75 protein-coding genes, 2 tRNA genes, 1 other RNA gene and 4 pseudogenes are annotated in these 96,080 nt (G+C 58.6%); 56 read left to right on the top strand and 26 right to left on the bottom strand.

Annotated features, from left to right (window positions below; genetic code table 11):
* The 6 genes and pseudogenes from GE543_RS27255 to GE543_RS11485 form a co-directional block, all read left to right on the top strand.
* Positions 1–202: pseudogene (locus tag GE543_RS27255) on the top strand (hypothetical protein); the annotation flags it as partial.
* 90 nt (positions 203–292) lie between these two features.
* A complete protein-coding gene (gene kdgD / locus GE543_RS11505; protein ID WP_003313748.1) occupies positions 293–1,204 on the top strand; it encodes a 5-dehydro-4-deoxyglucarate dehydratase in 912 nt (303 codons plus the stop codon).
* Positions 1,205–1,369: 165 nt separating this feature from the next.
* Positions 1,370–2,755 carry an MFS transporter gene (locus GE543_RS11500; protein WP_153221485.1) on the top strand — a complete coding sequence of 462 codons (1,386 nt, stop codon included), beginning with the start codon at positions 1,370–1,372 and terminating at the stop codon, positions 2,753–2,755.
* Positions 2,756–2,765: 10 nt separating this feature from the next.
* The gene (gene garD / locus GE543_RS11495) at positions 2,766–4,319 is read left to right on the top strand and encodes a galactarate dehydratase (RefSeq protein ID WP_003368648.1); all 1,554 of its coding nucleotides are present in this window, start codon (positions 2,766–2,768) and stop codon (positions 4,317–4,319) included.
* Positions 4,320–4,780: 461 nt separating this feature from the next.
* Positions 4,781–5,020, top strand: coding sequence for a PLDc N-terminal domain-containing protein (locus GE543_RS11490; protein ID WP_003368647.1), 240 nt, complete (start codon positions 4,781–4,783; stop codon positions 5,018–5,020).
* A 190-nt stretch (positions 5,021–5,210) separates the two neighbouring features.
* A complete protein-coding gene (locus GE543_RS11485; RefSeq protein WP_032699733.1) occupies positions 5,211–5,405 on the top strand; it encodes a hypothetical protein in 195 nt (64 codons plus the stop codon).
* A 251-nt stretch (positions 5,406–5,656) separates the two neighbouring features.
* On the opposite strand, the gene GE543_RS11480 is transcribed toward GE543_RS11485, so the two are convergent.
* The 3 genes from GE543_RS11480 to GE543_RS11470 form a co-directional block, all read right to left on the bottom strand.
* On the bottom strand, positions 5,657–5,857 hold the full coding sequence (locus GE543_RS11480) for a hypothetical protein (RefSeq protein ID WP_153221484.1): 201 nt from the start codon (positions 5,855–5,857) through the stop codon (positions 5,657–5,659).
* A gap of 219 nt (positions 5,858–6,076) precedes the next feature.
* Positions 6,077–6,862 (bottom strand): sulfite exporter TauE/SafE family protein, encoded by a 786-nt coding sequence (locus tag GE543_RS11475; protein WP_003419013.1) that lies wholly within the window; start codon positions 6,860–6,862, stop codon positions 6,077–6,079.
* A 91-nt stretch (positions 6,863–6,953) separates the two neighbouring features.
* Positions 6,954–8,777 carry an EAL domain-containing protein gene (locus GE543_RS11470; protein ID WP_153221483.1) on the bottom strand — a complete coding sequence of 608 codons (1,824 nt, stop codon included), beginning with the start codon at positions 8,775–8,777 and terminating at the stop codon, positions 6,954–6,956.
* 362 nt (positions 8,778–9,139) lie between these two features.
* Between GE543_RS11470 and GE543_RS11465 the strand changes: the two genes are divergently transcribed.
* Positions 9,140–9,595 (top strand): GNAT family N-acetyltransferase, encoded by a 456-nt coding sequence (locus tag GE543_RS11465; protein WP_153221482.1) that lies wholly within the window; start codon positions 9,140–9,142, stop codon positions 9,593–9,595.
* Between the two features lie 13 nt (positions 9,596–9,608).
* Here the strand turns inward: GE543_RS11465 and GE543_RS11460 are convergent, their stop codons facing one another.
* From GE543_RS11460 to GE543_RS11445, 5 genes and pseudogenes are all read right to left on the bottom strand, one after another.
* Complete coding sequence (locus GE543_RS11460; RefSeq protein ID WP_004411778.1) at positions 9,609–10,109, bottom strand: GAF domain-containing protein; 501 nt, start codon at positions 10,107–10,109, stop codon at positions 9,609–9,611.
* 407 nt (positions 10,110–10,516) lie between these two features.
* Positions 10,517–11,305, bottom strand: a complete 789-nt coding sequence (locus GE543_RS27850) for a methyl-accepting chemotaxis protein (protein ID WP_371927152.1) — start codon at positions 11,303–11,305, stop codon at positions 10,517–10,519.
* 69 nt (positions 11,306–11,374) lie between these two features.
* Positions 11,375–12,142 (bottom strand): annotated as a pseudogene (locus tag GE543_RS27845) (MCP four helix bundle domain-containing protein); the annotation flags it as partial.
* A 267-nt stretch (positions 12,143–12,409) separates the two neighbouring features.
* Positions 12,410–13,351 carry a proline iminopeptidase-family hydrolase gene (locus GE543_RS11450; RefSeq protein WP_153221480.1) on the bottom strand — a complete coding sequence of 314 codons (942 nt, stop codon included), beginning with the start codon at positions 13,349–13,351 and terminating at the stop codon, positions 12,410–12,412.
* 95 nt (positions 13,352–13,446) lie between these two features.
* Entirely contained in the window at positions 13,447–14,211 is a 765-nt protein-coding gene (locus GE543_RS11445; protein ID WP_003368638.1) for a LuxR family transcriptional regulator, read from the bottom strand.
* Positions 14,212–14,567: 356 nt separating this feature from the next.
* Between GE543_RS11445 and GE543_RS27110 the strand changes: the two genes are divergently transcribed.
* The 9 genes and pseudogenes from GE543_RS27110 to GE543_RS27840 form a co-directional block, all read left to right on the top strand.
* On the top strand, positions 14,568–14,723 hold the full coding sequence (locus tag GE543_RS27110; RefSeq protein WP_003368637.1) for a hypothetical protein: 156 nt from the start codon (positions 14,568–14,570) through the stop codon (positions 14,721–14,723).
* Positions 14,723–15,670: an ABC transporter permease gene (locus GE543_RS11440; protein ID WP_153221479.1), complete on the top strand. Its 948-nt coding sequence runs from the start codon at positions 14,723–14,725 to the stop codon at positions 15,668–15,670. Before GE543_RS27110 ends, GE543_RS11440 begins: the two co-directional genes overlap by 1 nt.
* On the top strand, positions 15,667–16,530 hold the full coding sequence (locus tag GE543_RS11435) for an ABC transporter permease (protein WP_153221478.1): 864 nt from the start codon (positions 15,667–15,669) through the stop codon (positions 16,528–16,530). Before GE543_RS11440 ends, GE543_RS11435 begins: the two co-directional genes overlap by 4 nt.
* A complete protein-coding gene (locus GE543_RS11430; RefSeq protein WP_153221477.1) occupies positions 16,527–17,519 on the top strand; it encodes an ABC transporter ATP-binding protein in 993 nt (330 codons plus the stop codon). The genes GE543_RS11435 and GE543_RS11430 overlap by 4 nt, the downstream gene beginning before the upstream one ends.
* Entirely contained in the window at positions 17,516–18,496 is a 981-nt protein-coding gene (locus GE543_RS11425; RefSeq protein ID WP_153221476.1) for an ABC transporter ATP-binding protein, read from the top strand. The genes GE543_RS11430 and GE543_RS11425 overlap by 4 nt, the downstream gene beginning before the upstream one ends.
* Before the next feature lie 49 nt (positions 18,497–18,545).
* Complete coding sequence (locus GE543_RS11420) at positions 18,546–20,060, top strand: ABC transporter substrate-binding protein (protein ID WP_003418984.1); 1,515 nt, start codon at positions 18,546–18,548, stop codon at positions 20,058–20,060.
* A gap of 166 nt (positions 20,061–20,226) precedes the next feature.
* Entirely contained in the window at positions 20,227–21,405 is a 1,179-nt protein-coding gene (gene nhaA / locus GE543_RS11415) for a Na+/H+ antiporter NhaA (protein WP_153221475.1), read from the top strand.
* Between the two features lie 265 nt (positions 21,406–21,670).
* Positions 21,671–22,681 (top strand): annotated as a pseudogene (locus GE543_RS27640) (PAS domain-containing protein); the annotation flags it as partial.
* Positions 22,682–22,969, top strand: a pseudogene (locus GE543_RS27840) (methyl-accepting chemotaxis protein); the annotation flags it as partial.
* 88 nt (positions 22,970–23,057) lie between these two features.
* Here GE543_RS27840 and katG read toward each other — a convergent pair.
* Positions 23,058–25,328, bottom strand: coding sequence for a catalase/peroxidase HPI (gene katG, locus GE543_RS11405; RefSeq protein WP_153221474.1), 2,271 nt, complete (start codon positions 25,326–25,328; stop codon positions 23,058–23,060).
* Between the two features lie 389 nt (positions 25,329–25,717).
* Between katG and GE543_RS11400 the strand changes: the two genes are divergently transcribed.
* A complete protein-coding gene (locus GE543_RS11400; protein ID WP_046271122.1) occupies positions 25,718–26,149 on the top strand; it encodes a GNAT family N-acetyltransferase in 432 nt (143 codons plus the stop codon).
* Between the two features lie 15 nt (positions 26,150–26,164).
* Here GE543_RS11400 and GE543_RS11395 read toward each other — a convergent pair whose 3' ends face one another.
* Positions 26,165–27,250, bottom strand: a complete 1,086-nt coding sequence (locus GE543_RS11395) for a GGDEF domain-containing protein (protein ID WP_153221473.1) — start codon at positions 27,248–27,250, stop codon at positions 26,165–26,167.
* 808 nt (positions 27,251–28,058) lie between these two features.
* Here GE543_RS11395 and GE543_RS11390 point away from each other — a divergent pair.
* Complete coding sequence (locus GE543_RS11390; RefSeq protein WP_153221499.1) at positions 28,059–35,585, top strand: neuraminidase-like domain-containing protein; 7,527 nt, start codon at positions 28,059–28,061, stop codon at positions 35,583–35,585.
* 278 nt (positions 35,586–35,863) lie between these two features.
* Here the strand turns inward: GE543_RS11390 and ssrA are convergent.
* From ssrA to smpB, 3 genes are all read right to left on the bottom strand, one after another.
* Positions 35,864–36,255: a transfer-messenger RNA gene (gene ssrA / locus GE543_RS11385) on the bottom strand.
* A 110-nt stretch (positions 36,256–36,365) separates the two neighbouring features.
* The gene (locus tag GE543_RS11380; RefSeq protein ID WP_003364180.1) at positions 36,366–36,650 is read right to left on the bottom strand and encodes a hypothetical protein; all 285 of its coding nucleotides are present in this window, start codon (positions 36,648–36,650) and stop codon (positions 36,366–36,368) included.
* Between the two features lie 307 nt (positions 36,651–36,957).
* The gene (gene smpB / locus GE543_RS11375) at positions 36,958–37,440 is read right to left on the bottom strand and encodes an SsrA-binding protein SmpB (protein ID WP_003400147.1); all 483 of its coding nucleotides are present in this window, start codon (positions 37,438–37,440) and stop codon (positions 36,958–36,960) included.
* Positions 37,441–37,553: 113 nt separating this feature from the next.
* Between smpB and GE543_RS11370 the strand changes: the two genes are divergently transcribed.
* The 3 genes from GE543_RS11370 to GE543_RS11360 are packed head-to-tail and all read left to right on the top strand — an operon-like array spanning position 37,554 to position 39,706.
* Positions 37,554–38,957: a sodium-dependent transporter gene (locus GE543_RS11370; RefSeq protein WP_024648070.1), complete on the top strand. Its 1,404-nt coding sequence runs from the start codon at positions 37,554–37,556 to the stop codon at positions 38,955–38,957.
* Between the two features lie 7 nt (positions 38,958–38,964).
* On the top strand, positions 38,965–39,399 hold the full coding sequence (locus tag GE543_RS11365) for a type II toxin-antitoxin system RatA family toxin (protein WP_003400153.1): 435 nt from the start codon (positions 38,965–38,967) through the stop codon (positions 39,397–39,399).
* Positions 39,392–39,706, top strand: a complete 315-nt coding sequence (locus GE543_RS11360) for an RnfH family protein (RefSeq protein WP_024959663.1) — start codon at positions 39,392–39,394, stop codon at positions 39,704–39,706. Before GE543_RS11365 ends, GE543_RS11360 begins: the two co-directional genes overlap by 8 nt.
* A gap of 75 nt (positions 39,707–39,781) precedes the next feature.
* Here GE543_RS11360 and GE543_RS11355 read toward each other — a convergent pair whose 3' ends face one another.
* Positions 39,782–40,303, bottom strand: a complete 522-nt coding sequence (locus GE543_RS11355; protein WP_003418851.1) for an outer membrane protein assembly factor BamE — start codon at positions 40,301–40,303, stop codon at positions 39,782–39,784.
* Positions 40,304–40,401: 98 nt separating this feature from the next.
* Here GE543_RS11355 and fur point away from each other — a divergent pair, with 98 nt between their 5' ends.
* Complete coding sequence (fur, locus tag GE543_RS11350; RefSeq protein ID WP_003313643.1) at positions 40,402–40,809, top strand: ferric iron uptake transcriptional regulator; 408 nt, start codon at positions 40,402–40,404, stop codon at positions 40,807–40,809.
* Positions 40,810–40,853: 44 nt separating this feature from the next.
* On the opposite strand, the gene recN is transcribed toward fur, so the two are convergent.
* Positions 40,854–42,527, bottom strand: a complete 1,674-nt coding sequence (gene recN / locus GE543_RS11345; RefSeq protein ID WP_046269278.1) for a DNA repair protein RecN — start codon at positions 42,525–42,527, stop codon at positions 40,854–40,856.
* Between the two features lie 270 nt (positions 42,528–42,797).
* On the opposite strand from recN, the gene grpE reads away from it, so the two are divergent.
* The 7 genes from grpE (at position 42,798) to greA (ending at position 52,868) form a co-directional block, all read left to right on the top strand.
* On the top strand, positions 42,798–43,361 hold the full coding sequence (gene grpE / locus GE543_RS11340; protein WP_003418846.1) for a nucleotide exchange factor GrpE: 564 nt from the start codon (positions 42,798–42,800) through the stop codon (positions 43,359–43,361).
* A gap of 111 nt (positions 43,362–43,472) precedes the next feature.
* A complete protein-coding gene (dnaK, locus tag GE543_RS11335; protein ID WP_003418845.1) occupies positions 43,473–45,389 on the top strand; it encodes a molecular chaperone DnaK in 1,917 nt (638 codons plus the stop codon).
* A gap of 327 nt (positions 45,390–45,716) precedes the next feature.
* The gene (dnaJ, locus tag GE543_RS11330; protein WP_003395180.1) at positions 45,717–46,859 is read left to right on the top strand and encodes a molecular chaperone DnaJ; all 1,143 of its coding nucleotides are present in this window, start codon (positions 45,717–45,719) and stop codon (positions 46,857–46,859) included.
* A 21-nt stretch (positions 46,860–46,880) separates the two neighbouring features.
* Complete coding sequence (gene dapB, locus GE543_RS11325; RefSeq protein WP_003431540.1) at positions 46,881–47,684, top strand: 4-hydroxy-tetrahydrodipicolinate reductase; 804 nt, start codon at positions 46,881–46,883, stop codon at positions 47,682–47,684.
* Positions 47,685–47,900: 216 nt separating this feature from the next.
* Positions 47,901–49,037 carry a glutamine-hydrolyzing carbamoyl-phosphate synthase small subunit gene (gene carA / locus GE543_RS11320; protein ID WP_003418841.1) on the top strand — a complete coding sequence of 379 codons (1,137 nt, stop codon included), beginning with the start codon at positions 47,901–47,903 and terminating at the stop codon, positions 49,035–49,037.
* A 136-nt stretch (positions 49,038–49,173) separates the two neighbouring features.
* Positions 49,174–52,395 (top strand): carbamoyl-phosphate synthase large subunit, encoded by a 3,222-nt coding sequence (gene carB / locus GE543_RS11315; RefSeq protein WP_003340565.1) that lies wholly within the window; start codon positions 49,174–49,176, stop codon positions 52,393–52,395.
* Positions 52,392–52,868, top strand: a complete 477-nt coding sequence (gene greA / locus GE543_RS11310) for a transcription elongation factor GreA (RefSeq protein WP_003418840.1) — start codon at positions 52,392–52,394, stop codon at positions 52,866–52,868. The genes carB and greA overlap by 4 nt, the downstream gene beginning before the upstream one ends.
* 79 nt (positions 52,869–52,947) lie before the next feature.
* Here the strand turns inward: greA and GE543_RS11305 are convergent, their stop codons facing one another.
* Positions 52,948–53,259, bottom strand: a complete 312-nt coding sequence (locus GE543_RS11305) for a YhbY family RNA-binding protein (RefSeq protein ID WP_003340569.1) — start codon at positions 53,257–53,259, stop codon at positions 52,948–52,950.
* Positions 53,260–53,362: 103 nt separating this feature from the next.
* Between GE543_RS11305 and rlmE the strand changes: the two genes are divergently transcribed.
* The 16 genes from rlmE (at position 53,363) to GE543_RS11225 (ending at position 69,374) form a co-directional block, all read left to right on the top strand.
* On the top strand, positions 53,363–54,013 hold the full coding sequence (gene rlmE / locus GE543_RS11300; RefSeq protein ID WP_003313635.1) for a 23S rRNA (uridine(2552)-2'-O)-methyltransferase RlmE: 651 nt from the start codon (positions 53,363–53,365) through the stop codon (positions 54,011–54,013).
* 193 nt (positions 54,014–54,206) lie between these two features.
* Entirely contained in the window at positions 54,207–56,111 is a 1,905-nt protein-coding gene (gene ftsH / locus GE543_RS11295) for an ATP-dependent zinc metalloprotease FtsH (protein ID WP_003313633.1), read from the top strand.
* A gap of 8 nt (positions 56,112–56,119) precedes the next feature.
* A complete protein-coding gene (folP, locus tag GE543_RS11290) occupies positions 56,120–56,971 on the top strand; it encodes a dihydropteroate synthase (RefSeq protein WP_110766997.1) in 852 nt (283 codons plus the stop codon).
* A 16-nt stretch (positions 56,972–56,987) separates the two neighbouring features.
* Positions 56,988–58,331, top strand: coding sequence for a phosphoglucosamine mutase (glmM, locus tag GE543_RS11285; protein WP_003395197.1), 1,344 nt, complete (start codon positions 56,988–56,990; stop codon positions 58,329–58,331).
* Positions 58,332–58,397: 66 nt separating this feature from the next.
* Positions 58,398–59,153 carry a triose-phosphate isomerase gene (gene tpiA / locus GE543_RS11280; RefSeq protein WP_003400166.1) on the top strand — a complete coding sequence of 252 codons (756 nt, stop codon included), beginning with the start codon at positions 58,398–58,400 and terminating at the stop codon, positions 59,151–59,153.
* 4 nt (positions 59,154–59,157) lie between these two features.
* Positions 59,158–59,538: a preprotein translocase subunit SecG gene (gene secG / locus GE543_RS11275; RefSeq protein ID WP_003313628.1), complete on the top strand. Its 381-nt coding sequence runs from the start codon at positions 59,158–59,160 to the stop codon at positions 59,536–59,538.
* A gap of 46 nt (positions 59,539–59,584) precedes the next feature.
* A tRNA-Leu gene (locus GE543_RS11270) sits at positions 59,585–59,670 on the top strand.
* Between the two features lie 95 nt (positions 59,671–59,765).
* Positions 59,766–59,842 (top strand) — tRNA-Met (locus GE543_RS11265).
* A gap of 130 nt (positions 59,843–59,972) precedes the next feature.
* Complete coding sequence (gene rimP / locus GE543_RS11260) at positions 59,973–60,431, top strand: ribosome maturation factor RimP (RefSeq protein ID WP_002555126.1); 459 nt, start codon at positions 59,973–59,975, stop codon at positions 60,429–60,431.
* Positions 60,432–60,490: 59 nt separating this feature from the next.
* Positions 60,491–61,972: a transcription termination factor NusA gene (gene nusA / locus GE543_RS11255; protein WP_003340582.1), complete on the top strand. Its 1,482-nt coding sequence runs from the start codon at positions 60,491–60,493 to the stop codon at positions 61,970–61,972.
* A 27-nt stretch (positions 61,973–61,999) separates the two neighbouring features.
* Positions 62,000–64,525, top strand: coding sequence for a translation initiation factor IF-2 (infB, locus tag GE543_RS11250; RefSeq protein ID WP_003424545.1), 2,526 nt, complete (start codon positions 62,000–62,002; stop codon positions 64,523–64,525).
* Positions 64,526–64,684: 159 nt separating this feature from the next.
* Positions 64,685–65,101 carry a 30S ribosome-binding factor RbfA gene (gene rbfA / locus GE543_RS11245; RefSeq protein WP_003340588.1) on the top strand — a complete coding sequence of 139 codons (417 nt, stop codon included), beginning with the start codon at positions 64,685–64,687 and terminating at the stop codon, positions 65,099–65,101.
* Between the two features lie 3 nt (positions 65,102–65,104).
* Positions 65,105–66,022, top strand: a complete 918-nt coding sequence (gene truB / locus GE543_RS11240) for a tRNA pseudouridine(55) synthase TruB (protein WP_003400189.1) — start codon at positions 65,105–65,107, stop codon at positions 66,020–66,022.
* A 159-nt stretch (positions 66,023–66,181) separates the two neighbouring features.
* Positions 66,182–66,451, top strand: coding sequence for a 30S ribosomal protein S15 (gene rpsO / locus GE543_RS11235; protein WP_002555121.1), 270 nt, complete (start codon positions 66,182–66,184; stop codon positions 66,449–66,451).
* 175 nt (positions 66,452–66,626) lie between these two features.
* Positions 66,627–68,732, top strand: a complete 2,106-nt coding sequence (gene pnp, locus GE543_RS11230) for a polyribonucleotide nucleotidyltransferase (RefSeq protein ID WP_004411700.1) — start codon at positions 66,627–66,629, stop codon at positions 68,730–68,732.
* Positions 68,733–69,020: 288 nt separating this feature from the next.
* Positions 69,021–69,374 carry a BON domain-containing protein gene (locus GE543_RS11225; protein ID WP_046237705.1) on the top strand — a complete coding sequence of 118 codons (354 nt, stop codon included), beginning with the start codon at positions 69,021–69,023 and terminating at the stop codon, positions 69,372–69,374.
* A gap of 146 nt (positions 69,375–69,520) precedes the next feature.
* On the opposite strand, the gene GE543_RS11220 is transcribed toward GE543_RS11225, so the two are convergent.
* The 3 genes from GE543_RS11220 to GE543_RS11210 form a co-directional block, all read right to left on the bottom strand.
* The gene (locus GE543_RS11220; protein WP_153221471.1) at positions 69,521–69,859 is read right to left on the bottom strand and encodes a DUF2845 domain-containing protein; all 339 of its coding nucleotides are present in this window, start codon (positions 69,857–69,859) and stop codon (positions 69,521–69,523) included.
* The gene (locus tag GE543_RS11215) at positions 69,856–72,840 is read right to left on the bottom strand and encodes a DUF748 domain-containing protein (RefSeq protein WP_178118591.1); all 2,985 of its coding nucleotides are present in this window, start codon (positions 72,838–72,840) and stop codon (positions 69,856–69,858) included. Before GE543_RS11215 ends, GE543_RS11220 begins: the two co-directional genes overlap by 4 nt.
* A gap of 123 nt (positions 72,841–72,963) precedes the next feature.
* Complete coding sequence (locus GE543_RS11210) at positions 72,964–73,980, bottom strand: class I SAM-dependent rRNA methyltransferase (RefSeq protein WP_153221469.1); 1,017 nt, start codon at positions 73,978–73,980, stop codon at positions 72,964–72,966.
* A 157-nt stretch (positions 73,981–74,137) separates the two neighbouring features.
* On the opposite strand from GE543_RS11210, the gene GE543_RS11205 reads away from it, so the two are divergent.
* A complete protein-coding gene (locus GE543_RS11205; protein WP_371927151.1) occupies positions 74,138–75,721 on the top strand; it encodes an alkaline phosphatase in 1,584 nt (527 codons plus the stop codon).
* A gap of 107 nt (positions 75,722–75,828) precedes the next feature.
* The gene (locus GE543_RS11200) at positions 75,829–76,770 is read left to right on the top strand and encodes an AEC family transporter (RefSeq protein WP_024639739.1); all 942 of its coding nucleotides are present in this window, start codon (positions 75,829–75,831) and stop codon (positions 76,768–76,770) included.
* Here GE543_RS11200 and GE543_RS11195 read toward each other — a convergent pair.
* The 6 genes from GE543_RS11195 to gatC all read right to left on the bottom strand — a co-directional run bounded on the left by GE543_RS11195 (position 76,767) and on the right by gatC (position 82,248).
* On the bottom strand, positions 76,767–77,150 hold the full coding sequence (locus tag GE543_RS11195) for a carboxymuconolactone decarboxylase family protein (protein WP_003400208.1): 384 nt from the start codon (positions 77,148–77,150) through the stop codon (positions 76,767–76,769). The two genes, GE543_RS11200 and GE543_RS11195, sit on opposite strands and share 4 nt — an antisense overlap.
* Positions 77,151–77,183: 33 nt before the next feature.
* Complete coding sequence (locus tag GE543_RS11190) at positions 77,184–78,215, bottom strand: calcium/sodium antiporter (protein ID WP_153221467.1); 1,032 nt, start codon at positions 78,213–78,215, stop codon at positions 77,184–77,186.
* 78 nt (positions 78,216–78,293) lie between these two features.
* On the bottom strand, positions 78,294–78,662 hold the full coding sequence (locus GE543_RS11185) for a septal ring lytic transglycosylase RlpA family protein (RefSeq protein ID WP_003307318.1): 369 nt from the start codon (positions 78,660–78,662) through the stop codon (positions 78,294–78,296).
* A gap of 376 nt (positions 78,663–79,038) precedes the next feature.
* The gene (gatB, locus tag GE543_RS11180; RefSeq protein ID WP_153221466.1) at positions 79,039–80,484 is read right to left on the bottom strand and encodes an Asp-tRNA(Asn)/Glu-tRNA(Gln) amidotransferase subunit GatB; all 1,446 of its coding nucleotides are present in this window, start codon (positions 80,482–80,484) and stop codon (positions 79,039–79,041) included.
* 10 nt (positions 80,485–80,494) lie between these two features.
* Positions 80,495–81,946 carry an Asp-tRNA(Asn)/Glu-tRNA(Gln) amidotransferase subunit GatA gene (gene gatA / locus GE543_RS11175; RefSeq protein WP_003395221.1) on the bottom strand — a complete coding sequence of 484 codons (1,452 nt, stop codon included), beginning with the start codon at positions 81,944–81,946 and terminating at the stop codon, positions 80,495–80,497.
* A gap of 14 nt (positions 81,947–81,960) precedes the next feature.
* A complete protein-coding gene (gene gatC, locus GE543_RS11170; RefSeq protein WP_002555109.1) occupies positions 81,961–82,248 on the bottom strand; it encodes an Asp-tRNA(Asn)/Glu-tRNA(Gln) amidotransferase subunit GatC in 288 nt (95 codons plus the stop codon).
* Positions 82,249–82,453: 205 nt separating this feature from the next.
* On the opposite strand from gatC, the gene mreB reads away from it, so the two are divergent.
* The 8 genes from mreB to tldD all read left to right on the top strand — a co-directional run bounded on the left by mreB (position 82,454) and on the right by tldD (position 93,730).
* Positions 82,454–83,491 (top strand): rod shape-determining protein MreB, encoded by a 1,038-nt coding sequence (gene mreB, locus GE543_RS11165; protein ID WP_002555108.1) that lies wholly within the window; start codon positions 82,454–82,456, stop codon positions 83,489–83,491.
* Positions 83,492–83,722: 231 nt separating this feature from the next.
* Positions 83,723–84,790 (top strand): rod shape-determining protein MreC, encoded by a 1,068-nt coding sequence (gene mreC, locus GE543_RS11160; RefSeq protein ID WP_004411686.1) that lies wholly within the window; start codon positions 83,723–83,725, stop codon positions 84,788–84,790.
* Positions 84,783–85,274: a rod shape-determining protein MreD gene (mreD, locus tag GE543_RS11155; protein ID WP_003364106.1), complete on the top strand. Its 492-nt coding sequence runs from the start codon at positions 84,783–84,785 to the stop codon at positions 85,272–85,274. Before mreC ends, mreD begins: the two co-directional genes overlap by 8 nt.
* 67 nt (positions 85,275–85,341) lie before the next feature.
* Entirely contained in the window at positions 85,342–85,944 is a 603-nt protein-coding gene (locus GE543_RS11150; RefSeq protein ID WP_046237710.1) for a nucleoside triphosphate pyrophosphatase, read from the top strand.
* The gene (gene rng, locus GE543_RS11145) at positions 85,941–87,398 is read left to right on the top strand and encodes a ribonuclease G (protein ID WP_003364105.1); all 1,458 of its coding nucleotides are present in this window, start codon (positions 85,941–85,943) and stop codon (positions 87,396–87,398) included. The genes GE543_RS11150 and rng overlap by 4 nt, the downstream gene beginning before the upstream one ends.
* 180 nt (positions 87,399–87,578) lie before the next feature.
* Positions 87,579–91,394 carry a YhdP family protein gene (locus GE543_RS11140; protein WP_153221464.1) on the top strand — a complete coding sequence of 1,272 codons (3,816 nt, stop codon included), beginning with the start codon at positions 87,579–87,581 and terminating at the stop codon, positions 91,392–91,394.
* Between the two features lie 48 nt (positions 91,395–91,442).
* Positions 91,443–92,288 carry a carbon-nitrogen hydrolase family protein gene (locus GE543_RS11135; protein WP_017277896.1) on the top strand — a complete coding sequence of 282 codons (846 nt, stop codon included), beginning with the start codon at positions 91,443–91,445 and terminating at the stop codon, positions 92,286–92,288.
* 2 nt (positions 92,289–92,290) lie between these two features.
* Positions 92,291–93,730: a metalloprotease TldD gene (gene tldD, locus GE543_RS11130; protein ID WP_153221463.1), complete on the top strand. Its 1,440-nt coding sequence runs from the start codon at positions 92,291–92,293 to the stop codon at positions 93,728–93,730.
* A 48-nt stretch (positions 93,731–93,778) separates the two neighbouring features.
* Here the strand turns inward: tldD and yjgA are convergent, their stop codons facing one another.
* Positions 93,779–94,300 carry a ribosome biogenesis factor YjgA gene (yjgA, locus tag GE543_RS11125; protein ID WP_003364101.1) on the bottom strand — a complete coding sequence of 174 codons (522 nt, stop codon included), beginning with the start codon at positions 94,298–94,300 and terminating at the stop codon, positions 93,779–93,781.
* 107 nt (positions 94,301–94,407) lie between these two features.
* Between yjgA and pmbA the strand changes: the two genes are divergently transcribed.
* Entirely contained in the window at positions 94,408–95,754 is a 1,347-nt protein-coding gene (pmbA, locus tag GE543_RS11120; protein ID WP_153221462.1) for a metalloprotease PmbA, read from the top strand.
* Positions 95,755–96,080: the final 326 nt, after the last annotated feature.

The following is a 96,080-nucleotide window of genomic DNA, read 5'->3' as shown; positions in this document are numbered from 1 at the left end:
TTACGTCGCACTCTGCGTCGTCCGTGCCATCGTGGTAGAAAAGCACTTTTGCGGCAGTGGCTGCGGTTTTGACTATCGTTGCGCACGCTCCAGCGTGGGAATGCCGGTCTTGACGCTCCGCGTCAAACATCTGCGCGGCAGCGTAAAAATCAAAACCGGACCTCGTCTTCTCCTTCTGAAAAAACCCGAAAATCCCTGTTGAGTGATTTTATTATCAGTTGTACGATGACTTACGACATCGGCACTGACCCGGTGATCCTCTAACAATTATGTCCTCCAGGGTGTTCGAATAATGAATCCACAAGAACTGAAGTCCATCCTCTCATCCGGTCTGCTGTCCTTCCCGGTTACCGATTTCAATGCCCAGGGCGACTTCCACCGCGCCGGCTACATCAAACGTCTCGAGTGGCTGGCCCCTTATGGCGCAAGCGCTTTGTTCGCCGCGGGCGGCACCGGTGAGTTTTTCTCCCTGGCTGCCAGCGAATACTCCGAAATCATCAAGACTGCCGTCGACACCTGCGCCACCAGCGTGCCAATCCTGGCCGGTGTAGGCGGTGCGACTCGTCAGGCCATCGAGTACGCTCAGGAAGCCGAGCGTCTGGGCGCCAAGGGCTTGCTGCTGCTGCCGCACTACCTGACCGAAGCCAGCCAGGACGGCGTTGCCGCGCACGTCGAAGCCGTGTGCAAATCGGTGAAGATCGGTGTGGTGGTCTACAACCGTAATGTCTGCCGCCTGACGCCAACCCTGCTGGAACAACTGGCCGAGCGTTGCCCGAACCTGATCGGTTACAAGGATGGCCTGGGTGATATCGAACTGATGGTTTCGATCCGCCGCCGTCTCGGTGACCGCTTCTCGTACCTGGGCGGCCTGCCGACCGCTGAAGTCTATGCCGCGGCCTACAAGGCGCTGGGCGTGCCGGTCTACTCGTCCGCAGTGTTCAACTTCGTACCGAAACTGGCGATGGACTTCTACCACGCCATCGCCCGCGACGATCATCAGGCGGTCGGTAAATACATCGACGATTTCTTCCTGCCTTACCTGGAAATCCGCAACCGCAAGGCTGGCTATGCCGTGAGCATCGTCAAGGCCGGCGCGAAGATCGCCGGTTATGACGCAGGTCCGGTACGCGCACCATTGACCGATCTGACGCCAGACGAGTGCGACATGCTCGCTGCACTGATGGACAAGCAAGGCAAGCAATAACACCTGCCACGACAAAGCCGCTGAGCGATCAGCGGTTTTTTCGTTGCACTGCATGACCATTACAGGTGGCAGAGGTCGTCGCCGTGACGCTGCCAAGGGGCCTGTAACGCTACACCCAAAAAACAGCTTTACCCGCGTAAAAAAATAATCAGTGGGAGCTCTACCATGCAAAAGTCCAAGCCGACGCACGTCCGCTATTTGATCCTGTTGATGCTGTTTCTGGTCACCACGATCAACTACGCTGACCGCGCCACCATCGCTATCGCTGGTTCCAGCATTCAGAAAGACCTGGGCATCAGTGCCGTCACGCTGGGCTATATTTTCTCCGCATTCGGCTGGGCCTACGTGGCCGGTCAGATTCCCGGTGGCTGGCTGCTCGACCGTTTCGGGTCGAAGAAAGTCTACGCCATGAGCATTTTCACCTGGTCGCTGTTCACCCTGCTGCAAGGCTATGTGGGCGAGTTCGGCGTCTCCACGGCAATCGTTGCGCTGTTCATGCTGCGCTTTCTGGTCGGTCTGGCCGAAGCGCCTTCCTTCCCGGGTAACGCGCGCATTGTCGCCGCCTGGTTCCCGACCGCCGAACGCGGCACTGCTTCGGCGATCTTCAACTCGGCGCAGTACTTCGCCACCGTGCTGTTCGCTCCGCTGATGGGCTGGATTGTCTACACCTACGGCTGGCAGCACGTGTTCGTCGTGATGGGCGCGTTCGGTATCGTGTTCTCCATGATCTGGATGAAGGTCATCTACGGCCCGCGCAACCACCCGATGATCAACGAGGCCGAACTGGAGCACATTTCCAGCAATGGCGCGCTGGTCGATCTGGATCAGGACAAGGGCAAAGGCACACAAAAAACAGCCAGCAGCGGCCCCAAGTGGGATTACATCCGCCAGTTGCTGACCAACCGCATGATGCTGGGTATATACCTTAGCCAATACTGCATCAACGGCATCACCTACTTCTTCCTGACCTGGTTCCCGGTGTACCTGGTTCAGGAGCGCGGCATGACCATCCTCAAGGCCGGCATCATCGCGTCTCTGCCGGCGATCTGCGGTTTCATCGGCGGCGTGTTGGGCGGGATCATTTCCGACTACCTGCTGCGCAAGGGCCATTCGCTGACCTTCGCGCGCAAGGCGCCGATCATCGGTGGCCTGCTGCTGTCGACCTCGATCGTGACCTGCAACTACGTCGATGTCGAATGGGTGGTCGTGGGCTTCATGGCCCTGGCATTCTTCGGCAAGGGCGTGGGTGCGCTGGGCTGGGCTGTGATGTCCGACGTATCGCCCAAGCAGATCGCCGGTTTGAGCGGCGGCCTGTTCAACACCTTCGGTAACATTGCATCGATCACCACTCCGATCGTGATTGGCTACATCATCAGCAGCACCGGCTCGTTCAAATGGGCGCTAGTGTTCGTGGGCGCCAACGCGCTGGTGGCGGTGATCAGTTACATTTTCATCGTGGGTGAAATCAAGCGTGTGGAATTGAAAGAGCCGCCTGCCAAGGGGCCATTGCTGAACGACTCGGTCAGCGACCTTTCCGAAGCAAAATCCTGAGGAAACCGTGATGAACCTGATTCAACATGCCGATTCGCCACGTTATATCCGGCTGCATCCGCTGGATAACGTCGTGGTTGTGGTCAACGACCAGGGTGTGCCGGCCGGAACCGAATTCGACAACGGCCTGGTCACTGTCGATAACGTACCGCAGAGCCACAAGGTCAGTACCGTTGACCTGGCCGTGGGCGAGGCCGTGATTCGTTACGGCCACACCATTGGCTATGCACTGCAACCGATACCGCGCGGCAGTTGGGTCAGGGAAGACCAACTGCGCATGCCTTCCGCGCCGGCGCTCGACAGCCTGCCGATGTCCGATGCGGTGCCGGAAAAGCAGGCGCCGCTCGAGGGTTACACCTTCGAAGGCTATCGCAACGCCGACGGCACCGTGGGCACTCGCAACATTCTGGGCATCACCACCACCGTGCAGTGCGTGACCGGTGTGCTCGACCATGCGGTCAAACGCATCCGTGACGAACTGTTGCCCAAGTACCCGAACGTCGATGACGTCGTGGCGCTGACCCACAGCTATGGCTGCGGCGTGGCCATTACGGCCACCGATGCCTACATCCCGATCCGCACGGTGCGTAACCTGGCACGCAACCCGAATCTGGGTGGCGAGGCGCTGGTGATAAGCCTGGGCTGCGAGAAGTTGCAGGCCGGGCAGGTCATGCATGAGGGCGACAGCTCGGTGGACCTCAGCGAGCCTTGGCTGTATCGGCTGCAGGACTCCAGCCACGGTTTCAATGAAATGATCGAGCAGATCATGGAGCTGGCCGAGACGCGTTTGAAAAAGCTGGATCTGCGGCGTCGCGAAACGGTTCCGGCGTCGGAGTTGATTCTGGGCATGCAGTGCGGCGGCAGTGATGCGTTTTCCGGCATTACCGCCAACCCGGCGCTGGGTTACGCATCGGACCTGCTGTTGCGCGCTGGGGCTACGGTGATGTTTTCTGAAGTGACCGAAGTGCGGGATGCTATCTATTTGCTGACTTCCCGCGCACAGGATCAGGACGTCGCACAGGCGCTGGTGCGGGAGATGGACTGGTACGATCGCTATCTGGCCAAAGGCGAGGCAGACCGCAGCGCCAACACCACGCCGGGCAACAAGAAGGGCGGGTTGTCGAACATCGTCGAGAAGTCTCTGGGATCGATCGTCAAATCAGGCAGCAGCGCCATCAACGGCGTACTCGGCCCGGGCGAGCGGGTCAGCGGCAAGGGATTGATCTTCTGCGCGACACCGGCCAGTGACTTTGTCTGCGGCACCTTGCAACTGGCTGCCGGCATGAACCTGCATGTGTTCACCACAGGACGCGGTACGCCGTATGGTCTGGCGATGGCGCCGGTGGTGAAGGTTTCGACCCGTACCGAACTGGCCCAGCGCTGGCCTGACCTGATCGATATAGACGCCGGACGCATCGCGACCGGACGCGCGAGCATCGAGGACCTGGGCTGGGAGCTTTTCCACTTCTACCTGGACGTGGCCAGCGGCAAGAAGAAGACCTGGACCGAGCATTACCGCCTGCACAACGACATCACGCTCTTCAACCCGGCACCGATTACCTGACTGGAGCGTCACGAACGGCATGCCCACGCTGTGGACTGCAGTTCCCGACGCTCTGCGTCGCAAGAGGACGCGGAGCGTCCAGAAAGGCATACGACGCAGAGCGCCGCACGATAGTTGAGATGATCGTTCCGCACGCTCCGCGTGGGAATGCAGTTCCCGACGCTCTGCGTCGCAAGAGGACGCAGAGCGTCTGGAAAGGCATACGACGCAGAGCGCCGCACGATAGTTGCGATGATCGTTCCGCACGCTCCGCGTGAGGAACGATGTGCGGGTAAATACGCCTACCTTGCCCATGCGCTGCCTGGGCATGCCGTTCTGAACGCTCTGCGTCCGTTCTTGCCTGTGCGCTGAGCACCCGGTCACAATCCGAAATATTCTCTGAACTTTAAGGTCCTTTTTGACCTCTTCTACAGTAGGGCAGCCGGTCTGGCTGCCTTCGTTGATGGTGCAGGAGATTTCAAATGGGTTGGATATCGGAAAATCATTTGTGGTTGTTCGCAGCGCTGACCGCCCTGATCGTGATTTCGGACATCTGGGCAGTACTGCGTATTCGCAAGAGCAAGACACAATCCAGCAACAAGCTGATGTGGATCATTGTCGTTGTTGCCGTGCCGATCGTTGGCGTGCTGGCTCTGCTGATTGCGGGTCCGAGTCATGTGGACACACCGGCCAGACCTGAGCAGCAAAGCACCAAGTACTGACCCCGCTTTTCAAAAATACCCCGCCTGCGGGCGTGGGTATTTTCCCTTGTAGACCGCTCCCTTCTGTTTTTCGACACCTTTGCTCACGAAGGTGAAATATCGGCTGGCAAAAATAAAAATCTCTGCAATTCTTCTGCAATGGTGAGGTGTTTACATGCTTGCCATCCAGACCTGAACAAGGAGAAAGCGTATGTCGATCTTGACCAAGTGGGCGTTACAGGCAGCTGCGTTGTTTGTGCTGGGCTGGATGGCAGTTTCGGTGGCGAGCTGGAGCAATCACGTTGCCAATGGCACCGGCAGTGATCGGCTGGCAGAGCTGAATGCTGGCGTATTGAGCAGCCAGGTGCTGGCTGTGTCATCGTCTCCCGCAGCGCAAGGCGAGTAATCCTGCCGCATCAGCGCGGGAGCACCGGCACTTTTCTGCAGGCAAAAAAATGGCCCACAACGGGGTGGGCCAAATGGGATTCATCAAAGGAGTAGGGCCAATTTACGCAGCCGGACGTGAAGGGGATGTGAAACGGATGTCATGGAAACGAGAAGTGGTTGGATAATTCAAGCGGCGTCATGACGGGGTGAAGCAGCGTCGCCCATTGCCTGGCAACGCTGTATGGATTAATTCGCGGAGAGGGCGTCGGTCTAGCGGGCGGCCGTCTGAACGCTTATTTCAGCGGCTGCGCGGCGTGCCATATGCGGCAGCGAATGAGGCGCGTCGATTCTGGATTTCATGCGGTCGGCAAATTCTCTGGCTTCCTGCCAGCTCCGGCATTTGACCGGGTAGTCGTCCAGTATTACAACCCATGCGTCGCCATATACACCTTCTTCAATTCGGATGAGCATTGTTGGCATCTCCTTTCAGTGAGGGTAAGTCTGTGCCGGGTCATCGGCGCTAAAGCTGACGCACGAAATCCTGCGCCGAAAATCGGTGTCTCGCTACAAAAAATTACAATTCCCGATGAGTGCGCACAGCCTGCCAGCAAACGGGCTCTGCGGCTATCGAGGCTGTGTTCGTGGGCAAGCCTGACTCAGAAATGTGACAGGCTGATGGATAAGCGCCGATCAGAACGCCAGCTTGAAGCCGATGGTGCCCAGCATGATGGCAAGGAAGGGCCGTAGCAGGTCATCGGAGACGCGGCCGGCCATGTGGCTGCCCAGGTAGATACCGGGCAGTGAGCCCATCAGCAGCCAGCCCAGCAATTCCCAGTTCATGTTGCCCATGCTCGCATGACCCAGGCCTGCGACCAGCGTGAGAGGCACCGCGTGGGCGATCTCCGTACCCACCAGACGCCGGGTCGGCAGCAGTGGATAGAGGATGAACAATGCCACCGTGCCCAGCGCGCCTGCACCGATGGAGGTGAGTGCAACCATGGTGCCGAGGATCAGGCCGGTGATGACGGTCAGTACCGTCAGGCTGGTGCCGCTGAAAAACGAGTAGCCGTCTCCTCGCCGGTGAGCGAAGGCCAGCAGTTTTTTCTTGAACAGCACGGCGAGTGCAGTGAGCAGCAGCACGAACCCGAGTGCCTGCTTGATGATCGCATTGAGCGCTTCGGGGGCGGTATGCAGGGTGCTCAGAAACCACAGCGTCATGAGCACCGCCGGGACGCTGCCCAGGGTCAGCAGCCCGGTGACTTTCCAGTCGATGTTGTCGTGCTTGCGATGGACCAGAACCCCGCCGGATTTGGTAATCGCCGCGTACAGCAAGTCCGTGCCGACCGCCGTGGCCGGATTGATGCCGAACCACAACAGTATCGGCGTCATCAGCGAGCCGCCGCCGACCCCGGTCATGCCAACGATGAAACCGACTACCAGACCTGCAACGACGAAACCCAGACCACCCGCTTCCATATCCAACCTTTTTCAAGCAAACGCATAGGCAAAAAGTGGCGGGCAGCATAACGGCTTGTGGTGTAAACGGTTATGAAGATGTGTTCTAAGGTTATAACCGTTTGTCGCGCACGATTGCCGCTTCCGCGGCTTCGGCAGCACTCTGCAGGCGTTGGTTCGGGCCGATCCAGTTCAGAAGAGCCTCGGCTTCGATGGGTTTGGCGATCAGGTAGCCCTGGCCTTCATCGCAACCCCACTGCTTGACCAGGCGACGAATCTCATCGGTTTCGATGCCCTCGGCCACGACCCAGTAACCGAGTTTCTTGGCCAGACCGATCAATGCCTTGACCAGACGCTGATCGGTTTTGTCGGACGCCAGATTGCGGATCAGCGACTGGTCGAGCTTGACTGTCGTCGCAGGCAACTGCCGCAGGTAATTCCAGTTGCTGTAGCCCGTGCCGAAGTCATCGATTGCCACATCCATGCCCATCTGACGCATGCGCTCCAGCTGGTGGCGTACTTCTGCCGGGTTGTGCATCAGCGCGCCTTCAGTGAACTCCAGCTCGAAGCGGGTAGGGTCGATCTTGTGCTTGCCCAGCAGACGGATCATCCGGTCAGTGAACGCAGGGCCGGTGAGGTCTTCGGGCGTCACGTTGATCGCAATACGGAAATCGAAGCCCTGTTGCTGCCAGCGAGCGGCCTGTTCGATGGCACGGGTCAGCACCCAAAGACTCAGCGGGCGCATCAGCGCGGTCTTCTCGGCCAGCGGCACGAACTCGGCAGGCCCGATGGCCCCGAGTGTCGGGTGATTCCAGCGCAGCAAGGCCTCTACTGACGTACACAGGCCGGAGTCGAGGTCGATACGCGGCTGGTAGACCAGACGCAGTTGATCGTGAGCGTGCACCGCACCGGTCAACGAACTCAGCAGTTTGAAAGCACGCTGCTGGGCGGCGTCGAAGTGCGGTTCATACATCGCCCAGCCGAGATCGCGGTCGCGGGCATCGTCGGCGGCGCTGATCACCATGCGCATCCAGTCCTGTTCTTCGACCGGATTGCGGTTCAGGGTCACGACCCCGAGCCCGACCTGCATCTGAACGGGAATGCCCCGACACTCAACGGGCGTCTCGAAGTCTTTGAGGATGGTGCGGAACAGGTGTTCGGGGGTACGTTCCCCTGCCAACAGAAAGCCGAAGCGCGTAGGGCTGACCTTGTACAGTGAGCAGGTTGGCGGCAGCAGGCTCTCCAGGCGGCTCTTGATCGCCGTCACCAGATCCTGCGAAAAGCTGTAACCCAGGGCCTTGACGATGTCGTTGAGGAACGCGGAGGTAATCATGTCCACCACGACCAACTGATAATCGACACTGGATGCCACTGCCTGAGTGATGTCTTCCTGCAGGCGCGAGCGGTTGTACAGGCCGGTGGGCTGATCAATGAAGCAACTGAGTCTCAGGCCGACAATGCGCTTCATCACCAGTGAGGCAAAGCGCTTGAGCATCTGCGTCTGGTATTCGCTCATCGGCTCGCGCGGCTTGGTGTCGATCACGCACAGGCTGCCCAGGGCAATGCCGTCATCGGTGATCAGTGGCGCGCCTGCGTAGTAACGAATGTCAGGGTGGCCGGTCACCAGGCTGTTGTTCACGAAGCGTTGGTCGAGCGTCGCGTCGGGAATCTCGAACAGCGTGTCGGACAGGATGGTGTAGGCGCAGAAGGACACGTTACGCGGTGTTTCACGGGCATTCAGGCCCACCCTGGCGCGGAACCACTGACGATGCTCATCGACGATCGAGATCAGGGCAATCGGCGTCTCGAAAAATGCAGCGGTCATCGCGACGATTTCATCGAATACGTCATCGGACGTATCTTCAAGCACGCACAGCTCCCGTATGCGCAACAGACGTTGCGTTTCATTCAGGGGAATGGGGGCACTGGCGTTCATGACGATTCTCAATGGGTGCTCGATGATGACTATATGACATCACGAAACTCACTTTAACAGACGAAAAGATTCCGACCACAGCGGCGAGATACCGATTAATCGGCCGCAGATCGGATTTTTTGAACGGTATCGTTGTTCAAGCCGCGCACGGCGAGGGGTTGGCCGTTTGTTTACGGTAGCTTGCGAGCACTACCATTCGTCGACTGGCCGAAAATAAGTGAATCGAGCGTCATCATGCAGGCTCTTCGGCTACCTTTTCACATGCTGAGTGAGCAAAGGCCTCATCGTATGAAGGCGTGTGTTGCTTGCCTGCTCTCTCTGAAAATGAGCTCACCCATCGCAAGGTAATCAGGAGCCACACCATGAACATCGAGGTGCGACCCGCCCGCATGGCGGACGCTGATGCCATCAGCCGCGTGATATTGGCGGCCTTGCGAACCAGCAATGCCAAGGACTATCCCGCCAGTGTGATCGAGCGCGTGCAATTGAGTTTCAGCCCGGCTGCGATCGAGCGGCTCATGCAGCAGCGGCAAGTATTCGTGGCGTCAGAGGGCAACGTGGTGGTGGGCACTGCGAGTCTGGAGGGAGAGATCGTGCGTTCGGTATTCGTCGACCCTGACAGGCATCGGCAGGGGATCGGGCGTTTGTTGATGGCCGAGCTGGAGGTTGTCGCACGCAAGGCGGGCGCGGCGCGGATGGTTGTACCGTCATCCTTGACTGCGCGGGAGTTCTATCTGGCACTGGGCTTCAGCGTGGTGCGGGAACATCTGGAGGGAGAAGAGCGCACGTTTATCATGGAGCGGCAACTGTGCGTCTGAGGCATTCCATGCCTTAAGCGGTAACTTCCTGCATTTCCTGAAGTTGATAGTGCGCGTACAGCGTGCTGGCGATCAGCGTGCAGAATACTTTCAGGGTATCGAGGGTATTGGCATCATCGAGTGGCGCAGGCTTGGTATCCAGGCCGCACAGGGTGCCGAAGAAATCGCCGTTGGGAAAAATGATCGGCAACGAGAAATAGCTCTGGAAACCATACATTTTAGTAATGGGATGTTCTGCGTAGACGGGGTCGGTCGCGACTTCGTTGATCACGATAGGCTGGCGATGCTGACGCAATTCATTGCAGAACGTGGTCTCCAGCTTGAGCTGATGACCGGCTTCCAGCCCGAACTGGATTTCGTCGTAAACAGCGCATGCAGTCCAGCTGGCCTCGGTGACTTTGGCGATTGCCGCAAATCTCAGCCCGGTCAGCCGGGTTACCAGCCGTAGCAGACTGGAAGTGGCCTCGATTTCACTGATGACTGCCAGCTCTGCGGAAGTCAGGTTGTTGTTCAAAATGTCTCATCCTGGTCATAAAAGCACTGATGCGGCCTTGGCAGTACGCCGGGCGCTGCCGATCCCGTGCAGGAAGTGATCGTGTCATACCTGATCGTGGCTTACATGAAATATTTTGTTGTTCGCCGCCAACTATCGAATGAGTTTAATGCCCCTGTCAACGTTACGGGCTTTTTCAATTAGTCTGAGCTCGTCAACAGGTCTTCATGGATCCTATTTCAACTAGTGACGCAATGCGTCTGACAGGCTGTCAGCAGAGGGGGGCGGCTTGCAGGTTTTGAAAGGAGGGGGGCTGTAGGAGCGGGACCGTTATCGGTTTTTTGTCGAGCGCGACTGGCTCTATAAAAGAAGGGCAGCAGACGAATCTGCTGCCCTTCTGTCATGCCTGGTCAGCGTGGATGCCAGGATTACGTCTTGAAGCGCAGAACCAGATCATTCAGGTTGACCGCCAACTGCGAAAGTTCGGTGCTGGCGATCAGGGTCTGCCGCGTGCCTTCGCTGCTCTGCACGGCCAGGTCACGAATGCTGACCAGGCTTCTGTCGACATCGCGCGCGACATGCGCCTGCTGCTCGGAGGCCGCCGCGATCTGCAGGTTACGGTTATTGATTTCGAGTACAGAGTCGGTGATCTGGCGCAGCGACTCTCCGGCGTCTTCTGCGGTCTTGCGAGTGCTGTGAACTTCCTGAGTGCTCTTCTGCATGGACTCGACCGTGGCGGAAGAACCGGCCTGAATCGCGGAAATCATCTGTTCGACTTCTTGCGTGGACGTCTGTGTGCGGTGCGCCAGAGCCCGTACTTCATCGGCTACCACAGCGAAGCCGCGACCCTGTTCGCCAGCACGCGCAGCTTCGATGGCGGCGTTGAGTGCCAGCAGGTTGGTCTGTTCGGCAATGCCGCGAATCACGCCCAATACTTTGCTGATGTTCTGAGCCTGACCGGCAAGCGCAGTAACCTGCGCGGAAGAGCCCTCGACCAGGCCTGTCAGGTTCTGCATGGCGGTCAGGGTTTCAGCAACGCGCTGGTTACCCAGATCGGCGGAAAGGCTCGACTGTTGGGCAGCCTGCGAGGTCGACGTAGCATTACGAGCGACCTCTTCTACGGCAGCACTCATTTCGTTTACCGCGGTAGCTGCCTGCTCGATTTCGCTGTTCTGCTGTTGCAGTGTGCGGTCGGCGCTTTCGGTGATCGACGTCATTTCGACGGCGGCGGTGCTCAGTTGCGCGGACGCGCCGGAAATTTCATGAATGGTGGTGCGCAGATTCCCCGACATGGTGTTGAGCGCAGTCATCAAGCGTGATGCTTCATCACTGCCGCTAACGCTTAATTGCCGGGTCAGATCGCCGGCGGCAATGTCTTCCGCCAGTTTCAGCGAGATGCTGATCGGGTCGACAATGCTGCGTGTCAGGGCAATCGCGAGTACCACGGTAAGCAGGAACGCTGCGATCAGCACAGTCATCAACACGTTGACGCTGTGGTCGTAGACTGCAGTGGCATCTTTCCCGGAGACGACCGCTTCTTCAGCATTGTGCCCGCGTAGCGCAGTAAGTTTTTCCTGATAGGCAGTGGCCTTTTGGGCTTGCTCGCCGTTGGCAAGGGAAACCGCTCTTTCGTGATCAGAACTGTCCAGCGCGACAACCTGTTTCAAGCCGTCAATGTAAACACCCATCTTGTTATTGGCTTCTTCGAATTGCGCCCGGTCGGCTTCCCCCGACAGCAGGTGTTTTTGATAGAAGTCGCTGTTGGTACGCAGTGCCTCGATCGCTTCCCGGACCTTGGCCTCTGCGGTGGCGTGTACGCTCGGATCGTTGCTGGCGAGCATCCTGATGCTTTCCAGGCGGGCGTGAAGCAGGGCGATCTGAATGTCGTCGACGACCTGGATGCTGGGCAGTGAGTTTTCTTCTATGTTCTGCTCGGCGACGCGCAAGTGGCCGATCTGTACATAGGAGAAGGCACCCAGACCGATCAACAGCAAGGTAATGACGCCAAAGCACAGGGAGGCCCTGCGTGAAATACTTAACGATCTGAGGTTCATGGTTGCCTCCAGCGGCAAAACAGGCGGAAGGCAAGTACTTTCCTTCCAATAACTGTTTTTCTGCTGAAAACGAGAGAGCTTTAACAAAACAGCCATGAAAGTTATTTCATAATGGCTTTATGCAATCATTCGCTGTCAGGCAACCGTATGTTATGAAAAAGTTCCAGTAATACTGTGAACAAAGTTAACCGTTAGTCGGGTGAATGTTATTAAAGTATTCGCTCTAATAATACAACTCCAAAAGCATGGATCCATCAGTCCTGAACGTCAAGCTGCGGACTCTTCAACCGGTTCGACCAACGTGTCCAGAAAACCTGCGATGCATCCCATGCAGGCCATTCGTTCTTCTACATGGGGCATGTGACTGGACTCTTCAAAAACAGACCAACTGATGTTGGGGACGTTATCCACATAGGGCTTCACGACAAGCGGTGTGGCTTCGTCATACTTCCCGGAAATCAGCAAGGTCGGAACGCTGATGCGTTTCAGGCGATTGACGATGGTCCAGTCCTTCATCGTGCCGATAACGTGAAACTCGGTAGGGCCATTCATGGCGTGGTAGACGGTCGGATCGGCGTCAATCGCGTCGAAGGTACGTTTTACCTCCTCCGGCCATGGGGTGATGCGGCAGACATGGCGGTCATAAAATACCCGCGAGGCTTTCAGGTATTCCGGGTCTTTCAAGGTTCCCGCCTCTTCGTGCTTGAGCAACGTAGCCTGCACATCGGCTGGCAGATCCTCGCGCAGCCGGTTGGCCTCGTTTACCCAAGTGAGCATGTCTGCGGGGGAGTTGGCGATGATCAGTGCCTTAAGCCCGTTGGATGAGTTTTCGGGCGAAGGTTCACGCACGGCATGCTCTGCCGCCAGCATGCCGCCCCACGACTGGCCCAGCAATGCGTAGTCGTTTTCGATGCCCAGGTGCTCAAGCAGGTTGTCGAGTTCGCTCAAGAACAGATCGACCGTCCAGAAGTCATCACCTTTTTTTGGCAGTCGAGTCGACTTTCCGTTACCCAACTGATCGTAGTGGATAACGGCCCGGCCGGTGCTGGCGATGTCCTTGAACGAATCGACGTAGTCATGCGTACAACCGGGGCCGCCGTGCAGAATGACCAGTGGTGTGCCGGGACCGTGCAGGTCACCTGTGATGCGATACCACGTCTGATGTTCGCCAAAGGGCGCGAAACCTTCCTTGATCGTCATATCTGCCATGTCGCCGGTCCCTGCTGGATAGTTTGGGGGCACCATAGCGCGGCGTCTTGCGTCTCATAACTATAGAAAATGATAGGTTTTGGCCGATAAACCGGTCAGTGGTCGAGTAAACGGTAGTGAACGGCACGCACCACCGCCTGTACACGGTTTTTGGCCCCCAGCTTCTGCATGGCCGAATTCAGGTGCAAGGTCACCGTGGCGACAGAACGGTTGAGCTGATCGGCAATCTCTCTGGCCGTCAGTCCCTCGGCAGACCAGCTCAGGCATTCGCGCTCGCGCGGGGTCAGCCTGATCGCATTGCACGAGCGAATTTTCTGGTCGAACAGCGGGTAGGCGACCTCCTGAAAGGCGTGAGCAAGCAGGCCAAACTCGGCCAGGCTCTGGCGCGCGTCCTCGAGGGCGACGTCGCTGCCGTCCGCACACAGACCGGTCAGTGTGGCGAAACCGCCTTTGGGCATGTGGATCGGCACCGTCACGCCACAGGTCATGTGTGAGTCATGCAGGTAGCGCACCACTGGCTTGTGCATATCCGTGATGAACGTTTTCAGGACCGTCTCGGCCCTGGGCTGGTATGACCATACAAAAGGCGAGACGCTGGCGACGGCCAGGTGTTGCACCGGATCGATCTGGTAATAGCCCTGACTGCACCAAAGCGCGTACCAGTCCGCAGGCGTATTGCGCAATGACAGCAGCGACGGGGTGATCAGTGCTCCATCATGGGACACCGGCACCGGGCTGTAGTCGTAAATCACGGCATCGAATCCGAGATCCGATGCCAGCAGCAGCGCGCAATCCATTTGCTGATCCAGCGTGGATGCAGACTGCAGCCGCGAATTGAAATCCGACAACCTGATATGCATGGCATGACCTCCTTTGTCATTGAGCCGATGTAGGGCTCTAGGCTCTGTACGAAAAGTGGCTGCGCTCGGTGATGCTTCGTTAAAAACAGGCTCGGATGCGAGTCCAATCGGAATGCTCATTTACAACACGTAGAGTCGAACGCGACCCCGGCCGTTCCTCGCCTGTTTTTGCCTCGCCTGACCTTCGCTCGCCGACTTTTCGTACAAAGCCTAATATAACAATTAGCAAGGACGGTGCCACGCGTGCGCCCAATCGGCTGCCAGTCCTGTAAAACCTATAAGAATTGCTAGCTGTCTGCGCTCGCCTTGCAGGATAGGGTTGATGCCATGAGCGTCGTCCGCAAAGGTGCAGTGCAATGGGCTATGAACACAGGCCGGATGAGCTGAAAACAATCAAAGTCGACGGATGGTCAATGTTCGACTACAACTTTGCTCTGCCCTTTTACGTAGAGGGGGCGGCGGCGTACTTTCCGGTCCTGCTGAATTTTCTGTCACAGCATCGGGGCGTCTGATGAATCTGGGTCGTTATCGTTTCATTCTCCAGCGTCCGTTGCAGCTGCTGCCGGTGCTGTTCGGCATCAGCCTGGTCACCTTCATTCTGGTGCGTTCGATCCCCGGCGATCCGGCGCGCATCCTGCTGGGTTCGCGTTCCACACCGCAGGCCCTGGCCAACATCCGTGCCCAGTATGGTCTGGATGAGCCTCTGTGGACACAGTACGTGTATTTCATGAAAAACCTGGTGCAGGGCGATATGGGCAAATCGCTGCTGTACAAGATAGACGTACTCAAGCTGATCAGCACACGGATCGAGCCCACCGTATTTCTGGTGTTGGGCAGCGTTCTGCTGGCGCTGCTGATCGCCGTGCCCCTGGCCACGCTCGCGGCGCGCAACAAAGGCAGTTGGAGCGACAACCTGATCCGCGTCTTTACCACCACAGGGCTGGGCATGCCGGCGTTCTGGCTGGGCATCATGCTGATCCTGATGTTCAGTGTGCAGCTTGGCTGGTTTCCGGTGTCGGGTTACGGCAGCGACTGGCTGGACAAGGTTCATCACCTGGTGCTGCCTTGTCTGACCATTGCGCTGGCCCTGTCTGCGGTGCTGATTCGCAACCTGCGCGCGAGCATGCTCGTGGAGCTGCAAGCCGATCATGTGACGGCGGCCCGGGCGCGTGGCCTCAGTGAAGGTGCGCTGTTTCGGCGCCACGTGTTGCCCAATTCGCTGGTGCCTTCGATCAACCTGCTGGCAGTAAACATCGGCTGGCTGATCAGCGGCACCGTGGTGATCGAAAGTCTGTTTGCGATTCCCGGCATCGGTCAGTTGCTGGTGCGCGGCATCTTCAGTCGCGATTACATGGTCGTGCAGGGGGTGGCCATGGTGCTGGCCTGTGCCACGGTGATCGTGAACTTCCTGGCCGATGTGGCCACGGTGGCCATTGACCCGCGGGTGAATATCAAATGACCGTGGCCCATGCCCATCTTCGTCCGCACTGGCGTTCCCGGTTTCGTCTGCGTTTGCGCAATGGCCGGCTGGCGATGCTGCTGGGCGGCTCTTTATTGGGCGGGTGGCTGATACTGGCGCTGTTTGCGCCATGGCTTGCACCTTACGATCCGATCTACCAGAACACCGAGCTGCGCATGCTCGCGCCGCACCTCGCGCATCCGTTCGGCACCGACAATTTCGGTCGCGACATTCTGTCCAGAGTGATCTGGGCGGCACGCGTCGACCTGCAGATCTGCGTGATCGGGGTGATCTTCCCGTTCATGATCGGGACCTTCGTCGGCGCCTTGTCGGGCTACATCGGCGGACGCTTCGACAACCTGTGCATGCGCGTGATCGACATCGTGCTGGCGTTCCCGTTTCTGGTGCTGATGCTGGCGATCATCGCGATTCTCGGGCCAGGCCTGGGCAGCTTCTACATTGCCATGGCACTGGTGGGCTGGGTGTCTTATGCGCGGCTGATCCGCTCACAGATTCTGGTGCTCAAGGAGAGCGATTTCGCCCTGGCAGCCAAGAGCCTGGGTTTTGGTCACTTGCGTATCCTGTTCCGCCATCTGCTGCCCAACGCGATGTTCGGCTCGATTGTGTTTTCCATGTCTGACGCGGTTCTGGTGTTGCTCAGCGGCGCATCGGTCAGCTACCTGGGCCTGGGTGTGCAACCACCGATGGCGGAGTGGGGGACGATGGTCGCCGAAGGGCAGGCGTTCCTCACCTCTGCGTGGTGGATCTGCACCTTTCCGGGCCTGGCCATCGTGACGTTGGCTATGGGCTTCAGCCTGTTGGCGGACGGCGTCGCCGAAGCCCTGGGAGAACGGCAATGAGTACGCCCGTGCTGCAGGTCAGCGAGATGAGCGTGGTGGCGAGCCATCGTGGCCGCGATGTGACGCTGGTCGACCGGTTGTCGTTCGACCTGCACCAGGGCGAGATTCTCGGGCTGGTCGGTGAAAGCGGCTCTGGCAAGACCATGGCCTGCCGGGCGCTGATGCAATTGATGCCGTCGCCGGATCTGCACGTGCGTGGCGGCTCGGTACGGCTCAATGATGTCGACCTGTTGAAGCTGGATGCCGCTGGAATGCGGGCCATGCGCGGGCGGCGGATCGGCATGATTTTCCAGAACCCCAGTAGCCACCTGGACCCGCTGATGCGTATCGGCGAGCAGATCGCCGAAGGTGTTCGTCTGCATCAGGGCGCGTCGAAGCGTGAAGCCCGGGCGCAGGCCATCGATCTTTTGCGCCAGGTTGGCATTCCCGATCCAGCGTCGCGTGTGGATAACTTTCCCCATGAGTTTTCCGGTGGAATGCGCCAGCGCGCGATGATTGCCGTGGCGCTGGGCTGTGGGCCGCAGGTCCTGATCGCCGACGAGCCGACCACCGCACTGGATGTGACGGTGCAGGCGCAAATCCTGCGCCTGTTGCTGGACCTGCGCGATCGTCACGGGCTGTGTTTGATCATGATCACCCACGACCTCGGCGTGGTGGCACAAACTTGCGACTCCATCGCGGTGATGTATGCCGGTCGCCTGTGTGAGCACGGCAGCAAGCGCGACGTGCTCGCCCGCGCACGCCATCCTTATACCCACGGCCTGATCGAATGCCAGCCCGCCAGCAGCGCGGGCAGCGAACTGCTACGGACCATTCCCGGTCAGCCGCCTTTGCTCGATGCACTGCCAGGCGGATGTCGTTTTCATGCCCGCTGCGGTCACGCAGGGGCAGACTGTCCTGACAGGCTACCGCTGATGCGGCCGATGGGCGTTGCCCATGCTGCGGCCTGTCACTACCCGTTGGTGCAATCCCGGGAGGCCGTCTCATGAGCGGCACCACACTGCTGAACGTCAATGACCTGGTGGTGCGCTTCCCGGCCCCCGGCTCGGGTTTCATGGGCCTCAACAAGCGTTGGGTGCATGCCGTCAACGGCGTATCGCTGAGCATTTGTGCGGGTGAAACGCTGGGGCTGGTCGGCGAGTCCGGCAGCGGCAAGAGCACGCTGGGGCGGGCCATTCTGCGCCTGAATGACATTACCTCCGGGCAGATCGTCTTCGATGACGTCGACATGGCCCAGGGCAGCGGTATCAATCTGCAACGCCTGCGCAGCGAAACCGCGATGGTCTTTCAGGACCCGTCCTCTTCGCTCAACCCGCGAATGACCATCGGTGCGACGCTGGCCGAGGTGCTTGCCGTGCAGCGCAAGGTCGCCACTTCCGACATTCCGGCGCGGGTCATCGAGCTGCTCGACATGGTCGGTCTGCGGCCCGAATTTGCCGAACGCAAGCCGGGTGTCTTGAGTGGCGGACAATGTCAGCGTGTCGGTATCGCCCGCGCGCTGGCCATCGAGCCACGGCTGATCATTGCCGACGAATGCGTGGCGGCGCTGGACGTTTCGATTCAGGGGCAGATCATCAACCTGCTGCTGGAGCTGCGCCAGCGCATGAATCTGGCGATTCTGTTCATTGCCCATGACCTGGCCATCGTGCGTCGCCTGTGTGATCGGGTGGCGGTCATGTACCTGGGCAGAATCGTTGAAGAAGGCCCGGTCGAGGATGTCTTTGTTTCGCCGCGCCACCCCTATACCGCGGCGCTGATTCAGGCGATTCCGGAAATCGATCCGGATCGTCCTTTGTCCGGCGAGCCGTTGCAGGGTGAGCCGCCAAGCCCCCTGAATTTACCCGACGGCTGCGCGTTTCATCCGCGTTGCCGGTTTGCCAGGCCGACCTGTTCCAGCGTCGCGCCACCGACCCGGCATGTCGGCCAGCAGCGCTACGACTGTGTGCTGGAAGCCCCGATTTTTTGATCCTGACCTGTAACGACATCTGTTCCGACATCGACAAGGAGTTCTGTGTATGAAAGCTCGACCAATGAAAATGCTGACCGTCGCCATGCTGGCGGCCTGTTCCCTGGCGGCGGGTGTGGCCGAAGCTGCGGGCGTGCTGACCATCGGCCGTCGTGAGGACGGCACCACGTTCGACCCGATCAAAAGTGCGCAGAACATCGACAACTGGGTGTTTTCCAACGTCTACGACGTGCTGATCCGCGTAGATGACAAAGGCACCAAGCTGGTACCAGGGCTGGCAGAAAGCTGGTCGATCTCGCCTGACGGGCTGACCTACACGCTCAAGATGCGTCCGGCCAAATTCTCCGACGGCTCGGACCTGACGGCCAGTGACGCGGTGTTCAGCCTGCTGCGAATTCGCGACGACAAGGGTTCGCTATGGAGCGATTCCTACAAGATTATCGACAAGGCCGTCGCGACAGATCCGCATACGCTGGTGATCACGCTGAAGAATCCTTCGGCCTCGTTCCTCTCGCAACTGGCCCTGCCCAACGTGTCGATTCTCTCCGAGAAAGCCATGAAGAGCATGGGCGAAGAGGCGTATGCCGAGCAGCCTGTCAGCTCCGGCGCATTTACCGTGAAGGAATGGCGGCGCGGTGACCGGGTGATTCTGGCGAAGAACCCCAACTTCTGGGAAGCGCCGAGCGTGAGCCTGGACGGTGTCGAGTGGATCTCGGTGCCGGACGACAACACCCGCACGCTCATGGTCCAGAAGGGCGAGCTCGATGCTGCGATATGGATACCGTTCTCACGCATCGCAAATCTGCAGAAGGACCCCGATCTGGTGGTCCATCTCGACCCCTCCACCCGTGAAGATCACTTGCTGATCAACCATGAACACGGCGCATTGGCCAAGCCGGAAGTGCGTCAGGCGCTGGACATGGCCATCGACAAGAAATCGCTGGTCGAGGCCGCCACCTTCGGGCTGGGCACCGTGGCCAATTCCTACATTCCCAAAGGCGCGCTCTACCACTACGCCGACAACCTGCAACGCCCTTATGACCCGGTCAAGGCCAAGCAGATGCTGGCGGACGCCGGTGCATCGGACCTGAAACTCAATTACGTGGTCAACGCGGGCAACGAGGTCGACGAGCAAATCGCGGTCATGCTGCAACAGCAACTGGCCAAGGTCGGCGTGACCACAACGCTGCAGAAAGTCGACCCGAGCCAGAGCTGGGACATGCTGATTGCCGGTGACTACGACATCTCCGTGATGTACTGGACCAACGACATCCTCGACCCGGACCAGAAGACCACCTTCGTGCTCGGCCACGACACCAACAATAACTACATGACCCGTTACAAGAACGACAAGGTCAAGGAGCTGGTCGCTGCCGCACGGGTCGAGATGGACCCGAAAAAGCGTGAGCAGATGTACATCGACCTGCAGAAAATGGCCAAGGCGGACGTCAACTGGATTGACCTCTACTACAGTCCCTACATCAGTGTGTCGCGCAAGAACATCGAGCACTTCGGTCAGAACCCGCTGGGCCGCTTTACGCTCGAAGAAACGGTCAAGAAGTGACATGAGCAGGGTACCTGCCTGATCGGCAGGCACTCTTCTGCGGCGTTTCGCGGCCTGCTTTCGGTCGGGAAACGTTAATTTGTATCCTCAGGTTTACCAGGCCTTTGACAGGTTCTGCGGGTGGTAAAATTGCGGCCTTTTTGCGCTGTACCCCCGCGGAGCTGTCATGCACAAACCCACCCCCCGTACCGAATCCCCGAACGCGTTGGCGTTCATCACGCGTTTCTTCGCTGCTGAATCCGCTGGCGGGCTGGTGTTGATGGCGGCTGCGCTGGCGGCCCTGATCGTTGCCAACTCACCGCTGGCCGACAGCTACTTCGCCGCGCTGCACGCAGTGTTCGCCGGGTTGTCGGTTTCGCACTGGATCAACGACGGTCTGATGGCGATCTTCTTCATGCTCGTCGGCCTGGAGATCAAGCGCGAGGTGCTCGCCGGTCAGCTCGCCTCCTGGAGCCAGAGGGCCCTGCCAGGCTTTGCGGCGCTGGGCGGCATGCTGGTTCCGGCGCTGATCTATGTAGCCTTCAACTGGGGGCGGCCAGACACCATCGGCGGCTGGGCCATTCCGGCAGCGACCGACATCGCATTCGCCCTGGGCGTGCTGTCACTGCTGGGCAAGCGCGTGCCGCTGTCACTGAAGATCTTCCTGTCGGCACTGGCGATTCTCGATGATCTCGGCGCGGTACTGATCATCGCGTTGTTCTACACCAGCGATCTCTCCATTCCCATGCTGCTCGCAGCGCTGGGCTCCATCGCCGTGCTCGTCGCGCTGAATCGTCTGGGTGTTAAAAAACTGCTGCCTTACCTGGTTGTAGGCGCGCTGCTGTGGTTTTTCATGCTCCAGTCCGGTATCCACGCCACCCTCGCGGGCGTCGCGCTAGCGCTGTGCATCCCGTTGGGCAAACCCGATGAAGAGGCTCGCTCGCCGCTGCTGCATCTGGAAGAAAAGCTGCACCCGTGGGTGGCGTTTGCCGTCGTACCGATCTTCGGTTTTGCCAACGCTGGCGTGTCACTGTCGGGCATTACCGCCGACAAGCTCGTGGACCCGGTTCCGCTCGGCGTTGCGCTAGGGCTGCTGGTCGGCAAGCAGGTCGGCATATTCGCCATGGCCGCGCTGGCGATTCGCGCTGGCCTGGCGCGCTTGCCGGACGGCAGCAACTGGGGCCAGTTGTATGGCGTCGCAGCCTTGTGTGGTATCGGCTTCACCATGAGCCTGTTCATTGGCGCACTGGCCTTCCCGGGCGCGCCGGAACTGGTCGACGAGGTCAAGGTGGGCGTGCTGATCGGGTCGGTGTTGTCGGCTGTGCTGGGTGTGGTGGTATTGCGCAGGTTTGCGCCGCAGGCGTGAAACTGCAGTAGTCCTTGGCACGATAGTTACAAGACTATCGTTACTCACGCTCCAGTGGAATGCCGTTCTGGACGCTCTGCGTCCGCATCCGGGTAGCGAAGTCGGTGGCAGGGGCGCAAACCGATCAGCAGGCCGTGAAGTTGATGCTGGAACGAGTGACCATTATCTGATTGCAATCTGGCATTACAGAAACCGGGCGGCAGGACGATAAAGACGGGACGTGCCAGGGACTCGGCCAACTTCTCCTACTTTGAGAGCCCACAGCATGCTTCACCTGTTCAGCCCCCGTCGTGACAAAAAGGCCCTTCAGCAACTGATCTCCTCGCTCAAGGGCGGCACTGAGCCCGCGGTAGGGGGATGTGCGGAAAAGACTGCGGTACTTGAATGCTGGAGCTCGCTGAGCACCCAGCGTCGCCTCGACGAGCAACGTATTGCCGCGCTTGAGCAAGAACTGGAAACCGCCCGCCATCTGCTGGGCGAAGCCTCTGCCTCGGCTGCCGCTTATGAAACACGCTTTGATCTGGTCAACCGCGCGTCAAGTGAGGGCCTCTGGGACATGGAGGTGGTCGCGGGCGATCCGGTCAACCCGAACAATCGATTCTGGTGGTCGCAGCAATTTCGCACATTGCTCGGCTTCAACGACGAGCGCGATTTCCCCAACGTACTGGCGAGCTGGGCAGACCGGCTTCATCCTCAGGATAAACAAGCCTCGCTGGACGCATTTGCCAAACACCTGAATGACCGTTCCGGCAACACGCCGTATCGGATCAAGAATCGTCTGGCGATGAAGAACGGCACTTATCGCTGGTTTTATGCCCAGGGCGAAACGTTAAGAGACGCACGCGGAACGCCGCTGCGGGTCGCCGGTTCTCTGCGGGATATTCACGACGAGCTTGAGCGTGATCTTGAACACGATGTGATCATTACCCGCTTCGAACTGGCTCGGGAGATGCTCTCCGACGGTCTTTGGGACATGGAGGTCATTGCTGGCGACCCGGTCAATGCGCGCAATCCGTTCTGGTGGTCCCCCCAGTTCAGGCGCCTGCTGGGTTTTGAAACGGTCGAAGAGTTTCCCGACGTGCTGGATAGCTGGGCGTCACGGCTGCACCCTGAAGACAAGGAGCGCAGTCTGACGGCGTTCGGTGCGCATTTGAATGACCGGACTGGCAAGACTCCGTTCGATATCGAGTACCGCCTGAAGATGAAAACCGGCGAGTACCGCTGGTTCCGTGCGCGTGGTCAGACCCGGCGCAATCCCGAAGGTGTTCCACTCAGGGTGGTGGGGGCGTTGGTGGATGTGCATTTGAAACATGAGCAGGACGCTCTTCGCGACACCGAAGCACAGCATCAGAAAAACCTGGAAGAGAACATCGCTCAACTGACCCAGATAGTTGGCACTATCCAGAGCATTGCCAGCCAGACCAACCTTCTGGCGCTCAATGCGGCAATCGAAGCTGCACGCGCCGGTGAAGCAGGGCGGGGCTTTGCGGTTGTGGCGGATGAAGTCCGCAAGCTGGCGACCAGAACCACCGAAGCGACGGAGCAGGCGGCAAGCATGATGAGCCGCTGATAAAATCAGCCTTCGCTTTTTGATAGCCGCAAAAAAACGCCTCCGCAAGGGAGGCGTTTTTCAACTCAGCACATCAGACACATCAAGCCAGGTCGAAGCGGTCCAGGTTCATCACCTTGGTCCAGGCTGCCACGAAGTCTTTGACGAACTTCTCGTGTGCATCGGAGCTGCCATACACCTCGGCAATCGCACGCAGTTGAGCATGCGAGCCGAAGACCAGATCGACACGGGTGCCGGTCCATTTCACTGCGCCAGTCTTGCGGTCACGGGCCTCGAAGGTATCAGTGCCACCCGCGGTCGCTTTCCACTCCACGCCCATGTCCAGCAGGTTCTTGAAGAAGTCGTTGGTCAGGGTGCCTGGCTGATCAGTGAAGACGCCATGCTTGCTCTGTCCGACGTTGATGTTCAAGACCCGCAGGCCGCCCAGCAGTACAGTCATTTCCGGTGCAGTCAGGGTCAACAGTTGCGCCTTGTCGACCAGCAACGATTCTGCCGAGACCTTGTAATGCCCCTTCTGATAGTTGCGGAAACCATCGGCGATCGGCTCGAGGAAGCTGAACGACTCAACATCGGTCTGCTCCTGAGACGCATCGGCGCGGCCCGGTGCGAACGGAACCGTGACGTGCTGACCTGCATGTTTCGCAGCCTGCTCGACACCTGCGTTACCCGCCAGGACGATCAGATCGGCGATTGAAACCTTCTTGCCGTTCGACTGAGCTGCGTTGAACTCGCTCTGAATGCCCTCGAGGGTGTTCAGCACGCCCGCCAGATGCGCAGGCTGATTGACCGCCCAATCCTTCTGCGGAGCCAGACGCAGGCGGCCGCCATTGGCACCACCGCGCTTGTCCGAGCCACGGAAGGTAGAAGCTGCCGCCCAGGCCGTCGATACCAGCTGCGAGACCGAAAGGCCCGAAGCAAGAATCTTGGCCTTGAGTGCGGCCACATCCTGATCATCCACCAACGCATGATCAACGTTTGGAATCGGGTCTTGCCACAGCAGCTCTTCGGCCGGTGTTTCCGGGCCGAGGTAGCGGGCCAGCGGGCCCATGTCACGGTGAGTCAGCTTGAACCAGGCACGGGCGAACGCGTCGGCCAGTTGCTCAGGGTTGTTCAGGAAGCGGCGGGAGATCTGTTCGTAAGCCGGATCGAAGCGCAGCGCCAGGTCAGAGGTCAGCATGCTCGGTGCATGACGCTTGGATGGATCGTGGGCATCCGGAATCTTGCCAGCGCCAGCGCCGTTCTTCGGCGTCCACTGATGCGCACCTGCCGGGCTCTTGGTCAGTTCCCATTCGAAGCCAAAGAGGTTTTCGAGGTACTCGTTGCTCCATTTGGTCGGCGTCGAAGTCCAGGTCACTTCCAGGCCGCTGGTGATGGTGTCGCCACCCTTGCCGCTGCCGAATTTGTTTCTCCAGCCAAAACCCTGCTCTTCAAGGCCGGCTGCTTCAGGCTCTGGACCAACGTTGTCGGCAGGGCCGGCACCGTGGGTCTTGCCGAACGCGTGACCACCGGCGATCAGCGCCACGGTCTCTTCGTCATTCATCGCCATACGACCGAAGGTTTCGCGGATATCCCTTGCCGAAGCAACCGGGTCCGGCACACCTTCAGGGCCTTCAGGGTTCACGTAGATCAAGCCCATCTGCACGGCGGCAAGCGGGTTTTCCAGATTGCGTTCGCCACTGGCGGTACGGCTTTCTTCGTTGGCGTGATTTTCCGGCTCGGCCACCAGCGTGCCGTCGCCCGGTTGCTGCATTTTCTTCTGCGCGCCGTAGCGTTCTTCACCACCCAGCCAGGTGGTCTCGGAACCCCAGTACACGTCTTCTTCCGGTTCCCAGACATCCGCGCGCCCCCCGGAGAAACCGAAGGTCTTGAAGCCCATGGATTCGAGCGCGACGTTACCGGTCAGCACGATCAGGTCAGCCCAGGAGATCTTGCGGCCGTACTTCTGCTTGATCGGCCAGATCAGGCGGCGCGCCTTGTCCAGGCTGACGTTGTCAGGCCAACTGTTGAGCGGCGCAAAACGTTGCTGACCAGCACCTGCACCGCCACGACCATCGCCTGTGCGGTAGGTACCGGCGCTGTGCCAGGCCATACGAATGAACAGTGGGCCGTAGTGGCCGAAGTCTGCCGGCCACCAGTCCTGAGACTGAGTCATGACGTTGCGCAGGTCCTGTTTGACCGCTTCGATGTCAAGGCTCTTGAATTCCTTGGCATAGTCGAAACTCTCGCCCATCGGGTCAGAGAGCGAGGAATGCTGATGCAGGATCTTCAGATTCAGCTGCTTGGGCCACCAGTCACGGTTGGTGGTGCCGCCGCCGGCAGCGTGGTTGAAGGGGCATTTCGATTCAGTTGACATGCTTGATACACCTTTTTGTCATTTGCATCCGGCCATCCAGTCCACTCGTGGGACCTCAGACAGTGATGACGGAACTCAACAGCACTGGGTTCATGCCGGCTGCTCGGTCAACGATCAGGCCAGCTCTACAGATACGCAGCACAGCGATCATCAGATTGCTGCGAGCCGAGCCCACAGCGTGCGTCGCAAACTTGAGCTCATTGTTATCTCCTTATCAGGGTGAAACCGCACGACTCTCGCCGATGCTTATGCAGATTAGCCTTCTTCACGAAGATTTCTAATAGAAAGAACATTACGGGGCGATAGGCAGACTCTGGCAGCGCTGTCATCAAGGCATCAAGCGGCTCTGCTAACCTGTGCAGCCCATGAGACGGCAGGCCGCTTAGCCCATGATCACGATTCGCAGCATGACCCTGGACGATTACGACGCGGTCATCGAACTGATGCGCACCACACCGGGCATTTCCCTGCGCGACGCCGATTCACGCGAAGCCACCGCACGCTACCTTGAACGCAACCCCGGCATGAGTTTCGTCGCCGAGGCGGACGGCGCCTTGTGCGGCTGCGTGATGTGCGGGCATGACGGACGCCGCGGTTATCTGCAGCATTTGATTGTGCTGCCCGAGTATCGCGGGCGCGGTATTGCCCATGAGTTGGTCGAACGCTGCCTCGAGTGTCTGGACGCGCTGGGTATTTACAAGTGTCATCTGGACGTCATGAAGAGCAATGAAGCGGCCGGGCGTTATTGGCACCGGCAGGGGTGGACGTTGCGGGAGGATATCGATCGGTATTCGAACGTGCGGCGGGGCGGCAATGTTTGAAGGGGCAGACGGGCGCTACGCGTGCGTAGGCGCATCAACTGATTGCGTCGCTTGATTCTGCTTCGTCGTACTTGCAGCGCTCGACGAAACTATCCTGCCCTCAAAGGAAATACATTTTCTGCCACTGCGCTTGGCGTGATACAGGTTCTCATCGGCCTCTTTCAACAGGTCGTTGACCGTTTCAACCCGCGATAAACTTGCAACGCCGCCACTGAATGAATAGGGCACTTGAGCCGTTTCATCTTTTTGCGCGAGCATCAATAACTCTTCCAGTGCGTGTACAGCGTCTCGGGCGTTCGCCGCCGATAAGATTACGCCAAACTCTTCGCCGCCCAGACGCCCGAAAGCGATCCGCCCCTTTGTGCCCTTGAGGAGTGTCGCAAAACCAACAAGGACGTGGTCACCCACGTCGTGACCATGGGTGTCGTTGATACTTTTAAAGTGATCCAGATCAAGCATGGCAAACCACAACGACGATTTCTCAGTGGACGTCAGTGCTGTATTCAGACTGGCAACCAGCGCACGGCGATTGGGGGCGTGCGTCAGGGTGTCGGTTTCGGACAGTTCCTGATAGCGGTCCCTGGCTGCCATGGTCTGCATGATCAGGCTCAGGAAGGTCGCATTCAGGCAGCCGCCCAGCAAGGTCGAGCTGATCAGGAGCACATAAAACAGAGGTGCATGATTGACGCCGACGGCCGTAAGGTCCATTTGCCACATGATCAACCAGATCAACGCCGCCGCGGCGACGTAATCAATAAACTTGACGAAGAATACGCTCATGCCCGTGATGAGCAGGGAGGTGACAACCAGGCCCCACATCGACGCTTCCACGCCCATGCGTTCGATCTGTTCCCTGAACAGAAAGGTCAGGGATGCCATGTAAATGATGCCGAACAGACGCCACGCCAGCATGCTCCTGCTATTGGACGTGACAATGATCGACAGCGTCGCCCCCGCCAGCGCGCAGCAGATGAATATATCCAGTGATCGATCAATGGACGGGTTCAGGCACCAGCTGATAACCCAACTGAAAAGACCGATCAATTGAGACAGCTTCAGGGGGACGAAAATAGAGTTTTTCAGGTTTCTTCGTTGCGGCATGTGCTGTTTTCCATACTTATGCCGGTCGAAGCGTTATCGACGGCACACGCCTTGGTCGAGAGGGGTGATGATATATGGCCACTATACTTTATTGTCAGATGAGCGGAATGGCCGCTGGTCTTACGGTGGCGGGGGGCAGGCTTGGGAGGATGAAGAGCAGGGCAGCGGCCGGACTGATCTACAGTTGCTTGCGCAGCCAGACGTAGCCCGATGGTCAGATGTAGACAGCATGGGCGCTTCCGCCCTGGTCCATGAATGCGGGCAATACGAAGATTGCCTCCACCTCCCTGCTCTTGAGATGGATCAGCCCTGTTGTCACTGTAATTCCATCGACGCGGGCCAGGTAAATAATCTTGTTCCACCCAGGATCTGTATTTATCCGGGGTTCACAGCGTTACGAAATGCTCAGCCAGTCCGATACGTTTTGCAACGCAAAGGGACAGGAGACGTTGAATAAAATCCCATGGAGACGTGAGGCGCTTGAAACCTTAAACGTAAAGTGAGTTATTTAGAAAACAGAACACTGGAATAAGCGCGACGTCATCAACTATATCGATCTATAAAACCTGCTCGCCTAAAGCATTCTCGCCTAAAAGACGAGCGCCCGCTTTTAACCGGTCATCATGAGTTTGATGGGTTCATGTTGCTAAAGATTAGTTCATGGCTACGCTCAATTATCATGAACAACACTTGAGCGCCAGGCTCCTCACTCCGAGAGGTGGCAATGTATTTCCGACTGTAATTGTGACAGTGCTTTCATAGCCCCAAACACAGCCATGTGTGCGAATTTAATTATAAGGATATTTCCATGGGTCTTAATAGATTGTCCAGAATAAAACGCTTGTCAGCGCGTGCGGGGCTGGATTCACTGGCTGCGCAGGCGTTGACCTCCGTCGCAGCCTTCCGTCAGAAGCTATCGACTCGCGAGTTATTATCCAGTGAGGTCGACGAACTGTACGAGGCTGCCCGAGAGGAGCGGGATGCGGCGCTCATTTACGAGAAATGCTTGCTGGCTCGATCCTCTCCATTGCTGAAAAACGCAGTGCGTTTAGGCATCAACCCTCCGGGCGCATCGTTACGTGATTATGAAGAGCAGTTTGGTAATCGCGCCAGCGTCTATACTTCACCAGGCTCTGTATCATCGATGTTCTCACCCGCGGCCTACTTGACGGCTCTCTACCGCAATGCTCGCGGCTTGTACCCGGAAGAGTCGCCTTATCACATTGATAAGCGCCGGCCCGACCTAAAGGGGTTATTACTCAGCCAGAGCAATATGAGCAAGGAGGTTTCTGCACTCTCGCTCTCCAACGAGGTGTTAATGACCTTGGCTGGCGAATCGCGGAAGCTGGAGGGAGGCGAAGAGGATCAGGATTCGATATTGGAATGGCTGTCTACGTATCGACTCAGTGGCTCGACACCGTATCACCACCCCCATGCACGTCTGCGTCAGAGTCGTATACAGAAGGACCCTAAGTTTAAACAGTTAGCGGCCAACCCTCGGGTAACGGGGTTGTTTTCCGGGGCTACTATGGCGGGAATGGCCTTTGATATGCCTCCTGAGTTGTACACTATTTTGACCGAGGAGGTCACTTCGGAAAACGCAGCAGAGCTATACGCTAAAAACTTTGGAGACTTACCTCAAGAGTACCTGCTGAATCCGCAGGGTTTGCGTCGTTATTACGGACTCAGTGACGAAGAGGTGACGCTGTTTACAACCATTGACTGGGAGGGTGAGCAAGACGGAGGCGGAGAAGGCGAATACGTCGATAATGTGCTCACGACTATGATTGATGGCGCGGTCTACCGTTTACAGTGCGGTCAGCATTATACATTAGACTTTGCTTGGTTGTTCCCTAAAGGATCGGGCGTCTATGAATTCAGATTCAGTTACAATAATGTTCATCCGGAATTTAGCGCGTTTCGGGTACGCTTAAATAACGGGGACACTCTATTTGATGATCCTGACTGGACCCCGCCGGATGTGGGAACCACGTGTGCCGTTCAGATAGCGTCGGGCGTTCCAGAGGGTAGCTTTACGCTTTATTTGGAAAGGTATCGCGAAGACGGCTTATTTATTCGTGCTCCTGTTGCGTACGAGGTAAGTATTAGTCGCTCGGCGGTAGCTTACTTGCTTAAGTTTAATAAGGCGATACGCCTGTGGCGTGCCACAGGGATGCATCCTAGAGCGTTGGAAACTATTGTCAATAGCGTTAATCCTAATAATATTACCGATGAGACATTGCAGCTTCTGTTTCAGGTTCAGCGCTGCGTACAGCGTTATGGCGTTGAGCCTGAAGAAGCGTTGGTGCTCTGCGGAGGATTGTTGTCTCAATCGGGTTATGACGACAATAAAAGCCTGTTCGATCAAGTATTTAATAGTCCGCCGCTCAATGGCGAGTCATTCGCGCCGTCGACGACCCAGATAAACCTGCTGCCGGATAACGCGGCCGACCACTCTTTTGAAAAAGCTGTTTTGAAACGCGCGTTTAACGTTGATGATGTGGGTCTTTTTACGTTACTAAGTATATTCGACAATAGCGTATCTACAGGTGCCTTTACCCTTAACCTGAAAAATCTTTCAGCGATGTACGCCTTGAGTCGTTGGGCCCGACTGCATGGGCTTAGTGTGGCGGAGCTAAGGCAACTACTAAAAGCTGCTGACTTGCCCAGGCTCACCTCCGAGCTAGAGAATACTCAGCTATGGTCAGGTTGGCTGCAAAAGGTCGACAGCCTGACGCAGTGGCTTAACGCCCGAAAACTGACCGTTGCCTCCGTTGAGCTGCTAACGCGCCCCACATTTATGCAGGTGGCCAGCACCGAAATTTCGGCGCTACTGGACGAAGTCAAGCGAGTGATAGACGCTAACGGTGACGCCGATACGTTGGCTAAACGTATCTCTCTTCTTGCACCCGTTTTGGTTTCGTCTTTAGCGCTACCGTCCGCCGCAGTGGCTGAGTCGGTTCTGGCCTGGGCCAATGGCCTCCAGCCCGCTGAGTGGACCGTGGATCAATTCTGGGACGGGGCGGCGACCAACGATGTGAAGGCCGTTGCCTTTTGCTACGGCCTGGCGCAATTGGCGCTGATTTATCACGCCACAGGTATCAACCCCCAAGCCTTTTCATTGTTTGTAGCCAGTCCTGCTCGGCTCTTGGGTCCTGTGCCAGAGACCGTGGTGTTGCCGCGTGCTTTGGCAACGGTACAAGCGCTGTGCAACTTTAGTGCCTGGCTAAAAAGCCTGGGTGATGGTGCGTCTACCTTACTGGCAGCCTTTGTGGCGGACACCCTCACCCCGGCCGATCTTGCCATTGCGCTGAATGACGATGCGGCAAGGTTCGAGCAGGCTACTGAGCAAGCATTTGCCCAGGCTCAAGCCGCTTCAGACACACAGCTGAGTGCGTGGTCGGAGATCGACGCTGTGTTGCAGTGGGCGGCATTGAGCGCCGCCTTTGGTGTGACACCCGTGAATATCGGGGAGCTTCTTGCGCTGGACTATGCAGCAGATAATCAGCCGGCATGGGACGACTGGGTGCGCGTTGCAGATGCGTTCTCAGCCGGACTATCGCAAAACGAGACGAAAGGCATGGAGGCGGCTTTGGCCTCCGGACTCAGCGCCGCCCTGTGCGGTTATTTGCTCAAGTCCGGGATGACTGCCCAGTTGGCAAATAGCTCCCGCGAAGGGCTTTATCAATATCTGTTTTTGGACAACCTTAACGGGCCGCAGGTCATGACCTCTCGAGTGGCTGAAGCCATTGTGAGCTTGCAGACATTTATACAACGGACCTTAAGTGCGCCCGAGTCACAAGGTTTCGTGGATAAGGCGACAGTGACGGGTCAATTCTTTACCGACTGGGAACGCTATAACCAGCGCTACAGCACCTGGGCAGGCGCGGCGAAGTTAGTCTACTACCCGGAGAACTACGTTGATCCCACGGTGCGTCTGGGCCAAAGCGGCATGATGAATACGATGCTGCAAACGTTGGGGCAGGCGCAACTCAATACCGATACGGTCGGGGACGCATTCAACACCTACCTCAACAGTTTTGAGGAGGTGGCCAATCTCAGGGTGATCAGTGGCTATCACGACAACCTGGATGTTCACGAGGGAAAGACCTACTTCATTGGTACTAACCAGAGCGAGGTGCGTGAATTCTACTGGCGCAGCGCGGACGAAGGCCGGCGCGGTGAAGACGGTCAGTTAGCGGCGAACGCCTGGACAGACTGGCGCAAGATAGAGTGTGCCGCACAGCCGTGGGGAGACTGTATCCGGCCAGTGATTTTCAAATCGCGCCTTTATCTTTGCTGGTTAGAGCGAAAAAACGTGACACCGCCTGATGCGCAAGGTATGCCGGGCACTACGAAAGTGTTTGATTACGCCATCAATATTTCCTACCTGCGTTACGACGGCAACTGGACGTCACCGAAAATCATTGATGTGACTGACAAAATAAAGTCATTTGCAGGGGCCGTTGAGTCAGGCACTGAGCCGGTCATTGAGCCGCCAGGTCTGTATTGCACTAGTTATGACACTGAAACAACTATGGCGGTGCTGCTCTATAAAAAAGGGGAGAGTTATACATCAGATGAGCCGGCTGAAAGTGACATGCATTTAGTCTATGTTTATGAAGACATGACGTCGGATCAGAGGGAAGACTCCGCTCCCACTTTTCTTGCATCCATGAAGTACGAGCTTGATACCGCTAAAGAAAATATTATAAATAATAAATATGCTCACGGGTTGAGTGTGTTGCGGGAAGTGCCTGCCACGGCATATATGCCAAATTATATTTTCTCATATTGGTCTGGAAGTTATACGGTCGACTCAAATGGGTCAGAACCTAATGCGCTACTTTCCATAGCTAAGCAGGTGAGAATTACAACGCGGGCTCCTGATGCGGTGAAAACGATATCTAAAATTGACAGCAGCTTTGCTGAATTATCTATCTTCAGGCAATTACATACTGACGACGACAAGGTATGGTTAGTCAGGTATCATAATAAAATAGTTTTGCTTTTTAGGTATTCCTTTTCGAGCATAAAGCCTATTTCTGTTACTGTGAATTATTATGGTATTGGTGCTCGGGTCCTAGAGGGTGGTAGCGTCTTTTTAGCTGAATATTATGTAGTGGTTTACGATGATCCGCTTCCTGATGCGATAATTATTCTGGGCGATCTTGGTTATTCTGTGAAGATGGATTTTTCATATTTTTCTTATGGTTTTTATGCTCAGCCTGAGTGGATGGTTAATGTTCTTTTCCCTCTTTTACCTGATCGCGTTAAACTCAATGTTTATGACGGCAAGAAAAATCAGACTTTTTTGGCCATGGATTATGTGGATCCTCTTCCTCCATTTAATAGTGGAGAAGATGGGATGGTTTACAATTTTAACGTTAGTAATGTTGAGGTTAGTAAAGACTGGGGTGTCCTTCCCTCTTATGATTTGGCTTTCAGTTTGACCGTCAGAGATGGTGATCATATGGATTGGCTTGTTACCCTGACTCGCAATGCTTCTGATGCAACAAACATCATCAAAATAAAAAACACCCATGAAAAAGCTCAATATATGGAGGTCGACGCCTATCGCACACGTCTCAATACACTGTTTGCCCGCCAGTTGGTGGAGCGGGCTGCTTCAGGTATTGACACTATTCTTAGCTACGAGACGCAAGAGATTCAGGAGCCTCAGCTGGGCGAGGGGTTTTTTGTGACGCTTAATTTGCCCGTCTATGACCAGGCGCAACACGGCGATGAGAAATGGGTAAGGATTTATTATCAATCATTTGCTGAGGTTGATGATAATTATCTCGCGTGGTCGGGGAATCTCAGTGATCAGGCTATAACGCCAGTGGAGCTGTTTGTTCCTTATCCTGGCGGCGGCTGGTTTTTAGAACAAGAGATTCACCTGCGGATACAGTATCAAGGTGCAGACTTCAATAACGCGAATAACCAAAGTGTTTGGATTGGTTACTTACCTGACAGTCGACCTGTCGATATCGTGAGACCCGGGCATGCGGGGGCTCTTGCTCCGTATATAGTCCACAGCGTTACGGGGCGTGATAATAGCACCGTACCGATGGACTTCTCAGGCGCCAACGCCCTGTACTTCTGGGAGCTGTTCTACTACACCCCAATGATGTCGGCGCAACGCTTCCTGCAAGAACAACAGTTCACGCTGGCTGATCAATGGCTACGTTATGTATGGAGCCCATCGGGTTATGTTGTGCGCGGTCAGCATGTCGACCGTAACTGGAACGTGCGCCCACTCCAAGAGGACACCCGTTGGAACGACGCCCCGCTCAAAGCCGTAGATCCTGATGCCGTGGCGCAAAATGACCCTATGCACTACAAGGTCGCTACCTTCATGCGGGCATTGGACTTGCTTATTGCTCGAGGCGACTCTGCCTATCGTAAGCTTGAGCGAGATACCCTCACCGAGGCGAAAGTCTGGTACAGCCAGGCTCTGAACCTGCTGGGTGAGCAGCCCTACATCCGCGCTAATGCGCAGTGGACTGAGCCATCGCTAGGCGATGCATCCTCTCAGGCGTTGGCTGAGCAACACGTGACCGTATTGAGCTTACTGCGCGAGGGGAGAGCCGAAACCCTTAAGGCTATGGCATCTACAAACACGGCCGCGGCGAGTGCAATGTTCCTGCCGGAAGTCAACGATGTCATGCAGGGCTACTGGTTAACGTTGCGCCAACGCATGTACAACTTACGGCATAACTTAACGCTGGACGGCCAACCGTTACTGTTGCCGCTGTTTGCCAAGCCGGCCGATCCAAAGGCTTTGCTCAACGCTGCCGTGGCCGCAGAAAATAGTGGCGGGTCAGAGCTCCCCGTCACCTCTCTCCCTCTTTGGCGGTTTGATCCGATGCTGGAAAGTGCTCGCGGGCTGGTATTTCAACTTATTCAGTTTGGTAATGCGGTGCAGGGTGTGCTCGAGCGCCAAGATGCAGAATCACTGAATGCCTTATTACAAAATCAGGGCACTGAGTTGATGGTCAGCAGTATCCGCGTACAAGAAGGCACGCTCAGAGAGCTCGAGGCTGAAAAAGCGGTCCTTTCTAAAGCCAAAGACAGTGCACAGAAGCGATTCGACAGTTATTTCCGCATGCATGATGAAAACATTAATGCTCGCGAACGTTTGTCCATGGAGATGCAAGTAGCTTCACAATCGGTTGCGGCTGGAGCAAAGGTTGCGCATATGACCGCAGCTGCTGCAGGCCTTGCGCCAAATATCTTCGGGCTCGCCAATGGCGGTATGAAGTATGAAGGTGTAGGCAATGCGGTCGGCATTGGTATTACGATGGCGTCCGATGTGTTGATGATAACGAGTTTACGCATCGCTCAGGAAGAGATGTACCGTCGCCGGCGTGAGGAGTGGGAGATCCAGCGCAACAATGCAGAAGGTGATATCCATCAGATTGAGGCCCAGCTGGCGGCTCTGGATGTACGCATAGAGTCCGCTGAACTGCAGAAAACTCACCTTGAGATGCAGCAAGGACAAGCACAGGCGCAGTTGGACTTTCTGCAGACCAAGTTTAGTAATAGCGCTCTATACAGCTGGCTGCGTGGTCGTTTGGCAACCATTTACTTCCAGTTTTACGACCTGGCTGTGTCTCGGTGCCTGATGGCCGAAAAAGCGTGGCACTGGGAGAGTGGTAAGAGCGATACCTACATTCGCAGTGGTGGATGGCAGGGTACCTGGGCCGGACTTACCTGTGGCGAGGGACTTATGCTCAATCTGGCGCAGTTGGAAACCGCACGGATGAAGTGGTCTAAACGTGCTCTTGAAGTCACACGCACTGTTTCGCTGGCTGATTTTTATCGCAGCACATTGGCAGAAACCGATCAGTTTGAGCTGTCAGCTGCGGTGTCGGCGTTGCTGAACGGTGAGACGCCTCCAGAGGGCAGCGCCGAGCGTGTCAGGCTGGACGAAAGCGGCGCGTTAACGGCTTCAATTACACTGGCGGATCTGAATATAGTTGATGACTACCCCAGCGGGCTGGGAGATCAACGCCGAATCAAGCAGGTCAGCGTATCACTGCCCGCCTTGTTAGGACCTTATCAGGATGTTCACGCGGTACTCAATTATACCGGTGTTGTGAACGAGTTACCGCCGGGCTGCGACAACATGGCAATCTCGCGAGGCGTGAATGACAGCGGTCAGTTTCAGCCCGACTTTAATGACCCGCGTTGGTTACCGTTTGAAGGTGCAGATATCACGGAGGGCAGCATGATAATCAGCTTCCCGCAGGCCGAAACGAAACAGAAGGCGCTGCTGGAAAGCCTGACCGATATCATTTTGCATATCAACTACACGATCCGCTCTCTATAGTCTTCCTGGCTGGACCCGCCTGCAAAGGGGGCGGGTCTTTTGGAGAGTCATGTGAGTGATCCGGTGTTAGTGGCATCGCTGCCCCCCCCCCCAGTGCTTCTTAGGTCATCATTCGCGGTGCTAGCCGCCTGGCCGTGCGTTTCCAAAAGCTCGCATCAGGTGCTTTGGAATACCATTTGGAGCGCGAATATCAATAGCACTCCAAAAGCGTCGAAACCTCTGTATTTTCTGAATCACAGACACAAAAAAGACGCCCTGGGGCGCCTTCATTTGCAATTTGGTGGAGCCGGGGGGATTTGAACCCCCGTCCGCCAGTACTCCGCTGTCGGTACTACATGCTTAGCCGTGTCTATTAAGTTAACCCTCAGCGACCCGACGGGCAGGGTGCTTTGGGCGAGTTGTGTAAGTTTTAGTCGCTTCGTCCACAACGTACTAGGCGACGATCCTGTTCTATATGACAATCATTTCGGGTTTACAGGCATCCCCTGATGATTGCTGGAGCCGAAGCTACCAGAAGGAAGGCTAGCACCGCTTACGCGGCGAGAGCGTATTCCCCGTAGGTTTCGTCATTGGCAACTATAGAAAGTTGCAACAGTGGATTTACGAGTTCTGTTACCAACTCGGCATGCACCTAAAGTTTCATCACCGGCGTCGAATCCAAATCGGCCCCGAGACTGCTTTCGCAATCGCTGGGGCGCAGTGTACGCCAATTGGCGTGGCACGTCGACCCGTCTGCTGCAATCGTTCAGGCCAGCCTGGGTGGCTGGCCTGCTCGGAGGTTTACTTGGTGCCTTCGCTGCCCGAGCCGGTATTTTTCAGGGAAGTGATGGTCTTGGTGGTGATCTCAACGCATTTTTTCTCGTCGTTCTGCGCTTGGGCCGCTTTGGCGTTCTTCACAGTGGTCTCGAGCATGGTCTTGTTTTCCGGACTCAAGTTGGTGCTGGACGAGGTGTTGGCGTTTTCGATGGTCTTGATGTTTGCGGCGCACAAATCATCGGCGGCAAAAACCGGCGAAGCCAACAGGGCGGCGCTGAGGAACAATCCAGTGAGGGCGGTACGCTTCATGTGTCTCTCCTTGTAACCTGTGGACTCGGTATGGCCGGTGTTTGAGGCCGTCGCCCGAGGGGTTTGAAAGCCCGTTTAATAGTTGGGCCTAAAGGATTGACTGTGGTGTAACGCAGGCGTTCTATTTTATTTTCGGAATACTGCGAAATAGCCACATTGCGCATTCAAGCACCAAAATGAGGCGATCTTCGCTTGGAGGTATCGAACGGGTTGAGGCTGGGAGTGGGGCGGGGTATGGGAGTAAAGGGGTCGATATGAAGTGCCAAATATCCGCGTCAGGACATTTGGCACACGCCAGCGCCAGAAGCTAGTCGTCCTTGCCCTTGGAGCGCACGGCACGCTGCAGCTCACGGTCCGAATCGCGTTCGCGTTCGGTGTGACGCTTGTCGTATTCCTTCTTGCCTTTACCCAGCGCAATTTCGCACTTGACCAGGTGCTCCTTCCAGTAAACGGAAAGGGCGACGCAGGCATAGCCTTTCTGCTGAACCGAGCTGGTGAGCTTTTCGAGCTCGCGCTTGTTCAGCAGCAGTTTGCGGGTGCGTGTCGGGTCAGCGATGACGTGTGTGCTGGCAGTCTTGAGAGGCGTGATGTGGCAACCCATCAGCCAGGCCTCGCCATCCTTGAGCAGCACATAACTGTCGACCAGCTGTACCTTGGTGGCACGCAGGCTTTTTACTTCCCAGCCAGACAGGACCAGACCGGCCTCGAACTTGTGTTCGATGAAGTAATCGTGACGCGCTTTCTTATTTTGCGCGATGGTCCCTGTAGGGTGTTTCTTGAGCTTAGCCATAGGGGGCGCATTATAGGCAGTTGCATCAATGTCGGCTACGGGAAAGCGCGTGCTTGAGCACAAAGGTTGAATCCCGGACAATGCGCGATCTTTTTTGGCTGGGCGTTTCGATAATGTCGACGGACAAGGTTTCGGTCCACGGTAGCTGGGCAAGTCGCTGGGTGTTCATCCTGGCTGCCACCGGCTCTGCTGTGGGGCTGGGCAGTATCTGGAAATTTCCGTACATGGTCGGTGCCTATGGCGGCGGTGCATTTGTACTGGTTTTTCTGGCGTGCATCGCGCTGATCGGTATTCCGGTGATGATCGCCGAGACGCTGATTGGCCGTCGTTCCCGGCTCAGTCCTGCGAATGCGCTCAAGACGCTGGCACAGGAAGCGGGGCATTCGCCGCGCTGGTCCTGGGGCGCGTTCGCCGGGATGATCACGGCGCTGCTGATTCTCTCCTTTTATAGTGTGGTGGGCGGCTGGTCGCTGGATTACATCATCGACATGGGGCGCGGCGACTTTCAGGGTGTGTCGCCGGATCAGGTCGGTGCGTATTTCGGTGCGGTGATTGCCGACCCATGGCGTCTGATTCTGTGGCACACCATTTTCATGCTGCTGTCGGCGGTGGTGATCGGCAAGGGGGTCGAGGCCGGGCTGGAGAAAAGCCTGCGCATCATGATGCCGATGCTGTTCCTGCTGATGCTCGCGCTGTTGGGCTATAGCCTGACTACCGGGCATTTCATGGAAGGCGTGCATTTCATGTTCGACTTCAATCCCGAAAAGGTGCTGGATGGCTTGCTGCCCGCGATGGGCCATGCGTTCTTTTCCCTGAGCGTTGGTGTCGGCTCGATCATGGTCTACGGCGCGTATATGACCAAAGGCGCGTCGATCAGCAGCACCGTCGTCGGCATCGCGTTGCTCGATACCTTCGTTTCGCTGTTGGCCGGCCTTGCGCTGTTCCCGATCGTGTTCGCCGCAGGCCTGAACCCCAGCGAGGGGCCGGGCCTGATGTTCGTCACGCTGCCTTATGCATTCGGCAACGTCGCGTTCGGCCAGTTGATGGGCATCGTGTTCTTCGTGTTGGTGGCCGTTGCAGCCTGGAGTTCGGCGATTTCGTTGCTTGAGCCGATGGTTGCCTACCTGGTCGAGCGCACCCGTATTCGCCGCGCCTGGGTGACGTTCTGGCTGGCCTTTACCTGCTGGTTTGTGGGCTTGGGCACGGTGTTCTCGTTCAATATCTGGCAAAAAGCCAAGTTTTTCGTGAACGATGGAGGCGCATTCCACCTCTATCAATGGGGCGCATCGACTGGCCTGGACTTCTTCGGAGTCATTGATTTCTTCACTTCGCGGATCATGTTGCCGCTGGGTGGGTTGTGTTTTGTAGTATTCGCTGGTTGGGTGATGGGCCGTGAGACGGTGCGCGACGAATTGTCGATTCGCAGTCCGCTGCTCTTCAACCTGACGTACTTTTTGATGCGCTACGTGGCGCCGCTCGGCATTCTTGTGGTGTTTGCCGCTCAGCTCTGGAAATGACGCTCACATGACTACGCATATACAACGCTCTGCTTTACTGCCGTACCCGGCCGGGTTCCTTTATGATCTGGTCAATGATGTGGCTCGTTATCCCGAGTTCTTGCCGTGGTGCTCGTCCGCTACCGTGGTTGAAGCCAGTGAGGCGCAGATGCGCGCCAGCCTGGAGATCGCCAAGGGTGGTCTGAGCCAGAAGTTCATGACGCGCAACACGCTGGTTCCCGGCGAGTCGATCGTGATGGACCTGGTCGAAGGGCCGTTCGAACAGTTTCACGGTGTCTGGACGTTCAAGCCGTTGGGCGAGAAAGCCTGCAAGATCAGTCTGGATCTGTCCTTCGATTATGCCGGCACTATCGTTCGCGCCACGCTGGGGCCGCTGTTCAATCAGGCAGCCAACACGCTGGTGGATGCGTTCTGCCAGCGAGCGAAAGAGCTGCATGGCTGACGCATCGATTCAGATAGAGGTGGTTTACGCTTCAGTGCAGCGCCAGGTATTGAAGACGGTCGATGTCCCGGCCGGCTCTTCGGTACGTCAGGCGCTGGCACTCAGCGGTATGGACAAGGAGTTTCCCGAGCTGGATCTGAGCCTGTGCGCCGTCGGTATCTTCGGCAAGGTGGTGGCTGATCCTGCTGCGCGGGTGCTGGAGGCGGGTGAGCGGATAGAGATTTATCGTCCGCTGGTGGCCGACCCGATGGAGATCAGGCGTCTGCGCGCGGCCAAGGCGCGTGAGAAAAGAACGCCTACAGGATGAATTCGGGCTGAACGCTGGCTGAATGGAAGACACAAAAAAGCCCGGCATGCCGGGCTTTTTCTTGGGCGCTTTGGACTACCGGGTGTTGGTGTCCAGCGGCTCTTGGGTCGGTACCGGTACGGTCTCGACGCTGTCCACGTCCTTCTGGATTGTATCCAGCAACGAACCTGGCTTGGCCGGTTCTTCAGGCTGCTGCACTGGCTGGTTCTCTGCCGGGACAGTGGTGTCGCTGTCCTTGCCGAGAATGGCTTCATCGCGGCTGACGCCGGGCATGAAGTCGCCAGACAGGCTCACGAGCTGGTCATTGCCGTTGAATATAAGGCTGACACGCTCCTGCTGGCGTTCACCGCCACCTGGCTGCAGGCTGTACAGGTAATCCCACCGATCGGAGTGGAAAGTGTCGGTCAGCAGGGGGTTGCCCATGATAAACCGTACTTGCCGCCGGGTCATTCCGGGGCGTAACTGGTCTATCATGTCCTGCGTGACGACATTACCCTGCTGGATGTCGATTTTGTAAACCCCGGGGAATGAACAACCGGCGAGTGCGAGCAGTCCCACGAAGGTGAAACTGGTTAGCAAGAGCTTGGTGTTTTGCATCGGTGGGCGACTTCCACTATCTTGGCTGGGACAACGTAAACTCCGATCATACCTGCATTAAGAGAAGCTGCGAAGCAGCGTCTGCGAGAAAGCTGACCATGGTTGAAAATAACGAACTACGTAAAGTAGGACTCAAGGTAACCTTACCGCGGGTCAAAATACTGCAAATGCTCGATTCTGCAGAGCAACGCCACATGAGTGCCGAGGATGTTTACAAGGCTCTCATGGAGGCTAGCGAGGACGTCGGTCTGGCCACGGTTTACCGTGTTCTGACTCAGTTCGAGTCCGCTGGACTGGTGGTGCGCCACAATTTCGACGGCGGTCATGCTGTGTTCGAGCTGGCTGATGGCGGCCACCACGACCACATGGTCAACGTGGAATCGGGTGAGGTGATCGAATTCTTCGACGAAGAAATCGAGAAGCTTCAGAAAGCCATCGTCGAGAGACACGGCTTTGACCTGGTGGACCACAATCTGGTGCTCTACGTCCGCAACAAGAAGGCGTAATCAGCAACAGGGGCGACCGCGGTCGCCTTTGTGCTTTCTATCGCTCAGCTTTTAGCCGTAACGACCATCTTTTTGGCGTGCGCCAAAGATTCCTTGGTCAAGTCGATGCCGCCCAGCATGCGGGCGACTTCCTCTATACGTTCAGTCTTGCTGAGCTTGGACACGGCTGTGCGCGTTGCGTCGTTGTCCCGCACCTTGTGCACGAAAAGGTGCTGATGGCCCTGCGCTGCGACCTGCGGCAGGTGAGTGACGGTCATGACCTGGCCGCGCTCGCCCAGGCGACGCAGCAATTGCCCTACGATCTCGGCGGTCGGTCCGCCAATCCCCACATCCACTTCGTCGAATACCAGCGTCGGCACCCGCGAGGTTTGCGCAGTGATGACCTGAATGGCCAGGCTGATGCGCGACAGCTCGCCACCCGACGCGACTTTCGCCAGTGCTTTGAGTGGTTGGCCGGGGTTGGCGCTGACCAGTAGCTCTACCTGTTCCAGGCCGTGAGGCGAGGGTTCTACGCTGGCGTTGGCTTTGAGGTCGATCTGGAAACGGCCGCCGGGCATGCCCAGACGATGAATTTCCTGTTCTACGGCGCTGGCCAGTTTCGTCGCCGAATTGTGACGCAGGTCGCTCAGCTCGCGGGCTTTATCCTGATAGTGCCGCGCGAATGCCTGCACTTCATGCTGCAGCCGTTCGATGGATTCGTCGTTGGCATTCAGCGTTTCTATTTCATCCAGCAGCTTTTGTTGCAGTGTCGCCACTTCGCCTGGCTGGATGCGGTGCTTGCGCGCCAGCGTATAGATAGCATCGAGTCGTTCTTCAAGCTGTTGCAAGCGGGCAGGGTCGGCATCGAAGTGATCCAGAAAGCGATTCAGCTCGCCTACCGCTTCTTCTACCTGTATCTGCGCGCTGGACAGCAGCCCAGTGGCCTCGCTCAGGGCGGACGGGGAATGGTCGACGCTGCCAAGACGATGCAGGCTGGCGGTCAGGGCATTGAGCACATTGCCGGAATCGCTTTCGCTGCACTGCTCGACCACTTGTCGGCAAATGCTCAGCAGGCTTTCGGCGTTGGTCAGATCCTTGTGTTCCTGTTCGAGCTGTTCGAGCTCGTTTTCGCCCAGGCTCAGGCTTTCCAGTTCTTCGAGCTGATAGCTCAGCAACTGATGACGTGCGCGTTGTTCGTCACCCGAGTTGGAGAGGCGCTCGAGCTCCTGCCGCGTCTGCCGCCAGCGCTGTGCGGCGAGATGGACCTGACGGGCCAGATCGGTCGCGCCCGCGTATTCGTCGAGCAGGCGTCGGTGGGTGTCGGTCTTGAGCAGCGACTGGTGCTCATGCTGGCTGTGAATATCGATGAGCAGTTCGCCCAGTGCCTTCAGGTCGCCCTGAGGGCAAGGTGAGCCATTGATATAGGAGCGTGACCGACCTTCGGCCGTGATGACCCGGCGCAGGATGCAGGGGCCGTCGTTGTCCAGGTCGCGCTCTTTGAGCCAGGTCTGTGCCTCGGGAATATCGCCCAGATCGAACGTGGCCAGGATGTCGGCCTTGTCGGCGCCTGGCCGGACCACGCCGCTGTCGGCACGGTCGCCCAGGGTAAGGCCCAGGGCGTCGAGCATGATCGACTTGCCAGCGCCGGTTTCGCCGGTGATGACGCTCATGCCTCGATCCAGTTCAAGGTCAAGGTGTTCGACAATGGCGTAGTTGTGTACGGAAAGGTGCACCAGCATTGAGCGGCTCCCGGGCTGTTTGTCTGGTTATTTATACAGTGTTTTATTTGTGGCTGACAATGCCCTTGCTTAGCTCGATTTGATCGGTCTGAAGTGGTTTTTAGTCCCTATTGTGTCAATGCGCCATTTTTTGTAGGGCCGGAATCCGGATTATTTGTCAGGGAATGCGTATCTCGATCACACGAAACCCTTGAAGCCGGAAAATCCGATCCCATATAGGTGGGCAGAAGCGCGAATCGGGATCGCGGACGTTTTTAGAGGAGAAGATGTATGGCTGACGAACAGAATCTGGATGCGCAGGCTCAGGATCAGGCTGCCGAGGCGGGCACGGGTGATGAACTGACAACCCGCGTGCAGGTGCTCGAAGAGCAGCTGGCTGCTGCGCAGGACCAATCCCTTCGCGTGGCTGCGGATCTGCAGAATGTCCGCCGCCGTGCCGAACAGGATGTTGAAAAGGCGCACAAGTTTGCGCTGGAAAAATTTGCCGGTGATCTGTTGCCGATCATCGACAGTCTGGAGCGGGGCCTTGATCTGTCCAGTCCGGACGATGAAAGCATTCGCCCGATGCGTGAAGGCATCGAGCTGACCTTGAAGATGTTCCAGGACACCCTCAAGCGTTATCAGCTGGAAGCCATCGATCCGCACGGCCAACCGTTCAGTGCCGACCAGCACCAGGCGATGGCCATGCAGGAAAGTGCCGACGTTGAGCCCAACACGGTGCTCAAGGTATTTCAGAAGGGTTATCAGCTCAATGGTCGCCTGTTGCGCCCGGCCATGGTCGTGGTCAGCAAGGCACCATCGCCTGCAACGCCGTCAATCAACGAGCAGGCTTGAAATCAGCTGTAAGGCCCCCATTTAAAGGTCAAGCGTTTAAGAGCTACCGCACGGTGTAAACGCACTGGCGGCAACCAAATCCAAGTTTTGCAAGTTTCGGGAGAGTCAAAGATGGGCAGAATTATCGGTATCGACCTGGGGACTACCAACTCCTGCGTCTCCATTCTGGAAAACGGTAACGTCAAGGTTATCGAGAACGCCGAAGGTACTCGTACTACGCCTTCGATCATCGCTTATGCGAACGATAACGAGATTCTGGTCGGTCAGTCCGCCAAGCGTCAGGCGGTCACCAACCCGCACAACACGCTGTACGCGGTGAAGCGTCTGATCGGTCGCAAGTTCGAAGAAGATGTCGTTCAGAAAGACATCCAGATGGTCCCTTACAAGATCGTCAAGGCTGACAACGGTGACGCCTGGGTTGAAGTGAATGGCCAGAAAATGGCGCCTCCTCAGATTTCCGCTGAAATCCTGAAGAAAATGAAAAAGACTGCCGAAGACTACCTCGGCGAAGCGGTTACCGAGGCGGTCATCACCGTTCCGGCCTACTTCAACGACAGTCAGCGTCAGGCTACCAAAGACGCTGGCCGTATTGCCGGTCTGGACGTCAAGCGCATCATCAACGAACCTACCGCAGCCGCGCTGGCTTACGGTATGGACAAGGCCAAGGGCGACCACACTGTCATCGTTTATGACCTGGGTGGCGGTACCTTTGACGTCTCGGTCATCGAGATCGCTGAAGTCGATGGCGAGCACCAGTTCGAAGTGTTGGCCACCAACGGCGACACGTTCCTGGGTGGTGAAGACTTCGACATTCGTCTGATCGACTACTTCGTCGACGAATTCAAGAAAGAAAGCGGAATGAGCCTCAAGGGTGACCCGCTGGCCATGCAGCGCCTGAAAGAGGCTGCCGAAAAAGCCAAGATCGAGCTGTCTTCCAGCACCCAGACCGAAGTCAACCTGCCGTACATCACTGCAGACGCAACCGGTCCTAAGCACCTGGTAGTCAAGATCTCCCGCTCCAAGCTGGAATCGCTGGTTGAAGACCTGGTTCAGCGCACTATCGAGCCTTGCCGCATGGCGTTGAAAGACGCGGGTATCGATATCAGCAAGATCAACGACGTGATTCTGGTCGGCGGTCAGACGCGTATGCCGCTGGTTCAGAAGCTGGTGACCGAGTTCTTCGGCAAAGAAGCACGTAAAGACGTCAACCCTGACGAAGCCGTTGCCATGGGTGCTGCCATTCAGGGCGCAGTCCTGGCCGGTGATGTCAAAGACGTTCTGCTGCTGGACGTCAGCCCGCTGACTCTGGGTATCGAAACCATGGGCGGCGTGATGACTGCGCTGATCGAGAAAAACACCACGATTCCTACCAAGAAATCCCAGGTGTTCTCGACGGCCGATGACAACCAGAACGCGGTAACCATCCACGTCCTGCAGGGTGAGCGTAAGCAAGCCGGTCAGAACAAGTCGCTGGGCAAGTTCGACCTGGCCGAGATTCCACCTGCTCCACGTGGCGTGCCACAGATCGAAGTGACCTTCGACATCGACGCAAACGGCATCCTGCACGTTGGCGCGAAAGACAAGGCCACCGGCAAGCAGCAGTCCATCGTGATCAAGGCCAACTCCGGTCTGTCCGAGGAAGAAATTCAGCAGATGGTTCGCGATGCTGAAGTCAACTCCGAAGAAGATCGCAAGTTCGAAGAGCTGGCCTCTGCCCGTAACCAGGGTGATGCGCTGGTCCACTCGACTCGCAAGATGATCGCTGACGCAGGCGACAAGGTCACCGCTGAAGAGAAGACTGCGGTAGAAGCTGCACTGGTTGCTCTGGAAGCCGCTATCAAAGGCGACGACAAGGCTGCCATTGAAGCCAAGGTCGAAGAGCTGTCGAAGGTTTCCGCGCCAATCGCTCAGAAGATGTACGCCGAGCAGGCTGAAAACCCGGACGCTGCGGCCAAGCCAGCTGAAGAAACTGCCAAGGCTGACGATGTCGTCGACGCCGAGTTTGAAGAAGTAAAAGACCACAAGTAAGCGCAGGCTCACTTGAAAGCCGGTTGACCTCTTTCGAGCGCTGACTGGTAGGATGTCGCCGCGCGGGAGCTTGCTCCCGCGTTGGCGTGTCTGGAACAAGCAAAAATTTCGGCGTGTGGAGTTGCTCCGCACGCCACGTGGCAAGATCGCGACGCTCCTGCGTGGCGAATCATTCTGCCGCTTTCTCGGCCGGATGCATCTGGCTGCTGAACGAAGACCAGGATCGTTGAATCGACGTGAGTTGGGTCCGGGCCTGTATGGGGCTCAACGAGTTTGGTGCGGCTCAGGAGAGCCTTCGCCGAACGTCCTCAAGAGTGCGGAAGAATTATGGCAAAGCGTGATTATTACGAAGTGTTGGGAGTGGAGCGAGGCTCCAGCGAGGCGGATCTGAAGAAGGCTTATCGCCGTCTGGCGATGAAGCATCACCCTGACCGCAACCCTGATGACAAAGCATCGGAAGAGCTGTTCAAAGAGGCCAACGAAGCCTACGAAGTGCTTTCCGACGCCAGCAAGCGCGCGGCCTACGATCAGTATGGCCATGCCGGTGTCGACCCGAGCATGGGTGGCGGCGGTGGTTTTGGTGGTGGTGCCGGTGGCGCCAACTTCTCCGATATCTTCGGCGATGTGTTCAGCGACTTCTTTGGTGGCGGCCGTGCCGGTGGCGGCGGTGGTCGTGGCGGCGCTCAGCGTGGCAGCGACCTGCGCTATACGCTGGAGCTGAATCTGGAGGAGGCGGTTCGCGGTACTAACGTGAATATCCGCGTTCCGACGCTGGTCAACTGCAAGCCGTGCGACGGCAGCGGTGCCAAGAAAGGTTCTTCGCCGGTCACATGCCCTACGTGCGGTGGCATTGGTCAGGTGCGCATGCAGCAGGGTTTCTTCTCTGTGCAGCAAACCTGTCCGCGCTGCCATGGCCACGGCAAGATCATTTCCGATCCGTGCGATTCCTGCCATGGCGAAGGCCGCGTCGAAGAGTCCAAGACGCTTTCCGTCAAAGTGCCGCCAGGTGTCGATACCGGTGACCGCATTCGCCTGTCTGGCGAAGGCGAGGCAGGTACCCAGGGTGGCCCGACAGGCGACCTGTATGTCGTGATCAATGTGCGCGAACACGCGATCTTCCAGCGTGACGGCAAGCACCTGTTCTGCGAAGTGCCTATCAGCTTTACCGATGCAGCGCTGGGCGGCGAGCTTGAAGTGCCGACACTCGACGGTCGCGTCAAACTGAAAATCCCCGAAGGTACCCAGACCGGCAAGCAGTTCCGCTTGCGTGGCAAGGGCGTCGCTCCAGTGCGTGGCGGTGGTGCCGGTGACTTGATGTGCCGTGTTGCAGTCGAAACCCCGGTCAACCTGAGCAAGCGCCAGCGCGAGCTGCTTGAAGAGTTCCGCACCTCGCTTGAAAACGACGAATCCCACTCTCCGAAAGCCAGTGGCTGGTTTGAGGGTGTGAAGCGTTTCTTCGGCGATCTGTAAGGCTATCAACGGGAGCAGGGCATGCGACGTATTGCTGTAGTAGGCGCCGCCGGGCGTATGGGCAAGACCTTGATCGAGGCGGTTCAGCAGGCGCCGGGCGCCGGTTTGACCGCCGCTATCGATCGTCCTGACAGCACGCTGGTGGGCGCTGATGCGGGCGAACTGGCTGCGCTGGGTCGTATCGGTGTGCCGCTGTCAGGTGATCTGGCAAAGGTGGCGGACGAGTTCGACGTTCTGATCGACTTTACTCATCCTTCGGTGACGCTGAAAAATCTGGCGTTCTGTCGCAAGGCAGGCAAGGCGATGATTATCGGTACGACAGGCTTCAGTGCGGAAGAGAAGCTGCGTCTGGAAGAGGCGGGCAAAGACATTCCGATCGTCTTTGCTGCCAATTTCAGCGTTGGTGTGAATCTGTGTCTGAAGCTGCTCGACACCGCTGCGCGCGTTCTGGGTGATGAGGTCGATATCGAAATCACCGAGGCGCACCATCGGCACAAGGTCGATGCGCCGTCCGGCACCGCCTTGCGTATGGGTGAAGTGGTGGCCAACGCGCTGGGTCGCGATCTGGAAAAAGTCGCGGTCTACGGTCGTGAAGGCCAGACCGGCGCGCGTGATCGTCAGACCATCGGGTTTGCGACCATTCGTGCCGGTGACGTGGTGGGCGACCACACCGTGCTGTTCGCAGCGGACGGTGAGCGGGTCGAGATCACGCACAAGGCGTCCAGTCGCATGACCTTCGCCAAGGGTGCCGTTCGGGCTGCAATGTGGCTCGACGGCAAGGCGCCAGGGCTTTACGACATGCAGGATGTGTTGGGTCTGCATTGATTTCATACAGGGTCATTCGTGGCCCTGTCGCATTTTCCCGCATTTCAGGCTCATTGGTGGTAGACCAAAATGGGCCTTTTCTGTAAGCTACAACTTTAGTGTGTCCACTAAAAGCGCGCAGATGATTCCATAAGAAAGCGGGGTGACGTAAACACGTCATTCCGCTTTTTTGCAGCCTGCGATCGCCCTTTCAGGTTTTATTTACGGGAGGTCTTCTTGACTAAGCCAGCCATACTCGCCCTTGCTGATGGCAGCATTTTTCGCGGCGAAGCCATTGGAGCCGACGGTCAGACCGTTGGTGAGGTGGTGTTCAACACCGCAATGACAGGCTATCAGGAAATTCTTACCGATCCTTCCTACGCCCAGCAGATCGTTACCCTGACTTACCCGCATATCGGCAACACCGGCACCACTCCTGAAGACGCAGAGTCTGATCGCGTCTGGTCCGCCGGCCTGGTCATTCGCGACCTGCCTCTGGTAGCCAGCAACTGGCGTAACAAGCTGTCCCTCGGTGATTACCTGAAAGCCAATAACGTCGTTGCCATCGCTGGCATCGACACGCGCCGCCTGACCCGCATCCTGCGTGAGAAAGGCGCCCAGAACGGCTGCATCCTGGCCGGCGACAACATCACCGAAGAGGCGGCCATCGCCGCTGCCCGCAGCTTCCCGGGCCTCAAGGGCATGGACCTGGCCAAGGAAGTCTGCACCAAGGACACCTACGAGTGGCGTTCCAGCGTCTGGGATCTGAAAACCGACAGCCACCCTGAAATCGCCGCCTCCGAGCTGCCTTATCACGTGGTCGCCTACGATTATGGCGTCAAGGTCAACATCCTGCGCATGCTGGTCGAGCGCGGTTGCCGCGTAACCGTGGTGCCAGCGCAAATGCCTGCCAGTGAAGTGCTCGCCTACAAGCCGGACGGCGTTTTCCTGTCCAACGGCCCTGGTGACCCGGAGCCGTGCGACTACGCCATCAAGGCGATCAGGGAAGTGCTGGAAACCGACATTCCGGTGTTCGGCATCTGCCTCGGCCATCAGCTTCTGGCGCTGGCCGCGGGCGCCAAGACCGTGAAGATGGGCCACGGCCACCACGGTGCCAACCACCCGGTCCAGGATCTGGACACCGGTGTGGTCATGATCACCAGCCAGAACCACGGTTTTGCGGTGGATGAGGCAACCCTGCCGAGCAACGTTCGCGCCATTCACAAGTCGCTGTTCGACGGCACCCTGCAGGGTATCGAACTGACCGACAAGAGCGCATTCAGCTTCCAGGGTCACCCTGAAGCGAGCCCGGGCCCGAACGACGTCGCGCCTTTGTTCGATCGCTTTATCGAAGCCATGGCCAAGCGCCGCTGACCGGTTGCCTTGAGACTGTAATACGCAGGTGCCCAGGGCGGCCCCGGACTCAGTGTCCGGTCGCTGCCGCCCAGGCCACCTCAGACAAATGTTCAAGACGGCTTGCCGACTGACCTGCGGATTTGAGTGACAACCCATGCCAAAACGTACAGATATAAAAAGCATCCTGATTCTCGGCGCCGGCCCCATCGTGATCGGCCAGGCCTGTGAATTCGACTACTCCGGCGCCCAGGCCTGCAAGGCTCTGCGTGAGGAGGGTTACCGCGTCATCCTGGTGAACTCCAACCCGGCCACCATCATGACCGACCCGGCCATGGCCGACGCCACCTACATCGAGCCGATCAAGTGGCAGACCGTTGCCAAGATCATCGAAAAAGAACGTCCGGATGCACTGCTGCCAACCATGGGCGGCCAGACCGCTCTGAACTGCGCACTGGATCTGGAGCGCGAAGGCGTTCTGGAGAAGTTCGGTGTCGAAATGATCGGCGCCAACGCCGACACCATCGACAAGGCTGAAGACCGTTCGCGCTTCGACAAGGCGATGAAGTCCATCGGCCTGGCGTGCCCGCGCTCCGGCATCGCGCACAGCATGGAAGAAGCCAACGCGGTGCTTGAAAAGCTCGGCTTCCCTTGCATCATCCGTCCGTCGTTCACCATGGGTGGCACCGGCGGCGGTATCGCTTACAACCGTGAAGAGTTCGAAGAAATCTGCGCCCGTGGTCTGGACCTGTCGCCAACCAAGGAACTGCTGATCGACGAATCGCTGATCGGCTGGAAAGAGTACGAAATGGAAGTTGTCCGCGACAAAAAGGACAACTGCATCATCGTCTGCTCGATCGAAAACTTCGACCCGATGGGTGTGCACACCGGTGACTCGATCACCGTGGCGCCGGCACAGACCCTGACCGACAAGGAATACCAGATCCTGCGTAATGCCTCGCTGGCAGTGCTGCGCGAGATCGGCGTTGAAACCGGTGGTTCCAACGTTCAGTTCGGCATCTGCCCGAACACCGGCCGCATGGTCGTCATCGAGATGAACCCGCGTGTATCGCGTTCCTCTGCACTGGCTTCCAAGGCGACCGGCTTCCCGATCGCTCGCGTTGCCGCCAAGCTGGCCGTGGGCTACACCCTTGACGAGCTGTCGAACGAAATCACTGGCGGCAAGACCCCGGCATCGTTCGAACCGTCGATCGACTACGTCGTCACCAAGCTGCCGCGCTTTGCCTTCGAGAAATTCGCCAAGGCCGATGCGCGTCTGACCACTCAGATGAAGTCGGTCGGTGAAGTCATGGCCATCGGCCGTACCTTCCAGGAATCCCTGCAGAAAGCCCTGCGCGGCCTGGAAGTCGGCGTGTGCGGTCTTGATCCGAAGCTGGACCTGAGCCATCCGGAAAGCATGAGCACGCTCAAGCGCGAGCTGACCGTGCCGGGCGCCGAGCGTATCTGGTACGTCGCCGACGCCTTCCGCGCCGGCATGACGGTCGAAGAAATCTTCGCCATGAACATGATCGACCCTTGGTTCCTGGTGCAGATCGAAGACCTGATCAAGGACGAAGAGAAGATCAAGACCTTGGGTCTGTCGGCAATCGACCGTGACGTGATGTTCCGTCTCAAGCGCAAAGGCTTCTCCGACGCGCGTCTGGCCAAGCTGCTGGGCGTTACCGAGAAGAACCTGCGGACGCATCGTCACAAGTTGGAAGTGTTCCCGGTCTACAAGCGCGTCGACACCTGCGCAGCCGAGTTCGCAACCGACACCGCGTACCTGTACTCGACCTACGAGGAAGAGTGCGAAGCCAACCCGTCGACGCGTGACAAGATCATGATCCTGGGTGGCGGCCCGAACCGCATCGGCCAGGGTATCGAGTTCGATTACTGCTGCGTGCACGCCGCGCTGGCACTGCGTGAAGACGGTTACGAGACCATCATGGTCAACTGCAACCCGGAAACCGTCTCCACCGACTACGACACCTCGGACCGTCTGTACTTCGAGCCTGTCACCCTGGAAGACGTGCTGGAAATCGTCCGTGTCGAGAAGCCGAAAGGTGTGATCGTCCAGTACGGTGGCCAGACGCCTCTGAAACTGGCCCGTGCTCTTGAAGCCGCCGGCGTGCCGATCATCGGCACCAGCCCTGATGCCATCGACCGTGCCGAAGACCGCGAGCGCTTCCAGCACATGGTCGAGCGTCTGAACCTGCGTCAGCCGCCAAACGCCACTGTGCGCAGCGAAGACGAAGCGATTCGTGCCGCAGCGAAGATCGGTTATCCACTGGTGGTGCGTCCGTCCTATGTACTGGGTGGCCGTGCGATGGAAATCGTTTACCAGGAAGACGAACTCAAGCGTTACCTGCGCGAAGCCGTTCAGGTGTCCAACGACAGCCCGGTGCTGCTGGACCACTTCCTGAACTGCGCAATCGAGATGGACGTCGATGCGGTCTGCGACGGTACTGACGTGGTGATCGGCGCGATCATGCAGCACATCGAGCAGGCCGGCGTTCACTCTGGTGACTCCGCGTGCTCGCTGCCGCCTTACTCGCTGCCGGCTCACATCCAGGACGAGATGCGCGAGCAGGTCAAGAAGATGGCGCTGGAACTGGGCGTTGTCGGCCTGATGAACGTGCAGCTGGCGCTTCAGGGCGAAGACATCTACGTCATTGAAGTCAACCCGCGCGCATCGCGTACCGTGCCGTTCGTTTCCAAGTGCATCGGTGTTTCCCTGGCGATGATCGCTGCCCGCGTGATGGCAGGCAAAACCCTGAAAGAGCTGAACTTCACCAAGGAAATCATCCCGAACTTCTACAGCGTGAAAGAGGCAGTGTTCCCGTTTGCCAAGTTCCCTGGCGTTGACCCGATCCTCGGCCCGGAAATGAAATCGACCGGTGAAGTGATGGGTGTGGGTGATACCTTTGGCGAAGCGTTTGCCAAGGCCCAGATGGGCGCGAGCGAAGTGCTGCCGACTGGCGGTACCGCGTTCATCAGCGTACGTGACGATGACAAGCCTCTGGTTGAAGCGGTCGCTCGTGACCTTATCAATCTTGGTTTCGAGATCGTTGCCACCGCAGGCACCGCCAAGCTGATCGAAGCGGCAGGCCTGAAAGTGCGTCGCGTCAACAAGGTGACCGAAGGCCGTCCGCATGTGGTCGACATGATCAAGAACGACGAAGTCACTCTGATCATCAACACCACCGAAGGTCGCCAGTCGATCGCGGATTCCTACTCCATCCGTCGCAACGCCCTGCAGCACAAGATTTACTGCACCACTACCATTGCAGCAGGCGAAGCGATCTGTGAAGCGCTCAAGTTCGGTCCGGAGAAGACCGTACGTCGCTTGCAGGATCTCCATGCAGGATTGAAGGCATGATCAAATACCCAATGACCGTCCAGGGCGCTCGCGCCCTGGAAGAAGAGCTGACCCACCTGACCAAGGTGATTCGTCCCAAGTTGAGCCAGGACATCGGTACTGCGCGCGAGCTGGGCGACCTCAAGGAAAACGCCGAATACCATGCTGCCCGCGAGCAGCAGGGGATGGTCGAGGCGCGTATTCGTGACATCGAAGGCCGCATGCAGAACGCTGTGATCATCGACGTCACGACTATTCCGCACACCGGCAAGGTGATCTTCGGCACGACAGTTGAAATCGCCAACGTCGAGACTGACGAAAGCGTGGTGTATCAGATCGTGGGTGAGGACGAAGCGGATATCAAGAAAGGCAAGATTTCAGTGGGCTCGCCCATTGCCCGTGCCTTGATTGCCAAGGAAGAGGGTGATGTCGTTGTCGTGAAAACGCCGAGTGGCGTGATCGAGTACGAAATCATCGAAGTGCGTCATATCTGATGCTGGCGCCCGTGTTTACGGGCGCTTTCAGCGGCAAAAAAGAGTCAGGGCACGCTTTTGGCGGCCCTGACTTCTGTTTTTATCCGTGCGCGCGGTGGACGTTGGACAGTTGCTTGTTTACCTTTGGGTTCTTGCGATAGATCAACGCCATTTTGCCGATGACCTGAACCAGGTCGGCAGAACCGGCCTTGCACAGTTCTGCGATGGCACCGAGACGGCTTTCGCGGTCGAGGATGTTGAGCTTGATCTTGATCAGCTCATGATCGCTCAGTGCGCGTTCAAGCTCTGCAAGTACACCTTCAGTCAAGCCATTGTCAGCCACGATCAATACCGGTTTCAGATGGTGGCCAATGGATTTGTATTGTTTCTTCTGCTCTGGAGTGAGCGGCATAATCTGACCTCTGCGTCTGATCTTTTAAAAGCGGCGGCCAGTTTACCCGAGCGAGTCCGGGACCGCCCAGTTAATCACGACTCGTTTATTTTTGAGGTGCCCCGTGGCCCGTTCCAAGACAAGCCATAACTGGCTCAAAGAACACTTCGACGACAAGTACGTCAAAATGGCGCAGAAGGACGGTTACCGTTCGCGTGCCAGTTACAAGCTGCTCGAGATCCAGGAAAAGGACAAGCTCATCCGTCCGGGCATGACCGTTATCGACCTCGGCGCAGCACCGGGAGGCTGGTCGCAGGTGACCAGTCGTCTGATCGGCGGTCAAGGTCGTCTGATCGCTTCCGACATCCTTGAAATGGACAGCATCCCCGATGTGACCTTCATTCAGGGGGATTTTACCGAGGATGCGATTCTTGAGCAGATCCTCGAGGCAGTGGGTAATACGCAGGTAGACCTTGTGATTTCCGATATGGCCCCCAATATGAGTGGATTGAGCGCTGTAGATATGCCGCGTGCAATGTTTCTCTGCGAATTGGCGCTCGATCTTGCCGGTCGGGTACTGCGTCCCGGTGGCGATTTTCTGATCAAGGTCTTCCAGGGTGAAGGCTTCGATGTCTACCACAAGGATATCCGCAAGCTGTTCGACAAGGTGCAGATGCGCAAGCCGTCGTCGTCCCGCGACAGGTCACGCGAGCAATACCTGCTGGCTCGCGGCTTTCGCGGCATTGATGGCGCGGCCAGCATCGAACGTTTTTGACAAGGCGCGATAGCTTTTTTCAAATGGCGTTACCGATGCAGCATGACTGAACATTATGTTGTCAAAGTTTCACAAAGGGTTACAGACGGTGTCTGCCGTATCTGTAGGTTCTGTAGTAAGTTAGGCCGGTGAATATCATGCGAGGCACGCTTGCTGCGTGGAGCTTGCTTCAGAGGGTAGCTAATTGAACGATATGGCAAAGAATTTGATCCTGTGGTTGATCATCGCGGCTGTCCTTGTGACGGTGATGAACAACTTCTCCAGCCCGAACGAGCCGCAGAACCTCAACTATTCCGAGTTCATCCAGCAGGTCAAGGATGGCAAGGTCGAGAAGGTTTCTGTTGACGGCTACGTCATTACGGGCAAGCGCAGCGATGGCGACACCTTCAAGACCATCCGCCCGAACATCCCGGACAATGGCCTGATCGGTGATCTGGTCAGCAATAACGTCGTGATCGAAGGCAAGCAGCCTGAGCAGCAGAGCATCTGGACCCAGTTGCTGGTGGCCAGCTTCCCGATACTGGTGATCATCGCGGTGTTCATGTTCTTCATGCGCCAGATGCAGGGCGGGGCGGGCGGCAAGGGCGGCCCGATGAGCTTCGGCAAGAGCAAGGCGCGTCTGTTGTCAGAAGATCAGGTCAAGACGACCCTGGCTGACGTTGCCGGTTGCGACGAAGCCAAGGAAGAAGTTGGCGAGCTGGTCGAATTTCTCCGCGATCCGGGCAAGTTCCAGCGTCTGGGCGGTCGAATCCCGCGCGGCGTGCTGATGGTCGGCCCTCCGGGTACCGGTAAGACGCTGATCGCCAAGGCCATTGCCGGCGAAGCGAAGGTCCCGTTCTTCACGATTTCCGGTTCCGACTTTGTCGAAATGTTCGTGGGTGTTGGTGCCAGCCGCGTTCGCGACATGTTCGAGCAAGCCAAGAAACACGCGCCATGCATCATCTTCATCGACGAAATCGACGCAGTCGGTCGCCATCGTGGCGCCGGCATGGGTGGTGGTCATGACGAGCGTGAGCAGACTCTCAACCAGTTGCTGGTCGAGATGGACGGTTTTGAAATGAATGATGGCATCATCGTCATTGCCGCAACCAACCGCCCTGACGTACTGGATCCGGCGCTGCTGCGTCCAGGTCGTTTCGACCGCCAGGTAGTTGTAGGTCTGCCGGACATTCGTGGCCGCGAGCAGATCCTCAAGGTTCACATGCGCAAAGTGCCAATGGGCGAAGACGTCAACCCGGGCGTTATCGCTCGCGGTACGCCGGGCTTCTCCGGTGCGGATCTGGCCAACCTGGTCAACGAAGCCTCGCTGTTCGCTGCTCGCTCCGGCAAGCGCGTTGTAGAGATGAAAGAGTTCGAACTGGCCAAGGACAAGATCATGATGGGCGCCGAGCGCAAATCGATGGTCATGTCCGATAAGGAAAAGCGCAACACGGCTTACCACGAGGCGGGTCACGCTATCGTTGGTCGTCTGGTGCCAGAGCATGACCCGGTCTACAAGGTCTCCATCATCCCGCGCGGTCGTGCGCTGGGTGTGACGATGTTCCTGCCGGAAGAAGATCGTTACAGCCTGTCCAAGCGTGCGTTGATCAGCCAGATCTGCTCGCTGTACGGTGGTCGTATTGCCGAAGAAATGACCCTGGGCTTCGATGGCGTCACAACCGGTGCCTCCAATGACATCATGCGTGCCAGCCAGATCGCCCGGAATATGGTCACCAAGTGGGGTCTGTCTGAAAAGCTCGGCCCGCTGATGTACTCGGAAGATGAAGATGCAGGTTACCTGGGTCGCGGCGGCAGCCAGAACTCCAGTGTTTCCGGCGATACTGCCAAGCTTATCGACTCCGAAGTGCGCAGCATCATCGACCACTGCTATGGCACCGCCAAGCAGTTGTTGACGGACAATCGCGACAAGCTGGAAGCGATGGCCGACGCGCTGATGAAGTATGAAACCATTGATGCCGACCAGATCGACGACATCATGACCGGTCGTACTCCGCGTGAGCCGCGTGACTGGGGTGGAGGTTCGGGTACCAACGGTACTCCGATCACGCCTGACCCTCGTCCGGAAACTCCGATTGGCGGCCCTGCTGCCGAGCACTAAGGTCTGACATGACATCTGCGCTGTACCCAACCCGGTTGCCTTGCGGCAACCGGGTTCTTGATTTGGCCCATACGCACGTGATGGGCATCCTCAATGCAACCCCGGACTCATTTTCCGATGGCGGCCGCTACAGCCAGCTCGATGCGGCGCTGCGTCACGCCGAGGCAATGGTGCAGGCTGGCGCGACGCTTATCGATATCGGTGGCGAGTCAACGCGTCCAGGCGCGCGTCCTGTCTCTGCGTCGGAAGAGGTCGAGCGTGTGGCCCCGCTGGTCGAGGTCATCGCGCGCGAGCTGGATGTGATCATCTCGGTCGATACCTCCACGCCTGAGGTCATGCTGGCGACGGCTGGCCTGGGTGCCGGGCTCATCAACGACGTTCGCTCGCTGCAGCGCCCAGGCGCGCTTGAGGCGGCCGCAAGCACCGGTTTGCCGGTCTGTCTCATGCATATGCTGGGCGAGCCCGGAACCATGCAGAATGACCCGCACTACGATAACCTGGTGGGTGAGGTCTGTGCCTTCCTGGCTGAGCGCATGAAGCAGTGCGTCGCTGCAGGCATCGGTCAGCAGCAGATCATTCTCGATCCGGGCTTTGGCTTTGCCAAGACACTGGAGCACAATCTGAGCCTGTTCAAGCATATGGAAGCGCTGCATGCGCTCGGCCGGCCTTTGCTGGTGGGTGTTTCGCGCAAGAGCATGATCGGTGCTGTGCTGGGGCGTCCCGTCGACCAGCGTCTGTCCGGCGGGCTCGCCCTGGCGGTTCTGGCGATGGCCAAAGGGGCAAGAATTCTACGTGTGCATGATGTCGCCGAAACGGCTGACGTGGTGCGCATGATCGCAGCTGTCGAAGCAGCTGAATAACAACAGTGGGGCATCCATGACTACCAGAAAATATTTCGGAACCGACGGCATTCGCGGTCGTGTAGGGCAATTCCCGATCACTCCCGAGTTCATGCTGAAACTGGGTTGGGCCGCCGGCATGGCTTTCCGCAAGATGGGCGCCTGCCGGATTCTCGTCGGCAAGGACACGCGCATCTCCGGCTACATGTTCGAGTCAGCCCTCGAGGCCGGCCTCTCCGCTGCGGGCGCTGACGTTCTCTTGCTGGGTCCGATGCCGACACCGGCCATCGCCTATCTGACACGTACCTTCCATGCCGAGGCTGGCATCGTCATCAGCGCCTCGCATAACCCGCACTACGACAATGGCATCAAGTTCTTCTCCGGTCAGGGCACCAAGCTGCCTGACGAGATCGAAATGATGATCGAAGAGCTGCTCGACGCACCGATGACCGTGGCTGAGTCCGAGAACCTCGGCAAGGTCTCGCGGATCAACGATGCGGCCGGGCGTTACATCGAATTCTGCAAAAGCAGCGTGCCTACCAGCACCGACTTCGCCGGCCTCAAGGTCGTCATCGACTGCGCTCACGGTGCGACCTACAAGGTGGCGCCCAACGTATTTCGTGAGCTGGGCGCGCAGGTCGTGGTGCTTTCCGCGCAACCTGACGGGCTCAACATCAACAAGGACTGTGGCTCCACGCACATGGAAGCCCTGCAGGCGGCCGTGCTTGCCGAGCATGCGGACATGGGCATCGGTTTCGACGGTGACGGCGACCGTGTGTTGATGGTCGATCACACCGGGACCATCGTCGATGGCGACGAATTGCTTTACATCATCGCCCGCGACTTGCATGAGCGTGGCCGCTTGCAGGGCGGCGTCGTCGGCACACTTATGAGCAACCTGGGGCTTGAACTGGCCCTGGCCGAGCAGGGCATTCCTTTTGTTCGGGCCAATGTCGGCGACCGCTACGTGATCGCCGAGCTGCTCGAGCGCAACTGGCAGATCGGCGGCGAAAACTCCGGTCATATCGTCTGTTTCCAGCACGCTACCACCGGTGACGCGATTATCGCCTCATTGCAGGTGATACTGGCTCTGCGTCGCAGCGGTGTAAGCCTGGCCGAGGCGCGTCTGAAATTGCGCAAATGTCCGCAGATCCTGATCAACGTGCGCTTCGCCGGGTCGGGTGTAGACCCGGTTTCGCATCCATCGGTCCAGGAGGCCTGCGCCCGCGTCACCGAGCAGATGGCCGGGCGTGGCAGGGTGCTGCTGCGCAAATCGGGTACCGAGCCGTTGGTGCGCGTTATGGTCGAAGGCGAGGACGAAACGCAGGTCAGGGCGTACGCCGAAGAACTCGCAAAACTGGTTACTGAAGTTTGCGCCTGATTTCGGCTTGCCAGTGTCTGAACTGTTGGGTAACATCTGCGCCCACTTTGACCCACGAGGTGTAGCATGCGTCGCCCAATGGTAGCTGGTAACTGGAAAATGCACGGTACCCGCGCCAGCGTCGCTGAGCTGATCGAGGGGTTGTGCAAGCAGTCGTTGCCAGGCAGCGTCGATATCGCCGTGATGCCTCCCAGTCTGTTTACCTGTCAGGTGGTCGAAGGGCTCAAGGCAACGTCGATCATCGTTGGTGCGCAGGATGCAGCCATTCAGGCTGAGCAGGGCGCGCTGACGGGTGAAGTTGCATCGAGCCAGCTGGCTGATGCAGGTTGCAAGCTGGTACTTGTCGGGCACTCCGAGCGTCGTCAGTTGATTGGCGAACAGGATGATGTTCTGAACAAGAAGTTTGCGGCGATCCAGGCGAAAGGTCTGACACCTGTGCTTTGCGTAGGTGAAACCCTGGAAGAGCGCAAGGCAGGGCAAACGCTTGAAGTGGTAGGGCGTCAGCTGGACAGTGTCATCGCCGAGTTTGGCGTCAATGCACTGGTCAACGCCGTCATTGCCTACGAGCCGGTCTGGGCCATTGGCACCGGATTGACTGCTTCGCCTCAGGAAGCGCAGGAAGTGCACGCAGCCATCCGTGCGCAACTGGCAAAAGAGAATGCCGAAGTCGCACAAGGCGTGCGACTTCTCTATGGCGGCAGCGTGAAGGCGGCCAATGCGGTCGAGCTCTTCAGCATGCCGGATATCGATGGGGGGCTCATTGGTGGAGCTTCCCTGAATGCAGATGAGTTCGGTGCGATCTGTCGCGCCGCGGGAAACTGAAAAAATGCTGGAAACAGTCGTAATCGTTTTTCACCTGTTGGGCGCTCTGGGCGTTGTCGCTCTGGTATTGCTGCAGCAGGGTAAAGGTGCCGACGCAGGCGCGTCGTTCGGAGCAGGTGCATCAAATACTGTCTTCGGAGGTCAAGGAACCTCTACCTTTCTCAGTAAGTTTACTGCTATACTTGCGGCATGTTTTTTCATAACCAGCTTGGGGTTAGGTTACTTTGCTAAAGAGAAAGCTCAACAGCTGACTCAAGTAGGTTTACCAGACCCTGCAGTACTAGAAGTGAAGCAAAAGCCGGCAGCAGATGATGTACCGGTTCTCGAAGGGCAAAAGCCAGCCGCTGTTCCAGCTGACGTACCTCAAGCCCCAGAGAAGAAGTAATACAGAATTCGGCGATGTTCGTGAGGTCGCCAAAAAGAGTTGTAATGCCGAGGTGGTGGAATTGGTAGACACGCAACCTTGAGGTGGTTGTGCCCATAGGGTGTAGGGGTTCGAGTCCCCTTCTCGGTACCAATTAACAGGAGAGCCCGCACTAGCGGGCTTTCTTGTAGGTGGATGTTGGATTGACCCAGCAATGGATCGGTCGTATACTTCCGCCCCAGCTTTGTCGCGGGGTGGAGCAGTTTGGTAGCTCGTCGGGCTCATAACCCGAAGGTCGTTGGTTCAAATCCAGCCCCCGCAACCAGTTTTAGCGGAGCCCCTTTTAAGGGGCTTTTTGTTAGCTGGACAGTACATGACGTCGATGTTCAGCGGCGTTTTCAGGGATGGGCTTTTGCCCATTTTTTTATTTCTAAAGCATGCACGAGGGGGTTCAGGTGTCGAGCAAGCTAGAACAGTTGCAGGACTTGTTGGCCCCAGTGGTCGTGGCCCTTGGCTACCAATGCTGGGGAATCGATTTCAGTTCCCAGGGCAAGCATTCGGTGCTGCGCATTTATATCGACAAGGAAGGGGGCGTTCTGGTCGACGACTGTGCAATCGTCAGTCGCCAGATCAGCGGTGTGTTGGACGTAGAAGATCCAATCAGCACCGAGTACACCCTCGAAGTATCTTCTCCTGGCATGGAGCGCCCGCTGTTCACTATTGAGCAGTTTGCTTCGTACGCCGGGGAACAAGTGAAAATAAAGCTGCGTTCACCTTTCGAAGGTCGACGCAACTTTCAAGGCCTTCTCCGCGGGGTGGAGGAGCAGGATGTCGTGGTGCAGGTTGAAGACCATGAGTTCCTGTTGCCGATCGACATGATCGACAAGGCCAACATTATTCCCACGTTTGACTGAGACGTGCCGGTTACTGCGGATCCCGCGGATCCAATGGCTTGCGAAAGGCGAGGCGTACGATGAGCAAAGAAGTACTGCTGGTTGTTGAGTCGGTGTCCAATGAAAAGGGCGTTCCGGCAAGTGTCATTTTTGAAGCGCTGGAGCTGGCTCTGGCCACTGCTACCAAGAAACGTTTTGAAGATGAAGTAGAACTGCGTGTAGAGATCAATCGCCAGACAGGCAACTACGAGACTTTCCGTCGCTGGACAGTTGTCGAAGACGAAGATCTGGACGATCCTGCTTACGAATTGGCGGTGGATCAGGCCCAGGCGAAAAAGCCGGGTGCTGTTGCCGGCGACCTGATCGAAGAAAAAATCGATTCCATCGAATTCGGTCGTATCGCTGCGCAAACCGCCAAGCAAGTCATTGTGCAGAAAGTTCGCGAAGCCGAGCGTGCTCAGGTAGTCGACGCCTACCGCGAGCGTCTGGGTGAAATCATTTCTGGTACTGTTAAAAAGGTTACACGTGACAATGTCATCGTTGACCTGGGTAACAATGCCGAAGCCTTGCTGGCTCGTGAAGACATCATTTCCCGGGAAACTTTCCGGGTCGGTGTTCGCGTCCGTGCTCTGCTGAAGGAAATTCGCACCGAAAACCGTGGCCCTCAGCTGATCCTGTCGCGTACTGCGCCAGAGATGCTGATCGAGCTTTTCCGCATTGAAGTGCCGGAAATTGCCGAAGGTCTCATCGAGGTGATGGCTGCCTCCCGTGACCCGGGTTCTCGTGCGAAAATCGCTGTTCGCTCCAAGGATAAACGAATCGACCCGCAAGGTGCCTGTATCGGCATGCGCGGTTCGCGAGTTCAGGCTGTTTCCGGCGAGCTGGGTGGCGAGCGTGTGGATATCGTTCTTTGGGACGATAACCCGGCGCAGTTCGTGATCAATGCAATGTCCCCTGCAGAAGTAGCGGCAATCATCGTAGATGAAGACGCGCATGCAATGGATATCGCAGTGGGAGCGGACAACCTGGCCCAGGCTATTGGTCGTGGCGGTCAGAACGTGCGTCTGGCCAGTCAACTGACTGGCTGGACCCTGAACGTAATGACCGAATCGGACATCCAGGCCAAGCAGCAAGCTGAAACCGGTGACATCCTGCGCAATTTCATCGAAGAACTCGAAGTCGATGAAGAATTGGCACAGGTGCTGGTTGATGAAGGCTTCACCAGCCTGGAAGAGATTGCCTACGTACCGTTGGAAGAAATGCTCAACATCGACGGCTTTGACGAAGACATCGTCAACGAGCTTCGCGCTCGTGCCAAGGATCGTTTGTTGACTAAAGCCATCGCTACAGAGGAAAAGCTGGCAGACGCCCATCCGGCCGAAGACCTGCTCTCGCTTGAGGGTATGGACAAGGATTTGGCGATGGAACTGGCGGTGCGCGGCGTAATTACCCGCGAAGACCTGGCCGAGCAGTCTATAGATGACCTGCTCGACATCGACGGCATTGACGATGATCGTGCCGGCAAGTTGATCATGGCCGCCCGAGCCCACTGGTTCGAGTAATTGGGCGCGGCCTGAGGAGAGAAGTGCATGACGCAAGTCACGGTGAAAGAACTGGCCAAAGTGGTCGACACACCGGTAGAGCGCCTGTTACAGCAGATGCGTGAGGCAGGTCTGCCGCACACCGCCGCCGAGCAAGTTGTGACCGATAACGAAAAACAAGCCTTGTTGACGCACCTGAAAAGCGGTCACAAGGCCAAGGTGGAAGAGCCTCGCAAGATTACCTTGCAGCGCAAAACCACCAGCACCCTGCGCGTTGCTGGCAGCAAGAGCATCAGCGTTGAAGTGCGCAAGAAGAAAGTCTTTGTGCAGCGTAGCCCGGAAGAGATCGAAGCCGAGCGCAAGCGCGAGATGGACGAACGCCGTGCGGTAGAAAATGCCGCTCGTCAAAAGGCTGAAGAAGAAGCCAAGCGTCGCGCTGAAGAAGATGCGCGCAATCAGCCTGCTGCAAGCCAGCCAGCTTCGGCTGCTGCCGAGCCTGTTGCTGCCGCCGAGCCTGTGCGTGAAGCATCGCCAGCCGCTGCTCCGGCACCGGCCAGCGCAGCGCCTTCTGCCGATGCTCGCAAGCGTGACGAACAACGTCGCCCTGACAAGCCTCGTGCTGACGACCGCAACGCCCGTGGCGGCGACGGCGAGCGTAAAAACGCTCCGCATCGCGCTTCGGTCAAGGAGAAGGCTCCGGCCCCTCGCGTTGCTCCTCGCACTACCGACGAAGAAAGCGACAGCTTCCGTCGTGGTGGTCGTGGCAAGGGCAAGCTGAAGAAGCGCAATGCGCATGGTTTCCAGAGCCCTACCGGCCCGGTCATCCGTGACGTTGCCATTGGCGAGACCATCACTGTCGGCGAATTGTCGGCACAGATGTCGGTCAAGGCTGCTGAAGTCATCAAGTTCATGTTCAAGATGGGCACCCCGGTGACCATCAACCAGGTACTGGATCAGGAAACTGCCCAGTTGATCGCCGAAGAGCTGGGCCACAAGGTCACGCTGGTCAGCGACAACGCCCTGGAAGATTCCCTGGCCGAATCGCTGAAGTTCGAAGGTGAGTCGTTCTCCCGTGCACCGGTTGTGACCGTAATGGGCCACGTCGACCACGGTAAGACCTCGCTGCTCGACTACATTCGTCGTGCCAAGGTTGCAGCTGGCGAAGCCGGCGGCATCACCCAGCACATCGGTGCCTACCACGTTGAAACCGAACGCGGCATGGTCACGTTCCTCGACACCCCTGGTCACGCCGCGTTTACCGCCATGCGTGCCCGCGGTGCCAAGGCAACGGATATCGTGATTCTGGTTGTTGCAGCTGACGACGGCGTGATGCCTCAGACCATCGAAGCTGTTCAGCATGCTGTTGCGGCTGGCGTTCCGCTGGTTGTTGCGGTGAACAAGATCGACAAGCCTGGTGCTGACCTCGATCGTATCCGCAGCGAGCTGTCGGTCCATGGCGTGACGTCCGAAGAGTGGGGCGGTGATACGCCTTTCGTTTCGGTCTCCGCGAAGATGGGTACTGGCGTCGACGAATTGCTGGAAGCTGTTCTGCTGCAGGCCGAAGTCCTGGAACTCAAGGCAACCCCGTCGGCCCCTGGTCGTGGTGTTGTTGTCGAGTCCCGTCTGGACAAGGGCCGTGGTCCGGTCGCTACTGTTCTGGTTCAGGACGGTACGCTGCGTCAGGGCGACATGGTTCTGGTCGGTTCGAACTTCGGCCGCATCCGCGCCATGCTCGACGAGAACGGCAAGCCGGTCAAAGAAGCAGGTCCTTCCATCCCTGTCGAGATCCTCGGCCTGGACGGTACACCGGACGCTGGCGACGAGATGAGCGTGCTGTCGGACGAGAAGAAAGCCCGTGAAGTGGCTCTGTTCCGTCAAGGCAAGTTCCGCGAAGTCAAACTGGCCCGTGCTCACGCTGGCAAGCTGGAAAACATCTTCGAGAACATGGGTCAGGCAGAGAAGAAGACGCTCAACATCGTCCTCAAATCTGACGTACGCGGCTCCCTCGAAGCGTTGAACGGCGCCTTGAACGGCCTGGGTAACGACGAAGTGCAAGTGCGCGTGGTCGGTGGCGGTGTCGGTGGTATCACCGAGAGCGACGCCAACCTGGCACTGGCCTCCAACGCTGTACTGTTCGGCTTCAACGTGCGTGCCGATGCTGGCGCGCGCAAGATCGTCGAGCAGGAAGGTCTGGACATGCGTTACTACAACGTGATCTACGACATCATCGAAGACGTCAAGAAAGCCCTTACCGGCATGCTTGGCAGCGACGTCCGGGAGAATATCCTGGGTATCGCCGAAGTCCGCGATGTGTTCCGTTCGCCGAAATTCGGCGCGATCGCAGGGTGTATGGTTCTGGAAGGCACTGTCTACCGTAACCGTCCGATTCGTGTTCTGCGCGAAGACATCGTTATCTTTGAAGGCGAGCTGGAATCCCTGCGCCGCTTCAAGGACGACGCTGCCGAAGTACGTGCAGGCATGGAATGCGGTATCGGCGTCAAGAGCTACAACGACGTCAAGGTCGGTGACAAGATCGAAGTCTTCGAGAAGGTCCAAGTGGCTCGCAGCCTCTAAATCGCGAGCTTCAGGAGTCATGGTGGGAGCCTCGCATGCAAATGCCCTGCTTTCCCCATGGGCTCTAAACGCAACGCCCGGTCTGGCAATTGTCAGGCCGGGCGTTTGCCGCTTTCAGACTGTCAGGGTTTGGTCCCGGATCAGTAACAGGTAACAAGCATGGCAAAAGAATACAGCCGTACCCAACGTATCGGCGATCAGATGCAGCGCGAACTGGCGCAGCTGATCCGTCGCGAAATCAAGGACCCACGTGTGGGTCTGGTCACCATCACCGCCGTAGACGTCAGCCGTGACGTGGGTCATGCGAAGATTTTCATGACCGTCATGGGCCAGGACAGCGCGGAAGAAATCGCGCAGACCATCAAGGTGCTCAACGCTGCCGCAGGTTTCCTGCGTATGCAGCTGGCCCGCGAAATGAAGCTGCGCAGCGTGCCTCAACTGCATTTCCACTATGACGAAAGCGTCGTACGTGGCGCGCATCTCTCGGCACTGATCGAGCGTGCCGTGGCAGAAGACGGTCAGCATCAGGAAGGCCCTGCATCGGCGGATGCAAAGCCTGAAAGTACTGAGGAATAAAGAGTGGCTCAGGTCAAGCGTATACGCCGCAATGTCAGCGGGATCATCCTGCTCGACAAGCCACTGGGTTTCACTTCCAACGCCGCTCTGCAAAAGGTTCGCTGGCTGCTCAATGCCGAGAAAGCCGGGCATACCGGCAGCCTTGATCCTCTGGCAACGGGCGTTCTGCCGTTGTGCTTTGGTGAAGCGACCAAGTTCTCTCAGTACCTGCTCGATTCAGACAAGTCCTACGAGACCCTGGCGCAACTGGGTAAGACCACTACCACTGCCGACTCTGAAGGCGAGGTTTTGCTCACGCGTCCGGTGACCGTTGGTCGCGACGATATCGAAGCGGCTCTGCCGCATTTTCGCGGACAAATCAGCCAGATACCTCCCATGTACTCGGCCCTCAAGCGTGATGGCCAGCCACTTTACAAGCTGGCACGTGCAGGGGAAGTAGTGGAGCGCGAGCCCCGTTCTGTTACTATTGCGCGCCTGGAATTACTTGCTTGCGAAGGCGACACGGCACGTCTGTCCGTCGATTGCAGCAAAGGCACCTATATCCGCACGCTGGTCGAGGATATCGGTGAGAAGCTTGGTTGTGGTGCTTACGTCGCAGAGCTGCGTCGTACCCAGGCCGGGCCTTTCACGCTGGCTCAGACAGTGACGCTGGAAGAGCTCGAGCAGGTGCATGCCGACGGCGGCAATGAAGCGGTTGACCGTTTCCTGATGCCATCGGACAGCGGTCTGCTGGACTGGCCGCTGTTGAAGTTTTCGGAACACAGTTCGTTTTACTGGTTGCATGGTCAGCCAGTACGCGCGCCGGACGCACCGAAATTCGGTATGGTTCGCGTGCAGGATCACGAAGGTCGCTTCATCGGTATCGGTGAAGTCGCCGAAGACGGGCGCATTGCGCCGCGTCGCTTGATTCGGTCAGAGTGACCGAAACCAGTCCAGCCGTCGGCTTGCCGGCGAGTGGGGTGGAACGAGGATGGCTGTCAACAGGCACGGTCATACCTCATTTTTTAATACGAGGATCTGTCCTCGGCCTGTTGGAAACGTTTCTCCGGAAACGCTTCCTTGCACAAAAGGATTGCCCACATGGCACTCAGCGTTGAAGAAAAAGCTCAGATCGTAACCGACTACCAGCAAGCTGTTGGTGATACTGGTTCGCCAGAAGTGCAAGTTGCACTGCTGACCGCCAACATCAACAAACTGCAAGGCCACTTCAAGGCCAACGGTAAGGACCACCACTCGCGTCGTGGTCTGATCCGTATGGTAAACCAGCGTCGCAAGCTGCTGGATTACCTGAAAGGTAAGGACGTTAGCCGTTACAGCGCCCTGATCGGTCGTCTGGGTCTGCGTCGCTAATAACGACGTTGCTAGAGGTTGGTTGTCTGTCATGATCCGTCGGGTTTGCCCGGTGGTTCTGGCAGGCTCCCAGCCTCAAGTTTTATCTGGGCTGTGGAAGGGGCCGATTCCCCACGCTGCCCAAGAATTCGCAAGAAACCAGTTCCCCAAGAGCCACAAAGAAAGGTAGGAAACCGTGAACCCGGTAATCAAAAAGTTTCAGTTCGGTCAATCGACCGTAACCCTCGAGACAGGCCGTATCGCCCGTCAAGCCTCTGGTGCAGTATTGGTCACCGTTGACGACGACGTCAGCGTACTCGTGACTGTGGTCGGCGCCAAACAGGCTGACGCTGGCAAAGGCTTCTTCCCTCTGTCCGTGCACTATCAGGAAAAAACCTACGCTGCCGGCAAGATTCCTGGTGGTTTCTTCAAGCGTGAAGGCCGTCCTTCCGAGAAAGAAACCCTGACTTCGCGCCTGATCGACCGTCCGATCCGCCCGTTGTTTCCAGAAGGCTTCATGAACGAAGTGCAGGTCGTCTGCACCGTCGTCTCCACCAGCAAGAAAATCGATCCGGACATCGCTGCGATGATCGGTACTTCGGCTGCCCTGGCCATCTCCGGTATCCCGTTTGACGGTCCGGTCGGTGCTGCCCGCGTTGCTTTCCACGAAAGCACCGGCTACCTGTTGAACCCGACTTACGAGCAGCTGCAGGCTTCGAGCCTGGACATGGTCGTTGCCGGTACTTCCGAAGCCGTTCTGATGGTCGAGTCGGAAGCCAAAGAGCTGACCGAAGACCAGATGCTGGGCGCCGTGCTGTTCGCGCATGACGAGTTCCAGGTCGTGATCAACGCCATCAAGGAACTGGCTGCCGAAGCCGCCAAGCCCACCTGGGCCTGGCAGCCGAAGCCTGAGGCGACTGAACTGCTGGGCGCTATCCGCTCCGAGTTCGGCGAAGCGATCTCCCAGGCTTACACCATCACCGTCAAAGCCGACCGTTATGCGCGTCTGGGCGAGCTGAAAGATCAGATCGTTGCCAAACTGGCCGTGGAAGAAGGCAGCCCGTCTGCCAGCGAAGTCAAAGCCGCTTTCGGCGAAATCGAATACCGCACCGTTCGCGAAAACATCGTTAACGGCAAGCCGCGTATCGATGGCCGTGACACGCGCACCGTTCGTCCTCTGAACATCGAAGTCGGCGTTCTGCCGAAGACTCACGGTTCGGCACTGTTCACCCGTGGCGAAACTCAGGCGCTGGTTGTTGCCACGCTGGGTACTGCACGTGACGCGCAGCTGCTCGATACCCTCGAAGGCGAGAAAAAAGACCCCTTCATGCTGCACTACAACTTCCCTCCGTTCTCGGTGGGCGAGTGTGGTCGCATGGGCGGCGCAGGTCGTCGTGAAATCGGTCACGGCCGTCTGGCTCGTCGCAGTGTCCAGGCCATGCTGCCAGGCGCTGACGTGTTCCCGTACACCATCCGTGTCGTGTCGGAAATCACCGAGTCCAACGGCTCCAGCTCCATGGCTTCGGTCTGCGGTGCTTCCCTGGCTCTGATGGACGCTGGTGTGCCGATGAAGGCGCCGGTTGCCGGTATCGCCATGGGCCTGGTCAAGGAAGGCGAGAAGTTCGCGATTCTGACCGACATCCTGGGTGACGAAGACCACCTGGGCGACATGGACTTCAAGGTAGCCGGTACCTCCAAAGGTGTTACCGCGCTGCAGATGGACATCAAGATCAAAGGCATCACCGAAGAAATCATGGAGATCGCCCTGGGCCAGGCCCTGGAAGCTCGCCTGAACATCCTCGGCCAGATGAACCAGATCATCGGTCAGTCGCGTAACGAACTGTCGGCCAACGCTCCGACCATGATCGCGATGAAGATCGACACCGACAAGATCCGTGACGTGATCGGCAAGGGTGGCGCAACCATCCGTGCCATCTGCGAAGAGACCAAGGCTTCGATCGACATCGAAGACGACGGCTCGATCAAGATCTTCGGCGAGTCCAAGGAAGCGGCTGAGGCAGCACGTCAGCGCGTTCTGGGTATCACCGCAGAAGCGGAAATCGGCAAGATCTACGTCGGCAAGGTTGAGCGCATCGTCGATTTCGGCGCATTCGTCAACATCCTGCCGGGCAAGGACGGTCTGGTTCACATCTCGATGCTGAGCGATGCTCGCGTAGAGAAAGTGACCGACATCCTCAAAGAAGGTCAGGAAGTCGAAGTACTGGTACTGGACGTGGATAACCGCGGCCGTATCAAGCTGTCGATCAAGGACGTAGCCGCAGCGAAAGCGTCGGGCGTCTGATTGATCTGAGCGGCATGTGAAAAAGGACTCTTCGGAGTCCTTTTTTTATGAGCGCAATTAGAGGCTTACACATGGAGCATGCAAACTGCTCGGTGCAAACATGCATCTTGCAAGCCCGGGTTTGCACGAACGGGCAATCTGCACGACTCAGCGAAATAGTGAAAAACATAAGCAATTGATTTTAAAGGTTATTTTGACTGTCTCATTTTTGGCACACCGCTTGCGATATACCTGTTAACCCTGCCACCACATGCTGGTGCAGATTTTGAGAAAAACAGGAGTTATCGTATGAAGAAGTTCGCTATTGCCGCTGCTACCGCTACTGCCCTGACTCTGACCATGGCCAACGCTGCTTTCGCACAGACCTCGGCTCAAGCGCCAATGGTTCTGGCAGCTAACACCACCACTCAAGAAGTCAAAGAAGATACTTCTGACACCTGGATCACCACCAAAGTCAAAGCTGATCTGGTAACCGAGAAAGGCATCCCTGGCACCGACATCAAGGTTGAGACCAACAAAGGCGTGGTTTCCCTGTCCTCCATGGTAAAAGTGACCGAAGCTCAGAAAACTACTGCCGTCGCTATCACCAAGAAAATCAAAGGTGTTAAAGACGTATCGGCTGCTGGCCTGAAAACCGAGTAATCGAATACTGCTCATGAACAGCCGCAGTCATTGATTGATGGAAGGTTCATGCGAGGCTACAAGGATGTAGCCATTAAAGGCCCCGACTGAAGAGTCGGGGCCTTTTCTATGGGCGCTACGAAACAGATGAAGGGAAGCAGGGGGGATCAGTTGCGGCGTTTGCTCTCGATGCCCACCAGGCGCCCGCCTTCGAAGCGCAGGTACTGATACATGCCGTTATCAGGACCGTATATCCACTCCTCGATCCTCACGGCTTCGGACCTTCGATAATTGCTATTGAAGGTTTCCTGAGTGCCGAGCACTTCCTGGCTGACCGGTTCGCCGCACTTCTGCTGGACTTCGAACGCCCGGTCACCGGTGCTGACCAGCTGGCTGCCGCAACGCAGGGTCGAGGTGGCATACGCTGATACGACAACTGACCCGGCCATGGCGGCGAGTGCCAGGTTGATCAGCCGTTTGATTCGGGTGTGTGCCAATGGCTTCATTCGCTGTCGAGGTGGAGGGGGCTGATGACTTTACCATCCGGTTGGGCCTGACCCAGTTGCGCGTCGACGAAGTACACGCGAGCATCTTCGAGCTTGCCCTTGTCCACCAGGTAATCCTTGATGCTGCTGGCTCTGCTCTGGCCCAGTTCGCGCAGCAGCACCTCATTGCTGCTCCAGAACTTGAGCACCGCGGCACGCATCTGGGCGGCACGTTGCTCCTTGCCCAGACTGGCCCATTCAGCGGGCGGTTGCTGTTTCAGGCGTGTCCTGTAGATACCTTCAAGCATAGGCGCCTTTTCCTCTTCCGGGACCTCTATCAAGCCGGCCCTGGCTGGAACCTTGTCGCCGCGTCGCTGGAGGATCTTGTAATACGTGTACTGGTATTCGCGTTCCAGCCTTTGCTGGGCGATCAATGGACCGTCACTGCTGGCGGCGCTGGTGCCTTCGATCTCCAGTTTCAGGTCCGGACGCTCCTTGAGCGCTACCGAGAGCTTGTCCAGGGCCTTTTGCGCCTCTGCCGACAAGTCACTGGCGCCTGGCGCGAAACTTACGCTGCCGAGGTCCTCGGAGCTTCCACCGGCAACCAGCCCGCCGAGCATCTTGAACGGGGCCTGCGCGGCACGCAGTACCAGGTTGCGCAGGGTCTGCCAGACGATCGGCATGACGCTGAACTGCGGGTTGTTCAGGTCGCCTTCGATGGGCAGCTCAAGGGAAATACGGCCCTTGGTATCCTTGAGCAGCGCGACCGCCAGACGAATAGGCAGGTCCAGCGCATCCGGGCTGTCGACCCGTTCACCCAGTTGCAACTGCTCCACCAGCACCTTGTTCTGGGCCTTGAGCTGGCCCTTGGTGATCAGGTAGTGCAGGTCAAGATTGAGCCTGCCCTTGCGGATCCGGAAACCTGCGAACTTGCCGGAGTAGGGGGTCAGGTTGGTCAGCTCGACACGCTTGAAGCTGGTGGTGATATCCAGGCTGGCCATCGGGTCGAACGGGTTGAGGCTGCCCTTGATTGTCACCGGCGCATAGCGGTCGACCTTGCCCTCGATATTCACGGGCGCCGGTGTAGGCTTGCGGTTGTCGATGGTGCCGATACGCCCATTGAGTTGCTGCACGGCGGTGGCGAAGTTGGGGGTCAGGGTCATGTCGGCAAAGTTTGCCGAGCCATTGTTGATATTCACTTCACCCACGTAGATCGCCAGCGGGTTTTCCTTCTTGCCTGCGGCTTGGGTTTTGGCTGCCTTTGGCTGGGCGGCGGTCTTGCCAGTAGCTGCGTCGGCTGGCTGCGGGATCAACAGATCGTCGATGTTAGTGGTGCGGTCCTCATTGATCATGAAGCGCGCGTAAGGCTGATCCATGTTCACTTTGGCAATCGACAGGCCCTTGCCATGCTGGTAGTCCAGCCCCTCCAGCGCCAATTGCTGCCACTTCAGGAAGTCGCGCTGTTTGAGCGTATCCAGCGTGTGCAGCTGATTGACCTGTGCTTTACCAGTGACGCTGAACGCCAGTGGCTCGGTGCTTTTCAGGTCGACCGCCAGATCGCTGCCGAGCATGCCGCTGCGCAGCTCCAGACGAATGAACGGGCTGATGTAGGCCTGGGCGAGACGCAGGTCGATGTCGCGGGTGGTTACGTTGAGTCGTGCGCTGACCGGGTTGAGGTTCACGTCACCGGCGGCAGTGAGATTGCCCTGTTTGCCCAGCCCGGTATCCAGCTTGAGCGTGAAGGGCGCCTTGTTCAGGCTGTCGAAATTCTGGATGTCCAGATTCAGCGGACCAACGTCCAGCGCGACCGGCTCTTGAGGCACGCGATCTGCCAGATGGACCATGTAGTTGCGTAACTGCACATCCCGCAGCAGGACCTGCCAGGGTTTGCTCTGCGCCACGGGTTGAGCGCTGGCCTTGGCTGCGGCCTCGGTGGCGGGGGCCGGCTCGGCGGCTTTTTCGTCCACGGCTGGGGTGTGCGCTGCTGCGGGCTTGCCCGCTTGGCTGGCGAACAGTTTTTGCCAGTCCAGTTGCCCGTCGGCTTCGCGCGCGGCCCAGGTTTCCAGCTTCTGGCTGCGGACCTTGCCTACGGTAACCAGCTGCTTTGCCAGGTCGACCGATGTTTCGCTGACGTCCAGGCGTTGCAGGCGTACCAGCGGGCGACCGTCGGGAGCGTTGAGCGCGAATGGCGCGACACTGGCCGACACGTTGGTCAGCTTCAGCTCGGTTTCCTTGGACAGATTCAGTGTGTAGGCCGTGCTGAAATTGAGCACGCCGTCCTCGAGCGCCAGCGGCAAGGCATCACGCACATAAGGCCACCACAGCTTCATCTTGCTGTCGGTGACTTTCAGCGTGCCCTCGGAGGCGATCGGGATCAGGCTGATGCGGCCGACCCAGTCGATCTGCCCACCGTCCGGACCCGCTGCGACCAGGGTCATGTCGGCATTGTCTTCAGGCAGAGTGCTGAGGTTCTTGAGCTCGAAATCCAGCGCGTCGTAGAGAAACTCGATGGGTTGGCTGGGGCGCAGGTCCTGGAAGTGAACGTAGCCTCCCGCCAGTTTGATTTCGTCGATACGCAGCGGGAATGGCTTAGTGGCGGGTTCGTCCTTTGCCGGTTCGCTGGCGGGCAGCTTGAACAGTTGTGCCAGATTGAGCTTGCCCTGTTTGTCGAACAGCAGCTCGGTGCGCGGTTTGATCAGCTCGACGCGTTGCAGATGCAGAGCCCGCGTCCACAGGCTGTTGATTTGCAGATTGGCATAAAGCTTTTCAAACGCCACCTGCTCCTTCCCCGGCGTGCCGATGTTCAGGCCCCAGAGTGTCAGCTCCAGGGTGAAGGGGTTGAATTCCAGGCGTTCGAGCTTTGCCGGCACTGTGGCGTAATTGGCCAGTTGCTGGTTCGCGATCCGCAGAGCGACGCCGGGAAGAATGAAAAATCCCAGCAAACTGTAGAGCGCGATCACAGCCAGCAGGGAGCCAAGTGTGCGTTTCAATCCTCTGGACATGGGCAGCGGCGTCTCTCTCTTTTGGAAGCCCTTGGAGTATGGCATGCCTGTTCGGTTCCGAAGGCACTGCCATCGCGGCTTGTAGGAACTTTCCGGTTGTACTTTACGATATCAAGCGCCGGATCAGAGTTGCAGAATCAGCGTTTTCAGCGGCGGTTGATTATCCTGAGACGGGAAGTCTGCGGCGGGGCGCATCTCCTGGCAGTCGCGTACCGGACGCCCAGCCTTGGTGGCGCAGCGCAGTACCTGCTCACGCCAGTCCTGCATGCTGACTTTCGCCAGATTGTTGCAGCAGATCAGCACACCATCGTCCGCCGTGGTCAACAGCGCAGGTTTGAGCAGGCTTTGATAGTCGCGCAGCAAATCAACGGTGCCGAATGCGCTCTTGGCCCAGGCCGGTGGGTCGAGCAGGACCAGATCATATTGGCGCTGTTGCAGTTTCACGTAGCTGGGCAATTGCTGGCTGCGGCGCGCGGCAATGGGCAGCCCGGCCAACTGGCGGATCGCCGGAAAATAATCCGACTGGATGAATTGCATGGGCGGCAGTTGCGGATTGAGCGCACCATTCTCGCGACCCACCGCCAGATTGCCCTCGGCGAAGTCCAGATTGCACACTTCACTCGCGCCACCGGCCGCAGCGCTCAGACCGACGCCGCAGGTGTAGGCGAACAGGTTCAGCACGCTTTTGCCGGCGCTGTGCTGCTTGACCCAGCCGCGGGTGTTGCGCAGGTCGAGAAACAACAGCGGGTCCTGGCCTGCATGCCGACCGCGGACCCGGTAATTGAGCCCCCATTCGTGGCCGACATGATCGGCCAGCGCTGCTTCTTCAGCCTTGTACACGGTGTCATGGCGATCCACGCGCGAATTGCCTTGCGAGCGATCGTTATAGACCAGCAGGGTGTCCAGGCCCAGGCGCGTGTTGACCTGTCCATGCAATGCCAGCAGGACGTCGCGATCCAGGCGGGAGTGAAAGCTTTGCACCAGCAATTGCGGGCCGTAGCGGTCGATGGTCAGCCCGCTGGCACCTTCCTGGCTGCCGTGAAACAGTCGATAGCAGTCCGTGCCCTGTCCATGCAGTTCGTCGAGCAACGCCTGGCGATTGTCGAGGGCGACGCTGAGCGCCTGATTCAAGGAAGACATGCTGAGCGCCTCGGGCTGGAATAAGGCGCGGGAGTTTACCAGTTACCGGGCGCCGGGGGTTTTTGGCGTCTGTCATGCGCTTGATCTTCTGCGTTGTCATACAGCGCCAATATTCCCCTGCTACGGTGCTTTTTTGCCTGTCAGCGAGGGGATAACCGTGAGCCAGTTCGATCTCAAGCGTCGCCGTGTCATCCAGGCCGTCGGAACGGTAGGTGCCGGTCTGCTGTTACCGGGTGTTGCGCCGGCGGTTATCGCCTCGGTGCAGGATCGTCCGAAGATGATGGATGGCGTGCAGTCCGGCGATGTGTTCGGCGACAAGGCAATCGTCTGGAGCCGTAGCGACCGGCCTTCGCGCATGGTCGTCGAGTGGGACACACGCAGCATGTTCACCCAGCCACGCCGCGTGGTGTCGGCGCTGGCCGATCAGCGTACCGACTTTACCGCGCGGGTCGAGTTGAGCGGGCTACCGGTCGATCAGGCGATTTTCTACCGGGTGTCTTTCGAGGATGCGCAGAGCGGTGTCGCCGGTGAGCCGTGGTTCGGTCATTTGCGCAGCACACCGCAGCAGCGCCGCGACATCCGTTTCGTCTGGAGCGGCGACACGGTAGGGCAGGGCTTTGGCATCAACCCCGATATTGGCGGCATGCGTATCTACGAAGCCATGCGTTTGCGCTTGCCGGACTTTTTTATCCACAGCGGTGACACCATCTACGCCGACAGCCCGGTGCCGGAGCAGCTCACCACGGAGGGCGGGCGCGTCTGGCGCAATATCACCACCGAGGCGAAAAGCAAGGTGGCGGAGACCCTCGACGAATACCGGGGCAATTACCGCTACAACCTGATGGATGAAAACCTGCGCCGCTTCAACGCCGAAGTGCCGCAGATCTGGCAGTGGGATGATCACGAAGTGACCAACAACTGGTCGCCCAGCAAACAGCTCGATGATCGCTACAAGGTCAAGGACATCGGCCTGCTGTCCTCGCGTGCCCGCCAGGCTTATCTGGAATACGCGCCGCTGCGCTTGCAGGAAGCCGACAGCGGCGGACGCATTTATCGCAAGATCCCCTACGGTCCGATGCTCGACGTCTTCGTCCTCGACATGCGCAGCTATCGCGCCGGCAACGATGCCAATCTGGCCGAAAAGCCGGGTCCGACCACCGCATTCATGGGCCGTGAGCAACTGGACTGGCTCAAGCGCGAGCTCAATGCGTCGCGCGCGCAGTGGAAGGTCATCGCGGCGGACATGCCCATTGGCCTGGGCGTGCCGGATGGCGAGGTCAGCCCCGGCGTACAACGTTGGGAGGCCATCGCCAACGGCAATGACGGCCCGGCGTTGGGGCGTGAGCTGGAGGTCGCCGAATTGCTGGCGTACCTGCGCGCGCAGAAGATTCGCGATTGTGTCTGGCTGACGGCCGACGTGCATTACTGCGCTGCGCATCATTACCAGCCGGATCTGGCCGTGTTCCAGGACTTCGACCCGTTCTGGGAGTTCGTCGCCGGGCCATTGAATGCCGGTAGCTATGGTCCTAACGTGCTGGACAAGACCTTTGGCCCCGAGCTGGTGTTCCAGAAGGCGCCCCCTGCGCAGAACACCTCGCCATTTGCGGGTTTTCAGTTCTTTGGCGAGGTAAATATCGACGGGCAGACCGGTGAACTGACCGTGGCGCTGCGCGATCTGGACGGGGTCTCGGTCTTCGAGCGCAAGCTCCAGCCTGTGAAGGAAGTCAGCCGCATCGTCTGATGAACAACAGGCGCGGCGGGGTGATCAGGGTTTCGGAAATTCCGTGCAACATGCTTGTCCTCGGTGGCCTATCATGAGCGACCTAACGACGGGACCGGACGCGTTGCATGCTGGCTATTTTTCTCGAGACCCTGAACATCACCGCCCCGGTGTTTGCCATGCTGTTTCTGGGCGTGTTCCTCAGGCGTATCGGCGCGATCAATGATGGTTTCATCGTTGCGGCTTCCGGGCTGGTGTTCAACGTCACCATGCCTGCGCTGCTGTTTCTGGGCATTATTCACGCCGACCTGCGCACCGCCCTGCAGCCCAAGCTGCTGATTTTTTTCAGCATCGCCACGCTTCTGAGTTTTGCATTCGCCTGGTGCTGGGCGATCTGGCGCTGCCCGCACGAAGAGCGCGGGATCTACGTCCAGGGCGCGTTTCGTGGCAATAACGGGGTCATCGGTCTGGCCCTGGCGGCCAGCATGTACGGGCCTGATGGCATTTCACTGGGAGCGATTCTCGCCGCACTGGTCATCGTCTTCTACAACACGTTATCGACGGTGGTATTGGCGGTTTACAGCCCGGTGATCAAGTCCGATCCCTGGAGCATCTTCAAAAGCGTGTTGGCCAATCCGCTGATCATCAGTGTGATCATCGCCTCGCCCTTCGCTTATTTCGCCATCGGCTTGCCCAAATGGCTGGAAACCTCCGGCAGCTACCTGGCACAGATGACTTTGCCGCTGGCACTGATCTGCATCGGTGGCACGCTGTCGCTGGCGTCCTTGCGCAAGAGCGGAAAACTGGCTGTCAGTGCCAGCGTCATGAAGATGATCACGCTGCCAGTGCTGTGCACGCTGGCCGCCTGGCTGGCGGGTTTTCGCGGCGCTGAACTGGGGATTCTGTTCCTGTATTTCGGCAGCCCGACAGCGGCTGCCAGCTACATCATGGCGCGCACGGCCAACGGCAATTACGAACTGGCCGCTGCGATCATCGTCATCACCACGCTGGCGGCCGCCGTCACGACCAACGTGGGGATCTTCATCCTGCAATGGGGCGGCTGGATTTAATCCGCTTTGACGTAGCTGTCGATCACTTCCTGCGCCGCACGAAACGCGTCGATGGCTGCTGGCACGCCGGCGTACACCGCGCAGTGCAGCAGGGCTTCGCGAATCTCCTCGACCGTGCAGCCATTGTTCAGTGCGCCACGAACGTGGCCCTTCAGTTCTTGCGGGCATTTCAGGGCGGTGAGGGTGGCCAGGGTGATCAGGCTGCGGGTTTTCAATGGCAGGCCCTCGCGACTCCAGACGCTGCCCCAGGCGTGCTCGTTGACGAAATCCTGCAGCGGCTGGCTGAACTCGGTGGCATTGCCCAGCGCGCGGTCGACGTAGACATCGCCCATCACCTGGCGACGGATCTGTTCGCCGTCGCTGATCGTCTTGTCTGTCATGGCCTTGCTCCTTGTATCGATGCGGGTTGGAGGTCAGTGCTGGCGTCGCCAGGCGCGAATCGTGCCCCAGACAACCACAGCGCCCAGCACAGGTAACACCAGCGTGAGCATTTTGCTTTCAAGCCGTTCGGCCAGCGCCATACCGGTGCTGATCGACAGGATATGCAGCCCGTAGGTCAGGTACAACGACAGCAGAAACAGGCCTTCCAGACGGTCTATGCGGTATCCGGAATAAAACAGCGGCACACACAGCAGCGACACACCGAGCATGATCGGCAGGTCGAACACCAGCGCATTTGGCGAGATCGTCAGCGGCACCGGGGCGACCAGTGCGGTCAGCCCCAGCACGCCCAGCAGATTGAACAGGTTGCTGCCGATCACGTTGCCCACGGCAATATCACGCTCACCACGAAACGCTGCGATCAGCGAGGTCATCAGTGCCGGCAATGAGGTGCCAATGGCAATGATGGTCAGGCCGACGATGCGTTCGGAAAGCCCCAGGTGGATGGCAATCACCACTGACGCGTCGACCAGCAGGTGTCCGCCAGCGGTCAACAGCAGCAAGCCCGTGGCAAGCATGAGGATGCGCGTGAAGGTACGAGGTTTTTCGGTTGTCTCGGCATGTCCGTGACGCGGCGCATGACCGCCCTGGCGGATGATGACGATCAGGCAGAACAGCAATCCGGCAAGCAGCACTGCGCCGTCAAGCTTGCTGAATTCGCCGCTCCACGAGAGGCCGATAGCCAGCAGGCAGGCACCGATCATCAGCGGAATGTCGACGTGCAACACCTGACGGGCAACGCGCAACGGAATGATCAGCGCACACAGGCCCAGAATCACCAGCACATTGAAAATGTTACCGCCGATGACGCTGCCCACCGCGATGTCGGTGTTATCGGCAAACGCGGCTTGCAGGCTTACTGCCATCTGCGGCGCGCTAGTGCCCATCGCCACGACGGTCAGGCCGACGATCAGTGGCCGGACCTTGAAAATAGCCGCCAGATGCACCGCTGCGCGCACTGACAGTTCTGCCCCGATCAGCAGCAATAACAAGCCACTGAGCATCTGGATAAGCGCGGGGGCGGGCAGGGCCGATAGCTGGAGAATACGAGTGTCCTTGTCGCAGGTAATCGAGAGTCGGGGTTAATCCAGGGCCTGTACGCGGACTGGCGCTGTCCCGCTGCGCAGCATACCCAGTTGTTCGGCCGCTTCGCGAGAGACATCGATCAGACGGCCACGCGTGTGAGGGCCGCGATCATTGACGCGTACCACTACTGACCTGTCGTTGTCGAGGTTGGTCACTTTGACGCGCGTGCCGAAAGGCAGCTGTCGATGTGCAGCGGTCAGCGCATTCTGATTGAACGGTTCGCCGCTGGCAGTGCGGTTGCCATGATGGCGGGCGCCGTAATAGGCGGCGGTGCCGGTCTCGTCGTAACCATGGGGGTCGATGATGTGATTGGCGCATCCTGCCAGTAAGGTCAGCAGGCTGCAGGCAAAAATAAGGCGGCGCATGGGGTGGGTTCCTGAGTGCCGGAGTAGTTGTGGTTGACGCTCGTGCCAAGGCTCCATGCTGGCATGCATTTCGTGACGTTCCGCGTCATAACCGGTGTTGCAGCGCGTCCTCGACAGCGGACGCAGAGCGTCCGGAACTGCATTCCCACACAGAGCGCTCATCGTTATACACAAGTCATGAAGAGCCCAGAAGGCGGGGTCTTTGACCATAATCGCGATGTGAATAAGACCTCTGTGGGAGTGAGCGTGCTCACGAAGACCTTGGTCCAAACGCCCTGTCTCCAGAGGCTGTACCGGCCTATTCGCGAGCAAGCTCGCTCCCACAAGACTCGTGTATAACGCTGATCGCATAGCGTGGGAACGAGAGTGACGAGGATCAGCCCTCCAGCTTGGCCTTCAGCAGTTCGTTGACCTGCTGCGGGTTGGCCTTGCCTTTGGAGGCTTTCATCGCCTGACCGACGAAGAAGCCGAACATCTTGCCGCGCTTGGCTTCGTCCGCGGCACGATACTGTTCGACCTGTTCCGCGTTGGCTGCCAGCACCTCGTCGAGCATCGATTCGATGGCGCCGCTGTCGGTGACCTGCTTCAGGCCGCGCTTTTCGATGACTTCATCGGCGCTGCCTTCACCATTGGCCATCGCCTCGAAGACCATTTTCGCGATCTTGCCGGAAATGGTGTTGTCGGTAATGCGTTTGAGCATGCCGCCCAACTGCTCTGCACTGACCGGCGACTGGTCGATCTCCAGGCCCTGCCTGTTCAGCAGGCTGCCCAGCTCGACCATGACCCAGTTGGCTGCCAGTTTGGCGTCACCGCTGATGCCTACCACCTGTTCGAAGTAGTCAGCCTGCTCGCGGCTCGAAGCCAATACGCTGGCGTCGTAGGTCGACAGACCGAACTGGCTCTGGAAGCGTTCGCGTTTCTGCGGCGGCAGTTCCGGCAAGGTGGCGCGGGTTTCTTCGAGGAACGAGTCCTCGATGATCACCGGCAACAGATCCGGGTCGGGGAAGTAACGGTAGTCGTTGGCTTCCTCCTTGCTGCGCATGGCGCGGGTTTCGTTGGTGTTCGGGTCATACAGGCGCGTCTGCTGTATGACCTTGCCACCGTCTTCGATCAGATCGATCTGGCGCTGAATCTCGCTGTTGATCGCCTTTTCGATGAAGCGGAACGAGTTGACGTTCTTGATCTCGCAGCGCGTGCCGAACTCGACCTGGCCCTTGGGACGAATCGATACGTTGCAGTCGCAGCGCAGCGAACCTTCGGCCATGTTGCCGTCACAGATGCCCAGGTAGCGGACAATCGCGTGGATGGCCTTGACGTAAGCCACGGCTTCCTTGGCGTTGCGCATGTCCGGCTCGGAAACGATCTCCAGCAGCGGCGTGCCGGCACGGTTCAGGTCGATACCGGTCATGCCCTGGAAGTCTTCATGCAGGCTCTTGCCTGCGTCCTCTTCCAGGTGCGCACGGGTGATGCCGATGCGCTTGACGGTGCCGTCTTCAAGGGGGATGTCCAGGTGGCCCTTGCCGACAATCGGCAGCTCCATCTGGCTGATCTGATAGCCCTTGGGCAGGTCCGGGTAGAAGTAGTTCTTGCGGGCAAACACGTTGTGCTGGCCGATTTCGGCGTTGACTGCCAGGCCGAACTTGACGGCCATGCGCACGGCTTCCTTGTTCAGCACCGGCAATACGCCGGGCATGCCCAGGTCGACGAGGCTGGCCTGCGTGTTGGGCTCGGAGCCGAACGTGGTCGCGCTACCGGAAAAAATCTTTGATTGGGTCGAAAGCTGGGTATGAATCTCCAGCCCGATGACGACTTCCCATTGCATGTGTTTCTCCTCAGAAGCCTTCAGGTGCGCGAGTGTGCCAGTCGGTGACTTGCTGATACTGATGCGCCACATTCAAGAGACGGCCTTCCTGGAAATACGGAGCGAGCAGCTGCACGCCGACCGGCAGACCGTCGACGAAGCCCGCAGGCATGGACAAGCCGGGCAGGCCCGCCAGGTTGGCGGTGATGGTGTAGAAGTCTTCCAGGTATTCGGCAATCGGATCGTTGGTCTTGGCGCCGATTTTCCAGGCCGGGTTGGGCGTGGTCGGGCCGAGAATCACGTCGACATCGGCGAACGCGCTCATGAAATCGTTCTTGATCAGGCGACGGATTTTCTGCGCCTGCAGGTAATAGGCGTCGTAGTAACCCGCCGACAGCGCGTAGGCGCCGACCATGATGCGTCGCTGGACTTCCGGGCCGAAGCCTTCGGCGCGCGAGCGCTTGTACAGGTCGGTCAGGTCCTTCGGGTCTTCGCAGCGGTAGCCGAAACGCACACCGTCGAAGCGTGACAGGTTGGACGAGGCTTCAGCTGGCGCGATGACGTAGTAGGCCGGGATCGCGTGCTGCAGGTTAGGCAGGCTGACTTCCTTGACGATCGCGCCGAGCTTTTCCAGCTCCTTGACGCTTTCATGCACCAACTGCGCGATGCGTGGGTCGAGGCCTGCGCTGAAATATTCTTTCGGCACACCGATACGCAGGCCCTTGAGCGAGGTATTGAGGCTGGCGGAGTAGTCCGGAACCGGCTCGTCGATGCTGGTCGAGTCCTGCGGGTCGAAACCGGCCATGCCTTGCAGCAGCAGTGCGCAGTCTTCGGCTGTGCGTGCCATCGGGCCCGCCTGATCAAGGCTTGACGCGTAGGCAATCATGCCCCAGCGCGATACGCGGCCGTAGGTCGGCTTGAGGCCGGTGAGGTTGGTCAATGCCGCAGGCTGGCGAATCGAGCCGCCGGTGTCGGTGCCGGTCGCAGCGGGCAACAGGCGCGCAGCAACAGCGGCTGCCGAACCACCGGAAGAACCGCCAGGCACGCATTCCAGGTTCCACGGGTTTTTCACCGCGCCGTAATGGCTGGATTCGTTGGCCGAACCCATGGCGAATTCGTCCATGTTGGTCTTGCCCAGGGTCACTGTGCCGGCCGATGCCAGACGCGAAACGACCGTCGCATCGTAGGGTGCCTTGAAATTGTCGAGCATCAGCGAGCCGCAGCTGGTGCGGATGCCCTGGGTGCAGAACAGGTCCTTGTGGGCCAGCGGCGCACCGAGCAGCGGGCCGTTTTCACCGGCTGCACGGCGCGCGTCTGCCGCCTGCGCCTGGGTGATGGCCAGGTCTTCGGTGAGGCTGATGAAGCTGTTGAGCTGCGGGTCGAGCGTCGCGATGCGCGACAGCAGAACGCGAGTCAGCTCTTCGGAAGAAAACTTTTTATCGGCGAGTCCGCGAGCGATCTCGGCCAGAGTCATTTGATGCATGCAGGCGCTTTCCCTTACTCGATGACTTTCGGAACCAGATACAGCCCGTCTTGGACCGCTGGTGCGATGGCTTGGTAAGTGTCACGACGATTTCGCTCGGTGACGGCGTCTTCGCGCAGGCGCTGGGTGGCTTCCAGCGGGTGAGCCAGCGGCTCGATGCCAGTGGTGTCGACCGCTTGCATCTGATCGACCAGCCCAAGAATACTGTTAAGTGCTTCGGTGGTACGCGGGATATCGGCGTCATTGAGGCCCAGTCGGGCCAGATGAGCGATCTTTTCCACGTCGGAGCGTTCAAGCGCCATGGGGTATCTCCAGTGGAATGCTTATGGATTTGCTTTGTTGCCAATTGCGGAACACTATCGCGTTATTACTGTCTCAAGCCGCTAACGTCGAGGGTGGTGTTCGGAAAACCGCCAATTTAGCATATTGGCTCCTTGCCCAAAATCCCTGTCGTTGTTAGAGTTTGCCGCACTTTTTTTACCACGCGTTCCCTAGGGTCCCTTTCCCATGTTCAAGAAACTGCGTGGCATGTTTTCCAGTGATCTATCCATCGACCTGGGCACTGCCAACACCCTTATTTACGTGCGTGAGCGCGGTATCGTTCTGAATGAACCCTCTGTCGTTGCCATTCGTACTCACGGCAACCAGAAGAGTGTCGTGGCCGTCGGTACCGAAGCCAAGCGCATGCTGGGCCGTACTCCAGGCAACATCGCAGCCATTCGTCCAATGAAAGACGGCGTTATCGCCGACTTCAGCGTCTGCGAAAAAATGTTGCAGTACTTCATCAACAAGGTTCATGAAAACAGCTTTCTGCAGCCCAGCCCTCGTGTGCTGATCTGCGTACCGTGCAAATCCACTCAGGTTGAGCGTCGCGCGATTCGCGAGTCGGCCCTGGGTGCAGGTGCACGCGAAGTCTTCCTGATCGAAGAGCCAATGGCCGCTGCAATCGGTGCCGGCCTGCCGGTGGAAGAAGCTCGCGGTTCGATGGTTGTCGACATCGGCGGCGGCACCACCGAAATCGCCCTGATCTCCCTCAACGGTGTGGTGTATGCCGAATCCGTACGGGTCGGCGGTGACCGTTTCGACGAAGCGATCATCACCTACGTGCGCCGCAATTACGGCAGCCTGATCGGCGAATCGACTGCCGAGCGCATCAAGCAGGAAATCGGTACTGCCTATCCGGGCGGCGAAGTGCGTGAAGTCGACGTCCGTGGCCGCAACCTGGCTGAAGGCGTTCCACGTGCGTTCACCCTGAACTCCAATGAAGTGCTCGAGGCACTGCAGGAGTCGCTGGCGACCATCGTTCAGGCGGTCAAGAGCGCTCTGGAGCAATCGCCTCCTGAACTGGCCTCGGACATCGCCGAGCGGGGTCTGGTCCTGACCGGTGGTGGTGCGCTGCTGCGTGATCTGGACAAGTTGCTGGCTCAGGAAACCGGTCTGCCGGTGATCGTCGCCGAAGACCCGCTGACCTGTGTAGCGCGTGGCGGTGGCCGTGCGCTGGAAATGATGGATAAGCACACCATGGATCTGCTCTCCAGCGAATAATTCGCCGGGGTGCCTTTCACGGAGTCTTTTGTATGCAGGTGGCGGATATGCTACCTGTATGCATCAGGCTGACGCCGAAACAGGGTGCCTATCTCTCTCATTTGTCCGGGCCGGTTACATACCGCATGAATAATTGCCAATCGAAGTTTGATCCAACGATCGCATGCCCCGGAGGAGCGGCCTATTAAACCGCTTTTCTCAAAAGGCCCGTCGCTGGGTGTACGTCTGCTGGTGCTGGCCGTTCTGTCGGTTGCGTTGATGGTTGTCGACGCCCGCTTTACGATCCTCAAGCCCGTGCGCAGCCAGATGTCGATGGTGCTCATGCAGTCCTACTGGATCGTCGACCTGCCACAGCGTCTGTATCAAGGCGTCGCCAGCCAGTTCGGCAGCCGCACAGAGCTGATCGCCGAAAACGAAAAACTCAAGACCGAAGCCCTGCTCCTGCAAGGTCGCCTGCAAAAGCTGGCGGCACTGACCGAGCAGAACGTTCGGCTGCGTGAGTTGCTGAACTCCTCGGCGCTGGTCAACGAAAAGGTCGAGGTCGCCGAGCTGATCGGTATGGACCCGAACCCCTTCACACATCGCATCATCATCAACAAGGGCGAACGCGACGGCGTGGTGCTCGGCCAGCCTGTGCTCGATGCACGCGGTCTGATGGGGCAGGTGGTCGAGTTGATGCCCTATACCTCACGCGTTTTGTTGCTGACTGACACGACCCACAGCATCCCGGTGCAGGTCAACCGCAACGGCCTACGGGCCATCGCCAGCGGCACCGGTAACCCGGAACGTCTGGAGCTTCGGCATGTGGCGGACACCGCAGACATCAAGGAAGGCGACCTGCTGGTCAGTTCGGGCCTTGGGCAGCGATTCCCGGCCGGTTACCCGGTGGCAACGGTCAAGGAAGTGATTCACGACTCCGGCCAGCCGTTCGCGATCGTTCGTGCGGTGCCAACCGCCGCGTTGAATCGCAGCCGCTATCTGTTGCTGGTGTTCTCCGACGGCCGCTCGCCGGAAGAGCGCGCTGCCGATGCGGCGCAAGCACAGGAATCCCTCGACAAGGGCGTCGAGCCTTCCGTGATGGCGACACTGCCGCCGCCGACACCCGCTTTCCCGATGTGGCCGCAAGCAGTCGTTCCGGTCTTTCCGGGCAGTACGCTGACGCACAAGCCGGCGGCGCAGTCGGCAACACCTGCACCGGCGGCAACGCCCGCGACACCTGCAAGGCCTGCCGCCCGGCCTGCGGCGTCACAGCCGCCTGCCTCACGACCTTCCACTGCCCGGGAGCCTATCGATGGTTAGTCATGTTTCCGGGCGCAATGGCTGGGTGGTCTGGCTGACGTTTGCGATCGGTCTGTTGCTGAGCGTTTCGCCGCTGCCGCAATTCATGGAAATCTTCCGGCCACTGTGGCTGGCCTTGCTATTGACCTTCTGGGTTCTGGCGCTGCCGCACAAATACGGCATGACCACCGCGTGGATACTGGGCCTGATGGAGGATGTGCTGTACGGCACATTGCTCGGCCAGAATGCCCTGATCCTCAGCCTGATTACCTTTCTGGTGATGTCCCTGCAGCAGCGCCTGCGCATGTTTCCCATGTGGCAGCAGTGTCTGGTGCTATTGGTGGTATTCGGTCTGGCGCAGCTTGCGCAACTCTGGCTGAGTGCGCTGACCGGCAACCGTCAGCCTACGCTGGCGCTGGTGCTGCCCGCGTTGGTCAGCGCTCTGTTGTGGCCCTGGATCAGTTATGGCCTGCGTGGATTGCGCAAACGTTTGAAAATCAATTAAGCGCAAGGTGAACGCGACGCCCCGCTGCGTTGTTCGCGCTCACCCGCACAGACACGGAGATGTCCTTATGCCCTCGCTTTATCTGGCTTCTGGCTCGCCGCGCCGCCGCGAACTTCTGACTCAGATCGGTGTGCCCTTTACCGTACTGAGCGCTCAGATCGACGAAACTCCTTTCGACCATGAAACCCCGGCTGCCTATGTCGAGCGTCTTGCGCTGGGCAAGGCTCAGGCTGGGCTATCCGTGCTGTCAGCCGAACAACAGGCCTGCGTGATGGGCGCTGACACGGCGGTGGTGCTCGATGGACGCATTCTCGGCAAGCCGGTCGATGAAGCGGATGCGCTGGCCATGCTGATGGCCCTGTCCGGGCGCGAGCATCAAGTGCTGACGGCTGTCGCGCTCTGTGATCGGCAACGCAGCGATACCCGTATTGTTACCAGTCGTGTGCGCTTTCGCCCGATTCAAACCCATGAAGCCCAAGCCTACTGGACCAGTGGCGAGCCCGCCGACAAGGCTGGCGGCTATGCCATCCAGGGGTTGGCAGCGATTTTCGTCGAGGGTCTGCAAGGCAGCTATTCTGGGGTGGTGGGTCTGCCCCTGTGCGAAACCGCAGAACTGCTTGGCCATTTCGGCATACCCTGCTGGCAATGCCTGGAAGGTGACAAGTCATGAGTGAAGAGATTCTGATCAACATCACGCCGATGGAATCGCGCGTGGCCGTGGTGGAAAACGGGGTTCTGCAAGAAGTGCATGTCGAGCGTACCCAGCGTCGCGGCATCGTCGGCAATATCTACAAAGGCAAGGTTGTGCGGGTGCTTCCCGGCATGCAGGCGGCGTTCATCGACATCGGTCTGGATCGCGCGGCGTTCATTCATGCATCGGAAATATCCATGCGTGAAGGGCCCGCAGTCGAGAGCATTGCGTCGCTGGTGCATGATGGCCAGAGCCTTGTCGTGCAAGTCACCAAAGACCCGATCGGCAGCAAGGGCGCACGGCTGACCACGCAACTCTCCATTCCGTCGCGTTATCTGGTGTACATGCCGCGCACTGCGCATGTGGGCATCTCGCTGAAAATCGAGGACGAAGCCGAGCGCGAACGACTCAAGAAAGTGGTCAGCGATTGTGTTGCCCAGGAAGGTATCAAGGAAGCTGGAGGCTTCATTCTGCGCACCGCTGCCGAAGGCGCCGGGGCGGATGAAATCCTCATGGACATCCGCTATCTGCGCAGGCTCTGGGATCAGATCGGCGAGCAGATCAAGACGGTCAGCCCGCCCACGGTGATTTACGAAGACCTGGGCCTGGCGCTGCGCACCTTGCGCGATCTGGTCAGCCCGCGCATCGAGAAGATCCGTATCGACTCGCGGGAGACCTTTCAGAAAACCACCCAGTTCGTGGCCGAGCTGATGCCGGAAATCGCCGACAGGCTCGAGCACTATCCGGGCGAGCGGCCGATCTTCGACCTCTATGGGGTCGAGGACGAAATCCAGAAGGCCCTCGAGCGCAAGGTGCCGCTCAAGTCGGGCGGCTATCTGGTCATCGACCCGGCCGAAGCGATGAGCACCATCGACGTCAACACCGGCGCGTTCGTAGGGCATCGTAACCTCGAAGAAACCATCTTCAAGACCAACCTGGAAGCTGCCACGGCCATCGCCCGGCAGCTGCGCCTGCGCAATCTGGGCGGCATCATCATCATCGATTTCATCGACATGGAAGACGGTGAACACCAGCGTCAGGTGCTGCGCACGCTGGAGAAACAGCTGGAACGCGATCACGCCAAGACCAACATCATCGGCATCACCGAACTGGGTCTGGTGCAGATGACCCGCAAGCGCACCCGCGAAAGTCTCGAACAGGTGCTGTGCGAACCGTGTCATTGCTGCGCAGGGCGGGGCAAGCTGAAGACCCCCGAGACCATCTGCTACGAAATCTTCCGGGAAATCCTGCGCGAGGCCAGGGCCTATCAGGCAGTGGGCTATCGCGTTCTGGCCAATCAGCGCGTGGTGGATCGCCTGCTCGACGAGGAGTCCGGCAACGTGGCTGAGCTGGAGAGCTTTATTGGCCGCACTATCCGTTTTCAGGTAGAAACCATGTACTCGCAGGAACAATACGACGTGGTGCTGCTCTGAGGGTGCTGATCGTTTGAAATATATGACAAGTGCCCTAAGGGTTTCTGGCAGGTATGCCGTTTTATCGAGAATGATGCGTGGCGAATGAGCAAAACCTGTACCTGACCGCACCTGCACATCCGAGCCGGAATCCGTTCGCCGATTCTGCTCCTCGCACCCCGCAGTGGAGGACCTCCTGAGATGGGACGTCTTCCTCGCCTCGTCGCAACCCTGACCCGCTGGGGTCTGAGCCTGTGCGCACTGATTCTGGTGCTTGCGGCGCTGTACGTGAGTCTCGGCCGTCAGTTGACGCCGCTGGTTGCCGAATACCGTGTCGATGTGGAAACCCGTGCCAGCAGCGCGCTGGGCATACCGCTGAGCATCGGCAGCCTGGAAGGCAGCTGGAGCCGCTTTGCCCCGGTATTGCTGGCCCACGACGTGATGGTCGGCGAGGGTGCCAGTGCTCTGCGTCTGGATCGCGTAAGGGTGGTTCCCGACCTTTGGGAGAGCCTGCTGGCGCGTGACGTGCGCATCGCTCATCTTGAAGTGAACGGCCTGCAGTTCAGCCTCAGGCAGGACAAGGACGGCGCGTGGTCGGTTCAGGGCTTGCCGGTGCACAACGACAGCCCGTTCGATCCCGAGCAGGTGCTCAAGCAGATGCAGATGGTCGCGCATGTGTCGTTGCTCGACAGCCAGGTCACGGTGCAACCGTTTGACGCTGCGCCGCTGACTCTCACCTACGTAAACCTCAGCCTGGAGACCGGCAGCTATGCCCAGCGACTTGACGCACGCCTGACCCTGCCGGATGGTCAGCCGGTCGCGCTCAACGTGCGCTCGCGTATCCAGGCCAGTCAGTGGAAGGACGGCGAGGCCGATGTCTACGCCAGCCTGCCGCAAAGCGACTGGGCCAAGTGGCTGCCGAAAAGCCTCACGCGCGAATGGACACTGTCGAAGCTGCAGGCCGGCGGCGAGGTCTGGTTGAGTTGGGGCAAGGGCACGGTGCAAAGCGCGACCACGCGCCTCAATGCACCGCAGGTCAAAGGCGTTTACGCCGGTCGCAAACCGTCGACGATCGATAACCTTGCGCTGAACGCGTGGTTTGCACGGACTGAAACAGGTTTCGACCTGAACCTCGATTCACTGGCGATGAGCCTTGGCGACACGCGTTGGGAAAGCCGCGTGCAACTGACGCAAACCGCTGCGACGCCTGACAGCGAAGAGCTCTGGCACGTGCAGGCGGATCGTCTGGACCTGACCCCCGTCACGCCGCTGATCGACTCGCTCGCGCCGCTGCCTGACAAGGCCATGGCAGTGGTCGACGGCCTCAAGGTGACAGGCGGGCTGCATAACGTGCTGCTCGACTACCGGCCACAGGCAGTCGGCGACAAGCGCCTGAGCTTTGCCGCCAATCTGGACAAGGTGGGTTTCAACGCGTATCGCGGGGCGCCAGCGGCCGGAAATGTCAGCGGTGCCATCAGCGGTGATCTGGGGCAGGGCGAGCTGCGCCTCGACACTGACGACTTCATGCTGCACCTGGACCCGATCTTCACCAAGCCCTGGCGTTACCAGAAGGCCAATGCCCGTCTGACCTGGAAACTGGATGACCAGGCGTTCACGCTGATCGCCCCGTACATCAAGGTGCTCGGCGACGAAGGCAAGATTGCGGCGGACTTTCTGATCAAGATTCATCTCAATCATGATCAGGAAGACTACATGGACCTGCGGGTCGGCATGGTTGACGGCGACGGCCGTTACACCAGCAAGTACCTGCCGACCGCGCTCAGTCCGGAGCTTGATCACTGGTTGCGCACCGCCGTGGTCAGTGGCGCGGTCAAGCAGGGTTTCTTCCAGTATCAAGGGTCGCTGAACAAGAACTCGCCCGATACGGCGCGTGTCATCAGCCTGTTCTTCGACGTCAACAACGCAACGCTGGCGTTCCAGCCGGGCTGGCCGTCGCTGACCGGGGTGGATGGCAAGGTCTACGTCGAAAACAGCGGTGTACGTGTCAAGGCAAGCAAAGGCCAGTTGCTGGATACCAAGGTCAGCAACGTGCTGGTCAATATTCCTCATGTGCCGTCAGGTCAGGACAGTCACCTGCTGGTGGACGGTAATTTCTCCGGAAACCTGATCGACGGCCTGAAGATTCTCCAGCAGGCGCCCATCGGTACGGGCAGCACGTTTGCCGGCTGGCAGGGCGAGGGCCCGCTGGACGGCAAACTGAAGCTGGATATACCGCTGGCCAAGGGCGTCGAGCCAAAGGTCGTGGTGGACTTCAGCACCGACAATGCGCGCTTGAAACTGGCTGACCCGGTGCTGGAGCTAACCCGCCTGAAAGGCGACTTCCGTTTTGACAGCTCCAGCGGGCTGAGCGGCAAGGGCATCAAGGCCCAGGCATTCGATCGCCCTGTGACCGCAGAGATCGCCGCCGAGGGCAAGCCTGGCGACAACGTGACGCGCATTGTGGCGAACGGGCAAATCACCGTGAAGCGGCTCACCGACTGGCTGAACGTGACCCAGCCGCTGCCGGTGTCCGGTGATCTGCCGTATCAGCTGCAACTGATTTTGGACAGCAAGGACAGCCCGCTGGTAATCAACTCCACGCTCAAGGGCGTGGCGATCGATTTGCCCGCACCGTTTGGCAAGACCGCCGAGCAGGAGCGCCCCAGCGAATTCCGCATGACCCTGCAAGGCGCGGAGCGCAGGCTCGGCGCGGCCTATAACGATCAGGCCAACTTTGCGTTCGCAGCACCGAATGGCAAGTTTGCCGAAGGTCGTGGCGAGCTTTATCTGGGGCGCGGCGGGGCGATCGTGCCGGACGCCAAGGGCTTGCGGATCCGCGGCGAGTTGTCCGAACTGGACATCGCGCCCTGGCAGGAACTGGCGGCGCGGTACACCGGGAATGATCCGGGCGACAACGCAAAACAACTGCTTAACAGTGTTGATCTGCAGATCGGCAAGCTGACCGCGATGGGCACCACACTCAATGACGTGCGTGTCCAGTTGCAGCGCAACGCGGCAGCCTGGGCCCTGTCGCTGGACAGCGCACTGGCCAAGGGTACGGCAACGCTGCCCGACGCCAAGTCTGCACCGATCGGGGTCAACATGCTCTACGTTCGACTGCCTGCATCCGATCCGACAGCGACCGTGGTGGAAAACGCGCCTGATCCTCTGGCGGATATCGACCCGCACAATATCCCTGCGCTGGACGTGAAGATCTCCCAGCTGTTTCAGGGCGATCAGTTGCTCGGGGCCTGGGCATTGAAAACCCGGCCGACGCCTGCCGGCATGCGCATGTCGGACATGAGCCTGGGGCTCAAAGGTATTCTGCTGGAGGGTGACGCTACCTGGGAGGGTACGCCCGGGGCCAGCAGCAGTTCGTTCAAAGGTCGTCTGGCGGGCAAGAACCTCGCGGATGTGCTCAAGGCCTGGAACTTCGCACCCACTGTCACCAGTGAACGCTTCGAGATGAACGTGGACGGACGCTGGCCGGGTTCGCCTGCCTGGGTCGGTCTGAAGCGCTATTCCGGCAGCCTGGATGCCACGCTGAACAGAGGCCAGTTTGTCGAAGTCGAGGGTGGTGCTCAGGCGTTGCGGGTGTTCGGGCTGTTGAATTTCAACTCCATCGGCCGGCGTCTGCGCCTGGACTTCTCTGACCTGCTGGGCAAAGGCCTGAGCTACGACCGGGTCAAAGGGCTGCTGGTCGCCAGCGACGGTGTCTATGTGACGCGTAACCCGATCACCCTGACCGGGCCGTCGAGCAATCTGGAGCTCAACGGGACGCTGGACATGGTTCGCGATCGTGTCGATGCGAAGCTGCTGGTGACCTTGCCGGTGACCAATAACCTGCCTATCGCTGCACTGATTGTCGGCGCGCCCGCCATTGGCGGGGCACTGTTTCTGGTCGACAAGCTGCTGGGCGACCGGGTTGCGCGTTTCGCCAGCGTGCAATACAAGGTCGAAGGGCCCTGGAAAGAGCCGAAGATCACCTTCGACAAGCCATTTGAAAAGCCCCAATAGCGTCCCATGGAGTACAGTGGTGGCCATGTCATTCAGGAGCGGGTTGCCATGTCCTTCGCGGTGATTCAGATGGTCAGCCAAAGCGACGTCCTGGCCAATCTGGCCAGCGCTCGACGTCTGCTGGAACAGGCTGCCGAAGGTGGCGCGCGGCTGGCGGTACTGCCTGAAAACTTCGTCGCAATGGGGCGCCGCGACGTCGCCGATATCGGGCGTGCCGAGGCTCAGGGGCACGGACCGATCCTGCCATGGTTGAAACTGGCCGCTCGCGACCTCAAGTTATGGATTGTTGCCGGAACCTTGCCACTGCCGCCGGATGAGCGGCCGGATGGCAAGGTGACGGCGTGTTCGCTGTTGATCGATGAGCACGGTGAGCAGGTGGCCCGTTATGACAAACTGCATCTGTTCGATGTGGACGTCGCTGACAATCGTGGCCGCTATCGTGAATCGGATGACTATGCTCATGGGAGCAGGGTGGTGGTAGCCGATACGCCTGTGGGGCGTCTGGGGCTGACCGTCTGTTATGACCTGCGCTTTCCCGAGCTGTACACCGCGCTGCGTGAGGCCGGTGCTGAACTGATTACCGCGCCGTCAGCGTTCACTGCGGTAACGGGGGCTGCGCACTGGGACATTCTGATCCGCGCGCGTGCTATCGAAACCCAGTGTTACGTGCTGGCGGCCGCACAGGGCGGGGTCCATCCGGGGCCTCGCGAGACTTACGGACACGCGGCCATCGTTGATCCATGGGGCCGCGTACTGGCCGAGCAGGCGCAGGGTGAAGCGGTGCTGCTGGCCACACGCGACAGTGAAGAACAGGCGTCCATACGGGCGCGGATGCCGGTGTCCAGTCACCGGCGCTTTTTTTCGCAGGACGCCATGCGGCCTGCTTCGGAGTGAATATGAGTGATCTGTCCTCAGTCAGCGAACACCTTCTGGCACCCGGCGGCCTGAGCCTCGACAGCCTGCAGTCCGTGCTGGGCGATCTGGCCGGGCCAGGAAACGACGCGGCCGATCTGTATTTTCAGGGCATGATCTCCGAGTCCTGGTCGCTCGAAGACGGGATCGTCAAGGAAGGCAGTTTCAATCTCGATCAAGGCGTTGGCGTGCGTGCCCAGTCGGGCGAGAAAACCGGCTTTGCGTACAGCAACGCGATCACCCCCGAGGCCTTGCGCACCGCCGCACAGGCCGCGCGCTCTATTTCCCGCGCTGGCCAGAAGGGCCGTGTACAAGCCTTCACCTCGCAGGACGTGGCGCAGTTGTATGCCCCGGATAACCCGCTGGAAGTGCTGAGCCGCGCCGAGAAGGTCGAGTTGCTCAAGCGCATCGACGTTGCGACGCGTGCGCTGGACTCGCGTATCCAGCAGGTTTCGGTGAGCATGGCCGGTGTCTGGGAGCGCATCCTGGTGGCCGCCGCGGATGGCAGCCTGGCCGCTGATGTGCGTCCGCTGGTGCGTTTCAACGTCAGTGTCATCGTCGAGCAGAATGGCCGCCGCGAGCGGGGCGGGCACGGCGGCGGCGGGCGTACCGACTACCGTTATTTCCTGGCCGACGATCGCGCCATGGGCTACGCCCGTGAGGCCCTGCGTCAGGCACTGGTCAACCTGGAAGCGATTCCCGCACCGGCAGGCACCTTGCCGGTGGTACTCGGCTCCGGCTGGTCCGGTGTGCTGCTGCACGAAGCGGTCGGCCACGGCCTTGAGGGCGACTTCAACCGCAAGGGCAGTTCGGCCTACAGCGGGCGCATGGGCGAGATGGTTGCGTCGAAACTCTGCACCATCGTCGACGACGGCACCCTGGCGGGGCGTCGTGGCTCGCTGAGCGTCGATGACGAAGGCACACCGACCGAATGCACGACGCTGATCGAGAACGGCGTGCTCAAGGGCTACATGCAGGACAAGCTCAATGCACGCCTGATGGGCGTGGCCCGCACCGGCAACGGCCGTCGCGAGTCCTATGCCCACCTGCCGATGCCGCGCATGACCAACACCTACATGCTGGGCGGGCAGAGCGATCCGCAGGAAATCATCGCCTCAGTGAAGCGCGGCATCTACTGCGCCAACCTGGGCGGTGGCCAGGTGGATATCACCAGCGGCAAGTTCGTGTTTTCGACCAGTGAGGCTTATTTGATCGAAGACGGCAAGATCACTGCGCCGGTCAAAGGCGCGACCTTGATCGGTAACGGGCCGGAAGCCATGAGCAGGGTGTCGATGGTGGGTAACGATCTGTCGCTGGACAGCGGCGTCGGTACGTGCGGGAAAGATGGCCAGTCGCTGCCGGTCGGTGTGGGTCAGCCTACGCTGAAAATCGACGCGATTACCGTGGGTGGCACCGGTAGCTGAATGTGAGTCGGGGCCGGCTGCTTGCTGCTGCCGGCCCCGAGGGCGAAATCAACGCAGACCGCGTTGAAGTTCGTCCAGCTCACGGATGTATTTGAAGATTTTGCGGCTGGTGGCCGGCGGTTTGTTGCGTGCAACTTCGTGTTGCGCCTGACGGATCAGCGAACGCAGCTGCTGACGGTCGGCATCGGGGTATTCGACAACGAATTTCTCGAGGTCGGCGTCATCGCCCGCGATCAGGCGATCACGCCAGCGCTCCAGATTGTGGAAACGTTCATTGTATTGGCGAGTGGAGGCATCGAGTTGGTCCAGCAACACCAGAATGGCTTCCTGGTCCTGATCGCGCATCAGCTTGCCGATGAACAGAATGTGCCGCTTTCGCGCGATGTTCGCCGTGTGCTTGGGCGCTTCGGCCAGGGCCTTGCGCAAAGCGTCGGTCAGCGGCAGCTTGGCCAGCACATCGGCTTTGAGTGTTGTCAGTCGCTCGCCGAGGTCGACCAGAGCATGCAGCTCTCGTTTGACCTGGGTTTTGCTTTTCTCCCCGTCGAGGGAGTCGTCGTAAGAATCAACCATGGGGGCAGTCCGCAAAGAAACGCCGCCATGATAACCAGTCGTGGGCCGCTTGTCCGGCCCGGTCGGTATTCGGCCTGTGCTGAAAGAAGAATTTGATGGAGAAAGTCATGAGTGCAACCCAAAGCGTCGGCCCACAAGCCTTGCCCGAGCTGCAGGAACAGGTCGAGCAGATCATCGCCGAAGCCCGGCGTCAGGGCGCCAGCGCCTGCGAAGTCGCGGTGTCGGTGGATCAGGGGCTGTCGACATCGGTCCGTCAGCGTGAAGTCGAAACCGTCGAGTTCAACCGCGATCAGGGCTTTGGTATCACCCTGTATGTCGGGCAGCGCAAGGGCTCGGCCAGCACGTCGGCAACCGGCGCCGATGCGATTCGTGAAACGGTCGCCGCTGCCTTGGCGATTGCCGAACACACCTCCGAGGATGAAAGCTCCGGGCTGGCCGACGCTGCGCTGATGGCCAAAGAGGTCATGGATTTTGACCTTTATCACACCTGGGACATCACGCCCGAGCAGGCCATCGAGAAGGCGTTGCTCTGCGAAGCGGCGGCCTTCGATGCCGACAGCCGCATCAAGAACGCCGACGGCACCACGCTCAATACCCATCAGGGCTGCCGTGTATACGGCAACAGCAATGGCTTCATCGGTGGTTATGCGTCAACGCGGCACAGCCTCAGCTGTGTGATGATCGCCGAGGGCGAAGGCCAGATGCAGCGCGATTACTGGTATGACGTCAACCGCAAAGGCGATCTGCTGGCCGATGCGCAGAGCATTGGCCGCAAGGCTGCGTTGCGTGCAGCGAGCCGTCTGGGCGCGCGTCCTGTGCCGACCTGTGAAGTGCCGGTTCTGTTTGCTGCGGAGCTGGCAGGCGGCCTGTTCGGTAGCTTTCTCGGTGCGATTTCCGGCGGTACCCTGTACCGCAAGTCGTCGTTCCTCGAAGGCGCGCTGGGTCAGCGCCTGTTCCCCGAGTGGATGACCATTGATGAGCGCCCGCACCTGAAGCATGCGATGGGCAGTTCGGCGTTCGACAGTGATGGTCTGGCGACCTTCGCCAAACCGTTCGTGGCAGGTGGGGATCTGGTTTCCTACGTGCTGAGCACGTATTCCGGCCGCAAGCTGGGCATGCCGAGCACTGCCAACGCGGGCGGTGTGCACAACCTGTTCGTTACCCACGGTTCGGACGACCAAGGCGCGCTGATCCGGCGCATGGGACGCGGCTTGCTGGTGACCGAACTGATGGGCAGCGGCCTGAACATGGTCACCGGCGACTATTCGCGCGGCGCGGCAGGCTTCTGGGTAGAGAATGGCGAGATTCAGTTCCCGGTTCAGGAAGTGACCATTGCCGGCAACATGCGCGACATGTTCAAGCAGATCGTCGCCGTTGGCAGCGATCTTGAGCTGCGCAGCAACATCCGCACCGGCTCGGTACTGATCGAGCGAATGATGGTGGCGGGGAGCTGACAGATCCCCGATTCTGGCTATCGTGCCCATAAGCGCAGAGCGTCGCACGATAGTTGCAATCATCGTTCCCTACACTACAGCGTGGGAATGCAGTTCTCGACGCTTTGCGCCGTCAAGAGGACGCGGAGCGTCCGGAACGGCATGCGACGCGGAGCGCCGCACGATAGTTGCGATCATCGTTCCCTACGCTCCAGCGTGGGAATGCAGTTCTCGACGCTCTGCGTCGCAAGAGGACGCAGAGCGTCCGGAAAGGCATACGACGCGGAGCGCCGCACGATAGTTGCGGTTATCGTTCCTCACGCTCCTGGTGTGACCCCCGAAGGTTG

Origin of the sequence: Pseudomonas sp. SZ57, from assembly GCF_009495975.1 — a bacterium.
Taxonomy (GTDB): domain Bacteria; phylum Pseudomonadota; class Gammaproteobacteria; order Pseudomonadales; family Pseudomonadaceae; genus Aquipseudomonas; species Aquipseudomonas syringae.
Note: the sequence above shows the minus strand (reverse complement) of the source record. Positions and strands in the feature narration are given on the sequence as shown.

Coding starts and splice junctions, on each gene's coding strand:
- kdgD (WP_003313748.1), top strand. CDS start 293: ATGAATCCACAAGAACTGAAGTCCATCCTCTCATCCGGTCTGCTGTCC.
- GE543_RS11500 (WP_153221485.1), top strand. CDS start 1,370: ATGCAAAAGTCCAAGCCGACGCACGTCCGCTATTTGATCCTGTTGATG.
- garD (WP_003368648.1), top strand. CDS start 2,766: ATGAACCTGATTCAACATGCCGATTCGCCACGTTATATCCGGCTGCAT.
- GE543_RS11490 (WP_003368647.1), top strand. CDS start 4,781: ATGGGTTGGATATCGGAAAATCATTTGTGGTTGTTCGCAGCGCTGACC.
- GE543_RS11485 (WP_032699733.1), top strand. CDS start 5,211: ATGTCGATCTTGACCAAGTGGGCGTTACAGGCAGCTGCGTTGTTTGTG.
- GE543_RS11480 (WP_153221484.1), bottom strand. CDS start 5,857: ATGCTCATCCGAATTGAAGAAGGTGTATATGGCGACGCATGGGTTGTA.
- GE543_RS11475 (WP_003419013.1), bottom strand. CDS start 6,862: ATGGAAGCGGGTGGTCTGGGTTTCGTCGTTGCAGGTCTGGTAGTCGGT.
- GE543_RS11470 (WP_153221483.1), bottom strand. CDS start 8,777: ATGAACGCCAGTGCCCCCATTCCCCTGAATGAAACGCAACGTCTGTTG.
- GE543_RS11465 (WP_153221482.1), top strand. CDS start 9,140: ATGAACATCGAGGTGCGACCCGCCCGCATGGCGGACGCTGATGCCATC.
- GE543_RS27850 (WP_371927152.1), bottom strand. CDS start 11,305: ATGACGTCGATCACCGAAAGCGCCGACCGCACACTGCAACAGCAGAAC.
- GE543_RS11450 (WP_153221480.1), bottom strand. CDS start 13,351: ATGGCAGATATGACGATCAAGGAAGGTTTCGCGCCCTTTGGCGAACAT.
- GE543_RS11445 (WP_003368638.1), bottom strand. CDS start 14,211: ATGCATATCAGGTTGTCGGATTTCAATTCGCGGCTGCAGTCTGCATCC.
- GE543_RS27110 (WP_003368637.1), top strand. CDS start 14,568: ATGGGCTATGAACACAGGCCGGATGAGCTGAAAACAATCAAAGTCGAC.
- GE543_RS11440 (WP_153221479.1), top strand. CDS start 14,723: ATGAATCTGGGTCGTTATCGTTTCATTCTCCAGCGTCCGTTGCAGCTG.
- GE543_RS11435 (WP_153221478.1), top strand. CDS start 15,667: ATGACCGTGGCCCATGCCCATCTTCGTCCGCACTGGCGTTCCCGGTTT.
- GE543_RS11430 (WP_153221477.1), top strand. CDS start 16,527: ATGAGTACGCCCGTGCTGCAGGTCAGCGAGATGAGCGTGGTGGCGAGC.
- GE543_RS11425 (WP_153221476.1), top strand. CDS start 17,516: ATGAGCGGCACCACACTGCTGAACGTCAATGACCTGGTGGTGCGCTTC.
- GE543_RS11420 (WP_003418984.1), top strand. CDS start 18,546: ATGAAAGCTCGACCAATGAAAATGCTGACCGTCGCCATGCTGGCGGCC.
- nhaA (WP_153221475.1), top strand. CDS start 20,227: ATGCACAAACCCACCCCCCGTACCGAATCCCCGAACGCGTTGGCGTTC.
- katG (WP_153221474.1), bottom strand. CDS start 25,328: ATGTCAACTGAATCGAAATGCCCCTTCAACCACGCTGCCGGCGGCGGC.
- GE543_RS11400 (WP_046271122.1), top strand. CDS start 25,718: ATGATCACGATTCGCAGCATGACCCTGGACGATTACGACGCGGTCATC.
- GE543_RS11395 (WP_153221473.1), bottom strand. CDS start 27,250: ATGCCGCAACGAAGAAACCTGAAAAACTCTATTTTCGTCCCCCTGAAG.
- GE543_RS11390 (WP_153221499.1), top strand. CDS start 28,059: ATGGGTCTTAATAGATTGTCCAGAATAAAACGCTTGTCAGCGCGTGCG.
- GE543_RS11380 (WP_003364180.1), bottom strand. CDS start 36,650: ATGAAGCGTACCGCCCTCACTGGATTGTTCCTCAGCGCCGCCCTGTTG.
- smpB (WP_003400147.1), bottom strand. CDS start 37,440: ATGGCTAAGCTCAAGAAACACCCTACAGGGACCATCGCGCAAAATAAG.
- GE543_RS11370 (WP_024648070.1), top strand. CDS start 37,554: ATGTCGACGGACAAGGTTTCGGTCCACGGTAGCTGGGCAAGTCGCTGG.
- GE543_RS11365 (WP_003400153.1), top strand. CDS start 38,965: ATGACTACGCATATACAACGCTCTGCTTTACTGCCGTACCCGGCCGGG.
- GE543_RS11360 (WP_024959663.1), top strand. CDS start 39,392: ATGGCTGACGCATCGATTCAGATAGAGGTGGTTTACGCTTCAGTGCAG.
- GE543_RS11355 (WP_003418851.1), bottom strand. CDS start 40,303: ATGCAAAACACCAAGCTCTTGCTAACCAGTTTCACCTTCGTGGGACTG.
- fur (WP_003313643.1), top strand. CDS start 40,402: ATGGTTGAAAATAACGAACTACGTAAAGTAGGACTCAAGGTAACCTTA.
- recN (WP_046269278.1), bottom strand. CDS start 42,527: ATGCTGGTGCACCTTTCCGTACACAACTACGCCATTGTCGAACACCTT.
- grpE (WP_003418846.1), top strand. CDS start 42,798: ATGGCTGACGAACAGAATCTGGATGCGCAGGCTCAGGATCAGGCTGCC.
- dnaK (WP_003418845.1), top strand. CDS start 43,473: ATGGGCAGAATTATCGGTATCGACCTGGGGACTACCAACTCCTGCGTC.
- dnaJ (WP_003395180.1), top strand. CDS start 45,717: ATGGCAAAGCGTGATTATTACGAAGTGTTGGGAGTGGAGCGAGGCTCC.
- dapB (WP_003431540.1), top strand. CDS start 46,881: ATGCGACGTATTGCTGTAGTAGGCGCCGCCGGGCGTATGGGCAAGACC.
- carB (WP_003340565.1), top strand. CDS start 49,174: ATGCCAAAACGTACAGATATAAAAAGCATCCTGATTCTCGGCGCCGGC.
- greA (WP_003418840.1), top strand. CDS start 52,392: ATGATCAAATACCCAATGACCGTCCAGGGCGCTCGCGCCCTGGAAGAA.
- GE543_RS11305 (WP_003340569.1), bottom strand. CDS start 53,259: ATGCCGCTCACTCCAGAGCAGAAGAAACAATACAAATCCATTGGCCAC.
- ftsH (WP_003313633.1), top strand. CDS start 54,207: ATGGCAAAGAATTTGATCCTGTGGTTGATCATCGCGGCTGTCCTTGTG.
- folP (WP_110766997.1), top strand. CDS start 56,120: ATGACATCTGCGCTGTACCCAACCCGGTTGCCTTGCGGCAACCGGGTT.
- glmM (WP_003395197.1), top strand. CDS start 56,988: ATGACTACCAGAAAATATTTCGGAACCGACGGCATTCGCGGTCGTGTA.
- tpiA (WP_003400166.1), top strand. CDS start 58,398: ATGCGTCGCCCAATGGTAGCTGGTAACTGGAAAATGCACGGTACCCGC.
- secG (WP_003313628.1), top strand. CDS start 59,158: ATGCTGGAAACAGTCGTAATCGTTTTTCACCTGTTGGGCGCTCTGGGC.
- nusA (WP_003340582.1), top strand. CDS start 60,491: ATGAGCAAAGAAGTACTGCTGGTTGTTGAGTCGGTGTCCAATGAAAAG.
- infB (WP_003424545.1), top strand. CDS start 62,000: ATGACGCAAGTCACGGTGAAAGAACTGGCCAAAGTGGTCGACACACCG.
- rbfA (WP_003340588.1), top strand. CDS start 64,685: ATGGCAAAAGAATACAGCCGTACCCAACGTATCGGCGATCAGATGCAG.
- rpsO (WP_002555121.1), top strand. CDS start 66,182: ATGGCACTCAGCGTTGAAGAAAAAGCTCAGATCGTAACCGACTACCAG.
- GE543_RS11225 (WP_046237705.1), top strand. CDS start 69,021: ATGAAGAAGTTCGCTATTGCCGCTGCTACCGCTACTGCCCTGACTCTG.
- GE543_RS11220 (WP_153221471.1), bottom strand. CDS start 69,859: ATGAAGCCATTGGCACACACCCGAATCAAACGGCTGATCAACCTGGCA.
- GE543_RS11215 (WP_178118591.1), bottom strand. CDS start 72,840: ATGTCCAGAGGATTGAAACGCACACTTGGCTCCCTGCTGGCTGTGATC.
- GE543_RS11210 (WP_153221469.1), bottom strand. CDS start 73,980: ATGTCTTCCTTGAATCAGGCGCTCAGCGTCGCCCTCGACAATCGCCAG.
- GE543_RS11200 (WP_024639739.1), top strand. CDS start 75,829: ATGCTGGCTATTTTTCTCGAGACCCTGAACATCACCGCCCCGGTGTTT.
- GE543_RS11195 (WP_003400208.1), bottom strand. CDS start 77,150: ATGACAGACAAGACGATCAGCGACGGCGAACAGATCCGTCGCCAGGTG.
- GE543_RS11190 (WP_153221467.1), bottom strand. CDS start 78,215: ATGCTCAGTGGCTTGTTATTGCTGCTGATCGGGGCAGAACTGTCAGTG.
- GE543_RS11185 (WP_003307318.1), bottom strand. CDS start 78,662: ATGCGCCGCCTTATTTTTGCCTGCAGCCTGCTGACCTTACTGGCAGGA.
- gatB (WP_153221466.1), bottom strand. CDS start 80,484: ATGCAATGGGAAGTCGTCATCGGGCTGGAGATTCATACCCAGCTTTCG.
- gatA (WP_003395221.1), bottom strand. CDS start 81,946: ATGCATCAAATGACTCTGGCCGAGATCGCTCGCGGACTCGCCGATAAA.
- gatC (WP_002555109.1), bottom strand. CDS start 82,248: ATGGCGCTTGAACGCTCCGACGTGGAAAAGATCGCTCATCTGGCCCGA.
- mreB (WP_002555108.1), top strand. CDS start 82,454: ATGTTCAAGAAACTGCGTGGCATGTTTTCCAGTGATCTATCCATCGAC.
- mreD (WP_003364106.1), top strand. CDS start 84,783: ATGGTTAGTCATGTTTCCGGGCGCAATGGCTGGGTGGTCTGGCTGACG.
- GE543_RS11150 (WP_046237710.1), top strand. CDS start 85,342: ATGCCCTCGCTTTATCTGGCTTCTGGCTCGCCGCGCCGCCGCGAACTT.
- rng (WP_003364105.1), top strand. CDS start 85,941: ATGAGTGAAGAGATTCTGATCAACATCACGCCGATGGAATCGCGCGTG.
- GE543_RS11140 (WP_153221464.1), top strand. CDS start 87,579: ATGGGACGTCTTCCTCGCCTCGTCGCAACCCTGACCCGCTGGGGTCTG.
- GE543_RS11135 (WP_017277896.1), top strand. CDS start 91,443: ATGTCCTTCGCGGTGATTCAGATGGTCAGCCAAAGCGACGTCCTGGCC.
- tldD (WP_153221463.1), top strand. CDS start 92,291: ATGAGTGATCTGTCCTCAGTCAGCGAACACCTTCTGGCACCCGGCGGC.
- yjgA (WP_003364101.1), bottom strand. CDS start 94,300: ATGGTTGATTCTTACGACGACTCCCTCGACGGGGAGAAAAGCAAAACC.
- pmbA (WP_153221462.1), top strand. CDS start 94,408: ATGAGTGCAACCCAAAGCGTCGGCCCACAAGCCTTGCCCGAGCTGCAG.